Origin of the sequence: Siminovitchia sp. FSL W7-1587 (assembly GCF_037963795.1) — a bacterium.
GTDB classification, from domain to species: Bacteria; Bacillota; Bacilli; order Bacillales; family Bacillaceae_C; genus Siminovitchia; species Siminovitchia thermophila.
Genome location: NZ_CP150169.1, coordinates 2,357,176 through 2,472,518 on the forward strand (window position 1 = coordinate 2,357,176; position 115,343 = coordinate 2,472,518).

The 115,343-nt window shown below is 41.4% G+C and carries 97 protein-coding genes, 2 tRNA genes, 3 rRNA genes and 2 pseudogenes (2 of these 104 only partly in view); 66 read left to right on the forward strand and 38 right to left on the reverse strand.

Annotated features, from left to right (window positions below; genetic code table 11):
• A protein-coding gene (gene guaB, locus NST31_RS11110) for an IMP dehydrogenase (protein WP_077111898.1) crosses the window boundary here: on the reverse strand, positions 1 to 1,075 show its 5' portion. The gene continues 392 nt to the left of window position 1, outside the view; only the first 1,075 of its 1,467 coding nucleotides appear in the window; the start codon lies at positions 1,073 to 1,075; its stop codon lies off the left edge, out of view.
• 75 nt (positions 1,076 to 1,150) lie between these two features.
• On the opposite strand from guaB, the gene NST31_RS11115 reads away from it, so the two are divergent.
• The gene (locus NST31_RS11115) at positions 1,151 to 2,152 is read left to right on the forward strand and encodes a YaaC family protein (protein WP_083717535.1); all 1,002 of its coding nucleotides are present in this window, start codon (positions 1,151 to 1,153) and stop codon (positions 2,150 to 2,152) included.
• A 305-nt stretch (positions 2,153 to 2,457) separates the two neighbouring features.
• On the opposite strand, the gene rrf is transcribed toward NST31_RS11115, so the two are convergent.
• From rrf to dnaA, 13 genes are all read right to left on the reverse strand, one after another.
• Positions 2,458 to 2,573: ribosomal RNA gene (gene rrf, locus NST31_RS11120) — 5S ribosomal RNA — on the reverse strand.
• 200 nt (positions 2,574 to 2,773) lie between these two features.
• Positions 2,774 to 5,704 (reverse strand): 23S ribosomal RNA (locus tag NST31_RS11125).
• Between the two features lie 365 nt (positions 5,705 to 6,069).
• Positions 6,070 to 6,145: transfer RNA gene (locus NST31_RS11130), tRNA-Ala, on the reverse strand.
• 41 nt (positions 6,146 to 6,186) lie between these two features.
• A tRNA-Ile gene (locus tag NST31_RS11135) sits at positions 6,187 to 6,263 on the reverse strand.
• 199 nt (positions 6,264 to 6,462) lie between these two features.
• Positions 6,463 to 8,013, reverse strand: a 16S ribosomal RNA gene (locus NST31_RS11140).
• The 16S, 23S and 5S rRNA genes sit together here with 2 tRNA genes alongside, the layout of an rRNA operon.
• A gap of 579 nt (positions 8,014 to 8,592) precedes the next feature.
• Positions 8,593 to 8,772 carry a hypothetical protein gene (locus NST31_RS11145; protein ID WP_077109413.1) on the reverse strand — a complete coding sequence of 60 codons (180 nt, stop codon included), beginning with the start codon at positions 8,770 to 8,772 and terminating at the stop codon, positions 8,593 to 8,595.
• A gap of 622 nt (positions 8,773 to 9,394) precedes the next feature.
• The gene (gene gyrA, locus NST31_RS11150; protein WP_077109412.1) at positions 9,395 to 11,890 is read right to left on the reverse strand and encodes a DNA gyrase subunit A; all 2,496 of its coding nucleotides are present in this window, start codon (positions 11,888 to 11,890) and stop codon (positions 9,395 to 9,397) included.
• 65 nt (positions 11,891 to 11,955) lie between these two features.
• A complete protein-coding gene (gene gyrB / locus NST31_RS11155) occupies positions 11,956 to 13,875 on the reverse strand; it encodes a DNA topoisomerase (ATP-hydrolyzing) subunit B (protein WP_077109415.1) in 1,920 nt (639 codons plus the stop codon).
• 58 nt (positions 13,876 to 13,933) lie between these two features.
• Positions 13,934 to 14,173: an extracellular matrix/biofilm biosynthesis regulator RemA family protein gene (locus NST31_RS11160; protein ID WP_077109411.1), complete on the reverse strand. Its 240-nt coding sequence runs from the start codon at positions 14,171 to 14,173 to the stop codon at positions 13,934 to 13,936.
• Between the two features lie 12 nt (positions 14,174 to 14,185).
• The gene (gene recF / locus NST31_RS11165) at positions 14,186 to 15,304 is read right to left on the reverse strand and encodes a DNA replication/repair protein RecF (RefSeq protein ID WP_077109410.1); all 1,119 of its coding nucleotides are present in this window, start codon (positions 15,302 to 15,304) and stop codon (positions 14,186 to 14,188) included.
• 14 nt (positions 15,305 to 15,318) lie between these two features.
• Complete coding sequence (gene yaaA / locus NST31_RS11170; RefSeq protein WP_077109409.1) at positions 15,319 to 15,534, reverse strand: S4 domain-containing protein YaaA; 216 nt, start codon at positions 15,532 to 15,534, stop codon at positions 15,319 to 15,321.
• A 174-nt stretch (positions 15,535 to 15,708) separates the two neighbouring features.
• Positions 15,709 to 16,845, reverse strand: a complete 1,137-nt coding sequence (gene dnaN / locus NST31_RS11175; RefSeq protein ID WP_077109408.1) for a DNA polymerase III subunit beta — start codon at positions 16,843 to 16,845, stop codon at positions 15,709 to 15,711.
• A gap of 169 nt (positions 16,846 to 17,014) precedes the next feature.
• A complete protein-coding gene (dnaA, locus tag NST31_RS11180; protein ID WP_077109414.1) occupies positions 17,015 to 18,364 on the reverse strand; it encodes a chromosomal replication initiator protein DnaA in 1,350 nt (449 codons plus the stop codon).
• A gap of 504 nt (positions 18,365 to 18,868) precedes the next feature.
• Between dnaA and rpmH the strand changes: the two genes are divergently transcribed.
• The 11 genes from rpmH to NST31_RS11235 all read left to right on the forward strand — a co-directional run bounded on the left by rpmH (position 18,869) and on the right by NST31_RS11235 (position 28,894).
• Positions 18,869 to 19,003 carry a 50S ribosomal protein L34 gene (gene rpmH, locus NST31_RS11185; RefSeq protein WP_077109407.1) on the forward strand — a complete coding sequence of 45 codons (135 nt, stop codon included), beginning with the start codon at positions 18,869 to 18,871 and terminating at the stop codon, positions 19,001 to 19,003.
• Between the two features lie 71 nt (positions 19,004 to 19,074).
• Positions 19,075 to 19,434 (forward strand): ribonuclease P protein component, encoded by a 360-nt coding sequence (gene rnpA, locus NST31_RS11190; protein WP_077109406.1) that lies wholly within the window; start codon positions 19,075 to 19,077, stop codon positions 19,432 to 19,434.
• An 85-nt stretch (positions 19,435 to 19,519) separates the two neighbouring features.
• On the forward strand, positions 19,520 to 20,308 hold the full coding sequence (gene spoIIIJ / locus NST31_RS11195) for a YidC family membrane integrase SpoIIIJ (RefSeq protein ID WP_077109405.1): 789 nt from the start codon (positions 19,520 to 19,522) through the stop codon (positions 20,306 to 20,308).
• Entirely contained in the window at positions 20,305 to 20,937 is a 633-nt protein-coding gene (gene jag / locus NST31_RS11200) for an RNA-binding cell elongation regulator Jag/EloR (protein WP_077109404.1), read from the forward strand. Before spoIIIJ ends, jag begins: the two co-directional genes overlap by 4 nt.
• A 432-nt stretch (positions 20,938 to 21,369) precedes the next feature.
• Positions 21,370 to 22,755 (forward strand): tRNA uridine-5-carboxymethylaminomethyl(34) synthesis GTPase MnmE, encoded by a 1,386-nt coding sequence (gene mnmE, locus NST31_RS11205; protein WP_205180041.1) that lies wholly within the window; start codon positions 21,370 to 21,372, stop codon positions 22,753 to 22,755.
• 42 nt (positions 22,756 to 22,797) lie between these two features.
• The gene (gene mnmG, locus NST31_RS11210; RefSeq protein WP_077109402.1) at positions 22,798 to 24,696 is read left to right on the forward strand and encodes a tRNA uridine-5-carboxymethylaminomethyl(34) synthesis enzyme MnmG; all 1,899 of its coding nucleotides are present in this window, start codon (positions 22,798 to 22,800) and stop codon (positions 24,694 to 24,696) included.
• 14 nt (positions 24,697 to 24,710) lie between these two features.
• Entirely contained in the window at positions 24,711 to 25,427 is a 717-nt protein-coding gene (gene rsmG, locus NST31_RS11215; RefSeq protein ID WP_205180043.1) for a 16S rRNA (guanine(527)-N(7))-methyltransferase RsmG, read from the forward strand.
• A 97-nt stretch (positions 25,428 to 25,524) separates the two neighbouring features.
• Positions 25,525 to 26,388, forward strand: a complete 864-nt coding sequence (noc, locus tag NST31_RS11220; protein WP_077109400.1) for a nucleoid occlusion protein — start codon at positions 25,525 to 25,527, stop codon at positions 26,386 to 26,388.
• A 166-nt stretch (positions 26,389 to 26,554) separates the two neighbouring features.
• Entirely contained in the window at positions 26,555 to 27,316 is a 762-nt protein-coding gene (locus NST31_RS11225) for an AAA family ATPase (RefSeq protein WP_077109399.1), read from the forward strand.
• Positions 27,309 to 28,157, forward strand: a complete 849-nt coding sequence (locus tag NST31_RS11230) for a ParB/RepB/Spo0J family partition protein (RefSeq protein ID WP_077109398.1) — start codon at positions 27,309 to 27,311, stop codon at positions 28,155 to 28,157. The genes NST31_RS11225 and NST31_RS11230 overlap by 8 nt, the downstream gene beginning before the upstream one ends.
• Before the next feature lie 35 nt (positions 28,158 to 28,192).
• Positions 28,193 to 28,894, forward strand: coding sequence for a DUF554 domain-containing protein (locus NST31_RS11235; protein WP_077109397.1), 702 nt, complete (start codon positions 28,193 to 28,195; stop codon positions 28,892 to 28,894).
• Positions 28,895 to 28,966: 72 nt separating this feature from the next.
• On the opposite strand, the gene yyaC is transcribed toward NST31_RS11235, so the two are convergent.
• On the reverse strand, positions 28,967 to 29,563 hold the full coding sequence (gene yyaC, locus NST31_RS11240) for a spore protease YyaC (RefSeq protein WP_077112048.1): 597 nt from the start codon (positions 29,561 to 29,563) through the stop codon (positions 28,967 to 28,969).
• 178 nt (positions 29,564 to 29,741) lie between these two features.
• On the opposite strand from yyaC, the gene NST31_RS11245 reads away from it, so the two are divergent.
• From NST31_RS11245 to dnaB, 13 genes are all read left to right on the forward strand, one after another.
• On the forward strand, positions 29,742 to 30,653 hold the full coding sequence (locus NST31_RS11245) for a mechanosensitive ion channel family protein (RefSeq protein ID WP_077112047.1): 912 nt from the start codon (positions 29,742 to 29,744) through the stop codon (positions 30,651 to 30,653).
• Positions 30,654 to 30,655: 2 nt separating this feature from the next.
• Positions 30,656 to 30,853 carry a DUF951 domain-containing protein gene (locus tag NST31_RS11250; protein WP_077112046.1) on the forward strand — a complete coding sequence of 66 codons (198 nt, stop codon included), beginning with the start codon at positions 30,656 to 30,658 and terminating at the stop codon, positions 30,851 to 30,853.
• Positions 30,854 to 30,961: 108 nt separating this feature from the next.
• Positions 30,962 to 32,062, forward strand: coding sequence for a redox-regulated ATPase YchF (gene ychF, locus NST31_RS11255; RefSeq protein ID WP_077112045.1), 1,101 nt, complete (start codon positions 30,962 to 30,964; stop codon positions 32,060 to 32,062).
• A gap of 274 nt (positions 32,063 to 32,336) precedes the next feature.
• Positions 32,337 to 33,479, forward strand: a complete 1,143-nt coding sequence (locus tag NST31_RS11260) for a thiolase family protein (RefSeq protein WP_205180045.1) — start codon at positions 32,337 to 32,339, stop codon at positions 33,477 to 33,479.
• Between the two features lie 24 nt (positions 33,480 to 33,503).
• Complete coding sequence (gene menE / locus NST31_RS11265; protein WP_205180047.1) at positions 33,504 to 35,057, forward strand: o-succinylbenzoate--CoA ligase; 1,554 nt, start codon at positions 33,504 to 33,506, stop codon at positions 35,055 to 35,057.
• Positions 35,058 to 35,154: 97 nt separating this feature from the next.
• A complete protein-coding gene (locus NST31_RS11270) occupies positions 35,155 to 35,499 on the forward strand; it encodes a DUF378 domain-containing protein (protein WP_077112042.1) in 345 nt (114 codons plus the stop codon).
• 143 nt (positions 35,500 to 35,642) lie between these two features.
• Positions 35,643 to 35,933, forward strand: a complete 291-nt coding sequence (rpsF, locus tag NST31_RS11275; protein ID WP_077112041.1) for a 30S ribosomal protein S6 — start codon at positions 35,643 to 35,645, stop codon at positions 35,931 to 35,933.
• A 51-nt stretch (positions 35,934 to 35,984) separates the two neighbouring features.
• The gene (gene ssb, locus NST31_RS11280; protein ID WP_077112040.1) at positions 35,985 to 36,494 is read left to right on the forward strand and encodes a single-stranded DNA-binding protein; all 510 of its coding nucleotides are present in this window, start codon (positions 35,985 to 35,987) and stop codon (positions 36,492 to 36,494) included.
• A gap of 24 nt (positions 36,495 to 36,518) precedes the next feature.
• On the forward strand, positions 36,519 to 36,755 hold the full coding sequence (gene rpsR, locus NST31_RS11285; protein WP_077112039.1) for a 30S ribosomal protein S18: 237 nt from the start codon (positions 36,519 to 36,521) through the stop codon (positions 36,753 to 36,755).
• A 696-nt stretch (positions 36,756 to 37,451) separates the two neighbouring features.
• The gene (locus NST31_RS11290) at positions 37,452 to 38,387 is read left to right on the forward strand and encodes a YybS family protein (protein WP_205180049.1); all 936 of its coding nucleotides are present in this window, start codon (positions 37,452 to 37,454) and stop codon (positions 38,385 to 38,387) included.
• A 25-nt stretch (positions 38,388 to 38,412) separates the two neighbouring features.
• Positions 38,413 to 40,386: a DHH family phosphoesterase gene (locus tag NST31_RS11295; protein ID WP_077112037.1), complete on the forward strand. Its 1,974-nt coding sequence runs from the start codon at positions 38,413 to 38,415 to the stop codon at positions 40,384 to 40,386.
• Positions 40,383 to 40,832 carry a 50S ribosomal protein L9 gene (rplI, locus tag NST31_RS11300; protein ID WP_339160628.1) on the forward strand — a complete coding sequence of 150 codons (450 nt, stop codon included), beginning with the start codon at positions 40,383 to 40,385 and terminating at the stop codon, positions 40,830 to 40,832. Before NST31_RS11295 ends, rplI begins: the two co-directional genes overlap by 4 nt.
• Positions 40,833 to 40,956: 124 nt before the next feature.
• Positions 40,957 to 42,321: a replicative DNA helicase gene (dnaB, locus tag NST31_RS11305; RefSeq protein ID WP_077112035.1), complete on the forward strand. Its 1,365-nt coding sequence runs from the start codon at positions 40,957 to 40,959 to the stop codon at positions 42,319 to 42,321.
• A gap of 252 nt (positions 42,322 to 42,573) precedes the next feature.
• Here the strand turns inward: dnaB and NST31_RS11310 are convergent, their stop codons facing one another.
• The 3 genes from NST31_RS11310 to NST31_RS11320 are packed head-to-tail and all read right to left on the reverse strand — an operon-like array spanning position 42,574 to position 45,957.
• Complete coding sequence (locus NST31_RS11310; protein ID WP_339160632.1) at positions 42,574 to 43,971, reverse strand: amidase; 1,398 nt, start codon at positions 43,969 to 43,971, stop codon at positions 42,574 to 42,576.
• A gap of 1 nt (position 43,972) precedes the next feature.
• Positions 43,973 to 45,292, reverse strand: coding sequence for an MFS transporter (locus tag NST31_RS11315; RefSeq protein ID WP_077112033.1), 1,320 nt, complete (start codon positions 45,290 to 45,292; stop codon positions 43,973 to 43,975).
• 14 nt (positions 45,293 to 45,306) lie between these two features.
• Complete coding sequence (locus NST31_RS11320) at positions 45,307 to 45,957, reverse strand: GntR family transcriptional regulator (protein WP_077112032.1); 651 nt, start codon at positions 45,955 to 45,957, stop codon at positions 45,307 to 45,309.
• A gap of 651 nt (positions 45,958 to 46,608) precedes the next feature.
• Between NST31_RS11320 and NST31_RS11325 the strand changes: the two genes are divergently transcribed.
• The 21 genes from NST31_RS11325 to NST31_RS11425 all read left to right on the forward strand — a co-directional run bounded on the left by NST31_RS11325 (position 46,609) and on the right by NST31_RS11425 (position 70,330).
• Complete coding sequence (locus tag NST31_RS11325; RefSeq protein WP_077112031.1) at positions 46,609 to 47,895, forward strand: adenylosuccinate synthase; 1,287 nt, start codon at positions 46,609 to 46,611, stop codon at positions 47,893 to 47,895.
• A gap of 699 nt (positions 47,896 to 48,594) precedes the next feature.
• Entirely contained in the window at positions 48,595 to 49,329 is a 735-nt protein-coding gene (gene yycF / locus NST31_RS11330; protein ID WP_139345655.1) for a response regulator YycF, read from the forward strand.
• A 5-nt stretch (positions 49,330 to 49,334) separates the two neighbouring features.
• A complete protein-coding gene (gene walK / locus NST31_RS11335; protein WP_077112030.1) occupies positions 49,335 to 51,161 on the forward strand; it encodes a cell wall metabolism sensor histidine kinase WalK in 1,827 nt (608 codons plus the stop codon).
• Complete coding sequence (yycH, locus tag NST31_RS11340; RefSeq protein WP_205180059.1) at positions 51,158 to 52,465, forward strand: two-component system activity regulator YycH; 1,308 nt, start codon at positions 51,158 to 51,160, stop codon at positions 52,463 to 52,465. Before walK ends, yycH begins: the two co-directional genes overlap by 4 nt.
• Before the next feature lies 1 nt (position 52,466).
• Positions 52,467 to 53,276 (forward strand): two-component system regulatory protein YycI, encoded by an 810-nt coding sequence (gene yycI / locus NST31_RS11345; RefSeq protein WP_205180061.1) that lies wholly within the window; start codon positions 52,467 to 52,469, stop codon positions 53,274 to 53,276.
• 8 nt (positions 53,277 to 53,284) lie between these two features.
• Positions 53,285 to 54,079, forward strand: a complete 795-nt coding sequence (locus NST31_RS11350) for an MBL fold metallo-hydrolase (RefSeq protein WP_339160638.1) — start codon at positions 53,285 to 53,287, stop codon at positions 54,077 to 54,079.
• Between the two features lie 212 nt (positions 54,080 to 54,291).
• The gene (locus NST31_RS11355) at positions 54,292 to 55,497 is read left to right on the forward strand and encodes a trypsin-like peptidase domain-containing protein (RefSeq protein WP_339165528.1); all 1,206 of its coding nucleotides are present in this window, start codon (positions 54,292 to 54,294) and stop codon (positions 55,495 to 55,497) included.
• Between the two features lie 489 nt (positions 55,498 to 55,986).
• Entirely contained in the window at positions 55,987 to 56,145 is a 159-nt protein-coding gene (locus NST31_RS11360; protein WP_205180065.1) for a CxxH/CxxC protein, read from the forward strand.
• 112 nt (positions 56,146 to 56,257) lie between these two features.
• Positions 56,258 to 56,737 (forward strand): 23S rRNA (pseudouridine(1915)-N(3))-methyltransferase RlmH, encoded by a 480-nt coding sequence (gene rlmH / locus NST31_RS11365; RefSeq protein ID WP_339160640.1) that lies wholly within the window; start codon positions 56,258 to 56,260, stop codon positions 56,735 to 56,737.
• Positions 56,738 to 56,988: 251 nt separating this feature from the next.
• A complete protein-coding gene (locus NST31_RS11370; RefSeq protein WP_339160643.1) occupies positions 56,989 to 58,338 on the forward strand; it encodes an SIR2 family protein in 1,350 nt (449 codons plus the stop codon).
• Positions 58,339 to 58,638: 300 nt separating this feature from the next.
• Positions 58,639 to 59,082 (forward strand): hypothetical protein, encoded by a 444-nt coding sequence (locus NST31_RS11375; protein ID WP_339160645.1) that lies wholly within the window; start codon positions 58,639 to 58,641, stop codon positions 59,080 to 59,082.
• A 37-nt stretch (positions 59,083 to 59,119) separates the two neighbouring features.
• Positions 59,120 to 59,560, forward strand: coding sequence for a hypothetical protein (locus NST31_RS11380; RefSeq protein WP_339160647.1), 441 nt, complete (start codon positions 59,120 to 59,122; stop codon positions 59,558 to 59,560).
• A 512-nt stretch (positions 59,561 to 60,072) separates the two neighbouring features.
• Entirely contained in the window at positions 60,073 to 60,654 is a 582-nt protein-coding gene (locus tag NST31_RS11385; RefSeq protein ID WP_339160648.1) for a hypothetical protein, read from the forward strand.
• Between the two features lie 235 nt (positions 60,655 to 60,889).
• Complete coding sequence (locus tag NST31_RS11390) at positions 60,890 to 61,165, forward strand: hypothetical protein (protein ID WP_339160650.1); 276 nt, start codon at positions 60,890 to 60,892, stop codon at positions 61,163 to 61,165.
• A 1,083-nt stretch (positions 61,166 to 62,248) separates the two neighbouring features.
• Entirely contained in the window at positions 62,249 to 63,364 is a 1,116-nt protein-coding gene (locus tag NST31_RS11395; protein ID WP_205180334.1) for a sn-glycerol-3-phosphate ABC transporter ATP-binding protein UgpC, read from the forward strand.
• The gene (locus NST31_RS11400) at positions 63,361 to 64,299 is read left to right on the forward strand and encodes a sugar ABC transporter permease (RefSeq protein ID WP_077114039.1); all 939 of its coding nucleotides are present in this window, start codon (positions 63,361 to 63,363) and stop codon (positions 64,297 to 64,299) included. The genes NST31_RS11395 and NST31_RS11400 overlap by 4 nt, the downstream gene beginning before the upstream one ends.
• Positions 64,296 to 65,114 carry a carbohydrate ABC transporter permease gene (locus NST31_RS11405; RefSeq protein WP_339160656.1) on the forward strand — a complete coding sequence of 273 codons (819 nt, stop codon included), beginning with the start codon at positions 64,296 to 64,298 and terminating at the stop codon, positions 65,112 to 65,114. The genes NST31_RS11400 and NST31_RS11405 overlap by 4 nt, the downstream gene beginning before the upstream one ends.
• A gap of 158 nt (positions 65,115 to 65,272) precedes the next feature.
• On the forward strand, positions 65,273 to 66,625 hold the full coding sequence (locus tag NST31_RS11410; RefSeq protein ID WP_339160657.1) for an ABC transporter substrate-binding protein: 1,353 nt from the start codon (positions 65,273 to 65,275) through the stop codon (positions 66,623 to 66,625).
• Between the two features lie 243 nt (positions 66,626 to 66,868).
• A complete protein-coding gene (locus NST31_RS11415) occupies positions 66,869 to 67,624 on the forward strand; it encodes a glycerophosphodiester phosphodiesterase (RefSeq protein WP_339160659.1) in 756 nt (251 codons plus the stop codon).
• Positions 67,625 to 67,640: 16 nt separating this feature from the next.
• The gene (locus NST31_RS11420) at positions 67,641 to 68,444 is read left to right on the forward strand and encodes a glycerophosphodiester phosphodiesterase family protein (protein ID WP_339160661.1); all 804 of its coding nucleotides are present in this window, start codon (positions 67,641 to 67,643) and stop codon (positions 68,442 to 68,444) included.
• 545 nt (positions 68,445 to 68,989) lie between these two features.
• Positions 68,990 to 70,330 carry a cyclic 2,3-diphosphoglycerate synthase gene (locus tag NST31_RS11425; RefSeq protein ID WP_339160663.1) on the forward strand — a complete coding sequence of 447 codons (1,341 nt, stop codon included), beginning with the start codon at positions 68,990 to 68,992 and terminating at the stop codon, positions 70,328 to 70,330.
• A 266-nt stretch (positions 70,331 to 70,596) separates the two neighbouring features.
• Here the strand turns inward: NST31_RS11425 and NST31_RS11430 are convergent, their stop codons facing one another.
• The 4 genes from NST31_RS11430 to NST31_RS11445 all read right to left on the reverse strand — a co-directional run bounded on the left by NST31_RS11430 (position 70,597) and on the right by NST31_RS11445 (position 73,449).
• Positions 70,597 to 70,779, reverse strand: a complete 183-nt coding sequence (locus tag NST31_RS11430; RefSeq protein ID WP_339160666.1) for a hypothetical protein — start codon at positions 70,777 to 70,779, stop codon at positions 70,597 to 70,599.
• A 167-nt stretch (positions 70,780 to 70,946) separates the two neighbouring features.
• Positions 70,947 to 72,242, reverse strand: coding sequence for a hemolysin family protein (locus NST31_RS11435; protein ID WP_339160667.1), 1,296 nt, complete (start codon positions 72,240 to 72,242; stop codon positions 70,947 to 70,949).
• Between the two features lie 49 nt (positions 72,243 to 72,291).
• Positions 72,292 to 72,978 carry a zinc metallopeptidase gene (locus NST31_RS11440; protein WP_339160669.1) on the reverse strand — a complete coding sequence of 229 codons (687 nt, stop codon included), beginning with the start codon at positions 72,976 to 72,978 and terminating at the stop codon, positions 72,292 to 72,294.
• A 21-nt stretch (positions 72,979 to 72,999) separates the two neighbouring features.
• Entirely contained in the window at positions 73,000 to 73,449 is a 450-nt protein-coding gene (locus tag NST31_RS11445) for a MerR family transcriptional regulator (protein ID WP_339160671.1), read from the reverse strand.
• A 568-nt stretch (positions 73,450 to 74,017) separates the two neighbouring features.
• On the opposite strand from NST31_RS11445, the gene NST31_RS11450 reads away from it, so the two are divergent.
• From NST31_RS11450 to NST31_RS11475, 6 genes are all read left to right on the forward strand, one after another.
• Positions 74,018 to 75,199, forward strand: a complete 1,182-nt coding sequence (locus NST31_RS11450) for a DUF4317 domain-containing protein (RefSeq protein WP_077112676.1) — start codon at positions 74,018 to 74,020, stop codon at positions 75,197 to 75,199.
• 394 nt (positions 75,200 to 75,593) lie between these two features.
• A complete protein-coding gene (locus NST31_RS11455) occupies positions 75,594 to 76,682 on the forward strand; it encodes an iron ABC transporter permease (RefSeq protein WP_339160675.1) in 1,089 nt (362 codons plus the stop codon).
• Complete coding sequence (locus NST31_RS11460) at positions 76,682 to 77,503, forward strand: ABC transporter ATP-binding protein (RefSeq protein WP_339160677.1); 822 nt, start codon at positions 76,682 to 76,684, stop codon at positions 77,501 to 77,503. Before NST31_RS11455 ends, NST31_RS11460 begins: the two co-directional genes overlap by 1 nt.
• A gap of 3 nt (positions 77,504 to 77,506) precedes the next feature.
• Positions 77,507 to 78,526 (forward strand): ABC transporter substrate-binding protein, encoded by a 1,020-nt coding sequence (locus NST31_RS11465; RefSeq protein ID WP_339160679.1) that lies wholly within the window; start codon positions 77,507 to 77,509, stop codon positions 78,524 to 78,526.
• Positions 78,527 to 78,548: 22 nt separating this feature from the next.
• Positions 78,549 to 79,496 (forward strand): ferrochelatase, encoded by a 948-nt coding sequence (hemH, locus tag NST31_RS11470; RefSeq protein WP_339160681.1) that lies wholly within the window; start codon positions 78,549 to 78,551, stop codon positions 79,494 to 79,496.
• Between the two features lie 460 nt (positions 79,497 to 79,956).
• Complete coding sequence (locus NST31_RS11475) at positions 79,957 to 81,483, forward strand: malate:quinone oxidoreductase (RefSeq protein ID WP_321189686.1); 1,527 nt, start codon at positions 79,957 to 79,959, stop codon at positions 81,481 to 81,483.
• A 112-nt stretch (positions 81,484 to 81,595) separates the two neighbouring features.
• Here the strand turns inward: NST31_RS11475 and NST31_RS11480 are convergent, their stop codons facing one another.
• From NST31_RS11480 to NST31_RS11490, 3 genes and pseudogenes are all read right to left on the reverse strand, one after another.
• Positions 81,596 to 81,820 carry an ECF transporter S component gene (locus NST31_RS11480; RefSeq protein ID WP_339160682.1) on the reverse strand — a complete coding sequence of 75 codons (225 nt, stop codon included), beginning with the start codon at positions 81,818 to 81,820 and terminating at the stop codon, positions 81,596 to 81,598.
• A gap of 319 nt (positions 81,821 to 82,139) precedes the next feature.
• Positions 82,140 to 83,368 (reverse strand): IS3 family transposase gene (locus NST31_RS11485; protein WP_212951973.1). Its coding sequence is split into 2 segments (ribosomal slippage): positions 82,140 to 83,080 and positions 83,080 to 83,368, totalling 1,230 coding nucleotides; the frame shifts between segments, so codons are not numbered across the junction.
• 79 nt (positions 83,369 to 83,447) lie between these two features.
• A pseudogene (locus NST31_RS11490) lies at positions 83,448 to 83,786 on the reverse strand (ECF transporter S component); the annotation flags it as partial.
• 136 nt (positions 83,787 to 83,922) lie between these two features.
• Between NST31_RS11490 and NST31_RS11495 the strand changes: the two are divergent.
• The 6 genes from NST31_RS11495 (at position 83,923) to NST31_RS11520 (ending at position 90,475) form a co-directional block, all read left to right on the forward strand.
• Complete coding sequence (locus NST31_RS11495; protein WP_205178997.1) at positions 83,923 to 84,063, forward strand: hypothetical protein; 141 nt, start codon at positions 83,923 to 83,925, stop codon at positions 84,061 to 84,063.
• 261 nt (positions 84,064 to 84,324) lie between these two features.
• Positions 84,325 to 85,341 carry a trypsin-like serine protease gene (locus tag NST31_RS11500; protein ID WP_339160688.1) on the forward strand — a complete coding sequence of 339 codons (1,017 nt, stop codon included), beginning with the start codon at positions 84,325 to 84,327 and terminating at the stop codon, positions 85,339 to 85,341.
• A 428-nt stretch (positions 85,342 to 85,769) separates the two neighbouring features.
• Positions 85,770 to 86,111: a hypothetical protein gene (locus NST31_RS11505; RefSeq protein ID WP_339160689.1), complete on the forward strand. Its 342-nt coding sequence runs from the start codon at positions 85,770 to 85,772 to the stop codon at positions 86,109 to 86,111.
• Positions 86,112 to 86,461: 350 nt separating this feature from the next.
• Positions 86,462 to 87,037 (forward strand): TetR/AcrR family transcriptional regulator, encoded by a 576-nt coding sequence (locus tag NST31_RS11510; protein WP_339160690.1) that lies wholly within the window; start codon positions 86,462 to 86,464, stop codon positions 87,035 to 87,037.
• 112 nt (positions 87,038 to 87,149) lie between these two features.
• Positions 87,150 to 89,612, forward strand: coding sequence for a YhgE/Pip domain-containing protein (locus NST31_RS11515; RefSeq protein WP_339160693.1), 2,463 nt, complete (start codon positions 87,150 to 87,152; stop codon positions 89,610 to 89,612).
• 164 nt (positions 89,613 to 89,776) lie between these two features.
• The gene (locus NST31_RS11520) at positions 89,777 to 90,475 is read left to right on the forward strand and encodes an SDR family oxidoreductase (protein ID WP_339160696.1); all 699 of its coding nucleotides are present in this window, start codon (positions 89,777 to 89,779) and stop codon (positions 90,473 to 90,475) included.
• A gap of 98 nt (positions 90,476 to 90,573) precedes the next feature.
• Here NST31_RS11520 and NST31_RS11525 read toward each other — a convergent pair whose 3' ends face one another.
• The 3 genes from NST31_RS11525 to NST31_RS11535 form a co-directional block, all read right to left on the reverse strand.
• Positions 90,574 to 90,762: a hypothetical protein gene (locus NST31_RS11525; protein WP_339160699.1), complete on the reverse strand. Its 189-nt coding sequence runs from the start codon at positions 90,760 to 90,762 to the stop codon at positions 90,574 to 90,576.
• Between the two features lie 197 nt (positions 90,763 to 90,959).
• Positions 90,960 to 92,120 carry a tryptophan synthase subunit beta gene (gene trpB, locus NST31_RS11530; protein WP_339160700.1) on the reverse strand — a complete coding sequence of 387 codons (1,161 nt, stop codon included), beginning with the start codon at positions 92,118 to 92,120 and terminating at the stop codon, positions 90,960 to 90,962.
• A 234-nt stretch (positions 92,121 to 92,354) separates the two neighbouring features.
• Positions 92,355 to 93,137 (reverse strand): HAD-IA family hydrolase, encoded by a 783-nt coding sequence (locus NST31_RS11535; RefSeq protein WP_339160702.1) that lies wholly within the window; start codon positions 93,135 to 93,137, stop codon positions 92,355 to 92,357.
• A gap of 814 nt (positions 93,138 to 93,951) precedes the next feature.
• Here NST31_RS11535 and dpsA point away from each other — a divergent pair.
• On the forward strand, positions 93,952 to 94,830 hold the full coding sequence (gene dpsA / locus NST31_RS11540) for a dipicolinate synthase subunit DpsA (protein WP_339160703.1): 879 nt from the start codon (positions 93,952 to 93,954) through the stop codon (positions 94,828 to 94,830).
• Between the two features lie 419 nt (positions 94,831 to 95,249).
• On the opposite strand, the pseudogene NST31_RS11545 reads toward dpsA, so the two are convergent.
• Positions 95,250 to 95,796 (reverse strand): annotated as a pseudogene (locus tag NST31_RS11545) (O-methyltransferase); the annotation flags it as partial.
• Between the two features lie 67 nt (positions 95,797 to 95,863).
• Positions 95,864 to 96,700 (reverse strand): TetR/AcrR family transcriptional regulator, encoded by an 837-nt coding sequence (locus NST31_RS11550; RefSeq protein WP_339160704.1) that lies wholly within the window; start codon positions 96,698 to 96,700, stop codon positions 95,864 to 95,866.
• 95 nt (positions 96,701 to 96,795) lie between these two features.
• Here NST31_RS11550 and NST31_RS11555 point away from each other — a divergent pair, with 95 nt between their 5' ends.
• The gene (locus NST31_RS11555) at positions 96,796 to 99,879 is read left to right on the forward strand and encodes an efflux RND transporter permease subunit (RefSeq protein WP_339160706.1); all 3,084 of its coding nucleotides are present in this window, start codon (positions 96,796 to 96,798) and stop codon (positions 99,877 to 99,879) included.
• 153 nt (positions 99,880 to 100,032) lie between these two features.
• Here the strand turns inward: NST31_RS11555 and NST31_RS11560 are convergent, their stop codons facing one another.
• From NST31_RS11560 to NST31_RS11580, 5 genes are all read right to left on the reverse strand, one after another.
• Entirely contained in the window at positions 100,033 to 101,121 is a 1,089-nt protein-coding gene (locus tag NST31_RS11560) for a DegT/DnrJ/EryC1/StrS family aminotransferase (protein ID WP_339160708.1), read from the reverse strand.
• The gene (locus NST31_RS11565) at positions 101,105 to 101,665 is read right to left on the reverse strand and encodes a DapH/DapD/GlmU-related protein (protein ID WP_339160710.1); all 561 of its coding nucleotides are present in this window, start codon (positions 101,663 to 101,665) and stop codon (positions 101,105 to 101,107) included. Before NST31_RS11565 ends, NST31_RS11560 begins: the two co-directional genes overlap by 17 nt.
• Positions 101,666 to 101,688: 23 nt before the next feature.
• A complete protein-coding gene (locus NST31_RS11570; protein WP_339160713.1) occupies positions 101,689 to 102,663 on the reverse strand; it encodes an NAD-dependent epimerase/dehydratase family protein in 975 nt (324 codons plus the stop codon).
• A gap of 92 nt (positions 102,664 to 102,755) precedes the next feature.
• Positions 102,756 to 103,796 carry a glycosyltransferase gene (locus NST31_RS11575; RefSeq protein WP_339160715.1) on the reverse strand — a complete coding sequence of 347 codons (1,041 nt, stop codon included), beginning with the start codon at positions 103,794 to 103,796 and terminating at the stop codon, positions 102,756 to 102,758.
• A gap of 280 nt (positions 103,797 to 104,076) precedes the next feature.
• Positions 104,077 to 104,316, reverse strand: a complete 240-nt coding sequence (locus tag NST31_RS11580; RefSeq protein WP_339160717.1) for a hypothetical protein — start codon at positions 104,314 to 104,316, stop codon at positions 104,077 to 104,079.
• Positions 104,317 to 106,067: 1,751 nt separating this feature from the next.
• Between NST31_RS11580 and NST31_RS11585 the strand changes: the two genes are divergently transcribed.
• The 6 genes from NST31_RS11585 (at position 106,068) to NST31_RS11610 (ending at position 112,831) form a co-directional block, all read left to right on the forward strand.
• A complete protein-coding gene (locus NST31_RS11585) occupies positions 106,068 to 106,994 on the forward strand; it encodes an ABC transporter ATP-binding protein (RefSeq protein WP_339160720.1) in 927 nt (308 codons plus the stop codon).
• Entirely contained in the window at positions 106,991 to 107,935 is a 945-nt protein-coding gene (locus NST31_RS11590; protein WP_339160722.1) for an ABC transporter permease subunit, read from the forward strand. Before NST31_RS11585 ends, NST31_RS11590 begins: the two co-directional genes overlap by 4 nt.
• A 509-nt stretch (positions 107,936 to 108,444) precedes the next feature.
• The gene (locus NST31_RS11595) at positions 108,445 to 109,806 is read left to right on the forward strand and encodes a PH domain-containing protein (protein WP_339160724.1); all 1,362 of its coding nucleotides are present in this window, start codon (positions 108,445 to 108,447) and stop codon (positions 109,804 to 109,806) included.
• Between the two features lie 42 nt (positions 109,807 to 109,848).
• Positions 109,849 to 110,079 carry a helix-turn-helix transcriptional regulator gene (locus NST31_RS11600; protein ID WP_077112629.1) on the forward strand — a complete coding sequence of 77 codons (231 nt, stop codon included), beginning with the start codon at positions 109,849 to 109,851 and terminating at the stop codon, positions 110,077 to 110,079.
• Between the two features lie 437 nt (positions 110,080 to 110,516).
• A complete protein-coding gene (locus NST31_RS11605; protein ID WP_339160725.1) occupies positions 110,517 to 111,980 on the forward strand; it encodes a YdiU family protein in 1,464 nt (487 codons plus the stop codon).
• Between the two features lie 134 nt (positions 111,981 to 112,114).
• Positions 112,115 to 112,831 (forward strand): 3-ketoacyl-ACP reductase, encoded by a 717-nt coding sequence (locus NST31_RS11610; RefSeq protein ID WP_339160727.1) that lies wholly within the window; start codon positions 112,115 to 112,117, stop codon positions 112,829 to 112,831.
• A gap of 55 nt (positions 112,832 to 112,886) precedes the next feature.
• On the opposite strand, the gene NST31_RS11615 is transcribed toward NST31_RS11610, so the two are convergent.
• The 3 genes in view from NST31_RS11615 to NST31_RS11625 are tightly spaced (at most 10 nt apart) and all read right to left on the reverse strand, a layout consistent with a single transcriptional unit that may run on beyond the window.
• Positions 112,887 to 114,188, reverse strand: coding sequence for a TRAP transporter large permease (locus NST31_RS11615; RefSeq protein ID WP_339160729.1), 1,302 nt, complete (start codon positions 114,186 to 114,188; stop codon positions 112,887 to 112,889).
• Complete coding sequence (locus NST31_RS11620; protein ID WP_339160731.1) at positions 114,185 to 114,688, reverse strand: TRAP transporter small permease; 504 nt, start codon at positions 114,686 to 114,688, stop codon at positions 114,185 to 114,187. The genes NST31_RS11615 and NST31_RS11620 overlap by 4 nt, the downstream gene beginning before the upstream one ends.
• A gap of 10 nt (positions 114,689 to 114,698) precedes the next feature.
• Positions 114,699 to 115,343: the 3' portion of a TRAP transporter substrate-binding protein gene (locus NST31_RS11625; RefSeq protein ID WP_339165530.1), read on the reverse strand. It continues 435 nt past the right edge of the window; 645 of the gene's 1,080 nt are visible here — the last part of the coding sequence; its start codon lies off the right edge, out of view — the gene reads right to left on this strand; it ends in the stop codon at positions 114,699 to 114,701.

The following is a 115,343-nucleotide window of genomic DNA, read 5'->3' on the forward strand; positions in this document are numbered from 1 at the left end:
GTCCTCCTGCAGCAAGAGCCTTCACGATATCGCCGGAATATTTAACGCCCCCGTCAGCAATGATCGTTTTTCCATGCTTCCTCGCTTCTGTCGCGCAATCATAAATAGCTGTAATTTGCGGGACACCAATTCCTGCTACAACGCGGGTTGTACATATGGAACCCGGTCCAATGCCCACTTTTACAACATCCGCACCCGCTTCATACAATTCCCTCGTCGCTTCTGCTGTTGCAACGTTACCAGCAATCAAGTTCAAATGGGGATATAGCTTACGAATTTCCCGGACAGTTTTTAACACACCGGCTGAATGGCCATGGGCCGTGTCAACAACGATGGCATCAACCTGTGAATTGACAAGCGCTTCTACCCGCTTATATGTGTCTGCCGCAATCCCGACTGCGGCGCCTGCAAGCAGACGGCCTTTTTCGTCCTTTGCGGAATTTGGATATTCGATCACTTTTTCTATATCTTTGATAGTAATTAATCCTTTCAGGACTCCTTTATCATCAATCAAAGGTAATTTTTCAATACGATGTTCCTGAAGTATTTTTTCCGCTTCGGCAAGGGAAGTTCCGACAGATGCCGTAACAAGATTTTCTTTCGTCATGACTTCGGTAATTGGAAGAGAGTAATCCTGAATAAAACGCATATCCCTGTTTGTAATAATGCCGACCAATATTTTGTCTTCTTCATTATTAACAATCGGGACTCCTGAAATCCGATATTTCCCCATTAAGTGCTCGGCATCATACACTTGATGTTCCGGGGTCAAGAAGAACGGATCAGTTATCACGCCACTTTCAGACCGTTTTACCTTATCGACTTGTTCGGCCTGTTGTTCAATGCTCATATTTTTGTGAATGACACCCAGACCGCCCTGGCGTGCCATGGAAATGGCCATGTCTGACTCGGTAACAGTATCCATTCCTGCACTGATAATAGGGATGTTCAGCTTTAGGCTGTCTGTCAGGCTTGTACTCAAATCAACTTCTTTCGGCAAGACCTCAGATTTAGCCGGGATTAACAACACATCATCAAATGTTAATCCTTCTTTTACAAACTTTGACTCCCACATTTTTTTTCGTCCCCCTGCCCAAAATATTATTAGTAGGTTATCAATTGGTTAAAATACTGTCAAGGTTAATGGGTGATGTTCAATTTTTCTAATTATTCGGAGGTGTTTTGTCTGTCAACATACAAAAAAATATGGATGCAATTCAATTTTTTTCGGTCGGCAACTACAGTTCAAACTTATTTAAAAAGAAAATATGAAAACCACCATATAGAGGATGCCGAAAGAAAAAGCTATGATAATTGTTACCCATTTATGTACTATTTAGAACAAGGCGAAACATACTACACCCAAGCTGACCAATCGCCATTTTCCATCAGACCTATATTGCTTTATTATGGATTAATTCATTTATTAAAGGCATGCCTTCTTACAGTGGACCCAAACTATCCCGGCACAACCTCTGTTTTGGCTCACGGCGTTTCTGCACGAAAAAGGAAAAAGCGGAACTATCAATTTCTGGAAGATGAAGTAAAAGTTCAAAAAAACGGCTTATGCACCTATTTTTCAGAGCAAATGTATCAACTAAAACACTTGGAAGGAGAGAAATATAAAATGGGGGAGTTACTGGCTCAAGTTCCGGAACTGGACGACCTGTACTTATTTACGAGCGGTAAAAGCAATTTTATGCTACTGAAGCAACTCCCCGGCAATATTTGGACAATCCCTGCTGAATTAGCGCTGAACTATCATATAAGTGTTCAGAGGTTAAAACAATTTTTAGATAGCAAGCATCCTGAAATGATTTATTGGCTTGAAAACAAAGAGAAGGAAACAGAGATTCTCATTGACGGCAAGCGGACGAACTTCTTTCCGCCTTTTCGTTATCACATATTTAAAGAGAAATTTGGACTTGGCTCCTCCTTACAAGCCGCCATTCTTCTTCCCGACCTTTTGATTCACTATTTGCTCCTATTTAATTTAAGCATGATCGCCCGTTATGAAACGGAGTGGTGGATGGACCTCATAAAAACGGCATCTGATCTTGATTATCCATTCATCCATGCTTTTTTAAATATTACGGCTGAAAAAAGTCCACAAATGATTCTTGATTATTTAACGGGTAATGAAAAAACATAGAGCGTATCCACTCTATGTTTTCGCTTGCCCGGCAACGTCCTGCTCTCACAAGGGGAAACCCCTCATTACCATCGGCGCGCGAACTTAACTTCCGTGTTCGGGCTGCGGATCATGATGACCGGCGAATCTCTTCGTCATCTGCACTCGCTCGATTCTCATGGGCATTGCCCATTGCGAGTCTCTCTCCCTTGATTCCTTGATCTTCTTGGTCCTTCTGATCCTCGCTTACATTGAGTTTCTTTATATCTTTCAATACTTTTTAAATAAACTAAAATAAGACATCCATTAATATGGATGTCCTGTTTGCCCGGCAACGTCCTGCTCTCACAAGGGGAAACCCCTCATTACCATCGGCGCTGAAGAACTTAACTTCCGTGTTCGGGATGGGAACGGGTGTTGCCTCTTCGCTATCGTCACCAGACATATGTTGTTGTGAGATTCATTCTCTCAAAACCGGGATACATGAGAAGAAGTCCGAGAACCGTTTTGCGCTTCGTGTTCAATCCAGCTCCGGACGCTATCGCTTTGCGTCACTTCGCTTCTTCTGGCAAAGTCGATTGACTTTTCCGCCAGAAGCTCCAGTGAGCTACAGCGATGGACGAGCGTCCTACGCTTTTTCGTTTGATTAAGTCCTCGATCGATTAGTATCCGTCAGCTCCATGTGTCGCCACACTTCCACACCGGACCTATCTACCTGATCATCTTTCAGGGATCTTACGTTGCCTGGCAAGCCAGACAATGGGAAATCTCATCTTGAGGGGGGCTTCATGCTTAGATGCTTTCAGCACTTATCCCTTCCGCACATAGCTACCCAGCTATGCCTCTGGCGAGACAACTGGTACACCAGCGGTGCGTCCATCCCGGTCCTCTCGTACTAAGGACAGCTCCTCTCAAATTTCCTGCGCCCGCGACGGATAGGGACCGAACTGTCTCACGACGTTCTGAACCCAGCTCGCGTACCGCTTTAATGGGCGAACAGCCCAACCCTTGGGACCGACTACAGCCCCAGGATGCGATGAGCCGACATCGAGGTGCCAAACCTCCCCGTCGATGTGAACTCTTGGGGGAGATAAGCCTGTTATCCCCGGGGTAGCTTTTATCCGTTGAGCGATGGCCCTTCCATGCGGAACCACCGGATCACTAAGCCCGACTTTCGTCCCTGCTCGACTTGTAGGTCTCGCAGTCAAGCTCCCTTCTGCCTTTACACTCTGCGAATGATTTCCAACCATTCTGAGGGAACCTTTGGGCGCCTCCGTTACCTTTTAGGAGGCGACCGCCCCAGTCAAACTGCCTGCCTGACACTGTCTCCCAACCCGATCAGGGTCGCGGGTTAGACGGTCCATACAGCCAGGGTAGTATCCCACCGTTGCCTCCACGGAAGCTGGCGCTCCCGTTTCCATGGCTCCTACCTATCCTGTACAAGCTGCACAGACAGTCAATATCAAGCTACAGTAAAGCTCCACGGGGTCTTTCCGTCCTGTCGCGGGTAACCTGCATCTTCACAGGTACTATAATTTCACCGAGTCTCTCGTTGAGACAGTGCCCAGATCGTTGCGCCTTTCGTGCGGGTCGGAACTTACCCGACAAGGAATTTCGCTACCTTAGGACCGTTATAGTTACGGCCGCCGTTTACTGGGGCTTCAATTCGAAGCTTCGCCTAAGCTGACCTCTCCTCTTAACCTTCCAGCACCGGGCAGGCGTCAGCCCCTATACTTCGCCTTACGGCTTCGCAGAGACCTGTGTTTTTGCTAAACAGTCGCCTGGGCCTATTCACTGCGGCTTCTCAGGGCTATTCACCCTAAAAAGCACCCCTTCTCCCGAAGTTACGGGGTCATTTTGCCGAGTTCCTTAACGAGAGTTCTCTCGCTCACCTTAGGATTCTCTCCTCGCCTACCTGTGTCGGTTTGCGGTACGGGCGCCTATTGCCTCGCTAGAAGCTTTTCTCGGCAGTGTGGAATCAGGAACTTCGGTACTTTTTTTCCCTCGCCATCACAGCTCAGCCTACACGGTAAGCGGATTTGCCTACTTACCGGCCTTACTGCTTGGACGCGCTTTTCCAGCTGCGCGCTTGCCTTATCCTCCTGCGTCCCTCCATCACTCAAACGGCAATGAGGCGGTACAGGAATCTCAACCTGTTATCCATCGCCTACGCCTTTCGGCCTCGGCTTAGGTCCCGACTTACCCTGAGCGGACGAGCCTTCCTCAGGAAACCTTAGGCTTTCGGTGGAAGGGATTCTCACCCTTCTTTCGCTACTCATACCGGCATTCTCACTTCCAAGCACTCCACCGCCTCTTTCAAGACGACTTCGCCGCGCTTGGAACGCTCTCCTACCATTGCTATTGCAATCCACAGCTTCGGTGATACGTTTAGCCCCGGTACATTTTCGGCGCAGAGTCACTCGACCAGTGAGCTATTACGCACTCTTTGAATGGTGGCTGCTTCTAAGCCAACATCCTGGTTGTCTAAGCAACTCCACATCCTTTTCCACTTAACGTATACTTGGGGACCTTAGCTGGTGGTCTGGGTTGTTTCCCTCTCGACTACGGATCTTATCACTCGCAGTCTGACTCCCAAGGATAAGTATTTGGCATTCGGAGTTTGTCTGAAGTCGGTAACCCGATGAGGGCCCCTCGTCCAAACAGTGCTCTACCTCCAATACTCTCACCTTGAGGCTAGCCCTAAAGCTATTTCGGAGAGAACCAGCTATCTCCAGGTTCGATTGGAATTTCACCCCTACCCACACCTCATCCCCGCATTTTTCAACATACGTGGGTTCGGGCCTCCAGTCAGTGTTACCTGACCTTCACCCTGGACATGGGTAGATCACCTGGTTTCGGGTCTGCGACCTCATACTCTTGCGCCCTATTCAGACTCGCTTTCGCTGCGGCTCCGTCTTTTCAACTTAACCTTGCATGAAATCGCAACTCGCCGGTTCATTCTACAAAAGGCACGCCATCACACTTATTGTGCTCTGACTACTTGTAGGCACACGGTTTCAGGTTCTATTTCACTCCCCTCCCGGGGTGCTTTTCACCTTTCCCTCACGGTACTGGTTCACTATCGGTCACTAGGGAGTATTTAGCCTTGGGAGATGGTCCTCCCGGATTCCGACGGGATTTCTCGTGTCCCGCCGTACTCAGGATCCACTCGGGAGGGAACGACGTTTCAACTACAGGGCTGTTACCTTCTTTGGCCGGCCTTTCCAGGCCGCTTCGTCTACGCCGTTCCTTTGTCACTCCACTTTGAGTGTCCTACAACCCCGAAAGGCAAGCCTTTCGGTTTGGGCTCTTCCCGTTTCGCTCGCCGCTACTGGGGGAATCGATTTTTCTTTCTCTTCCTCCGGGTACTTAGATGTTTCAGTTCCCCGGGTATGCCTTCCATTCCCTATGGATTCAGAAATGGATACTGCCTCATTACTGGCAGTGGGTTTCCCCATTCGGAAATCTCCGGATCAGCTTGCTTACAGCTCCCCGAAGCATATCGGTGTTCGTCCCGTCCTTCATCGGCTCCTAGTGCCAAGGCATTCACCGTGCGCCCTTATTAACTTAATCTTTTTTTCGGTCAACGATTAGCGTCGAATCTCTGTGTCAGCTCCCTCATTCACGTCATCACGCACTCGTAGTGCGCTCTGGTGCTCATTCGGTCGCTTCCTTGATCTTCTCGCTTCTCGTTGCCCTTGGTTGAGTGATACTGACACTCAAACCTAAAGGTTTTACACTTCTCATGGTTGCTCCATAATGGATCATCCATAAGGTGAACGATTCTCGGTTTGTTTCTTCTCATGTTATCCGGTTTTCAAAGAACGAAGTAGGCTGAACTCAATCACATGGTGTGATTCATCAGCACATTTATGCAATTTTGCGGCTAATAGCAACCAAGTCCTCCCTCGGCTACAATATCGCAAAGGCCACAAATATGGTGGAGCCTAGCGGGATCGAACCGCTGACCTCCTGCGTGCAAAGCAGGCGCTCTCCCAGCTGAGCTAAGGCCCCATAAAGTAGAAAAATCCCCATTTTTATTACCAAATGTGGGATGGTGGGCCTGAGTGGACTCGAACCACCGACCTCACGCTTATCAGGCGTGCGCTCTAACCAGCTGAGCTACAGGCCCACTTGGGATTTAAAGAGTTTGACCTCTCAAAACTAAACGAAACGAAAGCGTCAATTTGTATCTATTGGAAATGTCCAGTTGCGGCTCCTGGCTGCTCGAGATCGCTTCGCTTCTTCTGTAAAGTCCTGCGGACTTTTCGTCAGAAGCTACAGCGCCGGTCGCAGCCGAGCAGTCGCCTCCACATTTCAATTATCCTTAGAAAGGAGGTGATCCAGCCGCACCTTCCGATACGGCTACCTTGTTACGACTTCACCCCAATCATCTGTCCCACCTTCGGCGGCTGGCTCCAAATGGTTACCCCACCGACTTCGGGTGTTACAAACTCTCGTGGTGTGACGGGCGGTGTGTACAAGGCCCGGGAACGTATTCACCGCGGCATGCTGATCCGCGATTACTAGCGATTCCGGCTTCATGCAGGCGAGTTGCAGCCTGCAATCCGAACTGAGAATGGTTTTATGGGATTCGCTCCACCTCGCGGTCTCGCGGCCCTTTGTACCATCCATTGTAGCACGTGTGTAGCCCAGGTCATAAGGGGCATGATGATTTGACGTCATCCCCACCTTCCTCCGGTTTGTCACCGGCAGTCACCTTAGAGTGCCCAACTTAATGCTGGCAACTAAGATCAAGGGTTGCGCTCGTTGCGGGACTTAACCCAACATCTCACGACACGAGCTGACGACAACCATGCACCACCTGTCACCGATGTCCCCGAAGGGAAAACTTTATCTCTAAAGCGGGCATCGGGATGTCAAGACCTGGTAAGGTTCTTCGCGTTGCTTCGAATTAAACCACATGCTCCACCGCTTGTGCGGGCCCCCGTCAATTCCTTTGAGTTTCAGCCTTGCGGCCGTACTCCCCAGGCGGAGTGCTTAATGCGTTTGCTGCAGCACTAAGGGGCGGAAACCCCCTAACACTTAGCACTCATCGTTTACGGCGTGGACTACCAGGGTATCTAATCCTGTTCGCTACCCACGCTTTCGCGCCTCAGCGTCAGTTACAGACCAGAGAGCCGCCTTCGCCACTGGTGTTCCTCCACATCTCTACGCATTTCACCGCTACACGTGGAATTCCGCTCTCCTCTTCTGCACTCAAGCCTCCCAGTTTCCAATGACCCTCCACGGTTGAGCCGTGGGCTTTCACATCAGACTTAAGAAGCCGCCTGCGCGCGCTTTACGCCCAATAATTCCGGACAACGCTTGCCACCTACGTATTACCGCGGCTGCTGGCACGTAGTTAGCCGTGGCTTTCTGGTCAGGTACCGTCAACGCACCGGCAGTTACTCCGATGCGGGTTCTTCCCTGATAACAGAGTTTTACGATCCGAAGACCTTCATCACTCACGCGGCGTTGCTCCGTCAGACTTGCGTCCATTGCGGAAGATTCCCTACTGCTGCCTCCCGTAGGAGTCTGGGCCGTGTCTCAGTCCCAGTGTGGCCGATCACCCTCTCAGGTCGGCTACGCATCGTTGCCTTGGTAGGCCGTTACCCCACCAACTAGCTAATGCGCCGCGGGCCCATCTGTAAGTGACAGCAGAGCCGTCTTTTATCCTTTCTCCATGCGGAAAAAGAAATTATCCGGTATTAGCCCCGGTTTCCCGGAGTTATCCCAGTCTTACAGGCAGGTTGCCCACGTGTTACTCACCCGTCCGCCGCTGACTAAAAAGGAGCAAGCTCCTCTTTTGTCCGCTCGACTTGCATGTATTAGGCACGCCGCCAGCGTTCGTCCTGAGCCAGGATCAAACTCTCATGTAAAGTTTGGTTAGCTCATAATTAAAGCTGACTAATCAATTATTGATTGACGTTTCGTTTCGTTCAGTTTTCAAAGATCAAACTTGGCGCCGCTCTTTTGAGCGACTTTATTAGTATATCAATCTGACGAGAAGATGTCAACAACTTTTTAAAATCTTTTTTATCGCGACGCTCTCGCTCGTTCAGACAACGATTATTAATATAACACCTTTTCACTTGCTTGGCAATAGGTTTTTTAAAATTTTTATGGGATTAAAATTTAGAGGAGGATAAGATGTTTCCACTTGCCAAAACGTGCGCTCTGCCGAGGGCTAAGACCGTGGCGAAGCCGCACCGAAGGGGAATTAATTCCCCTTTGACCCTCCCTCTAATGCTCGCCGAGCAAAAAAACAAAATAAAAAGATATGATAAATTCCCTCGTATCTCTTGTATTTCATTTCGTTTATTTTTTGCCATTATCATTTTTCTCAAATCATCAAGTTCAAGTTCGCCATCAACATACCTTTCAGTTTAAGCTCCGATTTTCTTTGATTAATGGTTGGGATTTACCGCCAAAATTTCGGAACATCATACTATACATCTTTATCTGTTATTAAAAATATTTTCCCCTAATTTCATTTTAGTGTAATCATATAGAAATCCCTTTTTTCTCTTTTTAATAACATCAATATTTCTAGTAAGAATCATTGAAATTAATAAATTTATCAACTTTACACCGACTAAAATAAATACTAAAAAACTTACTAATTCCAAATTACTCATATTGATTACCACCCTTTTGCTGCACAAAAAGTTTTAAAGATTTTAGGTGCCTTTGGACTGTTTTTCCACTTTTTACAAGTAGCATAAGCCCCTAGATCTTTTGATTGATATAGTGTTCGGATCATAAAAGCACGTGTTTTTTCACACAACATGTGCTGGTTGTAAGAGATGTCAATCTTATTAACGGCCACTTCATCAATTGTTTGCATGTACCCAATTAAATTTTTTGCGGTTTTTTATATTTCACTAAACGATTAAAACCTTGAGCGATTGCTTTCAAACTTTTGCCTAAATCCTCGCCATCATAGATATTATTCACTGATAACCCTTACAGTCCGTTCCAAACCATTGTCAAGATGTCGCTATCCAATCCACAATGTCCGTTTGGGCCCGTTTTGCAATCTGTTCCGTAGCCTGTAGTTGCAATTGTTGCCTTGCGCCTGGTTTTTTATGTCACTTTTCAATTTACTCTTGATAAGTAGCTAGTCAAAATGATAAACGTACGAACTAATATTTACAATTGAACATCAAAAATATTTCTTAATAATCCAAATACAAGCAGCCCGTATATCCATTTTTTCAAAAAAAGAACATCGGGGAATGATCCGATGCTCCGCATTGCTTATTCGTACAATTCTTCACCTGTGATTTCTTCATCACTCGGCGTTGTTGATATTTCTTCAATTCCTTCGGCTTTTTCTACTTTTGCGACCGTGGCGACAGATTCCTCTTCATCAAGCCTGATCAGAATGACACCTTGTGTATTACGGCCCATGACGGAAATATCTTCAACCGCCATACGAATTAAAATGCCGCCGGCAGTGATCAACATCAGGTCTTCATCACCTTTAACCGTTTCTACAGCAACGACACTTCCCGTTTTCTCGGTAATATGGCAAGTAATTAGACCTTTTCCACCGCGGGATTGTATCCGGTAATCAGCTGCTGGCGTCCGCTTGCCGTAGCCATTTTTTGTTACGACAAGAACATCGTGGTCCTCCTCGAGAATTTCCATTCCAACAACTTCATCGTTTTCGGTTAAATTAATCCCTTTTACGCCAGTTGCCGTTCTTCCCATTGGGCGTACATCTGTTTCAGGAAAGCGGATGAGCAGTCCGTTCTTAGTTCCAATCACGATATCTTTATCGTTATCCGTTAGTTTTACCGAAATAAGTTCGTCGTTTTCCCGAAGGTTCAGGGCGATCAGTCCATTATTTCGGATGTTGGCAAAGGCTGATACCGGCGTTCTTTTAACAATTCCTTCTTTTGTCGCAAAGAACAAGAACCAGTCTTCCAGGACTTCTTCCACGGCGATGATTGTATTGATCCACTCACCTTTATCGATCTCCAGCATATTAATGATCGGCAGTCCCTTGGCCGTCCGGCTGTACTCGGGAATCTCATAACCTTTCTTCCTATACACTTTTCCTTTGTTTGTAAAGAAAAGGATGGTGTCATGAGTAGACGTCGTAAGTAAATGTTCTACGAAATCATCTTCATTTGTTCCCATTCCTTGAACACCCCGGCCGCCCCGTCTTTGGCTACGGTATGTGGAAATGGGCAGCCGCTTGATATAACCGTTATGGGTTAACGTGATGACAACATTTTCCCTTGGAATCAAATCTTCATCTTCGATGTGTCCCACTCCACCGGAAACAATCTCAGTCCGGCGGCCATCATCAAAGCGCTCTTTAATTTCCGTCAATTCATCGCGAATAATTTGCAACACTTTTTCTTCATCAGCCAGAATGCCTTTTAATTCCGCAATCAGCTTTAGAAGTTGCTGATATTCATCTTCGATTTTTTCTCTTTCAAGACCGGTCAAGCGCTGAAGCCGCATATCAAGAATCGCCTGAGCTTGCTTTTCGCTCAAGTTGAATTGTTCCATTAACCCGGTTCGGGCAATGTCGGTTGTCTCCGACCCCCTGATCAAGCTGATGATGGCATCAATATGATCAAGGGCGATTCTTAATCCTTCTAAAATATGGGCACGGGCCTCCGCTTTTCTCAATTCAAATTCTGTTCGCCTGCGAATGATGACTTTCTGATGTTCCAAATAATGTTCCAAGCATTGCTTTAAGTTCAACACTTTCGGCTGTCCGTCCACAAGCGCCAGCATATTAATACCAAAACTCGTTTGCAAGGCCGTCATTTTATATAGATTATTTAAAATAACATTTGCGTTGGCATCCCTGCGGACTTCCATGACAATTCTCATGCCGGAACGGTCTGATTCATCCCGTAACTCAGTAATGCCGTCCAGTTTTTTTTCACGCACCAGTTCGGCAATTCGCTCGATAAGCCTTGCCTTATTCACTTGGAAGGGAATCTCATGGACGATAATCGTTTCCCTTCCGTTTGATTTCGTTTCAATCTCAACCCGGGCCCGCATAATAATGGAGCCACGGCCTGTCTCGTAAGCCCTTCTGATACCGCTTCTTCCCACGATCAGTCCCGCTGTCGGAAAATCCGGTCCTTGAATATATTCCATCAATTCTTGAATCGTTATTTCAGGGTCCCTGCTCAACATCAGAATGCCGTTAATAACTTCACCAAGTTGGTGGGGAGGAATATTCGTTGCCATTCCTACGGCAATCCCGGAAGAGCCGTTGACAAGCAGGTTTGGAAAACGGGCGGGCAACACGACCGGCTCTTTTTCCGAACCGTCATAGTTCTCTTTATAATCAATCGTGTCTTTATTTAGGTCCCGTACAAGCTCCATCGAAATCTTAGACATCCTGGCCTCGGTGTACCTCATGGCGGCCGCCGAGTCGCCATCAATGGAACCAAAGTTCCCATGTCCGTCCACAAGCATGTACCTGTAGCTGAAATCTTGCGCCATCCGAACCATCGTTTCATAAACAGGCGAATCTCCGTGAGGGTGGTATTTTCCGATAACCTCCCCAACGATCCGCGCTGACTTCTTATAAGCTTTATCACTTGTCATCCCAAGGTCATTCATGGCATATAATATCCGCCTATGAACAGGTTTTAATCCATCCCGGACATCGGGAAGGGCGCGGGAGACGATGACGCTCATCGCATAGTCGAGAAAGGATGAACGCATTTCCTGACTTAAATTGATTTCCTTCACATTTGATTCAGGCATATCTGTCATGCTAAAACCTCCCTTATCCCGAAAAAAGCAAGTGAGGATTCTCACAAGCTTTTAACCGGCAAAAATTAAATATCCAAATTCTTTACGTATATTGCATTCTCTTCGATAAACAACCTGCGCGGTTCCACTTTTTCACCCATGAGCATATCAAATGTTTCATCTGCATCAATGGCGTCTTCCAAGGTCACCTGCAGGAGCGTCCTCGCTTTCGGATCCATCGTCGTTTCCCAAAGCTGCTCGGGATCCATTTCTCCGAGTCCTTTATACCTTTGCACAATCGGTTTTGGCTGCTCCGGCAACTCTGCGATCAGAGCATCTAATTCACGATCGGAATAGGTATATAATTCCTTTTTCCCTTGGCTGATTTTATAAAGCGGGGGCTGGGCTATATAAATATAACCCGCTTCAATCAATGGCCGCATATAACGGTAAAAGAGCGTAAGCAACAGCGTCCGGATATGGGCGCCATCCACGTCCGCGTCCGTCATGATCACTATTTTATGGTATCGGGCTTTGGAAATGTCAAAATCGTCTCCGATTCCAGTGCCAAGAGCCGTAATGATCGCCCGCACCTCATTGTTGGACAGAATGCGGTCAAGACGGGATTTTTCAACATTAATAATCTTTCCCTTTAGGGGTAAAATAGCTTGGAAGTGCCGATCCCGCCCTTGTTTCGCGGAGCCGCCGGCGGAGTCTCCTTCCACAATATATAATTCACTGATTTCAGGATCTCTGGAAGAGCAGTCCGCGAGCTTCCCTGGAAGACTGGATATTTCCAATGCATTTTTTCGCCGTGTTAGTTCACGCGCTTTTCGAGCCGCCATCCTCGCTCTGGCGGCCATTAAACCTTTATCGACGATTTTCCTTGCAAGTGTCGGATTTTCCAAAAGGAATTTCTCAAAGTGCTCTGAGAAAAGAGCGTCCGTGATCGTACGGGCCTCTGAGTTTCCAAGTTTCGTTTTCGTTTGTCCCTCAAATTGCGGATCTGGATGTTTGATGGAAATGATGGCGGTCAAACCTTCCCGGACGTCTTCTCCTGACAAATTGCCATCATTTTCTTTGATGATTTGATGCTTTTTGGCATAGTCGTTAATGACTCTTGTCAAAGCAGCCTTAAATCCCGATTCATGCGTGCCACCTTCATATGTGTGGATATTGTTTGCAAAGGAATAAATATTACTTGCATACCCGTCGTTGTACTGCATGGCAATTTCAATGGCGATCTCATCGCGCTCACTGTCGATGTAAATCGGTTCCTCGTGAAGCACTTCTTTCGCTCTGTTCAAGTGCTCTACATAAGACATAATCCCGCCTTCATAGTGGAATTCGAGCTTTTTGGGTTCCTCGCGCTTATCTTCAATCGTCAATTTTAATCCTTTGTTTAAAAAGGCCAGTTCCCGGGTACGGGTAGATAAGGTTTCAAAATCAAATTCAGTCGTTTCCGTAAATATTTCCGGATCCGGTTTGAAGTGAATGACGGTTCCTGTTTGGTCTGTATCACCGATGATTTTCAAATCAAATTGGGGTACGCCTCTTTTATATTTTTGATAATGAATTTTTCCGTTCAAATGTACATATACTTCAAGCTCGCTGGACAACGCGTTGACGACCGATGCGCCAACACCGTGAAGGCCTCCGGAAACTTTATATCCGCCTCCGCCAAATTTTCCGCCGGCGTGGAGGACGGTCAGAATAACTTCAACTGCCGGGCGGCCCATTTTCTCATGAATACCCACTGGTATTCCACGCCCATTGTCTTTAACGGTAATGCTGTTGTCTTCTTCAATAATGAGATTAATTTCATTGCAATATCCAGCCATCGCTTCGTCAATACTGTTGTCCACAATTTCCCATACGAGATGGTGCAAACCTTTTATGCTTGTTGAACCTATATACATCCCGGGACGCTTGCGAACCGCTTCAAGCCCTTCAAGCACCTGGATTTGTTTTTCGTCGTACTGTTTTTGAATGGCCTCTTGTTCCATTGACATGAACGATTCACCTGCACTTTCCATCTATTTTAAAATGAATCAAACATATTGTTCATCTTGTATCGTTCATTGCTTTTTTCTTTAAAGTAGCGAGGGCGACAGGGGTGAGATACATATGATTCGGTGTAATTACGAGCGATTTATAAGGGCCGTCCGCAATATTGACCACACTCTCTTTTTTCTTTTCCAACATATCTTGCATCGGCTCAGACTCATTGACTGTCTGCATATCTAAAATGGCAATGATATCACTCAAACGGACCAATGTATCATCACCTACATGAACATACATACAAGGTCCTCCTCATTCCACTCTCGTGATGTTGCCGTTATGAACTGAAAAACTGGTCGCTTCTCTTATCGTTTCATGGTCAATCCCGCTCGTTGTCGTTGTTGTCACAAACGTTTGAACTTTATCCTGAATGGTATTTAGCAAATGGGATTGGCGAAAATCATCCAATTCGGATAAAACATCATCAAGAAGCAATATCGGGTATTCACCAACTTCCTCAAAAATGAGTTCTATTTCGGCCAGTTTGACAGAGAGGGCAGCAGTGCGTTGCTGGCCTTGTGAGCCAAACGTTTGAACATCTCGCCCGTTAACATAAAAATATATTTCATCTCGATGCGGGCCAATCAGGCTGATTCCCCGGTCTATTTCTCTATTCCTTAAAGTGGAAAGTTTTTCCTCAAATGTTGTTACCATTTTGGACGAATCGGCCTGTTCTGATACATCCAGAGATGGTTTATACCGAATCGTGAGGGACTCAAGGCCTCGGGAAATACCGGAATGAATCGGCTTTGCCCAGTTTTCGAGGATTCGCACAAACTCAAAACGCTTCTGAATAATTTTGACAGCAATGTCAATATACTGTTCTGTTAATACATCCAAAAATGTTTGATCCGTTTGTTTTTTCATTTGCAATTGTTTTAAATACTGGTTTCGCTGCTGCAGAATTTTTTGGTATAAGCCTACATGGTAAAGGTAAAGGGGAGATACTTGGCCAATTTCCATATCAATAAAACGACGCCTTACTTGAGGGCTCCCTTTGACAAGATGGAGATCTTCAGGCGCAAACATCACAACATTCATATTTCCAACATATTGGCTTAATTTCCTTTGCTCTATATGGTTAAATTTGGCTTTTTTTCCTTTTTTGGAAATCGTTAACTCCATGGGAGCAGACCCGCTCTTTTTTTGAATCCTGCCCCTTATTTTAGCATACTCTTCATCCCATCGTATCAAATCCTTGTCATTTGAAGTTCGATGGGACTTGGCCATGCCTAAAACGTAAATGGCTTCCATGACATTTGTTTTTCCTTGGGCATTTTCTCCAACGAACACATTGACTTTATTTTCAAAAGAAAGTGAGAGTGTTTTATAATTTCTAAAATTTTCCAATTCCAATTGCTCAATATACATGGAAAAGACATCCTTTAATGGGCAACAAGAAAACTTCCCGCTCCCTGCACTTCGATACGATCACCCTCATAGAGCTTGCGACCGCGCCTTTGCTCAGGTTCTCCATTGACCAAGACGGTATGCTCGCTCAAAAACCACTTGGCCATTCCGCCTGAATCAATCAGATCGGCAAGCTTTAAAAATTGACCAAGTGTGATGGTGTCCGTTTGAATGACAATTTTTGTTTCCACGCTCTCACTCTTTCCGTTTATGATCTCATACCTTTATTTTACTAAAGATTTACGCTCATGACAAAGAATACGGGGGGCGCCGCCAACGATGTTAAAATCATTAAACGAAAAAAGAGCAGACAACGATCATTCCTTGGATGGATATAAAAAACCTGCCTCAAGGGGCAGGCTGTCTTACGCAGTACGAACAGGCAAAATAAGTTGCAAAATGGTCGGATCTTCTACAGATTTAATAATAAAAGGCCTCATGGCGCCCGTAAAGCTGACGGTAATTTCATTGCCTTCCACAGCGCGGAGGGCTTCCATCATGTATTTCGCACTGAACGAAATATTTAAAGCTTCACCCTCAAGTGAATGAATGGGAATTTGCTCCGATACATGGCCGATTTCGGGTGTATTGGAAGAGATTTCAATCATGTTTCCCTCAAGTGATGTAAGTTTGACCACATTGTTTCTTTCTTCCCGGGCCAACAACGAAGCCCTGTCAATGGCGTCATTAAACAATTTGCCTTCAAGAACAATATTTGTCTTATATTCCGCTGGAATGAGTCGAGATGTATCAGGATAATTTCCTTCCAACCGGCGTGAATAAAAGTGAATATTTTTGGTTTTAAAAAGGACCTGGTTATCGGTAATAAAAATATTGACCGGTTGGTCATTATCATCCAGGATCTTGCTAAGCTCAGTAAGGCTTTTGCCAGGGATAACCGTTTGATAACTTTCGTTTTCCGGTAAATCGACTGGTGATGTCTTCATGGCCAGTCTGTGGCTGTCGGTGGCAACGCAGGTAAGTGACCCATTTTCAATGTGCCAGTTTACACCTGTCAAGATCGGGCGTATTTCTGAGGTGGACACTGCGAACACTGTTTGTCTGATTAATGTTTTCAAAAGATTGCCCGGCATGGAAAATACAGTTTCATCCGATACTTGGGGAAGAAGGGGGTACTCCTTATGGTCAAGCCCGTTTAGATAGAACTCTGCTTTTCCGGAACGGATGAGTACTTGCCTCGAATCTTCCACCTTCATTTCTACTGTATCCTTTGGTAGTTTTCTGACGATATCTCCGAAAAAACGCGCATTCAGGACAATGCCACCGGGTTGAACCATATCAATCAATTTATCGCCATTTTCTTCAACAGGTATATAAGATTCGATGGAAATGTCGGAATCACTTCCAGTAAAAGTAATGCCATCTTCTGTGGCGACGATTTTAATTCCCGTCAAGATAGGAATGGTTGTTCTTGAAGAAACAGCCCTCATGACATGATTGACACTGTCCGCGAGCCGATTCCGCTGAATGGTAAATTGCATTTTTATTCCCTCACTTCAGCTTTATATATATTATTTTTTAATAAAAAAATCGTAGTAATAGTAGTAGGCGTTGTGGATATGTGGATAAATATGTGAATGATTGGAAATCTCGCCTTATTCACATGTGTACAAGTTGTGCATGTCCATGTTCCGGTTATGCACATAATCCTCAATGTGAACTTTTAAGAGAATCCTTGATGTTTTGAATAATAGACTGTAAATCGGCGTCTGTTTCCAATAGCTTTGATATTTTATCATAAGCGTGAATGACCGTGGTATGATCACGGCCGCCAAATTCTTCGCCAATTTTCGGGAGGGAGAGATCCGTAAGCTCCCTTGCCAGGTACATGGCAATTTGTCTTGGAAAAGCGATTGATTTCGTTCTTTTCTTCGCTTTAAAATCTTCAAGTTTCACATTAAATTCGGCTCCAACCACTTTCTGGATATCGAGAACAGTAATGACTTTTGGTTTGGAGCTGGGAATAATATCCTTTAATGCTTCAGCAGTCAAATCCGCATTAATGTCCTTATTAATAAGGGATGAGTAAGCGACAACGCGTATTAACGCACCCTCCAGTTCCCTAATGTTCGTATCGATTTGATTGGCTATGTACAGCATAGCTTCATTCGGTATGTCCAACCCGTCCGCTTTTGCCTTTTTTCTTAAAATGGCGATTCTTGTTTCCAGATCAGGAGGCGTAATATCTGTGATCAACCCCCATTCAAAGCGGGATCTCAAGCGGTCTTCCAATGTCGGAATTTCTTTTGGCGGCCTGTCGCTCGAAATGATAATTTGTTTGCTTTCTTCGTGGAGCGTGTTAAATGTATGGAAAAATTCTTCCTGAGTTTGTTCTTTTCCGGCCAAAAATTGAATATCATCTATTAAAAGCACATCTACATTTCGATATTTATTTCTAAAATCATCGGCTTTATTGTCTCGGATCGAATTAATAAATTCATTTGTAAATTTTTCGGATGACAGGTAGACAACCTTTGCCGTTGGATTGTGCTCTAATACATAATGACCGATGGCATGTAACAAATGTGTTTTTCCAAGCCCGACCCCACCGTAAATAAAGAGCGGGTTATAAGCTTTGGCCGGAGCTTCGGCAACAGCGAGGGATGCTGCATGGGCAAAACGGTTCCCGGCGCCAATAACGAAGGTATCGAACGTGTATTTGGAATTCAGCATATTTTGGTAGTTTTCTTTCCTATGAATTTCTTGTACTGGATGTGGAGCAGCCGGTGTTTTGCTTGCTTCCTCTTCATTTTCAGGGGGAATGATAAATTTTACCTCCAAATTTTCTCCAATAATTTCATATAAAAGTTTAGAAATTAAATCCGCATAGCGTCCCTCTAACCAATCCCTGGCAAATTCATTGGGAGCTGCGACTACTAAAGTTTCACCTTGCAAACGATAGGCTTCAGTAAATTTAAGCCATGTATCAAAACTGGGCTTGCTAATTTTTTGTTCAATATTCTTCAGGACCTGGTCCCAAAGATCGGCCAAGTTTTCCAACATTTACCCCCCTTTATTTTAGTAGATCCCGACTTATTGGTTCCTTTCCAAGAAAAGAAATTGTGGAAAAGTATATAATAGTAGAAAACGGGTATTTCGACAATATCCACTTCTTGTGGACAAAGATATGCAATGGAGGTTTATAAACAATCCACATTCTATCCACAATCTGTGGATAATGATGAGGATTGAGATAGGGCATCCACAAGTAAAACACTATTATCATATCAAATTAAGCATGGTCCTGCAATGAGTGCCAAAGATTATCCACAATGCTAAAAAACGGTAAAAAATAATTATTAACAGCCCTTGGTTTGTGAAAAACTTGTCGATAAATATTGTGAATAAGAAATAATGAACTCACAATTCATCAACAGGCTCGTGTTGGATTAAAATGGATGGAAAAAATGAAGGGGAAGGTTGACAATCTTTCTATGACATCTTTATAATTAGTAAGACTGTCTTAAACGAGAATGATCCAACCCTCGAGGAGGTGTTACTATAATGAAAAGAACATTCCAGCCAAATAGACGTAAAAGAAGTAAAGTTCATGGTTTCCGTGTGCGCATGAGCACGAAAACGGGCCGAAGAATTTTGGCTGCTCGCCGTCGTAAAGGAAGAAAAGTTTTATCCGCGTAGACCACTGAAACGTCTCAGTGGTCTTTTTTCTAATAGATGAGAGAACGGGGCTCAGCTTTTGAGGTGGATGAATGAAGAAAACATTCAGAATTAAAAAAAATACGGAGTTTCAGGCTGTTTTTAGAAAAGGGGCGTCGGTTGCCAATCGGCAATTCGTCGTCTACATACTAGAAAAGAAAGATCAGGGGCATTTTCGGATCGGATTATCCGTCAGTAAAAAAATCGGAAATGCGGTGACGAGAAATCGAATCAAACGATATATCAGGCAATTTTTCCAAGAGAATCAAACACGTGTGAGTCCCATGAAAGATTATGTTATCATCGCCAGGAAACCGGCGGCCGAGATGGATTATCATTCCATTAAAAAGAGTTTGGAACATGTGCTCCTGCTGGGAAAAAGCATACGAAAAGAATCAAATGATAATAAATGAACAGAAGCGGAGAAAAGTGTTAAAATAACGGATAGAGCTGTTATCATCGATACGTTATTCTGATACACAGGGAGGATATAAAGTTTTGAAGAAGAAAATATTTTTATTGTCAGCATTGCTGTTTCTCGTCATCACCGCAGCAGGCTGTTCGACGATTGAAAACCCTGTGCCGATTACATCCGAGAGCACTGGTTTTTGGAGCAAGTATATCGTTTATCCTTTATCATGGCTGATAACGACCACAGCTGAAATGTTCGGCAACAGTTACGGTTTGGGGATAGTGATTGTCACGATTCTCATTCGGTTAGCGATATTGCCGCTGATGATCAAACAAACCAAAAGTTCAAAAGCAATGCAAGCACTTCAGCCGGAAATGCAAAAATTAAGGGAAAAATACAGCTCAAAAGATGCAAAAACCCAGCAACAGCTTCAGCAGGAAATGATGCAGCTGTTTCAAAAACATGGTGTGAATCCGCTGGCAGGCTGTTTTCCGTTGCTGATCCAAATGCCAATTTTAATCGGGTTTTATCAAGCGATTATTCGTACGGAAGAAATTGCTACCCACACATTTTTATGGTTTGATCTCGGAAAGCCGGATCCTTTGTTTTTACTTCCGATTATTGCGGGACTGACTACTTTCCTGCAGCAAAAAATGATGATGGCCGGAATGGAAGGCCAAAATCCGCAAATGCAAATGATGCTGTACATCATGCCAGTAATGATTTTGATTTTTGCAATCAATTTCCCGGCGGCACTTTCCTTATACTGGGTAGTCGGAAATATTTTTATGATCGTCCAAACGTATTTTATAAAACCGCCTGTCGTTCAAAAATCGACGACGAATGAGGGAAAGGTGAGGGGAGCTAAAAAGTGAAACAAGTCACTGCCAACGGACAAACCGTGGAAGAAGCAGTACAATCAGCTTTGGCTCAACTGAATGCAACAAAAGATCAAGTGGAAATTCAAATTGTCGATGAAGGAAAAAAGGGGCTATTCGGGCTCTTTGGTTCTCGTCCGGCTGTCGTTAAAGTAACGTTGAAGCCGGGCGCCATTGAATCCGTCGTGGATTTTTTGCAAAATGTCCTTCGGAATATGGGCATTGAAGCAAACATTGAAACGGTTCAAGAAGATGATCGCAACGTATTTGTCAACATCACTGGTGAAAAAATGGGGCTTTTAATCGGGAAAAGAGGACAAACCGTCAATTCTTTGCAATATTTGACACAACTTGTTGCCAATCGCCATTCAGGGCATTATATAAGAGTCATTTTAAATCCGGAAAATTACCGGGAAAGGCGAAAAGAAACGTTGGCCCGCCTGGCGGAACGCCTTGCGCAAAAAGCAGTTCATGAAGGCGAGCCGATAAAGCTGGAACCAATGCCAAATTACGAGCGAAAGATTATACATACTGTGCTGGCGGATCACCGTGGTGTACAAACCGTGTCAAAAGGGGAAGAACCCAACAGATACGTTGTGATTCAACCAAACACTTCTCAAAGCTGAGAGGTGTTTTTTTTCTGTGTAAGGATACCATTTAGCTCTCAAAAGTGTTGTATCCCTTCCTTATCTATAAAAAAATTTCCATATAAATGAAAAGAGCCAATACTCTCATTCATTGCAGCTAAACAAAAGCCAACCATCTTGGAAAAAGATCAGTTGGAAGCATCAAGGGAAACCAGTTAGAAAAACAAGTTTTGCTTAAAAGGAAGAAAAGGGAGTGTGGTTGAAGCATATTAAAAATGTCGTCTGAACGTTTTGTTACATTCAGGGAAATTTTCAAAGCCAGGAACCTGTCTTACGCCATTGTTATTCACATGTGGATAAGATAAAATAAAGAATGCAGCTTATTCCAATTGTGGATGATTGGCGATAAAAAAGTTATGCACATTGTGCATTGATATATGAATTTTTTTATAAGAAAAGAGGTGAAAAATAATGGATTTCGATACGATTGCCGCGATATCGACCCCGCTCGGCGAAGGAGGAATCGCGATTGTCAGAATCAGTGGCGATGAAGCGGTTCAGATTGCGGATCAAATATTCCGGGGGGCAGGGGGAAAGCAGTTAAAAGATGTGGCAACCCATACAATTCATTATGGATTGCTTGTCAACCCAAAAACGGGTGCGAAGGAAGAAGAAGTGATGGTGACCGTCATGAGGGCGCCACGGACGTATACACGTGAGGACGTGGTGGAAATCAATTGCCATGGCGGGCTCGTCTCGGTAAATCGTGTTCTTCAACTCGTTTTAAATAATGGGGCACGACTTGCAGAACCTGGGGAATTTACGAAAAGGGCATTCTTGAACGGACGTATTGATCTGTCGCAAGCAGAAGCGGTAATCGATCTGATACGGGCAAAGACGGACAAAGCAATGAATATCGCTTTGGAGCAAATGGGCGGCCGTCTCTCAAAATTGATCGCCAAATTGCGTCAGGAGATATTGGAGACACTTGCCCATGTCGAGGTAAACATCGATTATCCGGAATATGATGATGTAGAAGAAATGACGCATCGCCTTTTAGAGGAAAAAGCCATCTATATTCGTGACCAAATAAAAAAATTACTAAATACCGCCGAACAAGGTAAAATATTACGTGAAGGTTTGGCGACTGCCATCATCGGACGGCCAAACGTCGGAAAATCATCCCTCCTAAACAGCCTCGTTCAGGAAAACAAGGCGATTGTGACTGATATACCTGGCACCACGAGGGATGTTATTGAAGAATATGTAAATGTAAGAGGCGTTCCTTTGCGTTTAATTGATACGGCGGGGATCAGAGAAACGGAAGATATTGTTGAACAGATCGGTGTGGAGCGGTCCCGCAAAGTATTAAAGGAAGCGGATTTGATTTTACTCGTACTCAATTCCGCCGAGGAATTTACTTCTGAAGATGAGCAACTTTTTAAAGCCGTTGAAGGAATGGACGTTATTGTTATCGTGAACAAAACGGACTTGCCAAGAAAAATAGATTTGGAAAAAGTAAGGGACATGGCTTCATCACATACCGTTGTGACGACTTCTTTATTGGAAGAAGAAGGGATCGATGATTTGGAACAGGCGATTGCCGATATGTTTTTCCGCGGTGAACTGGAAACGGGTGATTTGACATATGTATCGAACAGCCGTCATATCGCATTATTACATCAGGCGCTTGATGCGATTGAAGATGTCATTACAGGTATTGAAATGGGGACTCCAATCGACATCGTACAGATCGACATGACCAGAACATGGGAATTGCTCGGAGAAATTATTGGTGATACTGTACAGGAAAGTTTGATTGATCAGTTATTTAGTCAATTTTGTCTCGGAAAATAAACAACAGGCGTTAATAGAATAAGTGATAAAGGAGCGTGTAACATGAAGCAATTTGAGGCAGGCCAATATGACGTGGTTGTAGTCGGAGCGGGCCATGCCGGATGCGAAGCTGGACTGGCGGCCGCCAGAATGGGAGCCAAAGTGCTCATGATTACAATTAATCTGGACATGGTTGCTTTTATGCCGTGCAATCCATCTATAGGCGGTCCGGCAAAAGGGGTCGTCGTTCGGGAAATTGATGCCCTTGGCGGAGAAATGGGTAAAAATATTGATAAAACAGCCATCCAAATGAGGATGCTCAATACCGGTAAGGGTCCGGCTGTTCAGGCACTGCGCGCCCAGGCGGATAAATTCCAATACCAGCATGAAATGAAAAATACGCTGGAGAATGAACCGAATATTACGCTTCACCAGGGCATGGTGGAACGATTGATCGTTGAAGATGATATATGTCGCGGAGTTGTGACGATGACGGGAGCGGTCTATCGCGCCAAAGCGGTCGTCATTACAACGGGAACTTTCTTGCGCGGAGAAATCATTCTGGGCGAGTTAAAATATTCAAGTGGACCAAACAATCAACAACCGTCCATCAAACTGTCGGAACATCTGCAAGAGCTTGGTTTTGAAATAGAAAGATTTAAAACAGGCACTCCGCCACGCGTGAATAGCCAAACAATTGATTACAGCAAAACGGAAATTCAGCCTGGTGATGAAGAACCAAGGGCATTCAGTTATGAAACGATCAAAAAAGTGACAGACCAATTGCCTTGCTGGCTGACGTATACGAATGAACGCACTCATCGTTTGATTGATGAGAATTTGCACCGTTCTCCGATGTTTTCCGGTATGATTAAGGGGACGGGCGCGCGCTATTGTCCATCAATAGAAGATAAGGTTGTTCGTTTTAGTGATAAGCCGCGCCACCAGATTTTTCTCGAACCTGAAGGGCGCCATACAAATGAAGTATATGTCCAGGGACTTTCAACAAGCTTGCCGGAAGAAGTCCAGCATGAACTGATCAAAACGGTTCCCGCTTTAGAACAGGCGCGAATGATGCGTCCGGGATATGCAATCGAATATGATGCGATCGTTCCAACCCAGTTGTGGCCGACTTTGGAAACAAAAAAAGTGAAAAATTTATATACGGCAGGCCAAATTAACGGAACATCCGGTTATGAAGAGGCGGCGGCCCAAGGGCTTATGGCGGGCATTAACGCCGCATGTAATATTTTTGGTAAAGATGAAGTGATTTTAAGCCGCTCCGATGCCTATATCGGCGTATTGATTGATGACCTTGTTACCAAAGGAACAAATGAACCATACCGGCTTTTAACGTCACGTGCTGAATACCGGCTGCTATTGCGCCAGGACAACGCCGACCTTCGCTTGACCGATATAGGATACGAACTGGGACTCATATCTGAAGAACGATACGAGCGGTATAAGCGGAAAAAAGCTGATATTGAATCCGAAATAAAAAGACTGCAAAAAACTATCTTAAAACCAAATGAAAAAACGCAGGCTATGATTAGAGGAGCGGGCGGCAGCGAGCTGAAAGACGGCATTCGTGCATCCGATTTATTAAAGCGTCCCGAAATGAAATATTCCCATATCATCCAGTTGGCGCCCGGTGAAAAAGAACTGCCGCAAGACGTGATTGAACAAGTTGAAATTCAAATTAAATACGAAGGTTATATCGAAAAATCTTTACAGCAAGTTGAAAAGCTGAAAAAACTTGAAAACAAAAAAATTCCCGAAGACATTGATTATGATGCCATCCAGGGCATTGCGACCGAGGCGCGCCAAAAGCTAAACAAAGTCCGTCCGCTTTCCATTGCCCAAGCTTCCCGGATCTCCGGCGTAAATCCAGCGGATATTTCTATTTTGCTAGTGTATATTGAACACGGAAAAATAGCCCGTGTTGCAGGGGATGGCGCTTAAGAAAGGATTTATCAATGAATAGAGAGCAATTTACAAACGAATTAAAGAAAATGGGTATTGAACTAGACGAGCGTCAGCTCAACCAATTTGAACGGTATTACGAACTGTTGGTGGAATGGAATGAAAAAATGAATTTAACGGCGATCACCGATCATGAGGAAGTGTATTTAAAACACTTTTATGACTCGGTGAGCGCTGCGTTTTTCGTTGATTTTACAGGTTCCCTGTCGCTCTGCGATGTCGGGGCGGGAGCTGGATTTCCGAGTATCCCGCTTAAAATTTGCTTTCCGCAACTAAATATAACGATAGTCGATTCATTAAAAAAGCGGATTACTTTTTTACATGAACTTGCCAAAGAACTGAAACTAGAGAAAGTATTTTTTTATCACGACCGTGCGGAAACATTTGCTCAACATAAAGACTTCCGTGAACGATTTGATATCGTTACCGCGAGAGCAGTAGCAAAAATGTCTGTTTTAACGGAATTATGTCTGCCGCTTGTAAAAAAAGAAGGCATATTTGTGGCAATGAAGGCGGCAAACGCCGAAGAAGAATTAAAGGCGGCCGAAAAAGCGATCAAGCTGCTTGGTGGAAAAGAGCAAGCTGTCCACGATTTTACATTGCCAATAGAAGAAAGCGAAAGAAACATCATTATCATAAAAAAAGTTAAAAAGACTCCAAATAAATATCCGCGGAAACCTGGTACTCCCAATAAACTGCCGCTTGAATAAATATAGTCGGCAAAGGAGCAGTTGTTCGGCAGGGATTTGATTATTGGGATAGAATGTATTTAAAAAAGGGAGTTATTATTTCAAGGTGGTGTGAAGGATGAAACATCCTTTCTCGCGTTTTTTTGGATTGGGCGATAAAGAACTGCCGACAGAAAGAGAGACGGCGGAAGAGAGGGATGAGGTGAAACAAATAACAGTTTCAGACATCATTCCGAATCGTTTTCAACCAAGAACCATATTTGACGAAACAAAAATAGAAGAGTTGGCCCGGACCATTCATACGCATGGGATCATTCAGCCAATCGTCGTCAGGGAAGCAGAAAACAGCCAATATGAAATTATTGCCGGAGAACGAAGGTTCAGGGCAGTCAAGATGCTTGGCTGGGAAAAGATCCCCGCCATCATTAAAAATTTAAGTGACACGGAAACTGCCTCCGTTGCATTAATTGAGAATTTGCAGCGAGAAGAACTGACCCCAATAGAAGAAGCAATAGCTTATGGAAAGCTGCTGGAACTTCATAATTTAACGCAGGAAGCATTGGCGCAAAGATTAGGAAAAGGGCAGTCAACCGTTGCCAATAAACTTCGTTTGCTCAAACTTCCAGAACAAGTTCAAGAAGCTTTATTGAAAAAACAAATTACAGAACGTCACGCCCGGGCGTTAATACCGATAAAAGATCCCGAAAAACAAGTTGAATTGATGAATTTGATCGTTGAAAAAAACTTAAATGTAAAGCAAACGGAAGAACAAGTCGTAAGAATGCTTTCCACCGACAAGCAACAGCCTAAAAGAACGCCGAAAAAAAGAGCAATCAGCAAAGATATGCGGATTGCTGTCAATACGATCCGCCAATCACTTTCTATGGTGGCTGACAGTGGAATCAAACTAGATTCAACGGAAGAAGAGCATGAAGAATACTATCAAATTACGATTAAAATTCCTAAAAAGAAAGATTCATAGAAAATGACGAGCATGAGAAGCTTGAAAAACAAACAAGTTTCTCATTTTTTTACGGATAACTGGAATAAGTAAGAAATTTTTTATTTAAGCGTAATCCTCATAGAATATTTGTTAAAATAAATTAGGTGAGATAATTTACAGGAGGAAGTTAAGGTAGGTGACATAGTTGGGAAAGATCATTTCCATAGCCAACCAAAAAGGAGGAGTCGGAAAAACGACGACTTCTGTTAATTTAGGGGCTTGTTTGGCCTTTATTGGAAAAAAAGTATTGATTGTTGATATTGATCCTCAAGGAAATGCGACAAGCGGCGCAGGAATTGATAAAGGTGAAGTCAACGAATGCATATACGATGTACTTGTAGATGATTTGGCGATTGAAAAGGTGATTAAAGATACAGCGGTAGAAAATTTATATGTGGTTCCAGCGACGATTCAATTGGCAGGGGCAGAAATTGAGCTTGTTCCGACCATTTCGAGAGAAGTTCGCTTAAAGCGCGCGATGGACCAAATCAAGGATGACTTTGACTATATATTAATTGATTGTCCTCCTTCCCTTGGTTTGTTGACCATTAATGCATTGACGGCATCCGATTCCGTCTTAATCCCGGTCCAGTGTGAATACTATGCTCTTGAAGGATTAAGCCAGTTGTTGAACACCGTCCGTCTTGTACAGAAGCATTTAAACCACCATTTAATGATAGAAGGTGTCCTGTTGACAATGCTTGACGCAAGAACCAACCTGGGGCTACAAGTCATTCAAGAAGTAAAAAAATATTTTCAAAACAAGGTATATCAAACCATCATTCCGCGGAACATCCGGTTGAGTGAAGCTCCCAGCCATGGTGAACCGATTATTATTTATGATCCTAAATCCAGGGGAGCGGAAGTATATTTAGATCTCGCAAAGGAAGTGGCTGAAGTTGGCTAAAGGTCTTGGAAAAGGCATTAATGCTTTGTTTGCGAATATGGAAGTAGGAACCGAGGAAGCGGTTCGAGAAATAAGTCTAAGGGAAATTAAACCAAACCCATACCAGCCGCGAAAACTATTTTCCCCTGAAGCGATTGATGAATTAAAAGAATCCATTAAACAGCATGGTATTTTACAGCCTATCATCCTTCGCAAAATCGGAAAGGGCTATGAAATCGTAGCTGGTGAACGGCGCTTTCGTGCTGCAAAGGCCGCCAGATTGGCAACCATTCCTGCCGTCATTAGGGAATTTAATGATGAGCAGATGATGGAACTCGCCGTATTGGAAAATTTACAGCGGGAAGACTTAACACCCATTGAAGAGGCAAGAGCCTATCAAACGTTAATGACCAATTTGAATGTAACACAAGAAGAATTGGCCAAACGGCTTGGAAAAAGCCGCCCGCATATTGCCAACCATGTCAGACTTCTTGCCCTTCCTGCCGATATTCAGAAATATATTACGGAAGGCAAGCTTTCGATGGGGCACGGACGGACATTGCTTGGTTTAAAGCGGAAAGAGCAAATGAAATTAATGGCGGAAAAAACAATCAAAGAGGGACTGAACGTCCGCCAACTTGAAAAACTGATCCAAAACATAAACGAAAATGTTCCACGTGAAACAAAGAAAACACCACCTAAAAAAGATGTGTTTATCAGGGAACAGGAACATCGTTTACGGGAAAAGTTTGGAACAACCGTAACGATTAAGCAAACCAAAAACAAAGGAAAAATTGAAATAGAGTTTTTATCTCCGGAAGATTTAGAGCGCATTTTGGAGTTAATCAATTTACAAGATTAATATGGATGAGACATGGGAAAAAGTCAGGTGAGTACATGGTATTGCTGGGAACGATTGTAAATGGTATTTGCATTATCATCGGTACATTACTCGGAAGAATTTTGCGGTTCATTCCTGAAAAAATGAAAGAAACAGTTATGTACGGTATTGGACTATCCGTTATAGTACTGGGACTGCAAATGGGTTTTAAAAGTGAAAACTTCTTGATCGTCATCATTAGCATCGTGTTTGGCACTGTCCTCGGCGAATGGTGGTCGCTTCATGATCAATTAAATGCCTTGGGACGTTGGCTGGAAAAGCGCTTGGGTTCAAAAGAAGAGGGAACGGTCGCTCAAGGCTTTGTAACAGCAACCCTCATCTTTTTAATCGGCGCGATGGCGATTATCGGGGCGCTCGACAGCGGGATACGAAACGATCATGACGTCCTCTTTACTAAAGCGGTTATCGACGGTTTTACCGCCTTTATTTTATCTACGACACTCGGCATTGGGGTCATTTTTTCCGCTATTCCAGTTGTCGTTTATGAGGGAGTGATCGCGCTATTCGCAACCCAAATCAATCGAATCGTTCCTCAGCCATTAATGGATCATTTTATTTTGGAAATGACGGCAGTTGGTGGCATCATGATTTTTGCTATCGGGCTCAATTTAGTCGGCATAACAAAAATACGGGTTGCGAATTTACTTCCAAGCATTCTTGTCGTGGCCATGATCGTTACAATATTGCATTTTTTTTAGTAAAATATTTAATAAAAATCTAGCTGGGAATTGTGCCACGGTCAAACACTGTGGTTTTTTTATTTTTTCATGTTACTTTGCCGATCTTTTATCAGTCATATGAAAACGCATGCGTTGAAACATACTTTTCTGAAAACAAATGCGGTCCGCTTCCAAAATACCGGCGGAAATTTGCTTGGCCAGTTTCATGACAAGACTTAAGCGGGTGTTTTGCAGGACGACAAATTCCATATGGCCTGCCACATTGACGATTCCCGTAATGGATGCGTGGCCGACTTCGGGCAATTTTTTATGTACCCCGGCCCCCGGCTTGACGGGTCCTGCGTTCACTTTAATGTCGCCGATGCTCGCGATACGTCCGAGACAAGCATCAATTCCGATCATAAAGGGATTCCTGTAATGTGCTTTTATATATTTTAAAATGTTTTCGAGGTTCATGGCATGTACTGGATCATCCAGAGTCCCGAACACATGAAATACATTCAACCCATTTTCTTGTAAAAATGAACCGATTAAAGGCCCTAATGAATCCCCGGTGGAGCGGTCTGTACCGATGCAAACAACAACGATTGGCCGATCAACAGAGCGGGGAAACAGCCCTAATATCGTTTCACATATTTTATGTGAGGCCATTGGATCTTCATAATGTACAATCAGTTCATTTCCCATAAATGATTCCCCTTTCCTGTTCGCTCAGCCAACACGAATGAACCTTGTGATAACCAGTATACGAAGAAGCTGTCTTTTCTATACATGGATAAATTGCCGGCTCCTTTCATGTGTGGAAATGGAAGAAGGTTATTGATAAAATAGGAACCAAATCCAAGGCAAGCCAGGTGAAGACATATTGGAAGAAAAACTCGATCAAGTTGAAAAGCAAACAAACAAGTTCGTAGAAAAGTTTACCGATTTGGATTTATGGATTGATGTCGGCTTTGTGGCATTAAAAATTCTCATGATTTTAGTGCTATCCTTTATTGTGGTAAAAGTCGGAAGGGCAGCAATCCAAAACATTTTTAAAAGAAGAGCGAGAGTGCCTCTTCAGTTTTCAGAACGCAGGGAAGCAACGCTAGTGAAGTTGTTGCAAAACATATTAACTTATACCGTTTATTTTGTGGCGATCGTCACCATATTATCGTCATTGACAGTCGATGTAACGGGCCTTTTGGCTGGTGCGGGGATACTGGGGCTAGCTGTCGGATTTGGCGCCCAAAACCTTGTAAAGGATGTAATTGGCGGTTTTTTCATCATCTTTGAAGACCAATTTTCCGTCGGAGACTACGTAAGAATTGGCCAATTTGAAGGAACCGTTGATGAAATAGGGCTCCGCACTACGAAAATACTGAATTGGACAGGCGAACTATACATTATTCCAAACGGCAATATAACGGAAGTAACAAACTTTTCCCTCCACAACAGTGTCGCCATTGTTGATATCTTTCTCGGATATGACGCGGATTTAAAGAAAGTGGAAGCCCTGATCGAAAGCGTATTGGAAAAGATGCCGGAAAAATACGAGGAGATTGTCAGTCCGCCAAGTATTCTCGGCATTCAACAGTTTGGTGCTTCAGAAGTCATTTTAAGAGTAACGGCCGAAACATTACCGTTACAAAACTGGTACATTGCCCGTGAGATCAGGAAGGCGATCAAACTGGAACTGGATGAACACAAAGTAGATGCTCCGTATCAACGGATTGTCATGTTTTCAGGCACTGATCGTCAAGAGCCATCTCAATTAGGTGAAACAGAAGGGGGATAAAAATGGAGCAAAAAGAATTTGATCTTCATGACGTTGTAGAAATGAAAAAACCGCATCCATGTGGAACAAATCGTTGGCGCATCATTCGTATGGGGATGGATATTAGAATGAAATGTGAAGGCTGCGGCCATAGCGTCATGCTGCCCCGCAGGGAATTTACACGCAAATTGAAAAAAATCTTGGAAAAGCATGAAGGCTAATTCATGCTTTTTCTTATGGTTTACAGGGTTGTCTTTTATAGAAGGACTCTCTATAATTATGAATGGATTGGGGAGAGATTTTCCCTAGAGTAGAGGAGTGACCGATATATGGCTCTAACAGCAGGAATTGTTGGCTTGCCAAATGTGGGCAAATCAACTTTATTTAATGCGATTACAAAAGCCGGGGCAGAAGCTGCCAACTATCCGTTTTGTACGATTGATCCTAATGTGGGGATCGTCGAAGTGCCGGACCCACGCTTGGAAAAATTGACAGAGCTTGTCAAACCGAAAAAAACGGTGCCGACTGCTTTTGAATTTACGGATATTGCGGGGATTGTCAAAGGTGCCAGTAAGGGTGAGGGTCTTGGGAATCAATTTCTTTCCCACATTCGCCAGGTGGATGCCATTTGCCATGTTGTCCGCTGTTTTGCGGATGGAGACATTACCCATGTTTCCGGAAAAGTGGATCCAATTGATGACATCGAAACCATTAATTTGGAATTAATATTGGCCGACTTGGAATCAGTGGATAAACGTATTGGCCGTGTCGAAAAAATGGCCAAACAAAAAGACAAAGAAGCGATGGTTGAATTTGAAGTGCTTAGCAAATTAAAGGAAGCTTTTGAAGCGGATAAACCAGCCAGAGCCCTTGATTTTACGGAAGATCAGGCAAAAGTTGTAAAGCAATTCCACTTATTGACAAGTAAACCGGTATTATATGTAGCAAACGTCGGGGAAGAAGACGTTGCCAATCCTTCTGATAATGAATATGTACGAAAAGTCATGGATTATGCAGAAAATGACAATGCCGAAGTCATTGTCATTAGCGCAAAAATTGAAGAAGAAATAGCGGTTCTGGATGATGAAGAAAAAGCAATGTTCCTCGAAGAGCTTGGCATTAAAGAATCCGGCCTTGACCAGTTGATCCGAGCCGCATATGATCTGCTTGGTTTGGCAACATACTTTACGGCCGGGGAAAAAGAAGTACGTGCTTGGACTTTTAAAAAAGGAATGAAAGCTCCACAATGCGCCGGTATTATCCATACAGACTTTGAAAAAGGATTCATCCGTGCGGAAACAGTTTCTTACGAAGACTTGCTTGCTGCCGGTTCCATGACAGCTGCCCGGGAAGCCGGAAAAGTCCGTTTGGAAGGAAAAGAATATCTCGTTCAGGATGGAGATGTCATTCATTTCCGATTCAACGTCTAACGACTCTGCGAACAGTGCCCTATTTTTATATTTTTTTACACAAATAAACCGAACAATTATAAATGAATTGTTCGGTTTTTGGCTATTTCGTATTTGCTTATGTTCCAGGTTTTTTCGATTAGAAGGCGCGTAAATATGAATATGATGTATATGGCGGCCAGGCAATGCTAAAGCGAGCCTGGTTTTCTTTATGTTATAAAGCAGGATTAAATGGGGGTTACACCGAATGTATGAGGAATAGTTTGATCATTCCAACAAGGAGGAATCTTATTCCATGAGAGAAGTTGTCATAGTCGAGGCTGTCAGAACGCCCGTCGGGAAGAAAAATGGCATGTTAAGCGGCATTCGGCCGGATGAACTGTTAGCCAAAGTGCTGAAAGAGGTGGTTGACAGGGCCGGGATCGACAGTAGCTTGATTGAAGATGTGATTGCCGGCTGTGTCACGCAGGTAGGTGAACAAGCGAATGATATTGCCAGATTGGCCGCATTAATCGCCGGTTTTCCCATTACGGTTCCGGGGGTTACGCTCGACAGACAATGCGGATCAAGCCAACAGGCGGTCCATTTCGCTTCGCAAGCGATATTAAGCGGCGACATGGATGTTGTCATTGCCTGCGGGGTAGAAAGTATGTCACGTGTGCCGATGCTCTCAAACTTGCAAGGGGCAACATATAGTCCACTTTTAACAAATCGCCATGAAATCATCCATCAAGGGTTATCCGCGGAAAGAATTGCGGAAAAGTGGGATTTTACGAGAGAAAAGCTTGATCAATTTGCGCTAAAAAGTCATGAAAAGGCGCTGCGGGCTATCCAAGAAGGGCGGTTTGAAAAGGAAATCATCGAGATCGAGACTGAAAAAGGCATCATGAAAACCGATGAAGGCCCGCGGGAAGATACATCAATGGAAAAGCTTGCTAGTCTTGAACCACCTTTTTTGAAAAAGGGGAGAATCACAGCGGGAAATGCAAGTCAAATCAGTGACGGAGCGGCGGCCATTTTGCTAATGTCCCGGGAAAAAGCAAATGAGCTCGGCATAAAAGCCCGCTTTAGAATCACTGCGAGGTCAGTTGTTGGCTCGGATCCAACACTCATGTTGACAGGGCCGGTACCAGCAACTGAAAATGTATTAAAAAAGGCGGGGATGCGGCTTTCTGACATTGATTTATTTGAAATCAATGAAGCATTTGCTTCAGTCCCGCTGCACTGGCTGAAAGAGACAGGTGCCGATCCTGAGAAATTGAACGTAAACGGAGGAGCCATCGCTTTGGGGCATCCATTAGGAGCAAGTGGAGCAAGAGTCATGGCGACACTGGTTCATGAGTTGGAAAGACAAAATAAAAAATATGGGCTACAGGCAATTTGTGAAGGATTTGGCATGGCAAACGCAACCATTATCGAGCGGTTGGAGGGATCATAAAATAACCTTAAGGAGTGAAAAGAATTGGGGCCGACACTTAGGGATATTTTCGAACAAACTGTTGCCAAATTTCCAAGTAAAGAAGGTTTGGTCGATCGAAGGCTCGGCAAAAGATGGACGTACCAAGAATGGGACGAGGACGTCAACAAGCTTGCCAATGCTTTTAAACAGTCAGGGGTGCAAAAAGGAGACCGTGTTTCCACGGTTTTGTTTAATACGGCCGAATTGGCAACAACATTATTTGCCTGTATGAAAATTGGAGCTGTCTTTAATCCGGTCAATTTTCGGTTAACTGGAAAAGAAGTTGCGTTTATTTTACGAGATGCCAGCCCAAAGCTTGTTTTATTTGAAAACGCAACGGCCAGTGCGGTAAAAATGGCTGCACAATCGTTTCGGGACATGGAATTTTGGTCAATAGATGAATGTCATGAGCCTTTTGCCAAAAGCTATGAAGAGCAGGTAAGCGGCATGTCTTCTAAAAGACCTGAATGTAAACTGCATGAAGATGATCTTTATGCGATCATGTACACATCCGGAACAACTGGAATGCCAAAAGGGGTGATGCATTCTCACCGAAGTATGATTGATCAAAGCACCATTATGTCGGCAGTCATGCGCATTACGAAAAATGAAAGAGGCTTGAGTGTCGCGCCAATGTTTCACTGTGCAGAACTGCATTCTGCTTTTTTACCGCGCATCCTGATGGGCGGATCAAATATCATTATGCATCATTTCGATCCGAAGGAATTGATCAAAACAATTAAGGAAGAAAAAATCAGTTTCTTTTTTGCCGCCCCCACCATGTGGTATATGATGTTGAGGGAAGATTTATCACAAGCCGACTTTTCTTCGCTCCGTGCCGGTCTATACGGAGGGGCGCCGATGGCCCCGGTGCTTGTAAAAGAAGTCAATCAAATGTTAAACATTGACTTATATCAAGCATATGGCATGACGGAAATGGGCCCTGCTATTACTGTATTGTATGAAGATGAACAACTAATCAAATCGGGTTCATCCGGAAAGCCGCTAATCCAGCATGACGTGCGTATCGTCAAAACAAGGGAAGACGGTCCATCTGATCCTGAAGACATATGTGGAGCAGGTGAACTTGGAGAAATCATTGTTCGAGGCCCAAGCACGATGTTGGGATATTATAAACAGCCCGAAGCGACGACAGCAGTTTTTTACAAAGGATGGTACCATTCAGGAGACATCGGGTATGTTGACAGCGAAGGGTATCTTTGGGTGAGTGACCGGGTAAAAGATATGATTATTTCAGGAGGAGAAAACATTTATTCACGAGAGGTGGAAGATGTTTTATTTGAGCACCCGAAAGTATTGGATGCAGCAGTTGTCGGAGAGCCGGATGAAATGTGGGGAGAACGTGTCGTTGCCTTTATCGTGAGTAAAGATGAATTGTTGACAGCGGAAGAACTCGACCGCTTTTGTACGGAACAAGGCCGATTGGCGCGTTATAAGCGTCCGCGACGATATGAATTTGTTGATAAGCTGCCAAGAAATGCAAGCGGCAAACTGCAAAAATATCTATTGAGGGAAAAAAACAAAATAAACGGTTAGTTTTTCCAGTCATAAATACCCTTTTTCTTCAAAAAATAGAACAGAACCAATGGCATTTGTTATTGGTTTGGCCTTTGAGAAAAAGGGGGTGCACTGCGTGACAACACTTCGGAGAATTGCTTTGGCGTTAGTCATTATTGGCGCAATTAACTGGGGATTGATCGGATTATTTAGATTTGACCTCGTTGCGGCCATCTTTGGCGGACAAACTGCCGGCCTGTCAAGACTTGTTTACACATTAGTTGGATTAAGCGGCCTCATTTGTTTGTCTTACTTCTTTGATGGTGATACCGAGGAGGTTGCTCGGGATCGGGAAGTGGATCAGCAAGCAAGGACAAACACAACGAACCAACCGAACTATGGAACAGAGTTTGCTGAAGAACCAGATCTTGATAAATTGTATAACCCTTCACAAGAAACTTACGAAAAAGATAAAGAATGATGTAAAGGCCATGCAGCAGCATGGCTCTTACTTTTTTATGAATTGTTATTCTCTGGACTTTATGATATAATTTTTCCTTGTGAGTAATGAAAATTGCTCCTTGCCCCTTTAGGGGCCGCATAGACCACAAGGAGGTGTAAAAGATGAGAAAGTACGAAATCATGTACATCATTCGTCCAAACATCGAGGAGGAAGCAAAACAATCGCTCATCGAGCGTTTTGATCAAGTATTAACTTCTCATGGTGCAGAGATCATCGAATCAAAAGATTGGGGCAAACGACGTCTTGCATATGAAATCGAGGATTTCCGCGATGGTTTTTACCGTCTAATCCACACAAATGCAAGTCCTGAAGCAGTTCAGGAATTCGATCGGCTTGCAAAAATCAATGATGATATCATCCGTCACATTGTCATTAAAGAAGAAGAAAAATAAATGTTTCACGTGAAACAATTTTAAGAAGTACACGGGAAGGGGTTGATTCTGATGATGAACCGAGTTGTATTGGTAGGCAGATTAACGAGGGATCCGGAATTGCGGTATACCCCAAGCGGGGTGCCGGTCGCCAATTTTACATTGGCTGTAAACCGAACATTTACGAATCAGCAAGGGGAACGCGAAGCGGACTTTATTAATTGTGTCATATGGCGTCGTCCAGCAGAAAATGTCGCCAACTACTTAAAAAAAGGAAGTTTGGCTGGTGTTGATGGCCGGATTCAGTCGCGCAGTTATGAAGGGCAGGACGGAAAACGCGTGTATGTGACCGAAGTTGTTGCGGACAGTGTCCAGTTTCTGGAACCTAGAAGTGCAACCCAACAAGACCGAGGTGGAGATTTTGGAGGAAGCCAATTTGGTGGTGGAACCCAAAAAAGCCAAGGTTATTCTTATGGGCAACAGGAACAACAGGGAAGCCAAGGATATACTCGGACAGATGAAGACCCGTTCTCTAACGATGGACAACCGATCGACATTTCTGATGACGATCTACCATTCTAATCATCATAAAAGGAGGTTATGCAAATGGCAGGTGGACGCAGAGGCGGACGCAAACGCCGGAAAGTGTGTTTCTTTACTTCGAACGGAATTACACACATTGACTATAAAGATATAGACTTGCTTAAGAAGTTTATTTCTGAACGTGGCAAAATTCTTCCGCGCCGTGTAACTGGAACGAGCGCCAAGTATCAAAGAAAATTGACAGTGGCTATTAAACGTGCACGTCAAATGGCGCTTCTTCCGTTTGTTTCAGGTGAATAATGGTTTTCGAAACAGTAAGGGGTAGACTCTTGCTGTTTTTTTGTCCCGCTTTACGGGCTGAACGAGCATCGTAAATGGGGCGATTGGCAGATAAAAGCCGATTGGCTTAACCAACAATCGGCGAAAAAGGTTTCCAGAGATTGGAGCTTCACTTTCTGGCAGTGCCTCTCATTTTAAAAGATGGCAGGAAAACGGGAATGAAATAGAGGATGAACTTCCAGATAAATGGGTTTTAACCACAATCGGCGAAAAAGGTTGCTGGAGATTGGAGCTTCACTTTCCGCTTTAACGGGCAGTAGGCCTCCCAACAAAGCTGAAAGTAAGTCAAAGGGGTAAGATGTTGAGTTAGATTTCCAGTAAAGCTCGATTTTTTCGGGTCGACAAGACAAGTAAAAACCTTCGGCAGCGCCCTAGCGCGCGCGGTTTGATCGCCAAGATGTTTCGACACACCGGATGTGCGGGTGCAAGCGCAGTGGTGCCAAGGTGAGATTCGACAATATCGTCATCGTAAGTGAAAAAGCGTAAGTGTCGTCTTGAGCTTTCCAATAAGATGCTTTCGATCTTAGTCTTTGTTCTGCTTCTTATCAGTAAGATCATCTTTACTGATAAGAAGTTTTACTTTATAGCCATCAGTTGAATGAATAGTCAACAATCGTTAAAATGAAAAGGTATATATGTTTGTGATGAGGTGAAATAGTGAAAGATACCCGAATGCTCACGGAAGGGGCCCTCATGCTCGCTGTGTTTGCTGTGTTGATGTTCCTTTCCGTTTATGTCCCGGTCATTGCGTTTATCACTAGTTTATTTTTGATTCTTCCATTTCTTTTATACAGTGCAAAGCACCCGCTGAAACATGCGTTTCTTTTACTGATCGGTGCTATTGCGATGTCAGCTATTATCAATATCATGTTTGTTCCGATTGCCATCTTGTACGGAACGACAGGGTTGGTGATGGGGTATTGTATTAGAAGCGGAAAGAGCAAACTGATTTCATATATGGCATCAAGTATGGTGTTTTTAGGAAATATTGTTCTCTTTTACATCGCGGCCGTTATACTATTAGAAATCAACCTTATGGATGAATTGATAAAGAGCTTTCGATCTTCGGGCGAAAGTTATGCCGAACTTATGAAATCATTGGGGCAAGTGCCCAATGAGCAAGTTACACAGCAAATAGAAGAAATGATCAAGTTACTGAAAGCATTGGCGCCAAGCTTGCTGATCGGGGTTTCTTTTCTGACAGTCATACTGTTGATGGCTGTGAACTTTCCGATATTGAAAAGAGTCGGCGTGAATGTTCCGCAATTCTCTCCATTCCGTACTTTAAAATTTCCGAGAAGTATTTTATGGTATTATTTAATTACCATCATTATTTCACTTGTAGCTGACTTGGAAGAGGGTACATATTTATATATGGTCGTCATGAATGCGACTTATATTTTGCAAATGATTCTGTTTATCCAGGGATTGGCTTTTATCTTTTATTACAGTTATTTGAAAAGCTGGCCTAAAGCCATTCCAATCATGGCTACGGTCATGACCTTTTTATGGCCGATCTTTTTTTCAATCGTCAAGTTATTGGGTATAATTGACTTAGGTTTTGATTTAAGAGAGCGGTTGGCTAAGAAGTAAATTTAGGATTAAGGGAGCTGAAAGGATGCCTCCATATAAAAAGCAAGGGAAGAACCGTTATCCGATCTTTGGAATAGTCGCTCTTAACGTCGTTCTTCTGATCATCATCAGTTTCCAATACTGGTGGGCGGGTGCATTTGGTGCTCTCTTGCTCGGGATTTTCATTTTCTTTACAATACAAGCGGAAAATGAGAGGCTGCGCGAAACAGAACAATACATCTCGACGATCTCCCATCGCGTTAAAAAGGTGGGAGAAGAAGCGCTGTTGGAAATGCCGATCGGGATCATGCTGATCAATGATGATTATGATATTGAATGGACAAACTCTTATATGGCTTCCTGTTTAAGCGAAAATACACTTGTGGGAAAGACTTTATATGATATCTCGGAAGCGCTTGTTAAACTCGTAAAGGAAGAACGAGCGACGGATATTGTCACATTAAATGAGCGGAAATACCGTGTCCAAGTAAAAAATGAAGAACGCCTTCTTTATTTTTTTGATGTGACAGAAGAAATAGATACGGCCAAACGGTATCAAGAAGAACGTCAGGTTATCGCGACCATTTTAATTGATAATTACGATGACGCTACACAAGGAATGAATGACCAAACGAAAAGTGAACTGAACAGCACCGTTACGGCGCTTTTAAATAATTGGGCCATAGAGCGGGACATCTTCCTGAAAAGAACATCATCCGACCGGTTTATTATTTTATTAAATGAAAAAATTCTCAAGCAATTGGAGCAGGAAAAGTTTTCTATTTTAGATACCGTGAGGGAAACGACAGCAAAGCAACATGTGCCTTTAACGCTCAGTATCGGTGTTGGGCTGGGGGTATCATCCTTTCCTGAACTCGGCGCTTTATCGCAATCAAGCCTGGATCTCGCGCTTGGACGCGGAGGCGACCAGGTTGCCATGAAATTGCCGAACGGGAAATTGAAATTTTATGGCGGGAAGACCAATCCGATGGAAAAAAGAACGCGGGTTCGCGCACGGGTCATTTCCCATGCCTTGAAGGATTTGATTACAGAAAGCGACAAGGTCATTGTCATGGGGCATAAATATCCCGATATGGACGCTATCGGTGCGGCAATCGGTATTAGAAAAGCCGCCCATATGAATCATCGGGAAGGCTATATTGTGATCGATTTTGACGAAATAGACCAGAGTGTCAGAAGGCTGATTGAGGAATTAAAAAATGAACCCGATATTTATACAAGGCTCATTACACCGGAAGATGCCTTGGAAATTGCGACGGAAGATACATTGCTCGTTGTTGTGGACACACATAAGCCATCTCTCGTTATTGAAGAAAAACTGTTAGGTAAAACGGATCGGATCGTTGTCATCGATCACCATCGACGAAGTGAAGATTTTATCAATAAGCCGTTGCTTGTCTATATGGAGCCGTATGCTTCATCCACCTCAGAGCTTGTTACAGAACTGTTGGAATACCAGCCCAAAGGAAAAAAACTGCATCGACTTGAGGCAACCGCTCTTCTTTCTGGCATTATTGTAGATACTAAAAGTTTTACGCTTAGGACAGGTTCCCGAACATTTGATGCGGCTTCTTATTTAAGGTCACGCGGGGCGGACACGGTTCTTGTGCAAAAGTTTCTGAAAGAAGATGTGGAATCGTATGTAAAGCGGGCGAAATTGATAGAAACAATGGAATTTTACGGTGATGGGATTGCGATTGCGACGGGTGCGGATGATGTGATTTATAATCCGATCATGATTGCCCAAACAGCGGATACGCTGCTGACGATGGAAGGTGTAAATGCCTCATTCGTTATTTCAAAGAGAGATGAAAACACTGTCGGCATCAGCGCCCGTTCACTCGGTGAAGTAAATGTTCAAATCGTTATGGAAATGTTGGGCGGAGGAGGCCACTTGTCGAACGCAGCTGTCCAACTGACGGATGTATCCGTTTTGGAAGCCGAGTTGCAATTAAGGCAAGTGTTGGATGAATATTTCGAGGGAGGTCAATCTTCATGAAAGTCATTTTTTTAAAAGATGTCAAGGGAAGAGGAAAAAAAGGGGAAATCAAAGATGTTGCTGTCGGCTATGCACAAAACTTTTTATTTAAACAAGGCTTGGCAATCGAAGCAACTCCCGGAAATTTAAAGGCGCTTGAAAACCAGCAGAAAAAAGAAAAACAGAGAGAAAAAGAGCTGTTGGAAGAATCTAGACAATTAAAGGAAAAACTTGAAAAAATCTCCGTGGAAATCACAGCAAAGTCGGGAGAAGGCGGAAGACTGTTCGGATCAATTACGAATAAACAGATTGCTGATGAATTGAAAAAAGCGCATAATGTTAAGGTCGATCGAAGAAAAATTGAACTTGACCAGCCGATCCGTTCACTTGGAGTGACGAAAGTACCGGTCAAAGTCCATCCCGAAGTAACGGCAACACTCAATGTACATGTAAAAGAGCAAAACTGAAATTCATATATGTCTCCATATCATTTCATGGTAAAATGGAATAAGTATTTAAAATGTGATCCGGATACCGGTCACATTTTTTCTATGGCATGTTTTATGCGGGAGCAGGGAGGGGGATTGAACAGTGAATGATTTATTAATAGACCGTACGCCACCGCAAAATATTGAAGCGGAACAGGCAGTGATCGGTGCTGTTTTTCTTGAGCCTTCAGCGATCGTATTAGCGTCGGAAATCCTTGTGCCCGAAGATTTTTACCGGAGCGCCCACCAGAAAATTTTTGAAGTGATGATTGAATTAAACGAATCGGGAAAAGCGGTGGATCTTGTCACGGTAACCGAAAAATTGGCGGCATCCAAACTGCTGGAAGATGTAGGAGGAGTTTCTTATTTAAGTGAACTCTCCATATCGGTGCCCACAGCCGCTAATATTGGCTATTATGCCCGGATCGTGGAAGAAAAAGCGCTCCTGCGCCGTTTAATCCGTACGGCCACTGACATTGCCACGAACGGCTACACACGGGAAGACGAAGTGGAAGAACTGCTCGATGAAGCCGAAAAAAGCATTATGGAAGTAGCCCAGCGGAAGAACGCCAGCGCTTTTCAAAACATAAAAGATATTCTCGTCCGAACATATGACAATATTGAAATGCTTCACAACCGTAAAGGGGAAATTACCGGGATTCCTACGGGATTCTCTGAACTGGACAGGATGACCGCAGGCTTCCAGCGAAATGATCTGATCATTGTTGCCGCCCGTCCATCAGTCGGTAAAACGGCTTTTGCATTGAATATCGCGCAGAACGTTGGAACAAAAACCGATGAAAATGTCGCGATCTTTAGCCTGGAGATGGGGGCAGAGCAGCTCGTCATGCGTATGCTTTGTGCCGAAGGCAATATCGATGCCCAAAATTTAAGAACAGGGGCACTGACAGATGAGGATTGGCGTAAGTTGACGATGGCAATGGGGAGCTTGTCCAATTCCGGTATCTATATTGACGATACCCCTGGAATCCGTATTAGTGAAATCCGTTCCAAATGCCGCAGGCTGAAACAGGAACACGGTCTTGGGATGATCTTGATTGATTATTTGCAGCTTATTCAGGGCAGCGGACGTGCTAAAGAAAACCGGCAGCAGGAAGTATCGGAGATTTCCCGTTCATTAAAGGCATTGGCCCGTGAATTGGAAGTTCCCGTCATTGCCTTATCCCAGTTGTCCCGTGGTGTGGAACAGCGTCAGGACAAGCGCCCGATCATGTCTGACATCAGGGAGTCGGGAAGTATCGAGCAGGATGCTGATATTGTGGCATTCCTGTTCCGCGAAGATTATTATGATCAGGAATCAGAAAACAAAAATATCATTGAAATCATTATAGCGAAACAGAGGAACGGCCCGACCGGGACCGTCCAGCTTGCCTTTGTCAAAGAATATAATAAATTCGTCAATTTAGAGAGAAGGTTTGACGATTCCGCCGCGCCGCCTGGCGCATAGCGATTGAGCACTTCGTATTCGGAGTGCTTTTATTTGTGCCTTTTGACGCCAATATAGCCTCGTCACCTTCATGGCTGTCCTTTATGTTTAAAAAGCGAATTTCTAATAAAATAACCAGAGGTGCTGTCCGGAAAGTAATATTTCAGCTTGAAAGTTTAAAAAACCAACCCAAGAATACTGTAAAATCAACATTCTTGGGTTTTAAATGTTAGTTCATGTATTCTAAAATGGACTTTTTAGACAGCTCCCCATTTATTTTTGTGGAAAAGCATCTTGAAATCTGTCTTGATACAATCCGCTTTGTTCCAAAGCATAGCCAAACTGATATAATTCAGCTTCATCACCATGTTTTGCAATGAATTGAACGCCAATTGGCAGGTTATGCTTGGATAAGCCGCAAGGAAGCGACAAAGACGGATTGCCTGTATAGTTTGTTGGCGATGTCAATCTTAACAATGCATGGCGAACAGCTTCCGTTTGGCCTTGAATTTGTACTTCCCGCTGGCCAATATTAGTTGGTAGAATAGGGAGTGTCGGAGTGAGCAATACATCGACGTCATCAAAGACCTGATTATATTCGGCAATTAACTGGTTTCTTTCGACTTGTGATTGCACATATTCATAGCCTTTAATAGCTTGACTTGCGACTAATCTTTCAAATACCTCATCGTCTACATCGCCTTTGTGGTTTTGGATAGTATCTTCATGTACCGCCGCAGCTTCTGATTGAATCGTTATACTTTGCGCTATTGCGATTTTATCCAAAATAGGAATATCCACTTTCTTAATGATGACACCGAGTTCTTCATACATATGGATGCAATGAATGACCTCTGCGCGCACTTCTTCGGCGATGAAATCAAAATAATAAGAGGGAATACCTAACGTTTTTCCTTTTACATCTTGGCCAATCAAAGAGGAGTAGTCCTTTTTTTCCATTTTCAAAGAGTACGGATCCTCTGAATCATATCCGGCTATAACGTTTAGCAATAACGCGTTATCCTTTATATTCTTGGTCATCGGTCCAATATGATCAAGAGTATAAGCCAGAGGATATGATCCTTTTTTGCTCACCAGCCCAAAGGTCGGCTTCATCCCGACAATTCCGCACGCCGAGGATGGAATCCGGATAGATCCGCCTGTGTCGGTTCCTAAAGCGCCAGTGACCATGCCGGAGGCAACAGCGGCGCCTGAGCCACTGCTCGATCCGCCGGTAATTTTATCTAAATGATGCGGATTGCGGCACGGCCCAAAATAGGATCGGTCACCGATTGGTCCATAAGCAAATTCATGTGTATTCGTTTTTCCTATTATGACCGCACCGGCATCTTTTAATTTTTGGACAACCGTTGCATCCGTGTCGGGGATAAATTGTTCATATAGTTTCGAACCCATTGTTGTCCGAATCCCTTTTGTAAAAATTAAATCTTTTATGGCAATAGGGATGCCGTGAAGCGGGCTTCTTATTTTGCCGGCCAATAACTCCTGTTCGAGTTTTTTGGCGGTTTGTAAAGAATCTTCTTCTGCAACCGTAATAAAGGCATTGCATTTTGGATTTTCTATCGCAATTTTATGCAAAGTTTCTTTTACCAATTCAACAGGTGATAATTCTTTCTTTTTCATTAATTTTGAAGTTGATAAAATATCCATATTACGCTTCCGCCTTACTTAATGTATTCGTTACTTGCCGTTGACCAGGTTTCACAAAGAGCATTGCAATCATTCCTGCGCCGGATGCGATCGCAGCTGCCACAAACATCGAAGTGTAACCAAAACTGACAACTAAAAACCCGGTTAATATCGGAGCTATAATGGTAGCTGTATTGGTAATAAAGTGTGTAATGCCGCCAAATGTACCTGCTCGGCTCGGTTCCGTATCAATAATAACCGACCAATAAACAGAATTTGGAAGTGAATTAAACGCATTCCCGATACACATCAAGACCATAACACCGACAATGGTGTTTGCGGTAGGGATCAACATGAAACATATAGCTGTCAATAACAATGAAACAACGGCCAGTCCAGACCTCGCGATTCGCAGACTTCCTGTTTTGAGACGCAAGTAGTCGGAAATTTTTCCGCCAAGCAATACGGTAAAACAGGCTCCAATCCAAGGAATCATTCCCAAATACCAAAGAGATGATAACTGAAAGCCAAATTGATCTTGTAAGTATTTCGGAGTCCAAGTAAGCAATAAAAAGTTAATATATTGGAAAGCAAAATAGCCTAAAGCATTAAAAACGAGTGTCGGATTTTTAAAGAAATGATACCATTTAATTGAATCATCATGCTTACTAACGACTTTTTCATTTGGCAATAAATCTTTTACAGAGCGGATTTTTTCCAACTCTTCCTTTGATACATTCGGGTTTTGCTCGGGTAAATCCGTAAACATTTTTGCCCATATGAAAACCCATACAATTCCCAGGCTGCCCAAAATAATAAACATCATTTTCCAGCTTGTGACAGATAATAGCGCAACTGCGGCAGGCGCTGTTAACAATGCCCCGAGCGGAGTTCCTAATAACCCCAAGGATACAGCAAATCCACGTTCTCTGGGTGTTGCCCAGTTCGCATTTGTTTTATTAATGGTTGAAAACGTCGGCCCTTCGGCAAATCCAAATAAGATACGAATGATGGCAAATCCGGTTAGAGCAGAGCCGCCAAACAGGGCCATACCAATATCTCCGGCAAATGCAGTGGCGATGACAAACAAGGACCAGCCAATTCCGATAAAAATCCAAACAAATTTGGGTCCTTTCTTATCCGCGAGAATTCCTCCGAAGAGAGAACCGAATAAATATCCGAATCCAAAATATCCTAGTACGGCTCCCCATGAAATAGGGTCAAATCCATACTCGCCAATAATATCTTTTTGTGCATATGAAATGGCTCCTCTATCGATATAGTTGATGATCACCATCAAAACCATCATTAACATAATTTGATAGCGGTAATTATGCTTCATGTAACATCCATCCTTTATAAAGTTGAAAAGTATTTTTGCGCTTCAAATCTCACCCGATCATAATGGTGAGCCAAAGTTTTTTCCACATGATTCGTTTGTAATCCTTCTAACACTTTCAAATGTTCATCAATCACTTCTGTTCGTCTGATCGGACTTTTTAAAACTTTCATCGCGATTCTGCGCATCAAGTCATACACTTGATCACTTATGGAGACCATCTTTTTATTATTGCCAAAATGGTTGATGGTTTTATGAAATTCTTGATCTATTAAAGTAAACTCGTAGTCTGATTGTTTCGTTGAGACCGATTCCATTTTATTGATGATGTTTTGAAGTTGTTCAATTTGTTCACTAGTAATAGTTTCTGCCACTTTTTTTGCCATTGCGGTTTCAAATATTAACCTCACTTCTAAAATATCATCTACATCCTTCATCGTTAAAGGGCTTACATAAGTGCCTTTATAAGGAATTGATATGAGCCATTCTTCCGCTTCTAATCTTTGGATGGCCTCTCTAAATGGTGTTCTGCTTATACCAAATAACTCCTTGGCTTTATTTTCAGTTAGTACTTCATGATCGGTTAAAACCCCCTTGATGATTGCCTCTTTAATGACGTGATAGGATTGTGCTTTTAACGACTTTGGGTTTATAAAAGACATTTCCATCTTTTGTACCTCCTATTGAAAATTAATCTTAAAGCAGTAAAAGTGATTTGTAAATATATAATATATGATACAGAATATTCAGCATTTAATGGCGAATGAACTCTTTATGTTGGAGCATAAGCAGACATTTGAGGGCCACTTTTCCGACTAGAATAGATGATTCGGGAAGGCAGAGGAGCACGGATGGATGTGAATTACATATCAAGAAGACAGTGTGGCTAATAGAAAAACTGTTCGGAGAATGAGTATGATGAACTGGAATCGGCACTTATAAGTTTATGAAAAATTCGTGTTACAAACACTTAGGAAAAGACTTACCAACTGCGTATATAAGGAGGTTGATGTGCCGTAAAAGACTCTGCGGTATCAAGAAACAGGGCAGAGATGGCGTTTAGCGCTTTTTGGTCTTATTCGCTATATGACTTGGCCCGCCTCTTCTTTTTGGGAAAGGGAGCAAGGGGAGAATACTGTTAAAACCTTTACCAAGTAGGTTATAATAAATGAGGGAGAACCTTGCTTTAAAGACGAACAAATCATGAGAGTTCAATTGTTAATGTTCGCCTTTTGGCTTGACTCTAGGCAAGGCCCATTGATAAAATATAATTAATTCATATTAGGGTTCATTTTTGAACCAGCGGAGGTGCTTTTTGCATGTCATCAGTAGTGGTTGTCGGAACGCAATGGGGAGATGAAGGAAAAGGGAAAATTACGGACTTTTTATCAGAAAATGCAGAAGTGATTGCCCGTTATCAAGGAGGCAACAATGCAGGCCACACAATTCAATTTAACAACGTTACATATAAACTGCATTTAATTCCGTCGGGAATTTTTTATAAAGATAAAATCAGTGTAATCGGAAACGGCATGGTGGTTGATCCGAAAGCGCTTGTAAAAGAGCTGGAATATTTGCATGGCCATGCTGTTTCAACGGATAATTTAAGAATTAGCAACAGGGCTCATGTTATTTTGCCTTATCATCTGAAAATTGACGAAGTGGAAGAAGAACGTAAGGGCGCTAACAAAATCGGTACGACAAAAAAAGGAATCGGTCCCGCGTATATGGACAAAGCGGCACGTGTCGGCATTCGGATTGCCGATCTGCTGGACAGGGAAGTGTTCGAAGAAAAACTGACGCGCAACCTGGAAGAGAAAAACCGGCTTCTTGAGCGTTTTTATGAAACAGACGGTTTTAAACTGGAAGATATTTTGGATGAATATTATGAGTACGGACAACAGTTCAAGGAGTATGTGTGTGATACATCTGTTGTGCTGAATGATGCATTGGATGAAGGCAAGCGTGTCCTCTTTGAAGGAGCGCAAGGGGTCATGCTTGATATTGACCAGGGAACATATCCATTTGTAACCTCATCCAACCCGGTCGCAGGCGGTGTGACGATCGGTTCCGGCGTGGGGCCGACGAAAATTGACCATGTTGTCGGTGTATGTAAGGCGTATACGTCAAGAGTGGGAGATGGCCCGTTTCCGACTGAATTGAAAGATGAGATTGGCGATCAAATCCGCGAGGTCGGCCGTGAGTACGGAACGACGACCGGACGCCCGCGCCGTGTTGGCTGGTTTGACAGCGTTGTGGTCAGGCATGCCCGCCGTGTCAGCGGCCTTACAGACCTGTCGTTGAATTCCATTGACGTATTGACGGGTATTCAAACATTGAAAATTTGCACGGCGTATGATTATAAAGGCACAATGATTACAGAATACCCTGCTAACTTGAACATCTTGAAAGAGTGCAAGCCTGTTTACGAAGAATTGCCTGGCTGGACAGAAGACATCACCGGCTGCAAAACACTCGATGAGCTTCCTGCCAACGCACGCCATTACCTGGAGCGCGTTTCGCAATTAACCGGCGTCACACTTTCCATTTTCTCCGTGGGGCCTGATCGCTCGCAAACAAATGTCATAAGAAGTGTTTGGAGATAAAGTGAAATTTGAAAAAGAGGTTGAACATCGTGATCGACATCACTGCTGTTCAGCCTCTTTTTAGGCATGAGGACTTTTCACCGCTACATGGAACTGGACTTGATGCGTGAGATTGATAAAAAATGAATCCGGGAATAGGGCCGAATACGTTTAGAACTGGATGCGTGAGTTTCGTATAAAGTGAATCCGGGAATAGGAACCGAAAACGGTTCACATCCTTTCGTGCACAAAAAACATGGTAGGAAACTTCTAGCGTGGGGACAATGTGGCCAGCCCTTTATAGCCGCAAAGATACAAGAGATACGCACGAGAGTTTCCTGCGATAATAGAATATTATAATGCGGGAAAAGAGACAGTGAAAAATCATCTATCACAAGAAGTGTTCATAAAACAAAGGGAACAGGCATAGATTAAAAACAACATGAAAATAGTGACATGAAAGAGACAGCCTAAAAGAATTTGTCGAAATATCTTGCTGATCCGCATTTCATATGTTAATATTATCACTAACTTTTATTTTAAAAAGCATTGCGACGACGATGGCTCTCGTAGTGCTTTTTTTACTTTTTATGAACAAAGTTTTTGTATCAATAGCAGGGTGACTGGTATAAAAAGGATTCGGGCGCTTTTGGAACGGGTCCTTTATTTGTGCTAAAATAGAGAGATTAAGAGGAAAAATATAATTTACTAAAATATAGAATGAATGATGAAAGAGGAGATGGGGCCGTGGATAAGAAAATCCTGGTAGTTGATGACGAGAAGCCAATTGCTGATATTCTCCAGTTTAACCTGAAAAAAGAGGGATTTTCTGTGCAATGCGCCTATGATGGCGATGAGGCATTAAAGCTTGTGGAAGAAATGCAACCGGATATGATTCTATTGGACATCATGCTTCCGAACCGGGATGGCATGGAAGTATGTCGCGAAGTGCGTAAAAAACACGACATGCCTATTATTATGCTGACGGCAAAAGATTCGGAAATTGATAAAGTGCTAGGATTGGAATTGGGTGCGGACGATTATGTCACAAAACCATTCAGCACAAGGGAACTGATCGCACGCGTGAAGGCAAACTTGCGCCGCCACTCGCAAATCGCCGAGCAATCGGCGGAGGATGAGAACGATGAAATTAATATTGGTGCACTTACGATTCATCCCAATGCTTACGTTGTTTCCAAAAATGGTGAAACAATTGAACTGACACATCGCGAGTTTGAACTCCTTCATTATCTGGCCAAACATAGTGGTCAAGTCATGACCCGCGAGCATTTGCTCCAAACGGTATGGGGATATGATTACTTCGGAGACGTGCGGACTGTGGACGTTACTGTGCGGCGTCTTCGCGAGAAAATTGAAGACAACCCAAGCCATCCAACATGGATTGTAACCAGAAGAGGGGTCGGCTATTATTTGCGTGTGCCTGAACAGGAGTAGTCTTTATGGAAAAAGTAGGTTTTTTCCGTTCAATCCATGTTAAGTTCGTAACGATTTATTTATTGCTGATTATGATTGCCATGCAAATTATCGGTGTATATTTTATCGGAAAACTGGAAGAACAGTTGATTACAAACTTTAAGCACTCGATAGAAGGCAGGCTTCCATTATTAGAGTACAGCCTGAGCGAAGAGATGAAAAAAGACAGGACAGATGAAGAGGCTCCTTCGCTCGAGGAAGAAGTACGCAAACTGCTTTTTGACTTTTCAGGGGAGGATATCTCCGAGGTTCGCGTCATTAATAACAGAAATATCGTTGTCGGAACGTCTGAAAGAAATAACCAGGGCATCGTTGGACAGAAAACAACAGATGTCATGGTAAAGAGGATTTTGGCTGGCGGGAAGAAAGAAGACAATATTTTTATAGATAAACCATCAAAAGATCGTGTATGGATATTGACGACTCCGATCAAATCTGGAGGAGAAGTGGTCGGAGCCATTTATCTTGTTGCCAAAATTGAAACCGTATTTGACCAGCTGGAAGAGATCAACCAAATATTTATTTCGGCAACATTGATCGCCATGTTCATTACGGCAATACTCGGGATTTTGGTCGCGCGCACGATTACAAGGCCGATTTCTGATATGAAAAGGCAGGCCGTTGCCATGGCTAAAGGCAACTTTTCGCGCAAAGTCCGTGTTTATGGTGATGATGAAATTGGCAAGCTTGCTCTTTCGTTTAATCACTTGACGAGAAAGCTCCAAGAGGCTCAGGCGATGACGGAAGGGGAACGGAGAAAGCTTTCCACAGTTCTTTCCAACATGACGGACGGAGTTATTGCGACGGATAGGAAAGGCCGTATCATTTTGATCAATGAACAAGCGGCCAAAATGCTCTCAGTTTCACGTGAAACAGTCATTTCCCACCCTATTACCGAACTGCTTTTCTTTGAGGATAAAGACAGTTTTGAGGACTTGCTGGAACAGCAGGAACCGATTGTTCTCGATTACAGTACAAATGAATCTCCTTTTATTTTACGGGCGAACTTTTCAGTCATACAACGTGACACCGGGTTCATCAATGGGCTTATCGTCGTGTTGCATGATGTAACAGAGGAGGAAAAAATCGAGGCAGATCGGAGAGAATTTGTTTCAAACGTTTCGCATGAACTGAGAACCCCACTGACAACCATGCGCAGCTATCTTGAAGCATTGTCTGATGGAGCGCTTCATGACAAAGAGTTGGCTCCTCATTTTCTGAATGTCACACAAAATGAAACGGAACGGATGATCCGCCTGGTCAATGACTTGTTAAAGCTCTCGAAAATGGACAGCAAGGACTATGAGATGAATAAAACTTGGGTGGATTTTGTCTCCTTTTTCAGTTCAATCATTGACCGTTTTGAAATGGCGAAAGACCGGAACGTTTCCTTTAGGCGCCAACTTCCCGACAAGGTCATTTTTGTGGAAATAGATGAAGATAAGCTGACACAAGTGTTGGATAATATTATCTCGAATGCGCTCAAATATTCTCCGGAAGGCGGCCAGATTACTTTTAAGCTGAAAGAACTCGATGATAAAATTGAGGTAAGTGTAAGAGACCAAGGTCTTGGCATTCCAAAGGAAAATATAGAGAAAGTATTTGACCGTTTTTACAGAGTCGATAAGGCGCGAACAAGAAGGTTGGGTGGAACCGGCTTGGGCCTTGCCATTGCAAAAGAAATGATAGCAGCCCATGGAGGTCATATTTGGGCAAGAAGCGTGGAAGGAAAAGGTACGGCCATTATTTTCACGCTTCCTTACGATCCTGAACAAAAGGATGATTGGTCGTGAATTACGAAAACATGAAATCGTTCCTGCTTTTTTTCCTTGTCTTAACGAGTGTTGTGTTGACATGGAATTTATGGACGTACCAGCCGAAATATGAATTTAGTGAAGAAAAAAATGTTCACGAAGTATCCATCTCCGATCCGAAAGATGTGGCGGATTTAATCAAACCGGTGGGGGTTTTGTTTCATTTCCAAAAAGACCACTATGGGACGGGCAAGGACGAACATATTGATCAATTACTTGCCGAATTAAACGGCTGGACATTTTACGATTTCAGCGATCCAGTCGTTTATTCGCCTACCCAAATTCGCAAGCTTTCCGAGTCTGGAGAAAATATAGAAATCATCTTTCCCGACCTTGTCCCATTTGATGTGTATAAAAGGGTTTTGCGGTTTGAGTCCAACAATCTTCCTTATGGAGCATTCAACCGGATTGTCATCCGCCTGGATAGTGAAAAGCAAGAAGACGGGTCAGTATATTTCATTTCCACAAAAGATGGAAAGGTATATGAAAGCCATGTTAATCATGATCAGCTTGTTTCATTGTTCAACCATTTGGAAAAGAGTAAAACAAAATATGACGCTTACCAGGCATACAATCTTCCCGATGGGAGAATCAAGTTTCTTCCATCCGAACAAATAGAGGTTCCGCGTTATAAATACTACTCCGACTACATTGAACCCGAAAGCTTCAAAAATGCGCTATTTAAAGATCCGGACTATGTGCGGAGAGATTCGATCACGGATGGCGCAAAATATACGGATGGGACGAGCCTCATGACCGTTGACTACTTGACGAACATGTTTTTTTACGTGAATCCGAGCCAGACCATTAATACTAGGATAAAAAGTGAAGACATGAATGTTTTGGAGAGAAGTATTAATTTTGTCAATGAGCATGCAGGCTGGACTGATAATTACCGTTATCTCAGCATGGACCCGTATGATAAAAACATAAAGTTTTTATTGTTTATAAAAGGGTACCCCGTATTCAGCCAAGAAGGTATGACGAAAATGGAGCTAACTTGGGGAAAAGAAGAAATTTACCAGTATGAGAGACCTTATTTTATTCTGGATATTCCACTTCCCGCCCCTAAGGTTGTGACATTGCCATCCGGAAAAGAAGCAATGGACGAATTGCTTTCCAATCCGGATATTAAAGTCGATTTAATCCAAGAATTCATTATTGGTTACGGACTTGTAAAAGATCCCGAAAATCCCAAGTTATTGACGCTGGAACCTTCCTGGTATTACTTGTACGCAGGTTCATGGCTACGTCTTGATACTGAGGAAATAAAGGGGGAATAACATGGACTGGAGTAGACTGAAAAGCATCTTTATCATCGCATTCCTGACTCTCGATGTTTTCCTCCTGAGCCAGTTGTTGAACAAGGAACGGATCAATCAGCTGGAAGTCAAAATGGATGTCTCATTGGAAGAAAGCTTAAAAAATGACGACATTGATTATAGCAGTATTCCAAAGGAAACCTTTGCTGATCATTACATGAGCGCCAATACGAAAACATTTACGGATGAAGAATTGGAGAAATTGAACAATCAAACGATAAACAGCACCGATCGGACGATGATCCAATCGGAACTAAAGACACCAGTGAAAATCGGAAAAAATTTCGACACGTCCGAATTGGATCAATTCATTAAAAATGAAGTGTTATTTGGTGAGCAATATGTGTTTGGCTATCATGATGAAACAGCTGGGATCATTACGTATTTTCAGAAACACCAGGAAAAGCCATTTTTCATAAATAAAAGCGCAAGCCTGGAGTTTACAGTCACTAAATCAGGAGAAGTTCAGTCTTATAAACAGACGATGCTAGAAAAGATTGAACCGATCAGTGAAAAAGAAGAAGTGCTTCCTGCCATTCGGGCAGTTGAAGCGATTTATCGCAATGGGCTGATGAAGCCGGGAAGTAAAGTGGTTGAAGCGAAACTCGGCTATTACACTGTCGTAAACATGGAAGCTACCCAAGTATTGACACCGACGTGGTGTATTGTCGTGGAACATGAGAAAGAAAAAGAGCAGTTGTTAGTCAATGCATTTGAGGGACAAATTATCGAAGTGAATCCCGGTGACGAAGAAAAAGTGAAATTGGAGTGAACAAGTACATGTCGATGCAATTTAGTGTTTTGGCCAGCGGCAGTTCGGGAAACGCCTTTTATATTGAGACAAATAAACACTCCTTTCTTGTAGACGCCGGAGTCAGTTGCAAAAAAATCGGGGAATTAATGGAGAAAATTGGACGCGATCCAGCAAAGCTAGATGGCATCCTTGTTACCCATGAACATAGCGACCATATTAAGGGCCTGGGTGTCATGGCCAGAAAATACCGGCTTCCCATCTATGCGAATGAAAAAACGTGGAAGGCAATGGACGGCATGCTCGGGGAAGTGGTGACTGATCAAAAATTTGTTTTTGAAGTGGAAGCTGTCAAATCTTTCGGAAGCCTCGACATTGAATCTTTCGGCGTCTCGCACGATGCTGCTGAACCAATGTTTTACATTTTTCGGTACGAAGGGAAAAAGCTCGTCTTGATCACGGATACAGGTTATGTCAGCGATCGGATGAAAGGGATGATCGCTGATGCGGATACGTATATTTTTGAAAGCAACCATGATATTGAGATGCTGCGGATGGGAAGATACCCGTGGAACGTGAAACGGAGAATATTAAGCGATGTTGGACATGTCTCCAATGAAGACGCGGCTTTGGCGATGAGCGAGGTTATTGGCGACCGGACAAAACGCATTTACCTCGCCCATTTAAGCCGTGACAATAACATGAAAGACCTGGCACGGATGAGCGTTACCCAGACGCTGGCGTCCCGGGGAATTGAAGTGGGAAGCCATGTCCGACTGTTTGATACCGATCCTTACATACCGACCGACCTCGCAGCCGTATAAAAAATGTTTAAATAAGCGTAAATACAGGAATAGATAATGAAAACACGCGGCGGTTGGCTGCCTGTTTTCATTTTTTTGTCCACACCCTAAGCTATTTACAAAATAGAAAACGTTTATTATTTAATTTCTGTCGCTTTGCGCATTATAATAAGGAATATGAAGGGAAAACCTTTTGGGGAATGGAACGTAGCAAAAGAAAGGAATGGTGTCTAGTGGGACTTTACGATGATCACAGCCCTAACCGCTTTAAAAAGAAAAGAGGCGGATTCTTTTCAGGAATCATCGGCGGAATCATCGGCGCGCTTTTAATGGCCCTGCTCTTTCCAGCATTAGATTGGAATGAACCCCCGAACCAAAACAATGCAGCGATTGAAGAAAATAGAGGCAAAACGGATCACCCATCCAAGAATGTCTCACTTGATGTCACGACAGACATAACCGAGGCAGTGGAAAAAGCCGGAAAAGGTGTGGTAGGCATCACCAATATTCAAACGGCAAAATTTTGGTCTGGCGGGGAGGGCCAGGAAGCGGCAGGGGTAGGATCAGGAGTCATTTATAAGAAAGCGGGGGACAAAGCGCTTATCGTAACGAACAACCATGTGGTCCAAGGCTCTTCGCAACTGGAAGTGACCCTGTCAGACGGCAAAAAAGTTTCCGGGAAACAGCTTGGAGGCGATATATGGACAGATTTGGCGGTCGTTGAGATAAATGCCGATGGAATTGCCGATGACGCCGTAACAGAATTCGGCGACTCTGACGCTTTGAAAATCGGGGAGCCGGTCATGGCAATCGGAAATCCGCTTGGACTCGAATTTGCCGGATCCGTGACCCAAGGCATTATTTCCGGAGTCAATCGGGCGGTGCCCGTCGATATTAACGGAGACGGTGTGGCTGACTGGAATGCGGAAGTCATCCAGACAGATGCCGCCATTAACCCCGGCAATAGCGGTGGAGCGCTTGTCAATATTGCAGGACAGGTCGTTGGCATCAACTCCATGAAAATTGCGCAAAGCACAGTAGAAGGCATTGGCTTCTCGATACCGATCAACTATGTTATTCCAATTATTGAAGACCTAGAAAAATACGGTGAAGTCAAACGCCCGTCGATGGGCGTCACATTGCGTGATGTCGCAGAAGTATCCGCCTATCATCAGCAGGAAACACTGAAATTGCCGAAAGACGTAACTACTGGTGTGATGATCGAGTCCGTTATGGCCAATTCACCTGCTGGAAAGGCAGGATTGGAAGAATTGGACGTCATCGTTGAACTGGACGGACAAAAAGTGGACAATGTCATTGCGCTCAGAAAACATTTATACAACACGAAAAAAGTCGGCGATTCGATGGATGTCACGTACTATAGAGGCGGCAAAAAAGAAAAAACCACTATCAAGCTGACGGATGAAGCCAGATTATAAAATGTTAAGCGGGAACAGCCAAATGAGGCTTTCCCGCTTTTCTGATTTAATGGTAAAATAATCTGTGGATAAAGAAAGTGGCGAGTATTTAAGAGAAAGTCGATAGTATATTTTGGGAAGTTGCTAGTAAATCGAGAAAGTGGACAGTAATTTCGATAGGTCGCAAGTAAATCGAGAAAGTCGGTAGTAATTTCGATAAGTCGCAAGTAAATCGAGAAAGTCGGTAGTAATTTCGATAGGTCGCAAGTAATCAAGAAAGTCGAAAGTATTTCCAAAAAGTTGCGAGTAATATCGGAAAGAGTATTTTATAAAGATGGCGAGTCTTTCTGAGAGAATCGCGCGCCTTCAAAATTCAATTGCGATCTCGAGAAATACTAATTATTTTTTAAAAAAAGAAGAGTTATCCAGAAAGCGATACGAAATCCATGTTCAAAACGATTTTTTATGGTCATGATTACATGATGATATAAACGGAAAGGAGGTTATTATATGATTTATTGTTGCGGCGAGCACGTTGAACTGGCATTGGATGTCATCGTGGATGAGCACGAAACCTTTCCCAAACTTGAAAAATTAGAAGAAGGGAAAAACTTGTCCACAACTTGTGAATACTGCAAAAAGCACGCTGAATATCTTGTAGGGAACTAATATTCCCATACTAAATGTGGATAGTTTATGTGGATATGTGGATAAGGTATGTGTATAAGTTGTTTGTTTCATGTTTTCAACTTGTGTATAACTTCAGAGAAGGGGAACAGCTATGAATATCACCATCATTTCCGTCGGAAAACTGAAAGAAAAATACTTAAAACAAGGAATTGACGAATACCTCAAGCGCCTCACAGCGTACGCCAAAATAAACATCATCGAACTCCCCGATGAAAAAGCCCCCGAAAACTTAAGCCCAATCCAAATGGAACAAATAAAGAAGAAAGAAGGAGACCGGATCCTTTCCAAAATCAGCCCCAACGCCCACGTCATCGCCCTCTCCATCGAAGGCACCATGAAATCCTCCGAAGAACTCGCAGCCCGCCTCGACCACCTTGCCACAACCGGCAAAAGCAAAATCGTCTTTGTCATAGGAGGCTCACTCGGCTTGAGTGCGGAAGTGATGAAACGCGCCGATGAGGCTTTGTCTTTTTCTAAAATGACTTTTCCACATCAGTTAATGCGATTAATATTGGTGGAACAGGTGTACAGGGCGTTTAGGATAATAAAAGGGGAACCGTATCATAAGTAAATGAGTTTTTAATTTTATGTAAAAACTTGTCTACTCTTCTTTTAGAAATAATGTTCATATTTTCATCTTAAAAAATGAATGTAAAAGTATAAGTCAGGGTTTTTTAATTGTTATTAAAGAAGTAGGATTAATTCCGACTCCAAGGGATTTTAATAAATTATTTTTACTCAAGAAGGATAATAGGAGTTATTAAAGAATTATAGTACAGGTATAAAAAAATAAATATTTTCAAATGAGCTGAGGAGTTTGATATGAATAGTTTTAATCAAAATAAAAACTGTGACTGTGAATTTTGTAAAAATAATCGTGATTTTACTTTACCAAATGATATTATTGAGGCTGTAAAACAGGGCAACTTAGTTATTTTTGCTGGAGCTGGTGTAAGCACAGAATCAAGAAGTGTTTATTACTATACGCTCTATGAGGAAATTAGAGATGAGTTAAATATAGGACCAGAAGCAAATATGACATTTTCTGAACTAATGAGTGAATATTGTAAGCAACCGAATGGACGAGCAAAACTTTTACGGAAAATAAAAGACAGACTTGATTATGTAAATTCATTCCCTGAATTAGAAAGAACGGCTTCAAACTTTCACAGAGAAATAGCAACTATATATCAAATAACTGAAATAATTACTACAAATTGGGATGACTTGTTTGAAAGAAAATGTGGGGCTGTACCTATTGTAACTGTTGAGGATTTTGTTTTTTGGAATAATCCGGAACGTAAGGTACTAAAAATACATGGTTCAATAAATAATTATGGAACAGTAATTGCCACTAAGGAAGACTATGAAGAGTGTTATAAAACCTTGGAAAGTGGGATTATTGGAAGTACATTAAAAACCATGCTTGCTACAAAGTGTGTTGTTTTTATAGGCTATTCTTTTGGAGACGAGGATTTTAATAAGATACATAACTCTTTGATTGAAGAGATGAAAGGGTTTATGCCACATGCCTATATTGTCACTTTAGATGAAAAAGCTAAAGAGAAATTTAAAGAATTAAATTTTACGCCTATAATTACAGATGCTACATATTTTATAAAGGTTTTAAAAGAACATTTAATACAAATGGAATTAATTGTCCCTGATGAAAATTTTGAGGACATTTATGAAGCACTATTTTTAGTTGAAGAAGAACACACAAGACTTTCAGGCGCTTTTAACGTTAAACAGAATCCCGAAATGATTCTAGCTTTATCATATCAAGATGGGCTTATACACTCTTTTGAAAGAATTTTGGCTATGAAAAAAACAGGACAGTATTCAAATCCTGACCGAGCAAAAATAATGATTCACGATTACGGTATATTGATGCAAGAAAAGTATGAAAAAGGTGTGTACCATGACGTTGCTTATATTGAGGGATATAGAAATGGTTTAATACATTTCTTAATAAACGGAGAACTTGATCAATTACCCTGTTACTATGTACTAGGGTACGAAGAAGATATATTTAATTTCGAAGAATATCAAGAAATCGCACCTAATTCAAAAAGCTTACATCCTGAATCTTATAATTATGCTTTAAAAATTGCAAATAAGATTGAAAATAAAACGGGGGATAGTGTTTTTCATCATACACCTTTTTTATAATAAATTATATTTTGAAGGAATGACATGACTAAAAATACCTTTATTAAATCTACCAAGACTATTTTTTTGTAAGTGTATTTGTTATGAGAAATTCATCCCATTTTTAATATTAATATTAAAGTAGTGGAATTAGGTATGGGAATCATTCTTTAGATAGTAACGATATTGACTTAGTAATAGTTTCTGATGATTTTGATTTGATGTTCAGTCATAAAAAAATTCAAATTGTAAAAAGTCTTATTAAATCACCAAAAAAGTTAGATTTAATTTGCCTAACAACGGAGGAATTTAGGAACAGTTATGGCAATGTTAATAAATATTAAATCAATTATGAAAAACGAGGCGGATCTTGGCTCTTCAACTGACAACTATTTTTTTTCGCGAATGGATAATTGCACATGGGCATTTACATATGTACTAAAAAATAACTTAGAGGAGTTTTTGGTACCTTGTTTATATTGTATTTCAAATATGATGCAAACTTTAATACTATATTGTAAGGCTGGAAAAAGTAAGTATTCGGAACAAAGCCAATCCCTACTTTCTATGTTACAACAAATTCTAAAAGAATTTATTTCAAAGCCTCAAGTTCAAGAATTATTAAAAGAGAATAATCAATTAAAATATTTTATTGAAAATCAAAAACTAGAACTTATTTCAATGAATGGGGGGGCCTTTGAATTTGAAGTCAATTTGGATTTAATACATAGTGAAAGAAATAGAGGGGCCCTAAGAATTCTTTGAGGTAAAATTTGATAATTTACTTCACGATGTTGAAGATATGGAAATATTGGATAAAATACTACTACTAAGGGTTTTATCTAATTATTGTTATTTAATTAAAGAAAATAATGTAGATGAAGTAGGCTTATATGAAGAAATTAATCCAATAAATACTGATGAATTTATTAATCAAGTGTTCCACTTGGATGAAATAAATGTTGATGTAGTTACTGATCAAGATTTAGCAAGACTTTTGATTATGAAAGATGATGAGCTTCGTATGAAATTTTCTAAAACTGTAAACGGTGTGGAAGAAAGAGTGTTATTAAGAGAATCACAAAAACCCCATGGAGCATTTGAAATATCCGATATGGAGTTACCGATGACATTTAGAGGTAGAAGGTACTTTATGTGTTTACCATTTAAATCAGGAGTGGAAATTAGAGGTAAATCTGTCCCTGTAGATATAGCATATCAAATAGTTAGACCCCTTTATTGAATTTAAAAATTGTGTTGTTGTTTTTGTAACAGCCAAAAGATGCTCAGAAAATTTAATGAACTACATAAAGAAAATTAAAGATAGACTTGGCTGGCCAATCGAAGTAATAGAGGAAAAAACACTAGCAGCGTTATTGAAAAACTCTGAGCAACTCTAAATACTCTAACTAAAGCCTCATTTAGATACATCACGGAGAACCGTACCATAAGTAAATAAGGTTTTTTGTATTATTTATGCTTATGTGTAACAAAAATTATGATAAGACTTGTGAAGGAGGTTGAGTTCTTTTTCAAACAAAATAAATTAATTCATTGGTGTAGAAAGTCCATGGAGTATATTGGGAAATAAATATAACTTTTATTTACATTACTTATAATATTAATTTTTTGTAACCTCTAGGAACAACTTTAAATTTATTCGGACCAAGAAATTTATGCCTCGTCAAATTGGAAAGCCGTTGTAATAGAATACTTTTAAGGTTTGCTATATGAAGGGAGGTAGCTTGTGAGTAAATGAAAAATAGTAAGTTGAAACAAATCTCTTACCAAGAATTATTGCTTGAAGTACAAGAAGTATATGAATTGCTGCATAAACTAACGAATTCGGATATTGAGATTACCTCCTACATTTCAATATCTCTTATTCCTTATTTAAGCTTTGTGTGTGATGGTTTGGATTATTTTCATGCAGGAACAAGAGAAGTTCATTCTAGTTGGTACAATGACATAAAAGGAAATTGCGTCCAAAAATTAATAAAAGAAAACCGTAGTGCTTTAAAGTTATATTCAGGGTATAAAAGAAATACGGTTATTTCTAAATTAGAAGACGATACAGCCCTTTTCTATGAATTTTTAACTAGTAATTATAATTTAATCCAAAAAGCATTTATAAATTTATTTGGTCAACATGATTTGGGAATTTACTACTTTAAAAACATTGATTATGCAAATACTTATCAGTTATTTAAAAACATTAAAACTCTCTATATTGGTAATAAAAAAATTATTGGTCCTTTGATGAAGGAGTTTGGTATAGTTCTTGCTAATTACATTTCCAAAGCAAGTATTTATCCAAGTGAGCAAGTCTTTCAATAAGATTTTTTCTCTTACTAATAATTTTACTTATCAAGACGTTTATTTTAAGGATTCTAGACGTTTTGATGCTTTTAATAATACAGAAAATAAATATTGGCGACTATTTTTGTATAATTATTATTGTCAAAATAATTTTATTAGGAACATTTTCCCGGTGGTATTAGGAGTCCGTGGAAACTTTTATTACCGAATGAAGTTTTGTACCTATCTATTATCAATAAAAGGTTTAGATTTATTGTTAAAGAAAGTACCGGAAATCGCAGAAGAATACTTTAATATTAATGAATTAATTAATGTTAAAGAGACTATTGTTCCAATAAAATCTGGTTTAAGGAACAATCTTTTCCACTATAATATTGTAAATATTCCATTTGGAGTATTTGACGAAAAGAGAGATATTTTTAAACAAATGGTAGAGTATTCAGTAAAGGGATCTTTTGAAGATTTCGATAACCAGGTAGATAAAGAATTAGATAAATATCAAGAATTAATAAATCAAATTTTATTTTAGAGCATTAATGTAAACATTAAACTAGATCAACAGTTTTCCATAAATAAGGTTGGCCCTTATGTATTTTTGGTAAACTAGCCGCCGCTTGGTCTACTGAAATGAAAAATTGTTTTTAAAAATATTTGCCATTGGTATACAAACCGATTACGCAATACTTCAAACCCGGCTCTGCCGTACATCATCTGTTTGATGGTTTTCAGGTGGTTCACATGGCTTTCCACGGGGCCTTATGCTCCATGGCTCCCGTATTCTTATCCGAATGGCATCGAAATTCTGGCATATACCGTTAACAAACGGTCGGATAAGTCCATTTTCAAGCTCTGTATGGTCTTCCACCCACTTGCAGTTGATGGTCCTCTTTTGCCTTTTCCAATTGGCGAAAAGAGTATATAAGCTCATTAAGCTTTTCGATCATGGGAATAGGAGGAATCAACTCCGGGTGAATTTCGGCAATTCTTCCATTTTTCAAAAACTTTTAGTTTCCACTTGTTACATATGACCTCAGTCGCTTCCAACTCGTGCATGTTACCTTCCTCTTCTCTCCCAATAAATGGATAAAAATTCAATCGCTTTTTAAACTCTTCTTGTGTTCCTCTCTCGTTTTGAGTTTGTATTTCAATAAAATGGCAGGATGTTCTACAGCAATTCCGATAAATATGCTCAGATAATTTGTGACTTGATACGGAGCTTCTATGAGCGTGGTGTCTTGCGGAGGGCCAAAGTGTGCAGATACTCTTTTTCGCAAGACGAGTAGCTTATCACGCTCACCTCCCCATATAAAGCGCGGTCATATACAAAACCTACCCTTTTTAAATGTCGCAAACATTGAGCTCCCACCTGCAAGCGAGCGTATTTAAAGTGAGGTAGGAAGTTTCTTCCTTAAAATGTAAGCTCGTCACCACCCCTAAGTTTGACGCCCCCATAACACCTCCATTTTTATAAAAATGTCAGGATATTTCAAACTATGTAAATACAATATTAAGCAAATGTTAAGATAATTAACGTAAAACAAATATTCAGTTAAGAATGACAACAAAGCTAACAATCTATGTTTAAATAAAGATTGGTAAAGGGGGAGCAAGAGTGAGTAAAGTGGAATTACAAAATATTTCCAAATCCTATGATAAACAAGCGGATGTACTACATAACATTAATCTTTCCATTGAAAAGGGTGAGTTTTTCGTTCTTGTTGGTCCTTCCGGATCGGGAAAAAGTACATTGTTGCGTATGATTGCCGGCTTGGAGGAAATTACAGGGGGCACGCTCAAAATAGCGGATCGTGTGGTTAATCATTTACCTCCAAAGGATCGCAACTTGTCGATGGTTTTTCAAAATTATGCATTGTATCCCCATTTAAATGTAGAGCAGAATATTTTGTTTGGCTTGCGTGCTAAAAAAGTTAGTAAACAGGAACAACAGGAAAGATTAAAAGCGACAGTTGATATGATGGGGCTTTCCAACTTGTTGAAACGAAAGCCTAGAGAGCTTTCTGGTGGTCAAAGGCAACGGGTTGCGCTTGCCAGATCGGTTGTAAGTGAAGCGCCTCTTTGTTTAATGGATGAGCCACTTTCCAACCTGGATGCAAAGCTTCGCGCACATATGCGTATAGAGATACGCAGACTGCAGAAAAAACTTGGTTTAACGATGATTTATGTAACACATGATCAAGTGGAGGCTATGACAATGGGGGATCGGATTATGGTTTTAAATAACGGAGAAATCCAGCAGGTTGGAGAGCCCATTACGTTGTACAATGAGCCAGCTAATTTATTCGTTGCTTCTTTTATAGGTTCGCCAAAAATGAATCTTGGAAAAGCTACCTTAATCAATCAAAGCTTACGGGTGGAAGATTCCCTTGAAATTGATATGGGCTCTATAGAACTAACTGAAAAAATTGCTCAGACCGCAAATCTAACTGTCGGTATTAGAGCGGAACATATTTTACCAGCAGTTGATAGAGAAGCTACACATAAGCTGGAAGTCATTAATGTAGAGCAACTTGGCAATGAAACGCTGGCAACATTCGAAGTAGGAGCAGAATTATGGACGGCCAAATGGTTAGGTCAATGGTCGATCAAAGTTGGGGAAAAGGTTCCCGTACATATATCCAATGACAAACTTTGCTTTTTTGATACTGATTCAGGTCTCTTATTAAAAGCAGCTTCTCCAGTAAAGGAAAAAGAGGTAGCGGTTGTATGAAAGAAGCAGTGATGATGCCAGACCAATATACGCAAATTGATCTGATGAAAGTGAAGAAAAAGCAAAGAAGAACCCGATTTATCAAAGGAATGCTGTTTCTTTTACCTTCTATCATTTTATTTAGTGTGTTTTTGTTTTATCCCATGGCAAGAACGTTATATTTAAGTTTTTTTCTTACTGATAACAGTGGAGCGACAACTGTTTTTGTAGGATTCGATAACTTTAAAAACATTTTTACGTCGCCCATATTTTTAAAAAGCTTACAATCAACGTTTTTGTTTGTTTTATATACAGTGCCAGGCACGATTTTGATTAGTTTGTTTTTAGCTGTTATTGCCAATGAAAAACTACGAGGTATCGGTTTTTTTCGGATGATATTTTCTTCTACAATGGGGATTTCTGTAGCCGCGGCGTCTGTATTTTGGATGTTTTTATTTCACCCGACGCTAGGTTGGCTGAATCAGCTTTTGGAAGCGCTGGGATTCGAAGCAATAGGCTGGCTGACAGACCCGGATTGGGCACTCATTTCTGTGTCCATCTCAACCATATGGATGAATCTTGGCTTTACTTTTCTTATCTTGTTAGGTGGATTGCAATCAATTGATTCACATTTATATGAAAGTGCGGAAATTGATGGCGCTAGTTACTTGTATAAATTAAGGCATATTACAATACCTATGCTGTCCCCGACGTTATTTTTCGTCATTACGGTTTCATTGATTAATGCGTTTCAAACATTTGGTCAAATTGACATGTTAACTCGCGGCGGTCCGCAAAACGAAACGAACTTAATCGTTTACTCTATCTATCAAGAAGCATTTGAAAATTATCGCTATGGTACAGCAAGCGCACAAGCCGTGATTCTGTTTTTCATTATCCTCTTTATGACATTGCTACAGTTTAAGCTGGGAGAGAGGAAGGTGCATTACCAATGACCATGTCTTTTGGTAAAAAGCTGGTTTTTTATCTTCTTCTGACAGTATCTGCTTTGTTGTTGTTTGCACCTGCCATTGTGGCATTTTTAATGAGCTTTATGTCTAGTCAGGATATTTTGACTGGTAAAATTCTTCCTGAAACATGGACGTTAGAAAATTATATCAAAGCGTTTGAGCGTTTTCCTTTATTTGGTTATTTAATGAACAGTTTGATTGTGTCGCTCCTTATTATGATTGGACAATTACTGTTATCAAGTTTAGCTGCCTATGCATTTGTGTTCTTGGAGTTTAAAGGCAGGGATACGTTGTTTTTTATCTTTATCGCAACAATGATGATTCCTTTTGAAGCTTCCATCATTCCTAACTTCCAAACAATTCGGGAGTTGAATTTATTAAATACATATACAGGTATGTCCTTACCGTTTTTTGCAGTGGCATTTGGAACGTTTTTATTACGACAACATTTCAAACAAATTCCGAAAGAGTTAAAGGAAGCAAGTGAAATATCAGGGATGGGAGATTTTACATTTTATTTAACGGTTGTTCTTCCCGTCGCCAAAACAAGTTTAGTTACTTTAGGTGTTTATGGATTTCTGACTTCTTGGAATATGTATCTTTGGCCGTTACTGGCTACCACGGATGATACGGTGCGGACGGTGCAAATTGGATTAAAGCAACTTCAGTCGCAAGAACAACTCAATGAATGGGGTGTTATTATGGCTGGCGGGTTGATCGTCGTGTTACCAACATTAATTCTTCTGTTTCTAGGACAAAAGAAATTACAAAAAGGTTTAACAGAAGGCGCAATAAAATAATGCCACTAGTAGTTTGTGTGGACTGAGTGAACATACCCTGCGGTAGTAGAAGATGGAAAAAACTCATACGTGAAGCTTCACTAATATGACGAAAATGCATTTGAAAAACGTAGAATGGAAGATTTATAAAATATACATATGAAAAGGAGTGGAGATGGGTGAAGAAATTACTTATATTGATTTTGGCAAGTTTTACGCTTGTACTTGCTGCTTGCAATGCTTCTAAAGAAAAAGAGGATGAAGGTAAAGCCGAAGCCAAAGAAGGCGGAAAGTCAGGGGGAAAAACAGAAGTAACTTTTTGGCATGCCATGGGCGGTCAAGCTCAGGTAGCTCTGGATGAAATTGTGGAAAAATATAACAAATCACAAGATGAGGTTCAAGTGAAAGCCGAATTTCAAGGGACATATGAGGAAACATTATCCAAGTACCATAGCGTAGGTGGAACAGATGATGCGCCCACAATTGTTCAGGTCAATGAGATCGGGACGATGTCGATGATTAACAGCGGTAACGTGGAACCTATTCAAAAGTTTATAGATGAAGAAGGTTATGATATGAGTAATTTGGAGGAGAATATTACCAACTACTATAAAGTAGATGGGAAATTTTATTCCATGCCATTTAACTCATCAACTCCTGTCATGTTTTATAATAAAGACGCCTTTAAAGAGGCCGGTTTAAATCCTGAAGAGCCGCCAGAGACATTTGAAGAAGTAGAAGAAGCCGGCAAGGCGATTAAAGAGGCGAATCCTAAAATGAAAGGTTTTGCGCTTCAAGCTTATGGCTGGTTATTTGAAGAACTGCTGGCAAACCAGGGTGGTTTATTATTAAATAATGATAACGGACGCAGTGATACAGCAACAGAAGTAGCGTTTGATAATGAAAAAGGGAAGTCTATTTTTAAGTGGGTTAAGCGAATGATGGATGATGACACATTTGCGAATTATGGTATAAATTCCGATAATATGGTAACCGGGTTTTTAAGTGGTGAGGTTGCAATGTTTATGCAGTCCTCTGCAACCGCAAGAGATGTAATTGATAATGCGCCATTTGAAGTGGGGGTTGCTTTTATACCTTATCCGGAAAAAGAGGAGCGCCAAGGTGTTGTAATCGGCGGGGCGAGTCTGTGGATGTCTAAAGGAAAACCGGAAGAAGAGCAGCAGGCGGCTTGGGAATTCTTAAAGTATTTGCAGAAGCCTGAAGTGCAGGCAGAATGGCATGTAGGAACGGGGTATTTTGCTATCAATCCTAAAGCGTACGAAGAGCAAGTTTTAAAAGATGCTTATGAGAAAATGCCGCAATTACAAGTAACCGTAGAGCAATTACAGGCAACGAAACCATCCGTGGCCACACAAGGCGGATTAATGGATATGATACCCGAAGAGCGTAAAATTATCGAAACAGCATTGGAGACAGTATATAATGGCGGAGATGTCGATGAAGCATTTTCTACCGCTGTAGAGCAAGTGAATGACGCAATTGAGCAAGCGAATGCTGCTAGAGGAGAATGATTATTTTAAAGGGAATGAAGGTGGATGTGCTTCATTCCCTTCCTGTATAAAGATTTTTTAATGGCTGTGGTTGCTTTTTGCTTTATAGGGGAATTAGTTGTTATGATAGATGAAAATGTGTTAGATAAATTTTCTGTTCTAGTTAGTTCGCAACAACTTCACAAGCCTAAAATCCAAATGAAAGAAAATTTTGATTGGTCAAAATTTATAAGATACTTTGCTTGTACAGAAGGAGAGACTTTCATGATTACGAAGATTTATGGCCATCGAGGCTGTATGGGGACATATCCGGAAAATACTTTAGCAGGATTTATGCAAGCGATTCGAGAGGGCGTTGACGGGATTGAATTAGACGTTCATATGACGAAGGATGGAGAAATCGTAGTGATCCATGACGAATTTTTGGATCGAACAACAGATGGTACGGGCTATATTAAAGATCTAACCTTTGCAGAAATAAGAAAATATAGTGCCGGAGTGAAATTTTCCCACTATGATGCATTTGTCGATCAATGGCGCTTGGAAAAAGTCCCTACTTTAAAAGAAGTTTTAGAATTGCTAAAACCGTATGAAGTTGAACTGAATATTGAGTTAAAGACAACCAGGTTTATGTATAAAGGAATTGAAGAAGCGGTTCACCAAATCGTTCAATCATATGGGAATAATAGAAAAGTGATCTATTCCTCCTTTCATTTGCCGACTTTAATGCGTATGAAGAAACTAGATCCGAATGCTGATATAGCTCTTTTAGTAGAAGGCATGCTACCACACCCGCATGAGTATCTAGATTATTTTCATTTAGAGTCGGTCCATATTTCTAAAAGCGCCATATTAAACAATGTAGCGCATTGGAAGCCAGTTTTTCCGAGACTTCGTGCTTGGACAGTAAACGATGCGAACGATATGAAGCAATTGTTTGATCTTCGTGTTGCTGCTATAATGACAGACTTTCCAGAAAAGGCATTGATTTATAGAAATGAACGGGAAGCATTTATTTAAAAAAATTGGAGGTTTTTTGTTCATTTTATTATTGCTTGCAGGGTTGTTATATGCTAGAGCGGAAACCCAAGTGGAGCCAATGGTTGTGGATAAAGCAGAAGTCTATGCCCACCGCGGTGCGAATGACCGTTTTAATGAAAGTACACTTACTGCTTATAAAATAGCGGCTCAAGACGAAGTGGATGCATTAGAATTGGATTTACGCATGACAAAAGATGGAGAGCTTGTGGTAATGCATGATGCCACTATAGATCGAACAACCAATGGAAGTGGGGAAGTATCTGAGTACACGTTTGAAGAATTGATGAAGTTTGAAACTGTTGAAGTGTTTCAACAAGAAGAAAAACGAGAAGCAATACTTTCCTTAGAGGAAATGTTTCAAGTATTTGGAAAAAACGAGCATTACTATATTGAAACACGACTAGTGAATGGAAAAGCGATAATGGAAAACCAGCTGGTTGAGTTATTAAAAGAATATGGGTTACTGGATCAGCAATACGTTTCATTCCAATCGTTTTCCGAGCAAAGCTTACAAAAATTGCAAGCATTAGCTCCTTCCATTCAGTTAACGTTATTGTTTAAAAAAGGTGAATTTGATTTACAGAAGGCAAAAGAAGTTCCATACCCAGCCATCGGGATAGAGTCAACTGACGTAAGTCTAAAGGTAGTAAATGAGTTGCACCAACAGGGAAAAGAGGTCCACGTCTATTTTACTGATTTAGCAACACAAAAACAGGAACAAAAGCGGGTCAAGCAATATCAAGTGGATGGTTATTTTACAGATTTTATTGGTTATACAAAACAATTATTAGAAGAATAAACGTTTTTTCCCTCAGTCTAAAAATGATAAAGCGGTCGCTGCCATGCGACCCATTTTATGTTCGTGAAAGAATAAACAAGCAGCATCCATGATAATGAGTAAAATGAACATTAAGCAGAATCCCCGTCTCCATACGAAGCACCTGCCGCGTAACCGTAGTGCCGCCGCAACCACAATGAAAAAGATCCTGCCTAAAGATGCAGGAACCTCCTACGACAATGAAGGGAAAATTTACTGCCGTCATCCTAACAGTTTCAACATCTAACAATATGAATGTAAGACTAAGAACTTGAAATGATCCGTATATTTTTCTGGAGAATGAAACTCTTTTTTAAAGGTCAATAATGGGAGTTCGTATGGAATGGGTCATTTGGTAGTAAAAGATGTGCGAAATTTACAGATAGAATCCCATCTACATCGTATTTTTCGTTATTTCAATCGTATTTGTGTTTAAGGTTTAAGCACATTCGAAAAGATTCCATTGTATTAATATACATTCCTAGCTATAATTATAATAACTTATTGTAATTATAGGAGAGAGTTCTATGAAAAGAAAAAATATTATTATTATAGGTGCGGCTGGCAGAGACTTTCACAACTTCAATACGTATTATCGCGATAATGAAGCCTATAAAGTTGTCGCTTTTACAGCAACACAAATTCCAGATATTGATGGACGCAAGTATCCAAGTGAATTAGCGGGTGAACTATACCCAGATGGTATTCCCATTTATTCACAAGATGAATTACCAGAGTTGATTAAGGAATTACAAGTGGATGAATGTGTTTTTGCGTATAGTGATATTAGTTACGAGGATGTTATGAGCGTGGGGGCAATCGTGAATGCAGCGGGCGCCAACTTCACATTGCTCGGTCCAAACAGCACGATGTTAAAAAGTAATAAGCCCGTCATTTCTGTTTGCGCAGTGCGAACTGGAACTGGAAAAAGTCAGACGTCGCGAAAAATAATTGAAACGCTGTTGGAGCATGACTTGAAAGTCATTGCAGTGCGACACCCGATGCCGTATGGCGATTTAAATGCGCAACGTGTTCAGCGCTTTGCGACAGTCGAAGATTTAAAGAAACATCATTGTACAATCGAAGAAATGGAAGAATATGAACCACATGTGGCACGAGGAAATGTTGTGTATGCGGGCGTTGATTATGCAGACATTTTGGCAGCAGCTGAAAATGATCCAGATGGCTGTGACGTTATTTTATGGGATGGGGGAAATAATGATTTCTCTTTCTTTGAGCCTGATTTAGCTGTTACTGTCTTGGACCCGCATCGCCCGGGTCATGAGCTGAAATACTATCCTGGCGAAGTTTGTTTAAGAACAACTGATGTAGCCATCATTAACAAAGTGGATAGTGCGTCAAAGGAAGCCATTCAAATTGTAGAAAATAATATAAAATTTGCAAGTCCCCATAGCACGATTATAAAGGCTGAATCAAAGATTACAGTCGATCATCCGGAAAGTATTATTGGAAAACGCGTGTTAGTCGTTGAAGACGGTCCGACGTTGACACATGGAGAAATGAAAATTGGTGCAGGTACCGTCGCGGCAGAGCGTTTGGGAGCGAAAGAAATCATTGACCCACGTCCATTCGCGGTAGGTACATTAACCGAAACGTTAAATAAATACAAACATATTGGAAACGTCCTTCCAGCAATGGGATACGGCGAACAACAATTAAAAGATCTTGAAGAAACGATTAATAAGGCCGACTGTGACGCAGTGATCATTGGGACACCGATCGACTTAACTCGCGTCATTTCAATTAATAAGCCGTGTACACGTGTACACTATGATTTAGCTGAAATGGGCAGTCCGAATTTAAAAGATATCGTAACAGATTTTATCCAACACCATAAGCTTGTGTGAAGTGACTTTCAAAAACGGAAAAAACTAATCAACACAATAAAAGAAATCGATGAAATACACTTGACTAATCGTAAGAAGGGGCTGGGATATAGCAAATACGAAATAGTAAAAGCCGAACAATTATAAATGAATTGTTCGGTTTATTTGTGTTAAAAAAATCCCTATCATCGCTACGTCAACATATTTTACTTTCCGCAGGTATCTTCAGCTCGAGCTATTCCCGCCGGAGTCTGCATATTTTGACTACGCTAAAGCTTACGTATTATTTAGGTTGCTATCAAATATCCTAATATTGGTAAAGCAATCGTATCAAAAACCAATAAAAATATAAGAATAGTAGAGTTTTTATCATATTCTCCAGTATCTTTTTGAAGTTGAGTAATAACGCTAAGTGAAAAGATTAAAATTACTACCCCAAGTGCTATTGTAAAAATACTTTTAAGGTCCAAGTTTTATCACCCTTAATTCATTAAGTTAATACAATTAATTCCTTTTTGCCATTTTATCATTTAGTCAATAAAATCAAAAGCGAAACTGTGAAGTAAGAGTGATTACGAATCTTACTTCACAGTTTCGTGTACATTCCCTATCCCTTTCTCAACAATAACATCTTACACTACGCTTTTTTAACTTCTAAATAATGAATTTGATGCCCATCTTTGTTTTGTACTTTAAATGTATAGCCTTCATGCTCTATTTCTGAATCGAGGTCTGCATCGATGCTTTGGGTCAGGAACCAACCGCCGATTGTGTCCACTTCTTCGTGCTCTAAGTTTGTTCCCAGTAAATGATTTACATCTTCAATTAGTAATTTTGAATCTAAAATAAAGTGATTTTCACTTAATTTGCGGATTTCGGGTACTTCGTTTTCATCAAATTCATCTCGTATTTCTCCGACAATTTCTTCAAGTATGTCTTCGACGGTGACTAATCCAGACGTACCCCCATATTCATCCATCAGGATCGCAATATGGATCCGTTCTTTCTGCATTTTTACTAGTAAATCATGTATGGGGATCGTCTCAATGACTCGAATGACGGGATTGATGAAATCTTCAATTTGAAACTCTTTATCTGTTTGTTGGGCCAGAAGGTTGGCCGCTAAAAATTCTTTCACATTGATAAAGCCTTTAATATGGTCTTTATCACCGTCAACGACCGGATAGCGTGTAAAATTTTTCACTTTAATCGTATTCAAAATTTCTTCATAGCTATCGTCAATCGAGATGGCCGCAATCTCTGTTCGCGGGACCATAATTTCTTTTGCGATTCGTTCATCGAATTCAAAGATATTATTCATATATTTGAGTTCATTCTTGTTGATTTCCCCACTCTTATAACTTTCAGACAGCAGTATGCGCAGTTCCTCTTCCGAGTGGGCTACTTCATGCTCTGAAGCAGGTTTTATGCCAAATAGTCCAATAAGCAAGCGGGCCGACCCATTTAGCGACCATATGAAAGGGTACATTAATTTATAGAACCAAATAATGGGTACGGCGAAAGCAAGGGTTACCGCCTCAGCTTTCTGAATCGCGACTGTTTTTGGAGCCAGTTCCCCCACCACTACATGTAAAAACGTTACGAGGGAAAAAGCGATTGCGAATGACAAAATACTTGTCAGTGATTCATTTAATTCAAAATACTCGAATACAGGATGCAATAATCTTTCGACGGTCGGTTCTCCCAGCCATCCTAATCCTAAAGCAGTCATGGTAATCCCCAGTTGACATGCGGATAAATATTCATCCAGATGTGTGACAACCCTTTTTGCAGCAAGAGCGCCTTTTTTTCCTTCAGCAATTAATTGATCTATTCTTGATGTACGGACTTTTACAATGGCAAATTCCGTCGCCACGAAAAATGCGGTTAAAGCAATTAATACAGCAATTAAAATTAAGTTTATGGTTGTCAATGAACAGCCTTACGAAAGTAAGACTTACACCTCCCAATAAAAGATCGTTCTATTCTTCAGCATTTCCTTGAAGAAAGATCATGACAAATTTCAATAGTTCAAATACAGCCATCAGTGCTCCCGCGACGTATGTCAATGCGGCTGCATTTAGTACTTTCTTTACACCGTGTTCTTCATCATTAAACAATATACCTTCAGAAAGCATTAAGTTTTTGGCGCGTTTACTTGCATCAAATTCCACTGGGAGTGTAATTAATTGAAAAGCCACTGCTGCCGAGAAGAAGACAATGCCAATACCGATTAAAGATAATTGTTGTAAAAGAAATCCCCCAATAAATAAAAAGGGAGCAACGCCAGAAGCAAAATTCGCCATAGGAAAAATCCGGTGCCGCAGGACAAGAGCTGTATATGATTGTTGATGTTGAATGGCATGACCCACTTCGTGGGCTGCGACGGATACAGATGCGATAGAACGTCCATAATAAACTGGTTCCGATAAACGAACGACACGTTTAATGGGGTCGTAATGATCGGAAAGCATGCCGGGCACGACCTCGATCGGAACGTTGTGCAGCCCGTTGCTGTCCAGAATTTGCCGAGCGGCCTCCGCACCAGATAAACCCGTCCGGGTTTTCACCTCTGACCACTTATTAAAATTTCCTTTTACCTTAAATTGTGCCCAAATGGAAATCCCTAATGCCAAGAAAATGAAAATGTCCATTGGATGAAAAAACATGGAAATATCACCCCCAAAGATTTAACTAAGCAATAAAAGTAATGTTTGTATCAATGACAAACTTTCATGAGAGATTTTTTTCTTAATATCGTCAAATTTCTTTTTGTCGGTTTTCTCTAATTGAGCCAGAATTTCAGAAACTTCCTTTTCCAACCCTTTTATTTTCAGTCGCAGTTCTAATACGTCAACTTCTTCTGAATATTTTGCAATGATTTCTTTCTTAATGTCATCTAGTGACATTCCATCTTGTTTTCGTTTTTCAATAAATTCAATTCTTTCAATGGAAGACGGGTCATAGTAACGGTAATTTGAAGCGGAACGTTCCGCTTTCAACAAACCAAGATTCGTATAATAATCGATAGTCCTCTTGGTAACATTAGTTTTATCAGCTAATTCACCGATTCTTAATTTTTCTGTCCCAACTAAACCCCTCCTAACCAAAACGTTATGGTTACAAGACAAATTATACAAAAAATGTTGCTTCCAGGCAATGTTTTTATCATGAGGGAAAATGCTTTTGAAACGCGGGTTTGAGCCTGGAAAACTCTTTTTTTTAGGGAAAGTGTTGTAACAATACCAACCGCAAAGGTCGGCCCAACTTATTTATACGTATACCTTTTCTGCGGGTTTCAATATAAGCCGATTTGGGAGCGGCAAAAAGCGATGGGGGCCGGAATCTTCCTTACGGTTGGCAAATTTTTGGTGAAGATTGCTTAGCTCCAATCAACGAGAGACTGGCATGTTTGAGGGTGCCTGCAGGGGCGGATTCCTTTAACGAAACTGTCAGTATGTAAGAGGAGGCACTTATATGTCTTTAAACAATCTGTCCGGCTATGTTGTTATAATAAGGGAGTGTTCAAAGAGTGATATGCTTCCAATGAGGTAGACGGAAAAAAAATATACTTCATCTTGCCTGATGGGGAGCGGTTCAGAGCGTATAAACGCCAAATTGGACTTGCTTTTTTAAAGAAATGGAAATTCACCCGGGAAAAATTTGCTTTCCCTTCACAGACCAAACAGTAAGGAGTTGCACTTTCATATGAACAAAAATGATATAGCCAACATTCGTAAACAATTCAAGCTTGATAATGATTTATTAAAAGTCAAAGATATTTTTAATGTCTACATCAGAAAAGAAAGCAGCGATATTTACCATCAAGAGAGCCAGCCGTTTTCCATGCTGGAACGGGAGCAGCAGGAGTTGTTCATGAACAATTTCAAGAAGGTGCTGACCGGAAAATTGGACGTGAAATTATTTGAAGTGAAGTTTCTGGAGCATGCAGAAGATCACACACGGTTTATTCTTCATGAAGGTCTGCAAGCGGACGATGTAGATGAATGGAAGGAGCAGATGTTGCGAATCGTTGAAAAGACGTTCAAGGATGTCCAGTACGAAAAGGATATGGTAGTCACCTTCATTCGGGGAGAGTATTTTAAACCGACGAAAAGAAGTCATGAGGAAGCGGAAGTAAGTGGCCGGGATGAGGTTTATATGCATCCTTTTATTCTCTGCAGCATGAATCAGACGGAGCAGCCGAAAAGAACGTTGGTGTTTGATTATATTGAGAAGGAATTTAAGTCGAACGTCGTAGTTGACTCCATTATCAATATGGCATCTCCGAAAGCGGGATTTTTGTTTCCTTGTTTCACAGACAATTCGGCTGATGTCAATCGCGTGTTATACTCGGCGGGCAAAGCAAACCAACCAGATTATCACTTTATTGAGAATGTGTTAAATGGTGAAGATATTATGACTGCCGAGGATGATAAAGCCGTTTTTGAGTTTGTCGTAAAAGAAGTGGTTGGAGACGAGGTGGATACCCATACGCTGTCCAACGTATACGAAGAAATCAACCGGATGATGGATGAAGAGGAAGGGGCGGAGGAAGAGGTTCCTCCAACATTGGATTATAAAGATGTGGAACGAGTGCTAAAGGTGAGTGGAGTGGAAAATGTCGATACGGATCTAGTGGAAATGGCTTTTCAAAAAGTCGTCGATGACGAGAAGTACGAGCTGAAAGCAAGTAATATTGTTCCGAGTTATACGTCTAAATCTATCAAAATTAATACAAAGGTGGCGAATATTTCTATCAGTCCAAAAGACTTAAAGTATGTTAGACAGGTTCATTTAAACGGCAAGCGCTGTCTGTTGATTGAAGTGGAAGAGGATACAATGATTGAAGGTTTTAAATTGATTCCAGAGACATCTTTGAGTCGCTAGAGAGAATAGATATTGAACAATCAAGGGGTTGTCTAAAAGGGTAAAGGCGTTAAAACTTAAAACCCGAGAATGTTGTTTTTACAGCATTCTTAGGTTTTATTTTTTTGCTTTTCAAGCTTAATATTACTTTTCGGATAGCTCCATATAGCTATGCCAACTGTTGTGGATGGCATTTTTACTTTGGGCAGGTAGGGGCATGTCGGGTATTCTGGAACGTATGGCGCTTCGGGGCAGATGGATCGAATGTAGTTTTAAATGAAAAAATATTTAAATAAATGTAATAAAATACGGAATCATTGACAAAATGGAGAGATTAAAATAAATTCTTGTATTAGGGAAACAAAATTAACTATAGTAAAATTTGATTCCCTTAACCAAGTTAGGGGGTGGCCTATTGATTCAGAAACAGTTAGAAACAGAAAATCGTCTGCAAGCTCGGAGAGTGAATTACAAAAAAAGTTGGCGAAAGTATGTATTTCTTTTAAGCTTTCTTGGTTTTATCTTAATATTCTCCATGATTTTGGCCAATTCAATAGGTCCAGTACCTATCCCTTTTCAACAAACCATTGCCATTATGTTGGATGCTCTCCATATCGAACAAGGATTGGATTACATAGAGAGGGATGCCATTGTTGTAATGGACATCAGACTACCGCGTGTAATTGTCGGCGCATTGGTGGGAGGAGCCTTGGGTACGGCAGGAGCCATTATGCAAGGTTTATTTCGAAATCCTTTAGTCGAGCCGGGCTATATTGGCGTTTCAAGTGGTGCGGCATTAGCCGCGGTCATGGTTCTTTTTTTTGGCTTAGTAAAATACAGTTTGTGGATTTTGCCCGGAGCAGCCTTTTTAGGTGCGCTTATATCAATGGGGATTGTGTTGGCAGTTTGGGAGATGAGCAGGAAAACATCAGTGTCGACATTACTGCTGGTGGGTTTGGGGCTAAATCTGTTCGTCTCGGCTGTTATTAGTGTTTTTGTTGCCAGTGCTCCCAGTGAGCAAGAGCTTCGCAGCATCGTCTTTTGGTTACAGGGTGGATTGGAAGGTCGAACTTGGCAACATGTTCAACTCATTAGTCCATTTATTCTTGCGGCTATAGTAGGTGTCTGTTTTTTCGCAAGGGAATTAAATATGATGTTGCTCGGTGATGATCAAGCAAAAAGTACCGGAGTGAATGTCCGAAGAACAAGATATATTTTGTTAGGCTTAAGTGCCCTTATGACCGGTACGGGTGTAGCTGTCAGTGGGACAATTGGCTTTGTCGGCCTTGTTGTGCCACATGTGATTCGCCTTTTATTCGGTGCCGATCACCGCTTTTTACTTCCTGCCAGCGCGCTCGGTGGAGCGGCATTTCTTGTTTTGGCGGATACTGTTTCACGTATGGCTTTTGAAAGGGTTCATCTGCAAGTGGGGGTTGTTTGTGCTTTAATCGGAGCGCCGATCTTTTTAATGCTTGTTCTCCGTTCAAAAAGGGGGAGTGTCTAATGAGTATCTCGTGCCATCAACTTGTGGTTCAAATCGGAAAAAAGAAAATTCTAAAATCGGTTTCTTTTAGTGCGATAAGGGGCACTTTTATTGGTCTGATTGGCCCAAATGGCTCTGGAAAATCGACTTGGCTGAAAGCTTTAGGCGGATTACTAAGTTATCAGTCTGGTACGATCCGCATTCAAAACAAGAAAATCAGCTCATATTCCGCCAATCAATTGGCAAAAATGATTGGTTATGTGCCTCAAGATACAACCATTGGATTCGATTTTCGTGTGAGAGACATCGTAATGATGGGGAGACATTCCCATATCCCGCGTTTTGGTTTTGGCCGTTTCACCGATTATGAGCGGGTGAATGAAGCGATGGAAAGAACAGCGATTACCCATCTCTCTGAGCAATCGGTGACAAGCTTATCCGGCGGGCAAAGGCAAATGGTGTTTATTGCCAAGGCTTTGGCGCAAGACCCGTCTATTTTATTATTGGATGAACCTACTTCGGCACTTGATCTTCATCGGCAGCTTCAAGTGCTCGAACTGGTGCGCGAATTGGTTGACGAAGGAATGATCGCTATTGCCGCTTTACACGATTTAAACATGGCTGCCAGGTTTTGCGATCAATTAGTTTTATTAAAAAACGGAGAAGTGCAGGCCGCGGGGGAGCCTAAAGCTGTATTGACAAAGAAAAGGTTACAGGAGAGTTATCATGTTGAGACTGCTATTCGCCATGATGAACTCATTCATGCCCAGACCGTCACAGCGTTAAAATATCAGCCTCCCGAACAGGAAATCATAAATGAAAGAAAGAATGGAGTTGGGTAATGGATGAGAAAAATCATATTTTATGGATGTACGCTGCTCGTGTTATTTTTTGTGAGCGGATGTGGGCAAAATGAACAAAAGACGAACAGTGAACCGGCAAATCAACAGAAAGATGCGGAGAAAGAGTCTTTTTCGAATGATAAAGAAAAGGGTCAGGAGGGTGAATTCCCGCGTACGGTTGATGTTTACGGAGAAGAAATCACAATCGAAAAGAAGCCGGAAAAAGTTGCGGCATTATCTTTAAATGTAGCGGAAATTGCAGTGGATTTACTTGGTGCGGAGCACATTGCAGCTATAACAACAAGCGCGGAAAATGATCGTTTATCCCATATCACCGAAGAACTCGATCAGATTCCCCATAAAATTGCAGGCGCCACCTCATTAGATCCGGAAGTTGTTTTGTCGTATGAGCCTGATTTGGTGCTTTTAACGTTAACCCATGGGTCTGAACAGGATGCGAATAAGATGTTGCAATCAGCGGGTGTGCCACTAGCGTCTTTTGACCGTTGGATGACGGTGGAATCTTTAATGGAGAATTATCAACTTATTGGCGAATTGGTTGGTGAAGAAGCAAAGGCGGAAAAAAGGGTGGCGGAGATGAAGGCGAAAGTGGAAAAGGTTCAAAAACAAGTGGCGGATCAAAAAGAAAAGCCTTCTGTTTTACTGCTTTCACAAGTAGGTTCTAATACAGGCCCTTATATTCTGGGTCCATCCAGTATTGCGTATGACATCGTAAAACTTGCGGGTGGCACACCGGCATCGGATGTACTCAACTTGGATAAAACAACGCCTGCTTCGATAGAGCATATAATCGAAATAGATCCGGATTACATTGTTCTCGTTGAGTGGGGATCGACAAGCGGGGAATTTTCCGAACTGTTGGATTCACCGGGGTTTAACACTTTGCGTGCTGTTGAATCAGGCAATGTAAAGAATATCCCGGCAAAATCTATTTCCCAGCCTAATGCTTATGTAGTAGATATACTGGAGGAACTGGCAGAATGGATTCATCCAAACCAATGACCAATGCAAGGATGTGTATAAAATGATTGGTATCATAATTTTTGCGTATGGCGGTCCAACATCTATGGATGATTTACTGGATTATTATACTCATATCCATCATGGCAAGGCGCCGAGCGAGGAAAGTATAGAAGCAGTGAAAGAAAAGTATAGGCATGTTGGAGAAGCAAATCAGCTTGGAAGTATGACAAGAAGGCAGGCGCTGGCTTTAGAGCATGCTTTACAGCCTTGCTTTGAGGAACAAGTAAAGTCCTATGTCGCTTTTAAACATACGCCTCCTTTTGTGCGGGAAACGGTTGAAAAAATGGTGGCAGACGGGGTTGAAAAAATCATCACCTTTCCGATTAAACCACTGTATTCAAAAATGGGCATTCGTTACTACCAACGTCAAGTCCGAAAGACTTTGAACATGCTTGGGTGTGATATGCCGATTGTGGATGTTGAACACTGGCATCAACAGGAAGATTTTATCCGAATCTTAGCCCAGCGTGTTCAAGAAGCGTTAGATTGGTTGCCTAAAGACGAATTTCAAGCTTCTTCTGTTATTTTTACGGCCCATAGTCAACCAGGTCTTGCGAAAACGCATGAAATCTATATACAGCAGTTTTCCGAATTGGCAAAGTTGGTTGCGGAGCAATTGCATGTGCCGGATTGGGAAATAGCTTACCGAAGTGCTGGTGAAAAGAAAGAACTGTGGCTTGGCCCTGATGTAAAAGATGTCATTCGAGAAAAAGCAAGCCAAGGCATTAAAGCGGTAGTCACATGTGATTTATTATCAGTAACAACCAATTTGGAAGCTCTATATGACATAGGATTCGATTTACAGGAACAATGTCGAGAATGGAACATAGAGTTAGTAAGGACTGCTTTTTTGGATGATTCCTATGATTTTATCCAAGCCTTGAAGAAAGTGGTCGTGCAAAAAGTAACTGCAGAAGCAAAAGGTTGGTTACGCCCTAATGCCATATAGTTTGTTTGCCCAAACCCGAAAAGAATGTAGTTTCTTTATCGGGTTTTTACTTTCGTATTATTGTGGATGGCTAAAGGGACGGGGAACATTTTAGCGTAAGGAATGTGAATATTGAAGGCATATGCAAAGTAATAGAATAGTAACATCTGGCGTGGGTGGGATTTTATGGTAAAATGCCACACATAGGAATTTTATCCTAATTGTGGTAAAAATGGCTTTTCCCTATACTGTATTAGGTCTCGCGGGACTTTAATTTTTTGTATTATAACAGTTTAGTCATCAATTCTTCGAAATCAATCTTAAATTTAGATAATACAAAATAAAGATTCTTATCTCTAAAAGGCTCTTATGAACGATGATTAGGGTATAATAGAGTTAGAGAAGATTTGTGATTAGTTCGCGCTCTGCTTGTTCGATGCTCAAGTAAGAGCGCCTTCATTCTATATGTAAATTTCAGTGTATAAGGAAGGTCGAAATGAGCGATAAACAAACGAAAACAGACGTTATCTTAATTGGTGCTGGCATTATGAGCGCGACTTTGGGTTCGTTACTAAAAGAGTTAGCGCCGCAGTGGGAAATCAAAGTGTTTGAGAAACTGTCAGATGCGGGAGAAGAAAGCTCTAACGAATGGAACAATGCGGGTACGGGCCATTCCGCACTTTGTGAACTTAACTATACACCCGAAAAATCGGACGGATCGATCGATATCCGCAAAGCAGTAAAAATTAATGAACAGTTCCAGCTATCAAAACAGTTTTGGTCTTATCTTGTAAACAGCCAAATGATTCACGATCCGCAGGACTTTATTAGGCAAATACCCCATATGAGTTTCGTAGAAGGGGAAAAGAATGTCGCATTCTTGAAAAAACGTTTTGAGGCACTGGCAAACAACCCTCTTTTTCAAGGAATGGAGTTTTCCGATGACCCGGAAAAATTGAAGGAATGGGTTCCGCTCATCATGGAAGGCCGCACATTGAATGAACCGATAGCGGCAACAAAAATCGACTCGGGCACGGACGTCAACTTTGGTGCATTAACACGCATACTATTTGACCACTTAAAGCGAAGGGGCGTCGAAATCAATTATAAGCACTATGTGAAGGACATCAAACGTAACAGCGATGGCTTGTGGGAAGTGAAGATGCATAATATGGACAGTGGCACAATTGAACACCATACTGCAAAATTCATCTTTATCGGCGCCGGAGGAGGAAGTCTTCCATTACTTCAAAAAACCGGTATTCCCGAGTCAAAACATATTGGAGGTTTTCCTGTAAGCGGACTGTTTATGGTCTGTAAGAATCCGGAAGTGGTAGAGCAACACCACGCAAAAGTGTACGGTAAAGCAAAGGTCGGCGCTCCTCCCATGTCGGTTCCGCATCTTGATACAAGATTTATCAACAACGAGAAGACATTGCTGTTTGGACCGTTTGCCGGCTTTTCGCCCAAGTTCTTAAAGACGGGTTCAAATATGGACTTGATCGGTTCTGTTAAACCGAATAATGTCATCACGATGTTGGCGGCAGGGGTAAAAGAGATGAAATTAACAAAATATCTGATCCAGCAAGTGATGTTATCAAACGAACAGCGCATGGAAGAGTTGCGCGAGTTTATTCCGAGCGCCAAAAGCGAAGATTGGAACATCGTGACAGCTGGCCAGCGCGTGCAAGTCATCAAAGACACCGAAGCCGGCAAAGGAACGCTGCAATTTGGCACGGAAGTGGTGAATGCGGCCGATGGTTCAATCGCCGCGTTACTTGGTGCTTCTCCTGGTGCTTCTACTGCTGTTCACGTGATGCTTGAGGTATTGGAAAAATGCTTCCCGCAACATGTGAAAGAATGGGAGCCAAAAATTAAAGAAATGATCCCTTCTTATGGCGTGTCACTAGTGGAAAATCCAGATCTTTTCCAAGACATTCATGCTACAACAGATAATACGCTAGGTTTAGTGGATCATAGAAAAACAGATATGCTACAGGAAGCCTAAACTGCTGGGCCGAAAGTTTTTACCAATATAAAAAGCCGTATGGATACAGCATTTCACCTTGTATCCATACGGCTTTTCTTGTCTCTTTTGGGCGACGGACTGTGTTCAGTCATTATTTAAAAACGGGAATTTTTTTCAACACTATACAAACGGGAATAGCCACACCAATCCCTATGACACTCTGAATGATGTCTCCGGGAATGGAAGCCAATGGTACAATCCAACTGCCATACAGCACCCGCTCCCAAACGTAATAGCCGGCGATCATAGGAGGTATCGAAACAATCATGGCAACCAGGTTGAAAGTGATGCGGATTAACCCCCGTATTTTGGACATGGTTACTCTTAATCTATCTTTTTCTTAAAATAGCTCTCTATTTCTTGATTTTGGATTCTGTGCTTCTTGTCCGCCACCATTGACCTTGCTTTTGTCCGTGTAGCGGTATCCATGCAGGTTAGCGAAAATAAAAGCCTAGAGGCTCGCCTGCAACAGATGGTAACACGGACAAGTCGATTCTAAGTATTCGTTGGCGGGGCCCCGACCCCTTCCACCGCCTACTAAGAATCGGGCGCTGCGGTAAATGGCAAGCAGCTGCGCTGTGGCTCCTTTCGTAGCCTGACTAGGATTCCTATCGGCCCTGACTCCCTCAAATCGATCACACGCGAACCTCTTTGATTTCCAATTTATGATGCTTATTTTGTTCGTAAAACTCCTGAGGTGATAGGTCCAAAATACTTGAATGCATCCGTCTTTCGTTGTAGAAGACCATAAAATCCGTGACAGCTTCATAGGCTTGCGCATAGGTTTCAAACTGCCACCTTGAGAGGCAATCATCTTCAAAAATTCGATGAAAAGATTCAATATGGGCATTCATATTCGGCGTTCTTGGCGGAATTCTTTCATGTTCCATATGGTATTTTTCGCAAAATTCCTCAAAAGTATGGGAAACAAACTGTGGCCCATTGTCTGTTCGGATCACTGGTTTGATCGCTGCGTTGAATTGTTGGCGTCTTAACAATGCTTGTTGAAGTGCCTGGACGGCATCTTTAGCTGTACAGCTTAATCCGTTATGATAGGCGACAATTCCACGGTCATATACATCGATAATGGACATGACGAAGAAAAACCGGTCTTCCCCTTCGATGTAGCCGTATTTGATATCCGCTTCCCATAGTTGGTTTGAGTCTGTTATCGTACGGTTTCGTGCCAGTTTCCTAGGGTGTTGGGTCTTCTTTTTGCGTTGTGGACGCAGGATACCCAGCTCTTTGCACAACCGGTAGACTTTCTTCTTGTTGATGACAAGGCTATATTCGCGGCGAAGCCTCTTAGTCAGTTTGCGGTAGCCATAGTTGAAGCCATCGCCTGCAATTTCCTCCAGAAGGAATTCTTTGATTTGTTCGTCTGATACTTTTCGTCCGTCTTCTGTGAAGGAATAACCTGGTGCTGGACGTCCCTCACTCACTTTTTTCTCTTCCACACGGTAGTTCTTTTGGTAATAATAGGTGGAACGAGCGATCCCTATGACCTTTAGCACCTTAGAAATAGAATAGCCTTTTTGAATCCAGTGGTCGGCTACTTCAATTTTTTCAGCAAGTGAGGGTTTTTCTTTTTTATAATGTCGCGTAAAATCGCGATTTCAAGGTCTTTTTCACCAAGCAATGTTTTAAGCTTTTCATTTTCCTTGGATACTTCTTTCGGGTCAAAATCTGGTAAAACAGCGACATCAACATCACCATATTTTCCGTCTTTATATTCCCGCACCCAACGGCATACCATGTTGGAATTCAGTTCATAACGGCGGGCAACAAGGCTGTTATTGCCTGTCTCCTGGGCCTCTTTGATGACTTGTAATTTAAACTCCTTGGAGTGTTTGTTTCGTGTCATGTTGTTAGCCTCCTTGGTACATTAAGCAGTATATTATTTTTTACCCTTATTGTCCAAGTTCATTTAGGGGCTAATTAGTGATGCTGCTTCCTCGCCGCTCTCCCTTCCAGGCAATTTTTCCAACGATATAGCCTTGCAAACCGCGGGTTAAAAAGGTGATAGGCGCCCACAATGTCCAGCCCGATACTAGGTCAAACAGCCCCATTCCGGCGGCCCCGGCAATAGCTCCCTTTTTTGGACCGAATAAAATGGATGCGATAAAGAGCATGGCTGTTCCAAGGTGAACCAAACCGCCATTCGCTGAAATAGGCAGTTTAATATTTAATAAGAGAGTGGCCACGAATACGAGAGCTGTTAACATGGCTGTCAGGATCAGATCAAACGTGTTGGAGCGCGAATAACTAGTTGTTCTTTGCATCATAGACCTTCTTTCTCTCATTTTGTTTTATTGATAAGATTAGCAAAGGATTGACTCCGCTAAAAGTGCCACTTTTATAAAAATAGAAGGGGCCAGATTGCAAAAGAAGCTTGGTCATTCATGGAGATTGATTGTAATGAGGAAGAGTAAGGTGGCCGTTGGCTATTTCAACCGTCCAAGCCAAACGGGCCATTCTTGGGCATTAAGAAAAGCTAACGAGGAAAAGGCGGTTGCCAACGAAACAAATCATACGATTTATCAGAAATCAGGAGGATGATGGGGTGAGTGAAACCGAGATACAACATCTTCAATCGTGACTCATTGGTTGTATCAACTCGTCCAGCCTGGGTAGCAAGACTGATATTTTGAAAAAATAAATCCCGTTCGTCTTCATTTAATTGTATTATTTACCAAATGAATAGAGATAATTTACTAAATATTTAAATATTACCTAATATTGTGTTGATTTAGAAATGAAAACGCTTTACAATAATGACTAATATACAAAAAATAAAAAAGGAAAGGAAGGAAATCAAAAATGAAAAAGTCACTCTACCTCGTTTTATGCATGTTGCTGTTTGCCTATTTTGTTGGGCCAATGGAGAGCTTGGCCGCATCCCCCCAACAGGAAAGCCCAAATGAAGTCTATGAGCGCTTCGATCTGCCAAAACTGGATAAAGATAAGACTCTCGCCTTGGAAGAAAGATATAAAAAAGATATCCAAAAGCTGCCGAAACAAAAAAATATTGATGCTGCCGAATTAAAACAGCTGGAAAGTAGCAATCTTAAAACCACCTCAGTCAGTTCTCAAGGAAACATATTAGAAGAACCAAATGCCCCTAAGTTAAACAGTCCCGTTGAATCAACTTCCCCTGATGTGACTTCTTTAGATGTTAGTCCACTTAGCGCAGATAACAGAGTAAAAGTAACGAATACAACTATAAGCCCTTATAATGCCATGGCACAAATCAGCTTTAGAGATTCATCCGGGAGTTGGTATGTATGCTCTGGGTCATTTATCAACGAGACGACAGTTCTTACAGCGGCACATTGTGTATATGATTCATATAATGATGAATTTTTCTCATATTGGGCTGTTTCTCCAGGACAAAATGGTACAGAGTTGCCTTATGATGGGGTGGCTTCTACCACGGCTTATGCACCATTAGGTTGGATGTCATCAAACCCTCCAGATCCGAGCAGCGTATACTTTAAAGATGTACAATATGATTATGCGGTTATAAAAATTGATTCTACTCATTCACCAAAATTATCTCTCAGCCAAAATGCGGGAGTGAACGATCCGATCATTTCTCATGGATATCCTGCTGATAAAGGTACAGGAACGGGCTATTATTACTTATATAAAAGCTCCGGCAAAATAAATAATATTTCTCAAAATACGATCATCCATAGCTCTTCTGTCACTGGCGGTATGAGTGGTGGGCCGATTCTGAATTCCAATTCTGTGATTTCTGTCAACAGTACAGCAAGTTGGGGACCAAAGTTTGGACCATCTGAAATATACCAAATATATCAATGGATGTCTCTTTAGTGACGGCCAAAAAACACTTACATTATAACCCTACTCCAAAATTTTGGAGAGGGTTTCTTTCCATTATGAAATAGCAGATAGCTGGATTTTTGAAAAAATGGTTTTTTAATTGGTTATGTCGAAAGATATGTTTGTTGTGATGTTAAATCGTCTTTTGCCTCTTTGGTTTATGCGTCTGCTTGAAAAGGGTGTTGAGTGATCATAGCGTCGCGCTAATGTTCTTTTGGATATTTATGTTACATGATGGAATCATTTATTTGTTATAAGCTACATATAAATGAAGAAGAGAATCCTATGTGTTCCAAATGTCAACGATTGAAAAAGAGGAAGTGAGAGCCATCAAACCGTTTATGATATTTTGTTTAGCAATCTTGTTAGTTAGTTGCTCTACTTCGGGTAATTCGAAAGAACAGGAGGAACATTCGAAAATGAAGGAAGTTACTTTGAAAATCATTGGTGGAGAAGAAAACGAATACTATTTGATAGAGGTATCAACAAAAGGAGAGCAATCTGACAGCAATTCTGCTGTGTTGCCTCAAGGGAGACTAGTAATGACAAATGAGGAAAAGGAAGCAACAATCAAGTTACATATGGATATTCCTTACACCATTCATGTGTCTAAATCGAAAGTGAAAACGGTAGATGAATTTATGGCTAAAAAGACATCTGGAGAGGTAGTAACCGGACCATTACTAAAAACCATCGAATTTACTCCTCGTCAAGACACAAGTACGCTAGAAATTCGTTTAGACAACGATCACAATGAATGATCAAAGAACAGGCTCCGTATGGCGGAAGTTGAAAGCAAAGGAATGCTTCCGCCCATGTCCAAACTGCAAGATTGACTGTAATCTTGATTGTCTGTGAGAGAAATCATATATCCGACCAGCATTACATGTATCTATTCAAGCTGGGTGACTTCATGTTAAAATGAATTGTTCGCCCCGACCGATCGTGTGGCAGTGGACAAGCAAGCTGAATTATATCCATGGAAAAAACACTTAACCAGCAATTAAAACAATGTGTTGCATCCTGTAAATCGATGTGTTAGTATTTCATTGTACGTATGACCAAAATGTTCAATTGGTCAAAATGGTTTCCCGAATGGGGGTGAAAGCACATGGCCATTGATCGGAAGCAGCAAATTTTACAGGCGGCAACAAACTCCTTTTCCTTATTTGGCTACAAAGCTACTACGATGGATCAAATAGCCAAATTGGCCAATGTCGGCAAGGGGACAATTTATACTTTTTATAAAAATAAAGAAGAGCTGTTTCATGAAATTATTTCTACTTTAATCCTTGAAATGAAAGCGGCGGTTGAAAAAGAGATATATGATAATGCAACGTTTTATGAAAAGGTGGATCGCGCGCTTTTTACATTATTGGAGTTCCGGACTGACCATCAACTCATGATTAAACTCATACAGGAAGAAAAGGAAATGGGAACGCCGGCGGTAAAGGACGTCATCCAAAAGATCGAAAACACGATTATCCAGTACGTGGGAAACATTGTCCAAAAAGGGATTGAAAAAGGCGAGATTAAGCCATGCAATCCCGAAATCACGGCTTTTGTCATTTTGAAGCTTTATGTCGCGCTCATCTTTGATTGGGAGAAGGTCCGTGAGCCGTTGGAGAAAGAGGACATATCAAAACTGTTTAAATTATATTTGTTTAAGGGGTTATCCAACAGATAATCCTTATTTTTAAAACAATTTTGACCAATTGAATAAAGCGGTCAATGATTATTTTGCGTGAAATTGACTAGTTGAATATAATGGTCGTTTTTTCGGAAGGGAGAATAAATGGATGGAGAAATCTAGCTTTTTAACGGAATGGAAGCAAATTCTGACAAATAAAAAAGTGCTGATTCCCGTTATCGCTGTCATTTTTGTTCCATTATTATATGCGGGGATGTTTCTTTGGTCTTTCTGGGACCCATATGAATATTTGAGTGATTTGCCTGTTGTTGTCGTAAATGAAGATGTTGGGGCTGACTATGAGGGAGAGAGATTGGAATTAGGTAAAGAACTGGTCGATAAGTTGAAGGATAACGATGAATTCCAATTTCACTTTGTCCCCAAAAAAGAAGGATACCGGGATTTGAAAAACCGAAAATATTATATGCTGATCGAAATACCGAAGGATTTCTCGAAAAATGCGACGACGCTAATGGACGAAAAACCAAAGAAATTAGCTTTAAAGTACGTACCGAATGAAGCTTACAATTTCCTTTCTTCTCAAATCGGAGAAACAGCGGCAAAAGAAATCAAGGCCGAGGTTGCCAAAGCTGTTTCCACCACATATGCCGAAACAATGTTTGCCAAGGTTGAAGAAGTAGCGGAAGGTCTTGAAAAAGCGAGTGATGGCAGTAAAAAATTAGATGAAGGGGCTAAAAAAGTAGCGGATGGATCCAAAGAATTGACAGATAATCTTGAAGTGCTGGCATTCAGCTCCATTGAATTTGAAAATGGAATAACAAAGGTACGCTCCGGTTCCAATGAACTTGCCAATGGATCACGGGAACTGGCGGACGGGATGAATCAATTGACAGATGCCAGTGAAAAACTTTACAGCGCGTCCACAGAAGTGCAACAAGGCTCACAAGCATTAACAGGCGGTATTTCCCAAATGAACAACGGGTTACAGGAAATGAGCGGGAAAATACCGGACTTGGTCGAGGGAACAGGACAGGTGCAGGAAGGGCTCAAACAGCTTCAAACCCAATTGCCAAAGCAAATGGCCACTACGATCCATGCGAAAATCCAGGCAAGCGGCCAGGAAATGAATCAAGGTTTGGATCAATTGAATCAGGGCATTAACGGGAAACTGCAAAATGACTTAGTGAATGGGCTGTCTGGGCAGCTTTCAGCAGGTGTGGCACAAGGAGTTGCCGATCAAATTGATAAAATGCAAAAAGAGCAGATGGATAAGCTTTCCGCAGCTTTATTAGATAATGGGGTTCCAAAAGAAGCCGTTCAAAAAATAATTTCCCAAGTAGGAGCCGCCTCCCCGACGAAAGAACAAGTTGAGCAGACCTTAGTGAATCAACTGCAACCTCAAATAGAAACCGGCGTCAATCAAGGAGTTCATCAAGCCACTGCGGGGATCGATGAGGCATTCGGCTTGTATAAGAGTGAAGTAAATAAAAAACTTGGCGGCTCAACCGCCGGACTGGAGAAAGAAATTCAACAAGCGGTTGATCCGGCATTGAATCAATTAGGAACGGGTCTTGGAGCTATCCAGTCTGGCCAGCTTGCGCTTCAGGAAGGGGTCAACCAACTGTCGAATGGAGCAAAAAATCTTAACGACGGGTCTTCCAAGTTAAGCAGCGGCCAACAAGAATATGTGAAAAACATGGAATTATTCACACGAAAAATGGGAGAAGCGAATTCTGGTGCCCACCAATTATCGGACGGCGCCAATAAATTACATGACGGAATGGGTCAATTGGCAGATGGCTCCTCGAAAATCAAAGACGGATCGCAAAAACTAGCTGATGGGTCCTCTAAGCTGTCAGAAGGAACAACCGAACTGCATGGTGGAACAGCAGAATTACATGAAAAATTGAGTGATGCGGCAGAAGAGGCGGGCTCGGTAGAGGCTAATGATGATACGTATGATATGATGGGAAATCCTGTTAAAGTGAATAAGGAACAGGTAAGTCCGGTTCCAAACTACGGAACAGGTTTTGCTCCATACTTTGTGTCGCTGGGATTGTTTGTCGGTGCTTTATTGATGACTATTGTCTTCAATATGAAGGAACCCGCAGGAAAGCCGCGTAATGGCATCTCCTGGTTCCTTGGCAAATTCGGCGTTGTGGCCGTTATCGGAGTGATCCAGGCATTATTAGTCGATGCTGTCTTATTATTTGGATTGGGAATGGAAGTAAAAAGTATTCCATTATTCCTTTTTGTATCCATCATAACGAGTCTTGCTTTTATGACATTGATACAACTTCTCGTCACCACAATGGGTGATCCGGGGCGTTTCATTGCGATTATTATTTTGATTTTGCAACTGACAACAAGCGCGGGAACGTTCCCGTTGGAGTTAATTCCGAAAGTTCTCCAACCGATCAACAACTTATTGCCGATGACATATACCGTTCAGGCGTTTAAAGCGGTGATTTCAAGCGGAGATTATGCGTTCATGTGGCAAAATATCGGTATTCTAGCCTTATATATCCTGGGCTGTGCCGCGTTAACAATAACTTATTTTATGGTCAAAAAGAAAAAAACAAACGGACAGCATTCAGAGGCTGCAGTATAGCGATCAAAGACAGGTATTATGACAATGTTGTAATACCTGTCTTTTTGTCAATATGTTGGTTTATTTAAAAGGTGGCTGATTATTTAAGCGGGAATGCGATCTGTTTTCTTCCTATTTTCCTTCGTGTTACACTCGGTTAAAAGAGGTAAATGGAGGAATGGAACATGGAGCAATTACAAGGCAAAACAGTTGTTATCACAGGAGCAAGCAGCGGAATTGGCGCCGCCATTGCCAAAGAACTGGCGGCAGAGGGCGCCAATGTTGTTCTGGCCGCCAGACGTCACGAAAAGTTGAATGAAATAGAGAAGGAGATAAATCGGCAAGCTAGAGGGAAAGCATTTGTGGTGAGGACGGATATGGCCAACAGGGAAGAAGTAGAGGAAATGGTGAAAAAAGCGCTGGAAGCATTTGGACGTATTGATATTTTTGTCAATAACGCGGGCCAGATGCTTTCCGCCACTGTCCAGTCCGGTAAAGTCGAAGAGTGGGAGAAAATGATTGACGTGAACATAAAAGGGGTGCTATACGGTATCAATGCCGTTTTGCCTTCCATGCTTGAACGCTCGGCCGGTCATATTATCAATATTGCTTCTGTTTCCGGTTTTGAAGTGACAAAGATGAGCACAGTTTACAGCGCAACCAAGTTTGCGGTCCGTGCTATTTCAATGGGACTGGAAAAGGAACTGGCCAGAACCGGTGTCCGTGTAACTAATATTTCTCCGGGCATGGTGGACACTTCATTGAGCACAAGTGTGTCCAACCGTAAAAAACTGGAGGCTGAGGATATCGCAAAAGCTGTGTTATACGCCGTTACCCAGCCTGATTATGTGAATGTAAATGAAATCACCGTCAGACCGGTTTGATGGAAAAGAAGCCGGGGGCTCCATTTCGCATTTTTCACGCAGCCTTTGAACGCCCCTTCTTGACTTTTCGCACTTGGCCCAGGGGCACTGTCACTTCATCAGAAGTCTTTGTTTAATTCTTGGAGTCTTTGGTCGATATGGGAAATGACGAAGTGACATTCTTCAATCTCAAACTTATTTCGCGCTTTTAAAAAATATTGAAGACATTTCACCGCATGTTTTCGCCATGCTGTTAATTCCTCAACTGTACATTGTTGTATCTGTTTTTTAACTCGTTTCCGGTCCATTTTGATCACCCTCCCAGAAAATTCAAATAAGGGAGTTGGAAGGCCTATTTTTCAATCGCGCAAAAAGGTGCTGTCTAAAAAGTCCAACTTAGAGTAAAGACGCTAAAACTTAAAACCCAAGAATGTTGATTTTACAGCATTCTTGGGTTTTATTTTTTTGATTTTCAAGCTCTAATATTACTTTTCGGACAGCTCTATTATTTTTTCTCCATTTCAAACACTTGCTGGACGTCTTTGTCGCCCCGGCCGGATAAGTTTACGATAATGATATCATTTTGATCCAGTGTAGGGGCAAATTTGGTCGTATAGGCGATGGCGTGCGCACTTTCCAGTGCCGGGATGATGCCTTCCACTTTTGACAATAATTTGAAGGCTTCCAGCACTTCATCGTTGGAAACTGTGTAATATTCCGCTCTGCCTGATTCTTTTAAGTAGCTGTGTTCAGGGCCGATTCCCGGATAATCCAATCCGGCAGCGATGGAATAGGTTGGCTGTGGGTTGCCGTTTTCATCTATTAAGGCGAGACATTTGAATCCATGGAGCTCGGCAGGCACGCCTTTCGTCAAGGAAGGAGCTTGGTCAGGCTCGATCCCGATCAGACGTACATCTTGTTCGTCTATATAATGGGCAAATGCGCCTATTGCGTTGCTCCCCCCGCCTGTACAAGCGACAACCGCGGTAGGCAGCTTTCCTTCTTTTTCCAGAATTTGTTTCTTAGACTCTTCACTGATGATGGCTTGAAAATGTTTTACAATCGTTGGATAAGGATGTGGACCGACCGCTGATCCAAGTAAATAGAATGTATGGTCATAGTTTTGTACCAAATCGTTCAATGCTTCATCAACTGCATCTTTTAAACGACCCTGGCCTTTATCCACCGCGACAACCTTTGCGCCCAATAACTCCATTCTGAATACATTCAGCGCCTGTCTTCTCGTATCCTCCGCTCCCATATAAATGACGCAATCCATCCCGAACATCGCGCAGGCGGTAGCAGTGGCCACCCCGTGCTGTCCCGCCCCGGTTTCGGCGATAATCCGCTTGATGCCCATTCGTTTCGCAAGCAAAATTTGCCCGATGGCGTTATTGATTTTATGGGCTCCTGTATGGTTTAAATCTTCCCGCTTTAAATAAATTTTTGCCCCGCCAAGTTTGTCCGTCAAATTTTTAGCGAAAGTGAGCGGATTTTCTCTGCCCACATATTCTTTTACATAATAGGCAAGCTCTCTATTAAATTCTTCATCATTTTTGTACTTCTCGAATTGCTCCTCCAACTGGTCCATTACTTTCTGTAAGTCAGGAGGAACGAAACTTCCGCCAAACTGGCCGAAATAACCTTTTTGCTTCACTGTGCTCATCTTGTCTCAACTCTCCTCATAAATATAACATTTATATAAATAGTAACAGGTAAAGAATTCATTGTACATACTTCCCGGTTCCGTTTCACACTATTTTGTCAATAACTATCTAGCGCTAACATATGGAAAACAAATCCCTATAAGTTTCGTTTTACCGGAAAAAAAGATTTCAAACAATGCCTAAACGTTGTTTGAAATCTTTCTGAAGCTGGTCGGTATTTGTAAAGAAGGTATCTATAAATCTTTTAAAACATCATAAACATTCGTCAGTCGCTGAATCTCAAAGGAAGGCACGACCTCATTCCGTTCTTTTTGCTCGCGGTTGATCCAGACAGATTTGATTCCTGCGCGATTTGCCCCCAAAATATCTGTGTTTAAGTTGTCGCCTACCATGATGGCCTCATCATTGTGCAAGGACATTAGTGACAGAGCATGCTCAAAGATTCCTTTATCAGGTTTCCCTTTCCCATAATCGCCAGAAATGATAATTTCCTCAAAGTATGGTCTCAATTCTGGGGTGATGGTCAATTTTATGTTTTGCAAGCTTGGTGATCCATTGGTAATCAGCACGAGCCGATAATCTTTTGTAAGTGTATCCAGCACTTGAAATGTATCGTCATAAACAAACGGGACTTTCCGGCGGTTTTGGGGAAAAAGTTCTCCCAGTTCAGACCCCAAATCCGGATCATCTATACCCAATTGTTTCAAACCGAGTGTCCATGCGTCTTTTCGATATGTGGGAACAATGTTGCTTAATTTTTGAAAGTCTGCTGTTTCATCCTTAAACTCTCCCCATAACCCTTCAAAAGGATTGATCCCGATCATTTGGGTAAACGGATATGTTTCATAAGAAGAGTATAGCGCTCTCGCACTCTCGCGAACCGCTTGTTCCAATTGATCCGGGTCTAATCCACAGCGTTCTTCAGCCGTTTTACATGTCGCGGCAAAAGCCTCTTTCACACTTTTTTGATCCCATAACAGGGTATCGTCTAAATCGAAAAAAATAGCCTTGATCATGATATTCCTCACTTTTATTTTTTCATTCACCACTAATCTCATTGTACCTATAAAGCAGGCCAAATTCTAGTCCCGGAACAAAGCAGCCGCAACGCTTTTTCCATATGTTTCATCTTTAGGCCGGACAAAAATATGGTTGGAGCTGAATGTTACCAAATAGTCAAGGTTATAAATTATACAATATAAAGCTTTTTATCCTATGGATTTATATTTTATATAAATGATAGGTGTGTTTTTGGAGGTTTTTATTCAATTGCTGATTTGGAAAAGCGGGTATCTGAAGGAAAGTTTTGTGAAGATTTATATGATCAATTGAACGTTCTCTGCTTCGAAGTGCCATCTTTACGACAAAGAAAGCAAGATATACCATTATTGGTAGAAGATTTTGATGAACAGGATCGAGGAAAGAGTCGGATTTTACCCAATGCAGCTTACAAGCAAAGGAATGTCCATTTTATCCACATATAATTGGCCCGGGAACATTCGGGAATTGGAAAACGTGTTAGAAAGATTCATGAACGAGAGTACTTCAACCGTTATTCCGGATTTATTAGTGATGAAGCAGATGCAAACATTACCGGGGTCTTCTTCCCAGAATAAAATAGTTCTTTGCCATCCTTGGCTTCTACTTCACTTCTGCCTTTAAAGGTTGTGGATTAAATAAACATTACATTACTATGGCAGTTCGTTGGAAAGTAAAAAGCAGGCAGCCCGCTCTTTGGGAATCTCGATTTCAACGCTTTATAACAAGATAGAGATTATCAACTAATATATAGAAACAAGCTAAATATGGAACGGAAAGGCGGTATTATTGGTGGAAAAGCATTTGTCTCTGTTGATTATGGGTGGTGATCAGCGCTATGTTGAAGTCATTAATCAATTAGCTTCCAAAGAGATCGATATATTTGTAGCCGGATTCGACCAATTGATTTTCTCCCATTCCAACATACATAATGAAAAGCTGGATCAAGTCGACTTTAGGCGAATTGATGCCATTTTGCTTCCTTTGGGCGGAACGAATGCCCGCGGTGAAGTAGAGGCCGTCTATTCGGAGAAATCTTTGAACGTGTCGCCCGATATGTTAAAAAAGACTCCTGAACATTGCATTGTGTATACGGGGATTTCAAATGAATATTTAGACCGTATTGTGAAGCAAGCTGATCGCAAGCTTGTCCGTTTAATGGACCGTCACGATGTTGCTATTTTAAATTCCATTCCTACAGCCGAGGCCGTATTAAACATTGCCATAGAAGAAACAGACTATACGATTCACGGTTCTCATGTGATGGTGCTGGGATTTGGCAGAACGGGTGTTACTTTGGCAAGGCTATTCTCCGCTGTCGGGGCGCAAGTGAGTGTGGCCGCAAGAAAGGATGCCGATCTAGCCCGCATCACTGAAATGGGGCTGCGTCCGGTTCACTTTGACCATTTAGCCGATTATATTGCTAAAACCGATATTTGTATCAATACAATTCCCCAACAGATTTTGGAAGCGGCGATCCTTTCAAAAATGAACCCGGCGGCTCTGATCATTGACATAGCCTCCAAACCAGGGGGAACGGACTTTGCATTTGCAGAAAAGAAAGGCTTAAAGACCATCCACGCTCTTGGGCTTCCAGGGAAAACGGCTCCAAAGACAGCCGGAAAAATAATTGGCACTATATTAGACAGGCTTTTAACACAGTCGTTCTAAATATGCCTGCCGCCTAATGGTGGCAGATATTATATATTGCCGTTAAATTTCATATCCTATCGGCAAGTAACGGCCCCCCGGAAAGACAGCCGGGCACTGGCTGTATGAGCAAAGATCGCGGATGTATATCGAGAGAAATCCAAAGGAGGTGATCTTTTTTAGCAGGCAAGATGGCAATTCACAGCATTCTGATACAATTGTTTTCTTATTTCTTTACTTTTGAAATGGTCATCCCATCCCCAATTGGAATAAGCAGAGAACCAAAGTTTTATCCCGCATGTAAGGTGGCATACACACCACATCAAGACCTAAGTTGATACAAAAGGTCTAAGTGGGAGAAAGCGGCACCTACATGCCCGATTCGTTCAACTAACATTCAGTAGGAGATGGAAGAAAACCCCTACTGAATGAAGTTTCACTTTATTAAATTTTTCCATGAATTCAGTATAACGCTTTGCTTTAGCTCCCGGATCTGCTACACTGCCGACCGCAAGTACGTTATCAGCGACGATCAAAGCATCTGGTTCCCCAGTCTGATGCATATTTCAAGTAGTTTTTATAATTAACTTATCTGCATCCATAAAGAAAAAAATCGCTTCTGATCGACACGAGTTTTTCAAGGATTTGGAGAACTGGTCCTGTCATACAGGATACTTGATCGCCAAAGCCGGCTTTAGATAGATTGCTGTGTGCCAACTCAGCGTATCTCTCCTCAAGTTCAAGGGAGGTTAATGTTCCATCTGTACCGAATCCCCTGGCAAGGCAAATCCCGCTATAACCTCCAAGGGCTCCTATTTCCAAAATCTTTTAGCCCCGGAAATGGATATGAGCATGGTTAAAAGCTTTTCGGAGGAGGGAGGATACTGTGGAGGGCAGTCCGTTTTCTTTTATGGATGAAATCACTTCCTCCAAAAGAGGATTTTGGTGATAAAAGACTGAATCGATATAACGGTTAATTTGCTTCATGACATTCCATTCATTTCTGATGTTTCCAAAGGTACTTACATTCGAAACAGATGTTTCTGCATTTCCGTCATGTTTGAAGCCCCCAATAATGGCGGAGCAAATAAGCTATCATTTTACAAGAAGGATGATGTCGAATATTTTCCAGCAAGCCCTTCACAATGGCAGGGCTGAAACTCGGCTCCAATAGATGTTCTTTTAACAAGCTTAACGATTCTTTTTCAATCGAATCTTCCATTTCTTCGATTTTTTCTTCCATCATTTCAAGGAGCTGTTCCTTTGTTATATTTTCATTTGTCGGACTTTTTAATGTTTGAAGCAGTTCTTGCGAAATAAAAGGGATGGTTGTGTATTTAGCGAGTATATTTGTTTTCTCGACGAGTGATTGGGCCAATAGTTTTACATCGAACGGCGCATCACCAAATAAAAGAAGTTGGGAATAAGTATTGATGAGTCCTTTGACACAATAGATAAGATCATATTTTGACTTTTTGATTGTTTCACCATAGTTCCGTTCCAGCAAGGTTAAAATCATTTTCTCGAATGATACTTCATAGGCATACATTTTATTCATAAATGTATCGTTAATTGTGAGTATTTGCTCTTTCAGGAGCAGTTTGGCAAAGTCATGATGTTTTTGAAAAGAATGGAACAACGTCTCATAAAATTCATATAAAAGAGCGGGATTTTTCGTGTTTTTGACCAGATAGTCAATATCTGATAAAATTTTCCTCAAAAAGTGATCAAGTAAAGCCAATATTAATTCATTTTTTGACTTGAATGATAGGTAAAATGCTCCTTTGGAAATGCCGCAATGTTCTGTTATTTGTTGAACTGATGTGGCCTCGAATCCTTGCTTCGCAAAAAGCTCCAATGCCTTTTCCATAATTAATTGTTTTTTCATCATAAAGCGATCGCTCCCAGGTATTTATTGACAAATGACCAATCAGTCATTATTATAAATAAATGTAAGAAAATAGTCAATTTAGGGCAGGTGGGATAGTGAAAGGGTTAGTCAATTTTGTCTTAAAGAACAAACTTGCTGTATGGCTGCTTACGATTATCATTACGGTATCAGGCATTTATTCAGGGACTCGAATGAAAACAGAGACGATTCCCGATATTTCCATTCCGTTCTTGATGGTTACGGGGGTATATCCCGGGGCTACTCCTGAACAGGTGATGGAAGATGTCTCCATTCCGATAGAAAAAGCAGCGGAAAACCTCGAACATGTAAAAGCTGTTTATTCCAGTTCCTATTCAAATATGGCCAGTATCGAGCTGGAATATGAATACGGCACTGATATGGATGAGGCAAATCGCGAATTAAAATCAGTGTTGGATAATCTGGAATTTCCAGAAGAAGTAGAGAAACCGACAACATCTGCGATCAGCATGAACATGATGCCGATTATGGCTCTTAGTATCAGCAGTTCGAAAGATGATATTGTTGAATTAACATCAACAGTAGAGGAAAGTTTGCTGCCGAAAATTGAAAAACTAGATGGTGTTGCTTCAGCCACCATTACCGGCCAGCATATTGAAGAAGTGGACCTTATATATGATCAAACGAAAATGAGTCAATTCGGTTTGACGGAAGATAAGGTCAAGGAAATGATTCAAGCCAGTAACATGGCAGTTTCATTGGGACTATATGAGTTTAAAGAAGGCGAGCAGGCTGTAGCGATTGATGGCAAATTTATGACCATTGACGAGCTAAAGGAAATGTTGATTCCTGTTACGCCCACACCTTCCAATTCATCACCATTTGTAAAGCTTGGCGATATTGCGGAAATCAAGACAGTCGGAAAGGTTGAATCGGTTTCCCGGACAAACGGAAAAGATGCCATAGCCATCCAAATTGTCAAAGATCAGCAGGCAAACACCGTTGATGTCGTTAATAAGGTCAAGAAGTTAGTCAAAGAGGAAAAATCGAAGTATGAGAATCTTGTGATTGATACAACGCTTGACCAGGGAGAACCAATTGAAGAATCCGTGGCAACGATGATTGAAAAGGCGTTATTTGGCGGGTTAATTGCTGTATTGATTATTCTTCTCTTCCTAAGGGACTTCAAATCAACACTCATTTCCATTATCTCCATTCCGGTTTCTATTTTCATGGCATTGTTGCTATTAAATTGGATGGATATCACATTAAATATTATGACGCTTGGGGCGGTCACCGTAGCAATTGGGCGAGTCATCGATGACTCGATTGTTGTTGTGGAAAATATATACCGTCGCTTGCATTTAAAAGAAGAAACATTAACAGGCCGTGCTCTTATACGTGAAGCGACCATTGAAATGTTCAAGCCGATTTTGTCCTCAACATTAGTGACGATTGCTGTATTTGCACCGATGATTTTTGTCGGCGGCATGGTCGGTGAATTGTTTATGCCATTCGCCTTAACGATGGCGTTTGCGCTGGGAGCTTCATTACTTGTGGCGATTACGATCGTTCCGGCTTTGTCGCATTTCTTATTTAAAAAGAAATTATACGGTGAAAAAACGGAAACGAGCCACAAAGGGCCAGGCAAGTTGGCAAACGGGTATCGAAACTTTCTTGAAAAAGTGCTCAACCATAAAATCATAGCATCAGTGTTGGCGACCCTCTTACTGGTGGGCAGTTTGGCGCTAACGCCACTCATCGGTTTCAGCTTTATGGGAAGCGAAGAAGAAAAGGTAATGTACTTAACGTACACACCAAAAGCGGGAGAGCTTCAAGACAAGACATTAGAAAATGTAAGAGAGCTTGAAGAGAAAATGCTGAAACGCGAGGATATTGATATTGTTCAAGTGTCCATTACGGAAGCTGGCGACGAGACGGCAATGATGATGGGCGGCGGCTCAGGCGGCGCCTTAATGTACCTGATTTTTGATGAGGAAATGGAAGACTTCCCGGAAGCAAGGGAGGAAATAGAAAAGTATGTAACATCACTTGACCAATCAGGCACATGGAAAAGCCAGAATTTCTCTTCGGGATCAGGAGCTACCAATGAAGTAAGCTACACTCTTTACAGTGAAGATTTAAATAAACTGAATGAATCTGTAAAACAGGTAGAGGACATCATGAAAAAACATGATGGATTAAAAGATGTTTCGTCCTCTGATGAAGAGGCTTATGTTGAATATACATTCCGAGTCGACCAGGCAGAATTACTGAATTATGGGTTGACAACAGGCCAGCTTGTGATGATGCTAAGCCCGCAAAAAGCAAAAGATGTTTTAACGACGGTGGAAAAAGACGGGGATTCCTTAGATGTCATTGTTCAACAAGAGCAAGATGCTAAACCGGAATCGATCGATGAACTCCTGGATAAACAAGTACCGACTGCGCAAGGCAACACAGTGCCTCTTTCCGAACTTGTCAACGTGAAGAAAGGGACTACGTTTAATACGCTTGCACGCAGTAAAGGCGAGTACTATGCAACGGTTTCGGGGACAGTAAAAGGCCAAGATATTTCAAAAGTAACATCCAAGATTGGTAAAGAAGTAGATAATCTGGATTTACCTAAAGGCGTGACAGTCGGAGTTGCCGGTGTACAAGCCGATATGCAGGAGACTTTTACACAATTGGGTATGGCCATGGCAGCGGCAATTGCGATTGTGTATTTTATCCTTGTAGTTACTTTCCATGAAGGTGTCGCACCGTTTTCGATCTTGTTTTCATTACCGTTTACCGTCATCGGATCTTTGGTCGGGTTATTTATTGCCGGTGAAACGATTTCGGTCTCTGTTATGATGGGACTATTGATGCTGATCGGGATTGTTGTGACGAACGCCATCGTTCTGGTCGACCGGATCATCCGTATGGAGCGCTCCGGATTGACGATGCGCCAGGCGATATTAGAAGCCGGAGCAACTCGTCTTCGCCCAATTCTCATGACCGCCATCGCTACAATTGGCGCGTTAATCCCATTGGCACTGGGAAATGGCGGAGGCGGCCTAATCTCAAGAGATTTAGGGATTACCGTTATCGGTGGATTAACAAGTTCGACGTTGCTAACTTTAATAGTTGTACCAATCGTGTATGAAGTATTATCCAAGTTATTCAAGAAAAATCGTAGACAAATAGAAGAAAATTAAGAAATGCGGCCCTGCGAGCAGGTAGAGATTACTTGCTTGCAGGGCTTTATTGCAGTCCGCTAACCTGCGCACTAGAGTTCCACTTTAGGCAGAAGTAACAATCAGCTTTTCCTTTCATAACATCTTCCTTTTCAATTCCTATTTACAAGAAAGCTAGAGAAGATTCATGTAAGACTCAATTACTGCCGCGACTTCTTCCGCTTTTACTTGATCATGGCAAGGAAGGGCTAACGTATGTTCTTGTAAATAACGGGCATTTTGCTTCGTTTGTCCGTACTTGCGCTGATAGTAACTCGTTGCACTTAAACAGTAGGTGCCAAAAGTGGATTCTATCTTGTGTTCGCGTAAATAGGCGATTAACGATCCAAGTTTAACCTGCTCCGGGATTTTAAAAACAGCAGACTGGACATTATGAATCACATGATCAGCAATCTTTTGGTTAGTAAAACCTAAAGGTTCCAAAAGCTGACGATATGTTTCCTTTAACTGGTTCCTTCTTTTAACAATTGAATCAAGCTTTTGTAACTGTTTCAAGCCCATAAGAGCTTGAATATCAGGCAGGCGATAATTGTAGCCGTAATCGACAAAATCTAATTGTCCGTTTGCCGGGACAGCACCATGATTTAACTTTCTTTCGAGCCAACTGCTCCAACGGTCACTATCTGTAACAATCGCTCCACCTTCCCCCGTAGTTAACAGTTTTCTTGGATGAAAGCTAAAACAAGTCAAATCGGCGATTTTTCCCGACTTGACGCCATTCTCACTGCTGCCTAGTGCACAGGCGGCATCATCAATTAATGGGAGCTGATAATGGTCACACATTTGTTTAATCTGATGAATCCCGGTTGGATTGCCGAGTGCGTCAACAAAAATAACGGCCTTCGTTTTCGGTGTTATTTGCTTCTCTAACTCTTCTGGCAGCATATTAAATGTATCTAAATCGACATCAGCAAAGATTGGCTTTGCTCCAAGCTCTTCAACGACATTCGCGGTAGCTGGAAATGAAAAATCAGAAACAATGACTTCATCACCTGGCTGAATATTGACTAAGCGAAGGCAGGTCGAAAGGGCTGTTGTTCCAGATGTTGTTAAAAAACTATGGCGAGCACCGACATACTGTTTCAAGCTGTCAGTGAATTGTTGAACGAACGGCCCTTTCGTTAATATGCCGGAAGAAAAGATTTGTTCAAGCTCATGCTGAACCTCTTCAAAGCGAATGTACGGTTCAACTAATCGAATCATCTGTGTTCTTCTCCTTTTTAGACATTTGGCGATTTTTAATGACTTTTGCGGGAACGCCGACAGCAATACTGTAGGGAGGGATCGTTTTATTCACGAGGGCGTTTGCGCCAATTTTTGAGTTGGCTCCGATAGTAACGCCGCCAAGAATGGTCGCGCCGATACCGATATTACAGTTTTTTTCGATGATAATAGGTGAAGAAACGAGAGGAGAAAAGACAATGGCTTCCTCAACATCATCTGGATCAATGTGAAAAGAGGCCAGCATTCGAACCGCGGGACCGATCCCGGCAAATTCGTTAATCTCGACCCCGCCAGCCCCATGGATAAAGCATTGCTGGCCGATCCAACTATTTGAAGCGATCCGCAATGTATCTTTGTAATAACCTTTAATAATCGTGTCATGGCCGATGTAAACATTGTCACCAAGATGAACATTTTCAGGATGGAAAATGCGCACGCCGTCTTCAATAATGACATGTTCACCACAGCTGCCAAGCTCGTCATATGAGAACGTTCCATCTCCTTCTGACTTCCACTTTTTCAACCGGTAAACCTCCAATCGCTTGATCATTTCAATTTCATACTGTTTGCTGTTCGCTGAATGCCTTCTTCCAAGTCTACTTTTGCTTCAAAACCAAGCAGTTTCTTTGCTTTTCTCACCTGAGGAATGCGTAGTTCAATGTCAGCTGCCGTCCGCTTGTCATATTGAATGTTTGATTGAGAACCGAGGACACGGATGATCGTGTTCGCTAAACCATAAATCGTAATAATCGCCCGTTCATTACCGATATTAAAAGATTCTCCAATGGCCTCATCGACGGTTAAACAGCGAAGAATCCCATCGACCATATCGTCCACATAACACCAGGCTCGAATTTGGGTGCCATCACCATGAATCGTGATTGGTTCATTTTTTAGGGCTTGCTGAACCATTGTTTTAATGGCGCCCTCGCCAACCTGCCCAGGCCCATAAACATTAAAGGGTCGAACAGCTACAGTGGGTAACTGGTACTGCTTGAAATAAGAATAAGCAAGATGCTCCACGGCTAGTTTGCTGACAGCATAGGTCCATCTTGCTTCTCCGACAGCTCCTAAAATGGTGTGAGTCGTTTCGGTTGAGCGGAACGCTACTTGGCCAAACACTTCACTTGTGCTAAAACAGATCACACGTTTTAAATTAGGGAGGGAAGCGGCTGCTTCCAGAACGTTGGCGGAGCCGATCATATTGACTTGCATCGTTTTAACAGGATTTTTAATGACAGTGTCAATCCCGGCAATACCGGCAGCGTGGACGATGTAATTGGCCCCTTCCACTGCTTGTTTCAATGCTTTCAGATCAAGAACATCACCGGTTATCGTTTGTAAATTTGGATGATCTTTATATGGTTTACACTTTAATGCGTTTCGGGAAAAATTATCGAAAATCGTTACTTTGTTGTGATCAATTAATTTTTCAATGAGCGCTGATCCGATAAATCCGGCTCCACCTGTTACGAAAATATGTTGATCTATTATTGGTGCGGGCTTTAAATCATTATTCATATTGTCACCTGCTTGCTTATGTTTTTCGCTTGACTTCATTATTTTATGAAAAGAGTGGATGGAGAAGAACGATGAATCGTGAAAAGGGATGCCTATCCTTTTTCAGAATCGATGATTGCTTCATAGATCTTAAGAAGTTTAGCACTGTTTTTGAGATAGTCATGGTGCGCCTCCACGTATTCTCTTCCTTTCCTTCCTATTTCAGGAAAGGAATCCTGGTTATTTAAAAGAAAGCGCAGCTTTTCAACCAAGGTATCGGGGTTGGCTGAAATAAGCGGTAATGTTTTTGGATAATAAGAAGCCATGAAGTCACTAATATAACAAATCACCGGTTTCCCTAGCGCCATCGCTTCAATCGCAAATAAGCCGTAGCTCCCTAAATGAAGCTGATCGATAATCAAATCGGCCTTTTCATAAATTTTTTTAGCCTCTAGATGATTCATGCGTTGAACTAATTGGAAATCGAACGCGAATTCAGTCCGTAATTGTTCAATGGCTTGTAAAATATAAAGAGTTCCTTTGATTTGCGGGTTGGTTGGAGCATGAACGATAAGTGGTCGTGTTTTCTTTTCCAAAAAAGTTGGTGCATATTCGGATAGATCGATCATTTGTGGTACAAAAAAAACGTGCTGATAGTAAGGCTTGACATAGTAATGCATTTCATGATCAGGAGCAATGCAATATGGAATGTTTTCAGCGAGAAACTCCAGTTTACGGGAAATCCAGTCGTCATTGTTCATTTTTACTTTCGCATAGCGATTAATTTGCAATGCCTTATTTAAGGAACGAACTTCACTCCCCCAATGCTCCATAATGATTGGTTTCTCAGCAGTTCTAAGTTGTTCCAAGTCGGAATGGTCAGTTAGTAAACTCGTCGAAAAATGAAAATGGAATAGATCGAACTCGGGAATGAGCTGATTTTGAATATAGTTTACTTTGTCGCTATTTTCTAATTTTTTCCAATCCTTTATTTCATACTCAGAATGATAGCCTAAATAACTATGATAATTGTTAATGATTTTTGAGGTGGCTCCGTTTTTTTCTAATCCCTTGGAAGATGTATGCAATTGATTGGCAATTTCCATCGTGCCTTGAAGGACTTTTAATCTCGATCCAACATCCGTTTCTTTCATAGCTTTTCTCCCATCCTTTGTTTTAAAGATAAGAAAGTTCAAGTATTTGTTGTCTAACGCCAGCGCCTATGCCTAGCAGTCTTTGAGGCGCAACCTATTCGACTGCGCGGTGGAGAATCGAGGAAACCTTAAACGAGGCCATCGTTTGCTGCAATAAGGTCAATATCGGCTCTTTTCGTTGTCATGTTTCCAGCTGCGAGTTCCAGGCGCATGGATGAAGACAATCGCTGATGAAGGCTAAGGGCGCCTTTTTCAGCGATTGTCTCGCTTTACGCTGATTTCACTTCTTATCCTTTATCTCATTGCGATTAGCTCCAGTTTGCACGTTGCTAAACCGGTGCATGCGTTTTGTTATATTGTATGAAACAAACATCCGGAGGATATAGGCAAGAGAAACAAGGGGAGATTTTGTATCGAGCAGGAGAATGGGAAAGAAGAGTGGAGTAAATAGGATGGAATCAGTTACATCCTTTAAATCCGTGATGAGCCAAGTATGGCGGAATGTTGCCTCATCATACATTGGTTTACTCTCCAAGGTAAGTGCTTGGTGCTATTAAAAACTTTCCGGGAAGAAGCCTTGAAGGCCAACAAAGTCTCTTTCCAGCCAATGTGTTGAACGAAAGGGATGAATGCAAGTTCAAATTCGGAGTTCAGCTATTTTGTCTATTTCACATTTCATTTCAGAAACATTATTAATATTTTGAAATTACTATTTATTGCCATAAGTTACAATTGATAAAAATGAACAAAAAACTATAATCAAACATGAGACGATTAGTTTAATGATTTCATAAGAAAAATAAGGGGGGTGTTACTTGCTGAAGAAAGTAAAAAATTTCGAAATGCTGTACTGGAACGGTAACGGTATTGAAAATGGGTAAAAGAAGCAGGTAAATCAATTTGGCGTTAAAATGAATTTATTGAAGATATTTCCGGATATGATTTTATTTCTTGGAAAAGTATATTCCTAGGAGAGGAGTATACTTTTTTTTATTTTAAACCACTAGTGTTGCAACTAGGTTGCATACGATAATTTCAGACACGTCTGAAAAAGAAAAAAACCTTTGTAAAGGACGGATAGGTGATAGCCTGCCCAAATCTACTACAAAGGAAATCCCTATGGACAAACATACGCTATTTACGTCAGCTTGGTAAATGGGCTGAAGCGATTACCTTTGAATTAATTGATGAAGAAGCAGCATCTGCAGGTAAACCATATCCATGGCCGAACGGAACAGTTTGCTTGGAACCAGCTTTATATTGCCATGATCGCCTACAGTTTACGACTGCTTCTTAGGTTGGAAACCAAGACAACATTGACCTTATAACAAATGTTCACAAAGTTACGAGCTTTGCTTTTTTCCGACGTTAAGAGCTGTTGGAAATCCTTCAGCCTACATAAGGAAATGTCGATCGTCCCTCTTGCCTCGGGTGTCAATATACATATTTTACCAAATGAACATACTCATCTTTGATTAAGGTTTGTCCCTTTTTCAAATTTGATAGACGATATAGTTCTGAATAGTCAGTTGAATAGTTTAACTATTTAATGTAGCGCTAGTGGTCATCTATACCACATTTTAGTCTATTATTCGATAAGTATTATCAATATTGAGACAATTACTATATGTTCCCATAAGTTACAATTGATAGAATATGGGCAAAAAACTATAATTAAACATGAGATCACTAGATTATTAGTATAAATGATCTCATTAGAAAAAATAGGGGGTGTTACTTGTTGAAGAAAGTTAAAAAGGTATGGAAATGGGTAAAGGAAGCTGGTAAATGGGTTTGGCGTTTAATAGAAGTTATTGATATATTCGGATAAGATAAATTATTTTATTTTTTTGAAAAAAGTATATTCCTGAGAGAGGAATATACTTTTTTATGTGATATAAAATGATTCCTACTTTATTGTTTTTACTCAATTATTTGCCTACATAAGCATGACAATCTTTAATCATCCTGCCCTTACATTTTTATCAGATTTCTCCTACCGCAAACTTCTTTACGTAAAACCGCAATGAGGATTGCGGTGAAATTCGAAATAGATAGACTATAATATAATTAGAAAGAGAATGAGTCATAGTAGCTGAAGCTATAAATAGGCCTTGGGAAATGATTTGCTTGGCTTTGTGGTAAAAGGGGGTAGGGATTAGGCATAAAGATGGAGCCCCATGACACTTGATATATGTTTTTACAATAAAATAAATGGACATTTTAGAAATATAGCGATCAAAATGAGCATGAAAAGTTTAGGTGAATCAAATGGAAATTATGAAGGTGGAAGGGCTTACTAAAGTTATTAAAAAGAAAACACTCATTTATGATATTTCATTTTCTATTAAACAGGGTGAAGTTTTTGGATTTCTTGGACCCAATGGTGCTGGAAAGACAACTACGATTCGGATGTTAACGGGGATGATTAAGCCAACAAGTGGAAACATTTATATCAATGGCTGGAACATAGAAACAGACTTTTCCAAAGCAATGAGGCATATGGGAGGGATTGTGGAAAATCCCTCACTCTATTTGTATATGAGTGGTTGGGAAAATTTGAAGCAACGTGCTCGACTTTTAGATTCAAACCCGACAGACAAAGACTTGTCTGACATCGTTGAACTTATCGGCTTAAGCTCTCGCATTCATGAAAAAGCAGTTCATTTTTCACTTGGGATGAAGCAACGTTTAGGGATTGGGCTCGCACTTATCGGGCGGCCTAAAATGATCATTTTAGATGAGCCAATTAACGGTTTAGATCCACAGGGAATCATTGATGTTCGGAATCTTATCCAATACCTTTCACGAGAGAAAAATATTTCCGTTTTCATTTCCTCACATATTTTAAGTGAATTAGAACATGTATTAGATAGAGGAATCATCATTCATGAAGGAAAAAAAGTGACGGACATTGAAAAAAAAGATCTTCAAGAAGCTGATAAACATACGTATCAGATTGAATTTCAGACCGATCTAACGAAAGAAGAGATCGAAGCTATCTTTCATCTTCACAAAGTACAAATCATACATATGACAAACAGCCATATTCATTTTTCAACAAATACGAACGGCGCACAACAAATACTCTCAAGTTTCATTAATCAAAAAATAGTCATCACCCACTTTTTAAAAAAGGAAAAATCATTAGAGCGTATCTATTTAGAAGCAATTGGTTCTAAGGAGAAAAGTGTATGAAAGCAGCCATAAAAAATGAAATAATAAAGCTTTGGTTAAGAAAGAAAATTGTTGTTCTTTTAATAATTAGTGTTGGAATGATGATTCTTTCGGCAACACTAAGCTACTTGGATTCAAATGAAGTTAAAATGGCATCCAATGAAATATATGAAATGGAAAAACAATCGCTCAAAAGTTTATATAGTAATAAAGAAATAGACTCTACATACATAGAACGTTCATTGGAAATCATCGATACAAAAATGGTTCACAATATACCTGCGGAAGGTTATCAAACAGGGGCAATGCTATTATTTGAAGAAATCACGGGAGGATTTTTTATTTCAATCATTTTACCTTTTGCAGTCATTATTTTGTGTAGCGATATGATTGTAGGCGAACAAACTACAGGAAGTTTAAAGTCGCTATTGTTTTCTCCCTTGGGAAGAGGCAGATTGTTATTCTCTAAGATTCTAGCAGTTTTTTTTGTTTTACTAGGCCTATCTGTATTTTATTTTTTTCTGGAATACATCACAACAGGAACGCTTTATCGTTTCGGTGGATGGACTGATCAAATTGTGTTGACCCTTATAAACCCTGGTATTTACTCAGTGTGGCAAGGAATCGTATTAGGGTTTTTGCTTTTAATAATTTCAATGACTTTCTATATTTTATTAGCAATTTTCTTTTCTGTTATTTTTAATAATGTCATGAGTTCAATTTTAGGATTTATCACTTTTGTATTAATTCAGTATACTTCCCCGCTTTATATGGAAAAAATTCCTTATCTATATTACTCCGTTTTCCCTAACGTAAAATTAGCGCTGTTTTTGGAAGGGGAAGGAGCAACACAACCATATGGTGTGAGTCTTATTACGGCGATTGTCGTCATCGGACTTGCAATAGTATTATTATTATATCTATCAATGGTGATTTTTAAGAAAAGAGATATATTTGTGTAAAACTTTTTATGATCAAAAACGATAAAGGAAGTAGTGTATGGATTGTGTAAGTGATTGGAATAAGGTGTCCAATAATTTTATAAAAGGAAAAAGGATTGAATACTCGCTTATTTTCGTTGCGACTTTTCTTGTTACGTTTATCTTGTACCTATTTTCATTTCATAAATTTATAAACAGCATGTTGATTTACATAATGATTTTCATTACGGTCTTTTTTTTCATAAGCTTGCTAAGGTTAAAAAGACTTTATCACTCCATTTCATTTAAATGCTCAAATAAATTGATTTTCTATCAATCTGGCATTGTTATAAAAAATAAAGTCATTATTCCTTGCCGTAAAGTGTATCAAACAAAAATAAGGCAAGGGCCGATTTTGAAGAAGTATCATTTAGTTTCTTTAGAAATCATTACTGCAGCAGGTTCCTTAGAGATTGACTATATAAAACATTCAACAGCAGAATCTATTATCAAGTACATTGAATTAAATGGAAATCAAGAGGAAATAAAGAATGAGTAAGATGCATCCATTCCTTATTGTTTCTTATGCGGTCAAACTGGCGATAAGATTGATCCCTCCTTATTTATTAGTGTTAATTTTTCGTTCCAGCGCAGGTTTAAAAACGATCAATGAACATATTAGTGGGACCATTATATCCATTCTTGGTTGTAGTTTCATTATGTTCGGGTTCGTGAAATGGTGTACTTTGCGTTACAGTATACAAGATGATCAAGTAATCGTTAAAAACTTTTCATTTTTGCAACACACGGTAGAATATATTGACGAAAGAAAGGTCGTTAATTGTGTGACGACAAAGTGGTTTCCAAGTAATATGCTGGGAATTTCTGATTTGCGAATTCAGCTGGAAGGGGATGAAGATGAGGCAACCATTTCTCTGCCCGCGATAAGAGAGCAAGATCGACTCGCAATTGTTAACGCCCTAAAAGCCGAAGAGACCAACTCTGATTTTGTAAAAAGATTTCAAGTAACATCAAGAGAAGTCCTCGGAGGCTTAATCACCAGAGGACTTATATTTACACTTTTTGTGATTTTTCTATCAACCCTTGTTTCAAATATTTCCAAATCCGAAACTTGGGAAGGATACTTTTCTATCGAATTTTGGATACAAGGAATCGCCAATTTGCCAGGCTCTGTCTATATGTATGCTTCAGCTCTCTTAATCATGTCATTGATAGCACAGTATTCCAAAGCAATTAATTTCAATCTTCAAATGGATGATCAGCAAATTAAAATAGTGAGCGGAGCATTCTCCAAAAAAATTGTCAGTATTTACATAAAAAATATAAAGGGTTTGATGGTTCAACAAACCCTCGTTCAAAAATTATTTAAAAGGTCGACCCTTTATATAGAAACAATTGATCAAGAGCAAAGAAAAATCCTTTTACACCCTTTTGTAAAAAATGAAGACATCCCTATGTTTATAAAGTTGTGTTATAAAGAGGACATCCATTTGAAAGAAGAGAAATGGAAGAAGCAAGGCGGGAGGCATGCTGTACTTCTCATCTATTTAACTGCATTCTTCATTACGGGCTTGTGTCTCTACATGTTAGCTGAAACCTTGTTCCCGATCGGGATACTTGCCTTACTGATTTTATGTAGCATAAAGGTAATGGAGCATTGGAGTGTAAAATTTCAATTTGAAGCGGACCATTTAATTGTTGAACAAGGAGTTTTCATCAAAAAGACGCATATCTTGCAAAACGCTCATCTTCAATATGTAAAAACAAGGAAAATGCCTTGGCATCACCTGGCAATTCGACATGTACAGTTAGGTTATTTTAATAACTCTGTAAGAAAAAGGATCAAGCTAAAGTCCATTCATAAAAATCATCTCCATTTGCCATTGCTGTAAAAGTACTAATTAATATGGAGTATTAATTAGGAGGCAGTTTAGATGAAGCCGGTTTATCGAATTAAGAATAATCTTTTTGAGTTAATTTATGATAAATATGATACACAAGCGAACCTAGCTAAAGAAATTCAAACAGATCCCTCGTATTTGTCAAAAATATTATCAGGAAAGCAAAAAGTAAGTCCGAGAATTGCTTATGTCATCGCCAAATCCTTAGGGGTATCGGTCGGGGATTGCTTTTACATTAAAAATTCCAAGCGAAAAGGGAGTTGAAATCAAATGGCAATCAAGGATATTCGTTTCATTGCCGCTTTGTCATGGAGCCCCGGCGGGTATCACTTATTGCAAAGGGCTTTGCAAAAGCCTATAGCTTCCGCCAATCCATGTATAACAAACACTGCGTTGATGAATTACTAGCAGTCATATAAACATCGGCACGTTATAAGCAATTTGTCACTTTCCATACAAAAGATGCATCCAAAAGAGTATAATACATAAACAAAAGCAAGATTATAAAGTGAAACTTCATTCAGTAGGAGTTTTCTTCATCTCCTACTGAATGTTAGTTGAACAATCGGGCATTTAGGTGCCGTTTTCTTCCACTTAGACCTTTTGTATCAACTCAAGGCTCTTGAAGTAGGAGTAGTACGGCACCTTACATGCGGGATAAAAATGGCCACTATCAATTTTGTAAAACAAAAGGAGATGCAATGAGTAGATATAACCAAACAGGTTGGAACTTTGACAATAGCTATGCACAGTTGCCGAATTTGTTTTATACGAGCATAAGCCCTACCCCTGTCCACTCGCCCAAATTGGTTATTCTGAATGAACAGTTGGCTGAGTCTTTGGGGTTGAATGTGGGAGCGCTTCAAAGTGGTGAAGGAGCAGCGGTGTTTGCCGGAAACAGCATACCGGCTGGGGCTGAGCCGCTTGCACAAGCGTATGCGGGACATCAATTCGGCCATTTTACTATGTTGGGTGACGGGCGGGCAGTACTATTGGGTGAGCAGATCACACCGCAAGGTGACAGGATGGATATTCAACTGAAAGGTTCAGGCAAAACGCCTTACTCTCGCGGGGGGGATGGCCGGGCGACGCTGGGACCGATGTTGCGCGAGTATATTGTCAGCGAGGCGATGCATGCGCTTGGTATTCCTACAACCCGCAGTCTGGCTGTTGTGACAACGGGGGAGCTCATCTGGCGCGAAACGAAGCTTCCGGGTGCCATTTTGACACGTGTGGCGGCCAGCCATCTGCGGGTGGGAACTTTTGAATATGTTGTCAGATGGGGCGGAGTCGATAAGCTTCAAATTTTAGCCGATTATACCATTAAGCGGCACTTTCCGGAGATTGCAGATGATGAAAACAAGTATCTCTCTTTGCTTCAGGAAGTGATCAACCGCCAAGCGGAGCTGATCGCCAAATGGCAGCTTGTTGGTTTTATTCACGGAGTCATGAACACAGATAATATGGCTATAAGCGGAGAAACAATTGATTATGGGCCTTGCGCTTTTATGGATGTTTACGATCCTGATACTGTATTTAGTTCTATTGATACCCAAGGCCGGTATGCTTACCAGAACCAGCCGATCATTGGAGGATGGAATCTTGCCCGGTTTGCTGAGACGCTATTGCCGCTCTTGCATGAAGAACCAGAGCAAGCGGTAAAAATGGCGCAAGAAGAGGTTTCCGGATTTTCGGAGCTGTTTCATTCCCATTGGCTTGCGGGAATGAGGGCTAAACTCGGCATTTTTAATGATGAGCCTCAGGATGAAAACTTGATTACCGAGCTCCTTGATTTGATGAAAGATCATCGCGCGGATTATACGAATACTTTTCGGGCATTAACGATGAACCGGTTGGAAGGAATGGATCTTTTTAAAACAGAAAGATTTACCCAGTGGCAAAAAAGATGGCGGGATAGGATGGAAAGGCAACAAGAATCAACCGCTTCCTCCCAGGAGCTCATGAGGAAAAGCAATCCTTCCGTCATTCCGAGGAACCACCGCGTAGAAGAGGCGCTGGAAGCGGCAGTGGAAAAAGAAGACTACAGCGTGCTTGAACGTTTGCATAACATTCTTTCCACCCCTTATGCCTATACAGAAGAACAAGCAGAATACTGTACGGTGCCTGCTTCAACGGCTCCTTATGTCACCTATTGTGGTACTTGATGTCTTTATCTTCATAAAGTAGGATTGCAGACCCGTAAATAGTACATGGCATGAATCGAAAGATTTGGCGATGGATTTGGTGACATGGTATATTCAACTAGGAAGCTTAAATATACTATACGAGGAGAGTTGACATGCGGAACTTACAGGGGAAAAATGCTTTAATTACAGGAGCCGGCAGAGGGATTGGGCGAGCAACCGCCATTGCTTTTGCGAAAGAAGGCATCCATGTAGGTCTAATTGGCAAAACGTTTGACAACCTTGAAAAAGTGGCCAAAGAACTTGAAGAATACGAGGTCAACGTAACTGTGGCAGTAGCGGATGTATCGGATCACGACTCGGTGATGGCCGCCGTTGACCATGTAAAATCGGAGCTTGGTCCAATAGATATTCTGATCAACAATGCGGGAATTGCCAAGTTTGGAAAGTTTCTAGACCTTACTCCTGAGGAGTTCAAACGAATTATTGATGTCAATGTGATGGGAATGTATTATGTTACAAGAGCGGTTCTGCCAGATATGATAGAAAGGCAGTCCGGAGATATTATCAATATTTCTTCTACTGCCGGGCAAAAAGGCGGGCCGGTTATGAGTGCATACAGCACATCCAAGTTTGCCGTGTTGGGTCTTACCGAATCCCTCATGTATGAGGCAAGAAAACATAATATCCGTGTGACCGCGTTAACCCCGAGCACTGTCGCCACTGATTTGGCGTTTGCGGAAAACTTGACGGATGGTAATCCGGAAAAAGTAATGCAGCCGGAAGATATCGCTGAAGTCATGGTTGCACAATTAAAATTGCATCCCCGCGTCTTTATCAAATCAGCCGGATTGTGGTCGACCAATCCTTAACTGTATAAAGGGAGGCAATCCAAGGCCGAACCATCGGCAGTTGGATTGCCTCTTTTCATTTCATATAATCGGGTAAAAAAGTAACGATTTCAGGGAAAATCACAACGAGCGCCAAACATACAATCATCATAAGCAACATCGGGATGACCCCTTTGAAAATACGCTGAATGGGTACATCTTTGGCAACCCCGCTAATAATATAAACACTTAAACCGAGCGGGGGAGTCAATAAGCCGATATTCATGACGAAGATCATAACGACTCCAAACCAAATACCGTCAAATCCCAGCATTGTAATTAACGGGTACACGACTGGCAGCGTTAAGACAAATATGGCGATCCCTTCCAAAAAAAGACCTAAAATGAAATAGGCGATTAAAATGAATACCAATATGATCATTGGCGACATATCTAGATTGGATACAAACTTCGTAATGACGACCGGAATTTTGCTTAATGCCAGAAATTTGCTGAAAATATCAGCGCCGATCAAAATAAAGAAGATCATGGCAGTTAATCGGGTCGTCTCATTTAACGATGATTTAAAATCGTCCCATTTTAATCTTCGCGTTGCAACTGCTAATAAAAATGCCCCAAAAGCTCCGACACCGCCGGCTTCCGTCGGTGTAAAAAACCCAAAGTAAATTCCTCCGATACTTAACGCGAACAGAAAAAGAAATGGCCAAACACTTGATAAGGACTTTATTTTTACTTTTAATGCTTTTTTTCCAGTTACCGGAGCTACATCAGGATTTCTTAGCACGATGATGTAGATGGCCAGCATGAATAAAACCATCTGTAGTATACCTGGAACGAGGCCGGCGATTAATAACTTGCCGATTGGTTCCATCGTTAGAATACCATAGAGCACAAGGATGACACTTGGTGGGATCAGGATGCCGAGGGTGCCTCCGGCGGCAACGCATGAAGTGGATAATGCATCATCATAACGGTATTTTTTCATCTCGGGCAACGCGATTCTCGCCATTGTGGCGGTTGTTGCGTTGACAGATCCAGAAATGGCCGAAAACAAAGCACTTGTGCCAATCGTTGTCATCGCAAGCCCGCCTTTTACATGCCCGATCCATGAGTCCACGGCGGTGTACAAATCATTTCCAAATCCACTATAAGACAAGAACATCCCCATTAAAATAAATAAGGGAATGACGCTTAAGGAATAGGAGCTTGCCGTCGAAAAGGGAGTAGTTCCCAATTGAACAAGTGCCGACTCCCAACCCCTGATCATGGCTAGTCCGAATGTGCCGACAATGATCAGTGATACACTGATTGGCACTTTCATGAGAAATAACAGCAGTAACGTAACAATCCCTAAAATACCCAACAATTCCGGACTCATTTCTTATTCACCACCAAGCTGAAATGTGTAATCGCTTTAAATATGGCTGTAAGCGCAAAGATCACAAGTGTAAAGGAAATCACAAATAAAAAAGGGTGAATAGAAAGAGCCAAGTCTGATGTCGTTGTTTTCCTCTCCATGAAACGGAGCCCGTTATCAAAAATATGCCTCGCCATAAACAACAGTGTAAACGTTATGACGATTTCAATAACGCCATTTAAAACATGTTTCGCTTTTGTTGACAATCGGTCAACGAGAAAATCAATCGTGATATGATCCCCATGACGATGTGTAATAGCCAATGCAAAAAAAACAAGCAGGGCCGCACCGAGTTCCGTCATTTCATACGTTCCTTTTAATGGTTTGTTCAAAAAATTTCTGCCTGCCACATCCAATGTGATCAACACCATAATAAAAATAAGAAACATATTTGAAATGAACTGTTGAATATCCACTATCTTATTTAATATTTTTTCCGCCTTCTCTACTATATTGGCCATGGTTTAAGCCTCACTCCTGCTTGTTGCTTAATTCAACTGCTCGATCATACACTTTTTGTCCAGGCAACCCTTTTTCATCAACGTTCTTAATCCATTTTTCAATGGTAGGGTTGATATATTTTCGCCAATCTTTCAATTCCTCTTCACTTAATTCGTGAATTTCAATCCCTTTTTCTTTGGCTTGTTCAATGGCGTCTTGTCCGAATTTATCAAAAACTTTTCCTGTTTGCTCGGCCATTTTCTTACCGGTCAATTCTTTCATCGTTGCTTGATCCTCTTCGCTCAGGTCATTCCAGATGTCTTCATTCATGACAACGAACATGGTAGTAGAATAAAAGTTTCCAACCGTCGCATAGTCAATGACTTCATCCAATCCCCATGTTTTAATAGCTTCCCAGGGTGCAATGGTTCCATCCACCACGCCGCGTTCCAAGGCTTCAAAATTTTCGTTCATGGGCATGGATACAGGTGTAGCTCCAAGTGCTTTTAACCACTCACTTGTTTCAGCCGAAGGGGAACGAATTCTCATGCCTTTCAAATCATCCACACTTTTCACTTGTTTTCCGACCGTAAATAGTTGACCGGGATCCGTCGTATACAGCCACAAAGGAATCGTTCCGGCATATTCATCATCGAATTCGTCAAATTCGTTGTA

Coding starts and splice junctions, on each gene's coding strand:
- gyrB (WP_077109415.1), bottom strand. CDS start 13,875: ATGGAACAAGAGGCCATTCAAAAACAGTACGACGAAAAACAAATCCAG.
- NST31_RS11450 (WP_077112676.1), top strand. CDS start 74,018: ATGAACAAAAATGATATAGCCAACATTCGTAAACAATTCAAGCTTGAT.
- NST31_RS11535 (WP_339160702.1), bottom strand. CDS start 93,137: ATGATCAAGGCTATTTTTTTCGATTTAGACGATACCCTGTTATGGGAT.
- NST31_RS11295 (WP_077112037.1), top strand. CDS start 38,413: ATGCCTCCATATAAAAAGCAAGGGAAGAACCGTTATCCGATCTTTGGA.
- ychF (WP_077112045.1), top strand. CDS start 30,962: ATGGCTCTAACAGCAGGAATTGTTGGCTTGCCAAATGTGGGCAAATCA.
- NST31_RS11500 (WP_339160688.1), top strand. CDS start 84,325: ATGAAAAAGTCACTCTACCTCGTTTTATGCATGTTGCTGTTTGCCTAT.
- rplI (WP_339160628.1), top strand. CDS start 40,383: ATGAAAGTCATTTTTTTAAAAGATGTCAAGGGAAGAGGAAAAAAAGGG.
- NST31_RS11415 (WP_339160659.1), top strand. CDS start 66,869: ATGATTACGAAGATTTATGGCCATCGAGGCTGTATGGGGACATATCCG.
- dnaN (WP_077109408.1), bottom strand. CDS start 16,845: ATGCAATTTACCATTCAGCGGAATCGGCTCGCGGACAGTGTCAATCAT.
- NST31_RS11550 (WP_339160704.1), bottom strand. CDS start 96,700: ATGATGAAAAAACAATTAATTATGGAAAAGGCATTGGAGCTTTTTGCG.
- rpsR (WP_077112039.1), top strand. CDS start 36,519: ATGGCAGGTGGACGCAGAGGCGGACGCAAACGCCGGAAAGTGTGTTTC.
- NST31_RS11575 (WP_339160715.1), bottom strand. CDS start 103,796: ATGAAAGAAACGGATGTTGGATCGAGATTAAAAGTCCTTCAAGGCACG.
- NST31_RS11440 (WP_339160669.1), bottom strand. CDS start 72,978: ATGTTTTTTCATCCAATGGACATTTTCATTTTCTTGGCATTAGGGATT.
- NST31_RS11480 (WP_339160682.1), bottom strand. CDS start 81,820: ATGTCCAAAATACGGGGGTTAATCCGCATCACTTTCAACCTGGTTGCC.
- NST31_RS11590 (WP_339160722.1), top strand. CDS start 106,991: ATGAAAGCAGCCATAAAAAATGAAATAATAAAGCTTTGGTTAAGAAAG.
- mnmE (WP_205180041.1), top strand. CDS start 21,370: ATGGATTTCGATACGATTGCCGCGATATCGACCCCGCTCGGCGAAGGA.
- NST31_RS11385 (WP_339160648.1), top strand. CDS start 60,073: ATGAAAAATAGTAAGTTGAAACAAATCTCTTACCAAGAATTATTGCTT.
- mnmG (WP_077109402.1), top strand. CDS start 22,798: ATGAAGCAATTTGAGGCAGGCCAATATGACGTGGTTGTAGTCGGAGCG.
- rsmG (WP_205180043.1), top strand. CDS start 24,711: ATGAATAGAGAGCAATTTACAAACGAATTAAAGAAAATGGGTATTGAA.
- NST31_RS11380 (WP_339160647.1), top strand. CDS start 59,120: ATGGAAATATTGGATAAAATACTACTACTAAGGGTTTTATCTAATTAT.
- NST31_RS11505 (WP_339160689.1), top strand. CDS start 85,770: ATGAAGGAAGTTACTTTGAAAATCATTGGTGGAGAAGAAAACGAATAC.
- NST31_RS11370 (WP_339160643.1), top strand. CDS start 56,989: ATGAATAGTTTTAATCAAAATAAAAACTGTGACTGTGAATTTTGTAAA.
- NST31_RS11160 (WP_077109411.1), bottom strand. CDS start 14,173: ATGTATGTTCATGTAGGTGATGATACATTGGTCCGTTTGAGTGATATC.
- NST31_RS11515 (WP_339160693.1), top strand. CDS start 87,150: ATGGAGAAATCTAGCTTTTTAACGGAATGGAAGCAAATTCTGACAAAT.
- NST31_RS11260 (WP_205180045.1), top strand. CDS start 32,337: ATGAGAGAAGTTGTCATAGTCGAGGCTGTCAGAACGCCCGTCGGGAAG.
- trpB (WP_339160700.1), bottom strand. CDS start 92,120: ATGAGCACAGTGAAGCAAAAAGGTTATTTCGGCCAGTTTGGCGGAAGT.
- rpsF (WP_077112041.1), top strand. CDS start 35,643: ATGAGAAAGTACGAAATCATGTACATCATTCGTCCAAACATCGAGGAG.
- rlmH (WP_339160640.1), top strand. CDS start 56,258: ATGAATATCACCATCATTTCCGTCGGAAAACTGAAAGAAAAATACTTA.
- yycF (WP_139345655.1), top strand. CDS start 48,595: ATGAATGATGAAAGAGGAGATGGGGCCGTGGATAAGAAAATCCTGGTA.
- NST31_RS11405 (WP_339160656.1), top strand. CDS start 64,296: ATGACCATGTCTTTTGGTAAAAAGCTGGTTTTTTATCTTCTTCTGACA.
- NST31_RS11325 (WP_077112031.1), top strand. CDS start 46,609: ATGTCATCAGTAGTGGTTGTCGGAACGCAATGGGGAGATGAAGGAAAA.
- gyrA (WP_077109412.1), bottom strand. CDS start 11,890: ATGACAGATATGCCTGAATCAAATGTGAAGGAAATCAATTTAAGTCAG.
- noc (WP_077109400.1), top strand. CDS start 25,525: ATGAAACATCCTTTCTCGCGTTTTTTTGGATTGGGCGATAAAGAACTG.
- hemH (WP_339160681.1), top strand. CDS start 78,549: ATGATTGGTATCATAATTTTTGCGTATGGCGGTCCAACATCTATGGAT.
- walK (WP_077112030.1), top strand. CDS start 49,335: ATGGAAAAAGTAGGTTTTTTCCGTTCAATCCATGTTAAGTTCGTAACG.
- ssb (WP_077112040.1), top strand. CDS start 35,985: ATGATGAACCGAGTTGTATTGGTAGGCAGATTAACGAGGGATCCGGAA.
- NST31_RS11570 (WP_339160713.1), bottom strand. CDS start 102,663: ATGAATAATGATTTAAAGCCCGCACCAATAATAGATCAACATATTTTC.
- NST31_RS11115 (WP_083717535.1), top strand. CDS start 1,151: ATGTTCAATTTTTCTAATTATTCGGAGGTGTTTTGTCTGTCAACATAC.
- NST31_RS11610 (WP_339160727.1), top strand. CDS start 112,115: ATGCGGAACTTACAGGGGAAAAATGCTTTAATTACAGGAGCCGGCAGA.
- NST31_RS11495 (WP_205178997.1), top strand. CDS start 83,923: ATGAGGAAGAGTAAGGTGGCCGTTGGCTATTTCAACCGTCCAAGCCAA.
- NST31_RS11360 (WP_205180065.1), top strand. CDS start 55,987: ATGATTTATTGTTGCGGCGAGCACGTTGAACTGGCATTGGATGTCATC.
- NST31_RS11580 (WP_339160717.1), bottom strand. CDS start 104,316: ATGTATGATGAGGCAACATTCCGCCATACTTGGCTCATCACGGATTTA.
- NST31_RS11510 (WP_339160690.1), top strand. CDS start 86,462: ATGGCCATTGATCGGAAGCAGCAAATTTTACAGGCGGCAACAAACTCC.
- NST31_RS11525 (WP_339160699.1), bottom strand. CDS start 90,762: ATGGACCGGAAACGAGTTAAAAAACAGATACAACAATGTACAGTTGAG.
- NST31_RS11375 (WP_339160645.1), top strand. CDS start 58,639: ATGGCAATGTTAATAAATATTAAATCAATTATGAAAAACGAGGCGGAT.
- NST31_RS11605 (WP_339160725.1), top strand. CDS start 110,517: ATGAGTAGATATAACCAAACAGGTTGGAACTTTGACAATAGCTATGCA.
- NST31_RS11400 (WP_077114039.1), top strand. CDS start 63,361: ATGAAAGAAGCAGTGATGATGCCAGACCAATATACGCAAATTGATCTG.
- NST31_RS11465 (WP_339160679.1), top strand. CDS start 77,507: ATGAGAAAAATCATATTTTATGGATGTACGCTGCTCGTGTTATTTTTT.
- NST31_RS11460 (WP_339160677.1), top strand. CDS start 76,682: ATGAGTATCTCGTGCCATCAACTTGTGGTTCAAATCGGAAAAAAGAAA.
- NST31_RS11520 (WP_339160696.1), top strand. CDS start 89,777: ATGGAGCAATTACAAGGCAAAACAGTTGTTATCACAGGAGCAAGCAGC.
- NST31_RS11315 (WP_077112033.1), bottom strand. CDS start 45,292: ATGAAGCATAATTACCGCTATCAAATTATGTTAATGATGGTTTTGATG.
- NST31_RS11425 (WP_339160663.1), top strand. CDS start 68,990: ATGAAAAGAAAAAATATTATTATTATAGGTGCGGCTGGCAGAGACTTT.
- rnpA (WP_077109406.1), top strand. CDS start 19,075: ATGAAGAAAACATTCAGAATTAAAAAAAATACGGAGTTTCAGGCTGTT.
- NST31_RS11320 (WP_077112032.1), bottom strand. CDS start 45,957: ATGGAAATGTCTTTTATAAACCCAAAGTCGTTAAAAGCACAATCCTAT.
- rpmH (WP_077109407.1), top strand. CDS start 18,869: ATGAAAAGAACATTCCAGCCAAATAGACGTAAAAGAAGTAAAGTTCAT.
- NST31_RS11560 (WP_339160708.1), bottom strand. CDS start 101,121: ATGATTCGATTAGTTGAACCGTACATTCGCTTTGAAGAGGTTCAGCAT.
- recF (WP_077109410.1), bottom strand. CDS start 15,304: ATGTATATTGAGCAATTGGAATTGGAAAATTTTAGAAATTATAAAACA.
- yyaC (WP_077112048.1), bottom strand. CDS start 29,563: ATGGGAAATGAACTGATTGTACATTATGAAGATCCAATGGCCTCACAT.
- NST31_RS11250 (WP_077112046.1), top strand. CDS start 30,656: ATGGAGCAAAAAGAATTTGATCTTCATGACGTTGTAGAAATGAAAAAA.
- NST31_RS11615 (WP_339160729.1), bottom strand. CDS start 114,188: ATGAGTCCGGAATTGTTGGGTATTTTAGGGATTGTTACGTTACTGCTG.
- NST31_RS11310 (WP_339160632.1), bottom strand. CDS start 43,971: ATGGATATTTTATCAACTTCAAAATTAATGAAAAAGAAAGAATTATCA.
- NST31_RS11620 (WP_339160731.1), bottom strand. CDS start 114,688: ATGGCCAATATAGTAGAGAAGGCGGAAAAAATATTAAATAAGATAGTG.
- yycI (WP_205180061.1), top strand. CDS start 52,467: ATGGACTGGAGTAGACTGAAAAGCATCTTTATCATCGCATTCCTGACT.
- NST31_RS11145 (WP_077109413.1), bottom strand. CDS start 8,772: ATGAGTAATTTGGAATTAGTAAGTTTTTTAGTATTTATTTTAGTCGGT.
- NST31_RS11595 (WP_339160724.1), top strand. CDS start 108,445: ATGAGTAAGATGCATCCATTCCTTATTGTTTCTTATGCGGTCAAACTG.
- NST31_RS11350 (WP_339160638.1), top strand. CDS start 53,285: ATGTCGATGCAATTTAGTGTTTTGGCCAGCGGCAGTTCGGGAAACGCC.
- NST31_RS11585 (WP_339160720.1), top strand. CDS start 106,068: ATGGAAATTATGAAGGTGGAAGGGCTTACTAAAGTTATTAAAAAGAAA.
- NST31_RS11235 (WP_077109397.1), top strand. CDS start 28,193: ATGGTATTGCTGGGAACGATTGTAAATGGTATTTGCATTATCATCGGT.
- NST31_RS11600 (WP_077112629.1), top strand. CDS start 109,849: ATGAAGCCGGTTTATCGAATTAAGAATAATCTTTTTGAGTTAATTTAT.